This is a genomic window from Streptomyces sp. NPDC055189 (assembly GCF_053606765.1).
Genome location: NZ_JBSGSG010000024.1, coordinates 1 through 101,954 on the forward strand (window position 1 = coordinate 1; position 101,954 = coordinate 101,954).

Below are 101,954 nucleotides of genomic sequence, written 5' to 3' on the forward strand. Positions count from 1 at the left end.
CCCCGATCTTCGAGCTGGTCGACTACGGCGTGGTCGGCGACCTCTTCGACGTCGTCCCCGCCCTCACCGACGAGGTCAACACCCGCAAGGGCTGAACGCGGGATCAGCGAGGGCCGCGGAGGGCAGAGGCAAGGTCGTCGAGGTGCTGTGCGACCGGGCCCAGCGTGAGCAGGCCGCTGCCAGCCCCCGCCAACTCCCCTGTGGCGGGGGCGAGTTCCGCTAGGACGCGCTCCATCATCTTCCTGTCGTCGACGGCGATCGCCGCTCGCCCCGCCAGGCACCACAGGGCTTCGAGCAGGAGGTCGCGGGGCGGGTCCGGGAGGCGGCGCAGCGCCTGCGCCGCCTCGTCGCGGCCGTCTTGGGACAGCAGAACCAGGGGGCGGGTCCAGGGTTCGTAGGGCCCCCAGTCCGTACTGTCGTCCAGTCCCTCGCCGATCCGTACGTCGGCCGAGGCGGGCGGCTCATTCCGTAGGCGCAGGCACAGCAGGGCGAGCGGGAGCAAACCGCGTTCCAGGCCGGGCATGCCCGCGCCGTCCAGTCGCGCGGCTGCCTCCCGGTAGGCGGCCTCGGCTGCCGGTGTCCGTCCTGTGGCGGCGAGCCGCAGCGCCGCGTACCAGTCGGTGAACACGCCCACCAGCGGCAGCTCATGACGCTCCGCCAGGAGATCCGCGGCTTTCGCATGGCCGTCTGCTCCGGAGAAGTCCGCCAGTGCGCTGCGGGCCTGGAGGCGGATGAGGTGGCCCGTGACTTCGTAGGTGGTCAGGCCGTTCCGGGCGGACAGGGAGACCAGCTCGGCACCGATCGCATCCCGGTGGGACGCTAGCCCCGCGCGCGAAAAGGTCTGCATGAAAAGGCCGTTGAGGGTGAACGCCAGAAGCGCGGGGTCGTCGAGGCTGCGGGCGATCTCCTCGGCCTGGCGGGCGGCCTGGGGTCCGCGCGCCGAGCTCGTGCCGCGCGACTCCAGGGCAATCGTGGCAAGCAGGCGGGCCCGGGCCGCCGGGTGCGCGTCCGGGCGGAGCGCGGCCAGGGTGCGTTCAGCCGCCGCCACGACCTGCGCGGCCTGCCGTGGATCATCGACGCGGGTCCAGATCGCCGGGACGTCGTACGCTCCGATCACGCGGGCGGTGAGCTCGGCGTCGCCCAGTTCCTCGGCGGCCTCGATGGCCGCCACGCGGTGCTCGCGGGCCGCTTCGAGGCCGCCGCCTCCGGTCACCGCCAGGTTGCGCAGCAGGCCGACCGTGGAGTCGAGGCGGGCCCGGGCGCCGGACGCCACGGTCCGGTCGTAGGCGGTGGCGGCCAGGGCCCACACCCGTTCCGCGGCGTCGGCGGGCCGGGGCGGCACGGGGTCCAGGTGGCGGGCCTGGCCGAGGATGTCCGCCTCCAGGCGGCGCAGCGCGGGGCCGGGGTCCACGCCGAGCTGCTCGACCAGGAGGGCACGGGCCCGGCGCAGGACCGTGAGCGCGTCGCCCTGGCGGCCGGTGCGGTAGAGCGCGAGGGCGAGGAGCCGCCAGGCGTCCTCGCGCCAGGGGTGCTCGGCCACGTGCGCGTCCAGGTCCGGCACCGCGTCGGCGGCGCGCCCCAGGTCGAGGCGTGCTCCGGCCCGGAGCTCGACGGCGTGCAGGCGCAGTTCGCCGAGGCGGGAGCGCTCGGAGCGGGCCCAGGGCTCCTCCGCGAACTCGGCGTAGGCGGAACCGCGCCACCAGCCAAGGGCCTCCTCCATGCGGTCGAGGGCGTCCTGCGGCGGCAGGCTCGCGGCGTCCGTCACCGCCTGCTCGAAGCGCCAGGCGTCCACCGCTCCGGGCTCGGCGCGCAACGCGTACCCCGGCCCCTCGGTGACGAGCAGCCGGGCCGGGGTGCGGGGCGGACGCTCGGGTTCGATGGCCCGGCGCAGGGCGGCCACGAAGGTGCGTACCGCCCCGACCGCGTCCCGTGGCGGCTCCGCCCACAGGTCCTCGACAAGGCGGGCCACGGGGACGACGTGACGGCGGGCGACGATCAGCCGGGCGAGCACCGCGCGGTGCCGCGGGCCCTTCAGCGCGATGGGGCTCCCGGCACCGTCCCCGGCCACCACAGGACCGAGGACCCCGAACGCGACCTGCACGCTTGACCAGCCTCCTGTGGGCATCTTCGTGGCGACTTCATGGGCATCGCCCCTGGTCACGGTAGCGCGCTCATTGGATGCTCATCGGCGCCCGGCAGGCTCGGAAGCAGTTGTTCCGCCACCGTTGTCCCGCCACCGCGAAGGAAGCGAATCATGAGCCCCGCCATCGAGAACTTCACCTACCGGCGCGTCCCCGTCGCAGAGGGCGTCACCCTGAACGTCGCCGTCGGCGGCTCGGGCCCGCCGGTCGTGCTCCTGCACGGCTTCCCGCAGACCCATCTGATGTGGCGGCATGTCGCCGCCGATCTGGCCGTCGACCACACGGTGATCTGCCCCGATCTGCGCGGTTACGGGGCGAGCGACAAGCCCGCGGAAACGGACGGCACCACGTACTCCAAGCGCACCATGGCCGCGGACGTCGTCGCCCTGGCGCGGGCGCTTGGCCACGAGCGCTTCGCCCTTGCCGGACACGATCGCGGCGCCCTGGTCGCGTTCCGTGCCGGGCTCGACCACCCCGGTACGGTCACGCACCTCGCCTGCCTCGACGTGCTGCCCACGCTGGACATGTGGGACGTGATGCACGGCGTCACCGCCGCCGTCGGCTTCCACCTCTACCTGATGGCCCAGCCTCCCGGCCTGCCGGAACAGATGATCGCCGCATCGCCCGACGCGTTCTTCGGGCACTTCCTCGACATCTGGGCGAACGACCCGCAGGCCGTTCCCGCCGACGTACGCGCCGCCTATCTGGACGCCTGCCGCGCCGCGGTGCCCTCGATCGTGGCCGACTACCGCGCCTCCGCCGGTATCGACGTCGACCAGGACCGGGCCGACAAGGACGCCGGCAACCGGCTGAAGATGCCGGTCGCCGTGCTCCAGCAGGACTGGGGCGCAGCGCTCGGCTTCGACGCGGCGGCCCTGTGGAGCGCTTGGGCGCCGGATCTGCGGCACACTCCCGTCACCTGCGGCCACTTCATGGCCGAGGAAGCCCCCGCCGAGATCGCCGGGGCACTGCGGGACCTCCTCGCCCGCTGAAGCGCGGCCCTCCCCCGACAAGTCGATCAGGCACAAGTCGCCAACGGGCCAAGGGAGAAGACGCGGTGGAGCACAGTCGTCGACCTGTGGGGCGGCGTCGCGGACGCGCGGACCGGGCACCCGTGGGACGAGCACACGGTCGTCCCCGTCTTCTCCTGCGCCAAAGGCGTCGTCAGTGTCTGCGTCCATCTCCTCGCCCAGGAGGGGCGCCTGGACCTCGACGCTCCGGTGGCCGGGTACTGGCCGGAGTTCGCGCGCGGCGGCAAGGAGACCGTCACCGCACGCATGGTCCTCGCGCACCGCGCAGGGCTCCCCGCCCTCGACCGCTCCCCGCGCTTCGAGGAGATCACCGAGTGGACGCCGGTGGTCCGCGCGATCGAGGAGCAGGGGCCGCTCTGGGAGCCGGGCACCGCCCACGAATACCACGGGCACACCTTCGGCTTCGTGCTCGGCGAGCTGATCCGCCGCGTCACCGGGCTCACTCCGGGCGCGTACTTCCGCGAAGCCATCGGCGACGGACTCGGTCTGCGCACCTGGATCGGCCTGCCGGAGAAGGAGGTCGCCCACCTGGCCCGGCTGTCCGAGGCGGAGGGCCGGCCGGGGAACCCGGACCCCGAGTCCCTGATCATGCGGATCGTGACCATGAGGGAGCGTTCGCCTTCCCCGGCCTCGACGAACCGCACGGCTGGAACGACCCCGCGCTGCTGCGCGCCGAGATTCCCGGCGCGGGCGCGGTGTCCTCGGCGCGCTCGCTGGCGACGCTGTACGCGGCGGCCGCGACGGGGGTCGACGGCTCGGCGCGGCTGCTCACGCGGGAGACCGTCACCGGTGCGCTGCGAGAGCTCACCGCTGGCCCGTCGTGGTCCGGGTTCCCCGACCTCGGAGCCCGCTGGGGTTCGGGATTTCTGCTCGACGCCCCGCAGTTCAGGCCGATGCTGGGCGGGCGGAGCTTCGGCAACGACGGATCGGGCGGGCAGTTCGCCTTCGGGGACGACGAGTTCGGCGTGGGCTTCGCCTACACCGCCAACCGGATGATCGGCCACGGCGACGCGCGGTCCGCGCGGCTCGTCGGGGCGGTCAAGGAGTGTCTGTCGCGCGCATGAGCCTGCCGCCCCGTCGGTGTGCGCCGATCGGCACGGCCACCACTCGGAGCAGCGGAACAGGACAGTAACGGCAGATATCCGGTAAGCCGGACAGATGGACATGCGCACGGCACCCGCTGACCGGGTGCGTATGCTCGCCGCAGATTTCTGTTCGCGGATTTCTGTTATCGCCGTGCGCTCCTGCGATCTCCCAGGTGTAAGGCCACAACGTGCCGACGAAGAAAGCGAGTGAGGCATTCCATGATCGGTGAACACGATCCTCTGGTGACGGCGGCGCAGACCGGGGACCAGCAGGCGCAGGACGACCTGGTGGCCGGATACCTGCCGCTGGTCTACAACATCGTCGGGCGGGCGCTCGACGGCCACGCCGACGTCGACGACGTGGTGCAGGAAACCATGCTGCGGGCGCTCGCCGGCCTGTCCTCGCTCCGCGATCCGGCGAGCTTCCGGTCCTGGCTCGTGGCCATCGCCATGAACGAGATCCGCAGGCACTGGCAGCAGCGCTCGTCGGGGCAGAAGAACCCGAGCCCGCTCCACGAGGCGCACGATGTCGTGGATCCGGGCGCGGACTTCGTCGACCTGACCATCATCCGGCTCGGCCTGGTGGGCCAGCGCCGGGAGGTGGCCGAGGCCACCCGCTGGCTGGACACTGACGACCGCGCGCTCCTGTCGCTGTGGTGGCTGGAGGTCTCCGGCGAGCTCACCCGTGCGGAGGTCGCCTCCGCCATGGAGCTGCCGACGCAGCACGCCACCGTCCGGGTGCAGCGGATGAAGACCCAGCTGGAGACGGCCCGGATCGTGGTCCGCGCGCTCGCCGCGGAGCCCCGGTGCCCGTATCTGAGCGACGTGGCGGCCACCTGGGACGGCGTTCCTTCCTCCCTCTGGCGCAAGCGCCTGGCCCGGCACGTCCGGGACTGCGCGATGTGCTCCGGTCACGGCGCGGGCCTGGTGCTCGCCGAGCGCCTTCTCGTGGGTGTGGCCCTGGTGCCGCCGACCGCCGCCCTCGCCGCTCCGGGTGCGATACGCGCGGTGAACGCGGCCGACGCGCACCACCTGGCGGGCTCCGCGCACATATCGCCCGACGCGCACACCACGGCCGGGAACACGTACGAGATATCCGGCGCCCGCAGCGCCCCGGCGAGACATGCCGCGCAGCGTCACCACCGGATACCGCGCAAGGGCCGTACGGTCGCCGCCGGACTGGCCGTGCTGGTCGTCGCGACCGGCGTCATCTACTCGGCCACGCGCCCCTCGGACGACGAACAGACCGAAGCGGAGCCGCTCACCGCCTCCCAGCCGCCCTCCTCGGTCGCCCCCACCACCACATCCCCCACGCCGAGCAAGTCACCCTCCGCCTCCCCCAGCAAGACGAAGAAGAAGTCCTCCCCCAAGCCCTCGCCGTCGAAGACGAAGACGAAGGCGCCGAAGCCGAAGGCGACCCCGAAGCCCACCCGCACCAGCAGCGCACCCCAGGCGCCGGAGGCACCGGCGGGGAACTCGTACAGCGCGGAGGTCACGCGGCTCGTGAACGCCGAGCGCGCCAAGAGCGGCTGCGGGGCGGTGACCCTCAACAGCAAGCTGGGCGACGCGGCGCAGGGCCACTCCGAAGACATGGCGGAGCGCGACTTCTTCGACCACACCAACCCCGACGGCAAGGACCCCGGCGACCGGGTCACGGCGGCCGGCTACCGGTGGACCACCTACGGAGAGAACATCGCCGCGGGCCAGCGCACCCCGGCCGCCGTCATGGACTCCTGGATGAACAGCTCCGGGCACAAGGCCAACATCCTCAACTGCTCCTTCAAGGAGATCGGCATCGGCTACCGGCAGGGCAGCGGCGGCCCCTGGTGGACGCAGAACTTCGGCGCGCGGTGAGCACCGCCCGCACGGGTCGTCGGGGCGGCGTCCGACGGGCGCGGGTGCCTGCGCTCGCATAGCGTGACACCAACAGGAACCCCTCATGAGGAGGCCCTCGCGATGTCCGCGTACCCGGAAGGCACGCCCTGCTGGGCGGACGCGATGTTCCCTGACGTGGAGGCGGCGAAGAGCTTCTACGGCGAACTGCTCGGCTGGACGTTCGACTCCGGCTCGGAGGAGTTCGGCGGCTACACGCAGGCACGCTCGGACGGCAGGGCCGTGGCCGCGGTCGTCCCGCAGATGCAGGGCGTGGAGGGTCCCGCCGCCTGGAACCTCTACTTCGCCTCGCCCGATGCCGCCGCCACCGCCGCGAAGATCCGGGACAACGGCGGAACCCTCGCCGTCGAGCCGATGCAGGTCGGCGAGTTCGGCACCATGGCGACGGCCCGGGAGCCGAGCGGCGCGTACTTCAGCGTCTGGCAGGCGGGCGCCCACGAAGGCTTCGAGAAGGTGGGCGAGACCGGCGCGTACTGCTGGGCGGAGCTCACCACGCGGGACCCGGCGGCGGCGGACGCGTTCCTGCCCTCCGTGTTCCCCTTCGAGGTGCGGACGATGGACGTCGACGACGTCGACTATCGCGTCTTCCAGGTCGGTGGCCGGCCGGTCCTCGGCCGGCTCAAGATGACCGCGGACTTCCCGCCGGACGTGCCGCCGTTCGTCAACGTGCACTTCGCCGTGGACAACTGCGATGCCGCGATCGTCACCGTCACCAAGCTCGGCGGGCGGCTGCTCTCCGGTCCGATGGACAGCCCCTTCGGCCGGTTCGCCACGGTCGCCGACCAGCAGGACGCCGCCTTCAGCATCGTCGATCTGTCGACCACGGAGGGCGAGATGCCCTCGTTCGCCTGAGGTCCCCCGTGCTTACGGCGCCCGGGTGAACGCCCGGCGGTAGGAGCGGGGCGGCACGCCGCGGCGGCGTACGAACTGCTCGCGCAGGACGGCCGCGCTGCCGTACCCGACCCGGCGGGCGATCTCCTCCACCGGTAGTTCCGTGGTCTCCAGGAGCTCCTCCGCGCTGCTCAGTCTCAGGTTGACCAGCCAGGCGTGCGGGGTGGTGCCGGTCGCGGCGGTGAAGCGGCGGGCGAAGGAGCGTCTGCTCATCAGGGCGCGGCGGGCCAACTCCGCTACGGGCAAGGGTTCGTGGAGGTGCTCGCGGGCCCAGGCGAGCACCTCGGCGAGCCGCTCGTCCCGGCAGTCCTCGGGTGCGGGAGCGGCGAGGTACTGGGCCTGTCCGCCGTCGCGGTGGGAGGGCAGGACCAGGTCGCGGGCGATGGTGTTGGCCGTCGCCGCGCCGTACTCGCGCCGCAGCAGATGCAGACTGAGGTCGAAGCCCGCGGCCGCGCCCGCGCCCGTGACGACCTGCCCCTCGTCGATGTACAGGGCCCCGGCCTCGACGGTGACGCCCGGATGACGCCGGGCAAGGAGCTCGGCGAAGCGCCAGTGAGTCGTGGCACGCCGCCCGTCGAGCAGCCCCGCAGCGGCCAGGGCGAACGCGCCGACGCAGTGCCCCGCGACCAGCCCGCCCCGCGCGTGCACGGCGGTCAGCGCGTCGAGCACCGCGGGCGCGGGCGGCGTACGGAAGCCGGCCCAGGGCAGGGCGATCACGAGATCGGCGGCGGCGAGCCGTTCCAGGCCGTGCTCCACGGCGATCGGTACCCCGGTGTCGGTACGGACAAGCCCAGGACGGTCGGTGCACAGGGCGAAGTCGAAGCGGGGCAGGCCACCGCCCCGCTCGTCGAACACCTCGGAGACGATGCCGGCGCCGAGGATGCCGACGCCCGTCGGGGCGTAGGCGGCGATGGTCACGAAAGGCGGCATACGCGAGTGTGGCACGACGCGTGGCACGTTTCCTGCGATCAGTGGCAGAAGGGCCACTCGTTGCGGGGCGGGCCGCCCGGAAGACTCATCGGCATGACGAACACGCAGACAGACGCGCAGACGCACGCACCGGCAGACGCCCAGGCGGATGCCCCGGTCGGCCGCAGCGCCGTATTCACGATCCTGACCACCGGCTACACGGGCTCCACCGGCCCCGGAGTCGCCGCCACCGTCTCCTATGTCCGCGACGCCGACCGGCACGTGATCGTCGATCCGGGCATGGTGGCGAGCCGGGACCGGATCCTGGGCCCGCTCGCGGAGTTGGGCCTCGGCCCGGACGACATCACCGATGTGGTGCTCAGCCACCATCACCCGGACAACACGATGAACGTGGGCCTGTTCGGCCGGGCCAGGGTCCACGACCACAAGGCGATCTACGAGAACGACCAGTGGACCGACCGGGACGCCGAGGGCTACGAACTCGCCCCGTCCCTGCGGCTGATACGCACTCCGGGGCACAGCCGCGAGGACATCACGCTGCTCGCGGGAACGGCCGAGGGCACGATCGCGTTCGTGGGCGACCTGTGGTGGCGGCCGAACGGCCCGGTGGACGACCCGGTGGCCCCGGACCACACGCTGCTGCGGACGTCACGCCTGCGGGTGCTCGCCGCCGCGGATGTGATCGTGCCGGGTCACGGAGGCGCCTTCGGCGCCGACGAGTCGGCGCCGCTCTAGGCGTTCTCACAGCCTCCGCCAGCGCGCCGAGGCGAAGGAGAAGACCCCGAAGAGGACGAGGCCTGCCGCGACGGCGGCAAGCAGCCACGGTCCTGCGGGGGTGTGCGAGAAGCTGCGCAGCGTCGCGTCCACGCCCTTGGCCTCGTCGGGGTCGGCCTGCCAGGCCGCCGTGAGGATGAAGACGCCCGCCGCGGCGAACACGGCGCCGCGTGCGACACCGCCGGTCACGCCCAGGACGGTGACGACCTGCCGAGCGCGGCCCTTGAGGGAGCGCATGTCGAGCTGGCGCAGGAAGCGGCGCATCATCGCCCGTACGGCGAGCACCACGCCGACGCCGATCAGCACACAGCCCGCGGCGCCCACCAGCTGGCGCCCGTAGGGGAGTTCGAGCGTGGTCGCCGTCCAGCCCTGCGACTGCTCGTCGCCGCTCGAGCCCCGGCTCTCCCCGGCGGCGTACGTGGCGGTCGCCCAGCAGACGGAGCCGTAGAAGACCGCCCTGCCGCCGTCGAGGGCACGCGATGCCTTCTTGCGGCGCGGGCCCCGCCTGCCCAGCGCGCGGGCGCCGCGCCACAGCGCCATGCAGCCGAAGCCGACGACCAGTGCCCACAGCATCACCTCGCCGAAGGGCTGTTCGCGGACCCGGGCCAACGCGCCCTGCCGGTCGGCCTGTTCACCGCTGCCGCCGAAGGCGATCTGCAGGGCCAGCGCACCGATCAGGACGTAGACGACGCCACGGGCGACGAAGCCGGCCCGGCCTGCCGCTGTCAGTGATTCGTTCTCCGCCGAGCGGCGCACCGCGGTCTTCTTGGTCCGGCCTCGTGAATGCACCCAAGACAGCGCCATCGTGTCCTCCCCGAAAACATGGGCGCACGGTACGCGCCAGGTCTCCGAGTGCCCCCGTCAGCGGCCGGTCATACCTGGCGGCTTCTCGCTCCGGGTCGTCAGATGACGCCGGAGAGCGTGAAGCCGGCCGCCAGCAGGCCGAAGCTCACCGGCGCGACCACGAGGACGGCCAGCAGCGGAAGCCATCCGATGAGCCCCTCGCGGACTCTGCGCCCCGCCTTGAGACGGCCCTGCGGGCGGCTCACTTCCGTTCGCAGGTCGAGGCGTTCGGCGGCTCGGTCCGACACGACCACGCCCGCACCCTGCGGCCTGCGCAGCAGAGCACCGCGCACCAGGGCGTCGACCGTCTCGTCGCTGCCCGCGAGCTTGTCGAGGACGATCCGCACGCCGTGTGCGTCGGTGAGGATCAGCCGGTCGTCGGTCCGGGTCTGGCCGGGCACCTCCATGCGGCCGACCTTGGTGAGTCGGGCGAGGTCGACGGTGCGCCGCCCGGTCAGGGTGCAGGCGGTCAGCAGTTCTTCGTCGCGTAGGCGGGCCCGCCAGCCCATCGGGGCGTACGCCGCCACCAGGACGCTGATGAACGGCGAGAGCAGGTTGAGGAAGAGGAATCCGTCGTCGATCAACCGGGCCCGGACCAGCACGATCGGCACTGCGAAGAGAAGGAGCGGTGCGAGGAGGGCGACGACGTCGGACACGCGCCGCGCCGTTCGCCCTTGCCCGCGAAACACCTCAACCTGTCCGGCGGAGTCGGCCCTGGTCCCACGCGCGTTGATCGTCACGGCGGAGACGCTATCGCGTGCGCGTACGGAGCTCCGCGGACACCCGGCGACAGCCGCTCAGAGCAGGGCCCCGCCGGACCTGGATCCCGGTGGCTGCGCGGTGATGTGCGGGCATCCCTCGTCTCCCGGCACGAAGTCCACGCCCGTCTCCTCGGCCATCGCGGCGAAGAATTTCCGGCCCTGGGAGGACTGCCGGGAGGTGGACCACTCGTACGCGGGCCAGGGGTCCGCGGCGCGGTGCAGTGCCTCGCGGCCCAGGCCCATGCCCTGCCAGGGCCCCGCGATCGCGATCGTGTTGACGTGGGCGGCGCCGCACAGATGGCACACCTGATACTCGACGTGCCCGATGTCGCGGCCCTTGCCGTCCAGGAGCGTGATGACCTGGCAGCCCGCCGCCACCGCCGCCGGGGCCCACCGGTAGGTGACCGCCTGCGGGCAGGGAGGAGGCGGTCTTCGGAACTTCACGGCGCCGCGCTCGCGCGTGCCGGGTGACGGTGCGTGACTACGTCGGCACGGGACATGGCGAGCACAGTAGCCACAGGAGACGACACCCGTACATCCCCGTTACGAGTGCTTCTCGATGCTCCGAGGGGCGCGTCGAGGGCTGTTTCGGGGGCCATCAGGCGGGCTGCCGCGGTTCCATCAGGCGGGCAAGGAGATCGTCGAGGCTGACCAGGCCGGTGAGGCGGCCCGACTCGTCGCAGAGCACGGCGAGCGAGGCGCGGCGGCGGCGCAGTTCCTCCACGGCGTGGGCCACGGTGTCGTCGGCGGCCAGTTCCGCTACGGGCCGCGCCAGTTCGCGGGCGGTCAGGGAGCGGCTGCGGGCGCGGGCCACCAGGGCGTCGCGGGCGTGCACCGAGCCCAGAACGCTGCCGCCGTCCCTGACGAGCAGCCGGGTGCGGTCGCTCGCCGCGGCCACCTCCAGGATCTCGTCGATGCTCGCGTCGGCCGGGACGGACGTGATCTGCGAGGCGGCGGTCTGGAGGTCGCCGACCGCGGTCAGCGGCGCCGTGAGCGAGGTGGTGATGAGCCCGGAGTCGGTCTCGCTGATCAGGCCGAGCCGCCACGACTCCTGGACCAGGTGCGTGAGTTGCTCGCGGTTGTGCACCGAGGTGAGCTCGTCGCGCGGGGTGACCTTGCACAGGCGTACGAGTGCGTTGCTGACCCTGTTGAGGACGCCGAGCAGCGGGCGCACGACCTTGACCACGGCCCGGAAGGGCGGCGTGAGCAGCATCGCCGAGCGCTCGGGGTGGGCGATGGCCCAGGACTTGGGTGCCATCTCGCCGACGACCATGTGCAGGAACACCACGACGACCATGGCGAGCGCGAAGGCGATGCCGTAGCTGACTCCGGCGGGCAGGCCCAGCTTCGCCAGGAGCGGGTCGAGTTCGTGGGAGATGGCGGGCTTGGAGACCGAGCCGAGGCCCAGGGTGCAGACGGTGATGCCCAGTTGGGCACCGGCGAGCATCAGGGACAGTTCCCGCATGCCCGCGAGCGCGGACTTGGCGCCGCGCTGCCCGGCGGCGACCGCGCGCTCCATGCGGTGGCGTTTGGCGGCGACCAGGGCGAACTCGGCCGCGACGAAGAAGCCGCTGGCGATCAGCAGCAGGACGGTGACGAAGAGGGCGAGGGGGAAACTCATGCGGAGGCCTCCTCGGCGGTCGGCGTGTGCGCACCCGGCAGGCGCTCGATCCGTACGCGCTCGGGTACGTGCCGGTCCAGGCCCAGCACGGCGACGGCGACACGGCTGCCGTCGGACAATTGCACGGTCAGGCGGTCGCCGATGGCCGGGAAGCGGCCGAGCCGGTCCACGATGAGGCCGGCCACGGTGTCGTAGTCGTCCTCCTCGGGCAGGTCGATGCCGGTCGCGTCGGCCACCTCGTCCAGGCGGCGGCCCGCGTCGACGAACCAGCCGCTGCCGTCCGCGACCGCGAGTTCGACGACGGTGTCGGACTCGTCGGCGATGTCACCGACGAGCTCTTCGGCGATGTCCTCGTACGTCACGATGCCCGCCACGCCCCCGTGCTCGTCGAGGACGACGGCGAACTCGTCGTCCCGCTCGCGCATCTGCGCCACCGCGCCCGGCAGCGGCAGGGTGTCGGGCAGCAGCAGGGGCCGGCGGGCCTGTTCGCCCGCCGTGGTGCCGGCGAAGCGGTCGGCGGGCAGCCGCATCAGCTCGCGCACCCCGATGACGCCCGCGACGTCGTCGGGGTGGTCGCCCATGACGGGGTAGTTGGAGTGCCCGTGCCCGGCGATGAGCCGTACCGCCTCGTCGGCGGTGGCGTCCTTGCGCACGAACGTGACGTCCGCCCGCGGCACGAGGACCTCGCCCAGTGTGCGCTCGGAGAACTCCAGGGCGTGGTCGAGAAGTTCGGCGCTCTCGCGCGGCAGCTGGCCGTGTTCGTGGGACTCGCCGATGAGGTGGCTGAGCTCTTCGAGCGTGGCGCCGTGGTGCAGCTCTTCGACGGGCTCGATGCCGATCCTGCGCAGCAGCCGGTCGGCCGCGCCGTCGAAGACACGGACGACGGGTCCGACGACCTTCAGATACGTCAGCGTGGAGGCGGCAAGGGACTTCGCGAGCCGTTCGGGCACGGCGAGCGCGAGGTTCTTGGGGGCGAGCTCGCCCACGACCATCTGGAGCACGGTGGCGACGACGAAGCCGAGGACCACGGAGAGCGCGGAGACGACGCCGTCCGAGAGGCCGGTGCCGTCCAGGGCGGGCTTGAGGAGCCCGGAGACGGACGGCTCTGCGAGGAATCCGACGACCAGACCGGTGACGGTGATGCCCAGCTGGGCGCCCGACAGCATGAAGGAGAGCCGCCCGAGCACCTGCACGGCACGGGCCGCCCGCCGGTCGCCCGCTTCCGCCTCGCGGGCGAGGGCCAGGCGGTCCGCGGCCACGTAGGCGAACTCCTGGGCGACGAAGTATCCGGTGCCCGCGGTCAGGACGAGAACGGCGAGCAGACCGAGTACGGCGGACAGCAACAGTGGCTCCGTTCCGATGGAGGGACTCCGGTGCAGGGGCTCCTGTGAAGGGACTCCGGTGAATGAGCGTGCCCGTCACATTCTCGACGCGGCCGGGGCGTACCGCCACGTCGGACGGGGCGACGCCGCTGCCGCGCAACGACAGTGGGTGTAGAAGTTAATGGCTAACTTCTACACCCACTGTAAAAGAATCGCAAAATACCGGCCCCGGTCGCCACGAGGACGAGGATCCGAGGGCCTTCAGGAGGCCCGGCAGAGAACGGCGCAGCTCCCTGCTCCAGTACGGCGGGGAGTGGGTTCCCGCGTAGAAGTGCGTGGTCACCGGGACTCCGGTCGCCGTCAGGCGGGCGGCCAGCGTGCTGGACTCCTCCCCCATGATCGCTTCGGTCGGCGAGATCACGTCCTCGGGGAAGGGGTCCGCCGGGTCCTCGAGACCCGGCACATGCGGGTCGGGTTCCACGTCCGGCGGGTCGAGGGCACCCGCGGTGCCGTCCCCGCTCGACAGGTGTACGGGGATGCCCCGGAGCCGCCCGGCGAGGTAGTAGGGATCGTGTGCCTGCCAGATGGCGCGCTGCGCGACAGGATCTCCCCAGAGCGCCTTCCAGTCCATGCCCATGTAGTCGAACCCTGCCTTGACCGCGTGGGGGTGCTGGAGCGGGTGGACGTAGCCGCTGTAGCCGGCCACGGCCCGGAACAGCCCCCGGTGGCGGGCGGCATAGGAGAGGGCGCCGAAGCCGCCCTGCGACTCACCCGCGGCCGCACGGCGGGTGCCGGCGCCGTAGTCCCGTTCGAGCAGCGGACGCACTTCGTCCAAGTGGAAGGACTCCACCCTTGGCGGGCCGCCCGCACCCTGGTTCCACCAGTCGCTGTAGAAGCCGAACACCGGCATCTCGGGCATCACCACGAGAACGTCGCGCAGCTGGGGCAGCTCGTCGATCGCGTAGTCCCGGGTCCAGGCCTCGGGGTCTCCGTGGCCGCCGGCGAGCAGATAGAGCACCGGCCAGCGGTCGCCGTGGGACCGCCGCTCCCAGCCGTCGGGGGTGAGGAGGCGCACCTTGGCGTCGCGTCCTAACGCAGCGGACCGCAGGGTCAGTTCCACCAGCCGCGGGGCGAGCCGCTGTTCGCGGATCACCTCGGGCGGGTTGCCGCCGACGCCGTCCACGGCGCCCGCTGCCTGCCGGGGAGCGAGGAGGGCCGACGTGAAGACCGTCGTAAGGGCGAGCAGCAGGCGTGCGAGCAGGGGGCGTGAGCGAAGCAGTCGTGAGGACCGCATGATGTTCCTCCGTGGAGTCCGAGAGCCTGGAGCCGGGGTGCGGGGCCCGGATGTCATACGTCGCGTCGGCGCAGGCGCCACGCAGCCGTGCCGAGCAGCAGCAAGCTGTACGCGGCGACCAGGCCGAGCGAGGGCCAGGCGCCGAGGCTGCCGACCGTCTCCGGGTCGGCGTCGGAGGTCTGCGTGAGCTTCTCCAGTGCGGCCGTCGGTGTCGCCCCAGCGACCCAGCGCTGGAGATCGCCGAGCAGCGGGCCGAACAGGGACGGCAGCAGCAGGACGCCGACCACCGTGACGACGGCTCCCGCCGAGTGCTTCAGGAGCGTGCCGACCGCCAGGCCGAGGAGCCCGACGAGCGCGAAGAGCCCGGCGATGCCGAACAGCGCGGGCAGCGGCTCCCCCGGGGCGTACTTGCCGTCCTCCAGGACCGCGCCGCCGATGAGATACGCCGCCGTGCAGGAGACGAGCCCGGTGGCGTACAGGAGGAAGGCGAGGAGAGCCGCCTTCGCGGCGAGCACCCGGCCGCGGCGCGGTACGGCGGTGAGGGTGGCGGCGATGGTGCCGCTCGCGTACTCGCCGCACACGGTCAGCGCGCCCACCGCGCCCGCGACCATCAGCGAGACGACGCTGAGGGTGAGGCTGCCGCCGAGCACGGTGTCGTCGGGCTGCAGGCTGCCGCTCAGGCCGACGAACACCGCTCCGACGACGGTCAGCAGGCCGGTCGTCAGGAGGGTCCAGCGGGTCGAGCGCAGGCCCGCGAACTTGGTCCACTCGAAGGCGAGGGCCGCGCGGAAGCCGGGGGCGGGCGGGGTTGTTGTCGCTGCGGGGGTCGTGGGCGTCGTAGCCGTTGTAGTCGTCGTGGTCACCGGATCGGCTCCTTTGCCTCTCGTGCCTCTCGTGCCTCTTGTCGTGCCTCTTGCTCGGCTTCGTGCGTGGTCGTCGCCGTGCCCCGGTACTCCACCGACGCCCGCGTCATGTCGGTGTAGACCTCCTCCAGGGAGGAGAGGACCGGGGTGAGTTCATGGACCGCCAGGCCGTGGGTGCGGGCCAGTTCGCCGATCTCGGCGGGTGTCAGGCCGCCGACCCGCCACCCGCCGCGCGCGTCCAGGCGCACGGTCGCTCCCGCCGCCTCGAGCAGGACCCGCATGCGCTGCGACTCGGCGTCGGGTGTGCGCAGGAGGGTGCCGCCCCGGGAGTTGGTCTCGATGAAGTCCCTCATGTCCGTGTCCGCGAGGAGCCGCCCGCGGCCGATCACGATCAGGTGATCGGCGGTCAGTTCCATCTCGCTCATGAGGTGACTGGAGAGGAACACCGTCCTGCCGTCGGCGGCGAGGGACTTGAGCAGGTCGCGGATCCAGCGGATGCCTTCGGTGTCAAGGCCGTTGACCGGCTCGTCGAGGATGAGGACGCCGGGGTCGCCGAGCAGCGCCGCCGCGATGCCCAGGCGCTGGCCCATCCCCAGGGAGAGCCCTTCCGCGCGCTGCCCCGCGACGTCCGTGAGGCCCACCGCTTCCAGGACCTCGTCGACCCGGCTGCCGCCGATTCCGTTGCTGCGGGCCAGGCCGAGGAGGTGCTGTCGCGCGGTGCGCCCGCCATGCACCGACCTGGCGTCCAGGAGGGAGCCGACCTCGCGGAGCGGTGCGGCGAGGCGGTCGTAGCGCCGCCCGTTGACCGTGACCGCGCCGCCACTGGGCTCGTCGAGGCCGAGGATCATGCGCATGGTGGTCGACTTTCCGGCGCCGTTCGGGCCGAGGAAGCCGGTCACGCGGCCGGGGCGGACGGTGAAGGTGAGCCGGTCGACGGCTGCCTTGCCGCCGTACCGTTTGGTGAGTTCCCGTGCTTCGATCATGCGGTCGACGCTACGGAGGGCGGGCACCCCCGGACATCTACCGAGGGGAGTCGGCCGCTACTCCCGGGGGAGTAGCCGACCGTCCCGCCCCGCCATGCCCCGTCCCGCCCCGCCATGCCCCGTCCCGCCCCGTCCCGCGCCGGGTCAGCCCTCGCCCGCGCGCACGAGCCCCGTCTCGTACGCGAGCACCACCAACTGCGCCCTGTCCCTGGCCCCGAGCTTCGTCATCGCCCTGCTGACGTGCGTCTTCGCAGTCAGCGGCGACATGAGCAGACGCGCGCCGATCTCGTCGTTCGCCAGACCACGGCCGACCAGCGCCAGCACCTCGCGCTCCCGGTCCGTCAGCGGATCGAGGAGCCGCAGCGCCTCGGCCTCCGGCGCCTTGAGCCGGGCGAACTCCTCGATCACCCGGCGGGTGACGCCGGGGGCCAGGAGGCTCTGCCCGGCGGCGACGGTGCGGATCGCGGTGCGCAGGTCGTCCGGTTCGATGTCCTTGAGCAGAAAGCCCGCGGCGCCCGCGCGCAGGGCCTCGAAGACGTACTCGTCGGCCTCGAAGGTCGTCAGGACAAGCACGCGTACGGCATCGAGGGCGCGGTCGGCGACGATACGACGGGTGGCTTCGAGGCCGTCGGCCCGCGGCATGCGGATGTCCATCAGGACGACATCGGGCCGGGTGGTGCGGGTCAGCTCCACCGCCGCGAGCCCGTCCGCCGCCTCCCCCACGACGGCCAGGTCATCGGTGAGGTCGAGCAGAGCCCGAAACCCCGCGCGGACGACGGTCTGATCATCGGCAAGGACCACCCGGATCCGCTCACTCATCCGACTCCCCCTCCGGACAGAGGCAACCGCCGCACCACCGAGGCGCTGCCCTCACCGCGCCCGTTCCGGGAACGCCGGCCATCGCCGCGCCCCACGACCGGACGGCAGCCCGGCCTCCGCCCGACAACACACCGGCATGCCCGCTCATCCCGCGCCCCCTGCTCCCCCTGCTCCCCCTTCGACGGGGATCACCGCCCGCACTCGCCAGCCGCCGTCCCGCACCGGCCCCGCTTCGAGGTCGCCGCCCACTGCGGTGGCCCGTTCGCGCATGCCGATCAGGCCGTAGCCCTCGCCCGCCACAGCGTCCGGCGCAGAGCCGTCGTCGGTGATCTCCACCGTGACGGCGGCCTCCGTCGCGGCGACCGACACCGCCGCGTGCCGCGCACCCGCATGCTTGATCACGTTGGTCAGCGCCTCCTGGACGATGCGGTACGCCGCCAACTCCACCAGTTGCGGCAGCTCCCGGCCACCGGTGTCGGCGGGCAGGGTGGTGTGCAGGGACACCCGCAGGCCCGTACCGCGTACCCCCTCCACCAGTTCGGCCAGCTGCGCGAGGCGGGGCGCCGGGTCGACGGACGGTGCACGGTGTCCCGCGCGCAGTACGCCCACCGTGGCCCGCAGCTCGCGCACCGCCTCCTTGCCGGACGTCCGCACCTGCCGCATCGCCGTCCGTGCGACCTCCGGTCTGCTGTCGAGCGCGTCCAGGGCGAGACCCGCCTGCACGGTCATCGCCGACACGGTGTGGGCCACCACGTCGTGCAGTTCGCGCGCGATGCGCACCCGCTCCAGGTCGACCTTGCGCCGCGCCTCCCGCTCCCGGTCGGCCTCGGCACGCTCGGCCCGTGCGGCGTACTCCTCCAGCAACTCCCGGCGTCCGCGCACCACTTCACCGAGCAGCAGCGGCACGAGGGGCCAGAGCATCTCCAGGAGCGGGGCACCCTGAGGCTGCGCCACGTCCTTGCCCGCGATGACCGACACGACCCCCGAGACGACAGCCGCGACCACGGCGGTACGAAGGGTGCGGCGCCGGTCGCCCTGCGCGGCGAGGGCGTACAGCGCGACCATCACCGGCAGATTGAGCAGCTCCCCGATATGCCCGTAGAGCGCCCAGCCCGCGCAGGCCGCCCCGGTGACGACGGTGACGGCGACCGGCCACCGGCTGCGTACCAGGAGGGCCGCGACGGACACGGCGTACAGCAGCCACGTCAGCCAGTCGGCCTGGCGGTGCGCGGAGTCGTTGACCGCCGCGTCCAGGCCGGTGAGGAGCGCGACGACCCCGGCCACGGCCAGGTCCGTGAGCTGCGGCGACAAGGGCCACGCGAGGCGCCGCCGCCGGGAGCGGGAGGTGGGGGTCACGGAACTCACGATAGGAGCCTCGCGCGGAGGGTGCGTACGACAACGGGAGTACCCGCGAGGCGGCGCCCCGACCGGGTTCCCCGGCCGGTCCCTCCATCGTTCTCCCTACCGATCCCCTATCTAACCCTGAGATGTGTCAGGAATCTTTGACAGGTAGTGATACCTCATGTCAGCTTTTCTTGACAGGCACGAAAGAGAGGCCACGATGGCCGAGGTCCCGACCCCGGAACCGACGGGCGACGAGCTGCTGAAGGCACTCAGCGCGCTGGGCAATCCGCACCGCATGCGGATCGTCGCGGCGCTCACCGAGCGCCGCAATTACGTCAGCGCCCTCGCCCGCGAGATCGGCATGGGCCGTCCGCTGCTGCACATGCACCTGAAACTGCTCGAGGCCGCGGGTCTTGTCATCGGGTCGCTTGAGGTCGCCGAGGACGGCAAGTCCATGAAGTACTTCGAAGTGGCGCCGTTCCTCTATGAGTTGACGCCACAGCTGTTCGCAAGGGCGGTCCGCACCCTCTCCGAGGCCCGCCCCAAAGACACCGCGGAAGCCAAGAAATCCGCGGAACCCACGAAAGAGGAAGCGAAGTGAACGCACAACTGGTGACGCTCGCGGACGGCGGCGACTCCGTGGGCACATGGGTCGGGGGCGTCGGCGCGGCCGGCTTCTTCCTGCTGCTGATAGTGATCGTCTGGCAGGTCGCCGCCACCTGGCGGGCCCGCATGCTCGCCGCCCGCGAGGAGCAGTACAAGGCCCTGGCCTCGAAGTACGCACAGCTGCTCGAAGACAACGTCGAGCTGCACCGGCGCTCCGTCGAAGAGCTGAAGCAGACGCGTGAGGAGCTGGCGCAGACGCGCTACTCCGTCAGCTCGATGGAGAAGATGATGCGCGAGATCGAGTAGCCCCAGCTCTCCCCGGCCACGACCGGGTACGGCCGGGTACGGCCGGGAGCGGCAACTCCCGGCCGTACCAATGCGGTACACACCCCGGGCCCGAGCGGCCCGGACTCACACACCCACCCGTACGCCACGGCAGGCCATCACACCTTCAGCGCCGTGGTGCGGGCCCCGTGCGCCCTGTGCCGGTCACCGACCGGCGGCGCGCTCCGCACAAGAAGGAGACTACTCATGCGTCCGCTGCTCCGGCGCGTCGCCGCCGCACCCTCGGGCCGGCGCTCCAAATGGCTGGTCCTCGCCGTCTGGCTGATCCTCACCGTGGCGCTCGGCCCGCTGGCGGGCAAACTCGGCGACGTCGAGGACACCAGCGCCAACGCCTTCCTGCCGCGCGGCGCCGAATCCGCGCAGGTCAACACGGAGCTTGAGAGGTTCCGTGACGACGCCGTCATGCCGGCCGTCGTCATCTACACCGGCGAGGGCGCCAACGAGCGGGTGGCCGCCGCGGACCTGGCAGCGTTCGCGGAATTCACCGCCGACGGCGAGCAGGTCTCGCGACCTGCGCCGTCGGACGACGGGAAGGCCCAGCTGGTCGTCGTCCCGATGTCGAGCGATGACGACGTGACCGACAAGGTCGACGAACTGCGCGAGATCGCCGGCGCCGACGCGCCACCAGGCGTGGACGTCGAGGTCGGCGGTCCCGCGGCCTCCCTGACCGACCAGGTCGCCGTCTTCGACACCCTCGACTCGACGCTGATGATCGCCACCGGCACCGTCGTCGCCGTGCTGCTCCTGATCACCTACCGCAGCCCGATCCTGTGGCTGTTCCCGCTCATCTCGGTCGGCTTCGCCGCCGTCCTCACCCAGGTCGGCACCTACGCCCTGGCCAAGTACGCCGACCTGCCGGTGGATCCGCAGAGCGCGGGCGTCCTGATGGTGCTGGTCTTCGGCGTCGGCACCGACTACGCCCTGCTGCTCATCGCCCGCTACCGCGAGGAACTGCACCGGCAGGAGGACCGGCACAAGGCGATGGGCACCGCCCTGCGCCGCTCGGGCCCGGCGATCCTCGCGTCGGCCGGGACCATCGCGGCCGGCCTCGCCTGCCTCGCCTTCGCCGACATCAACTCCTCGCGTTCCCTGGGTCTGGTGGGCGCCGTGGGGGTGGTCTGCGCGCTCCTGGCGATGATCACCATCCTGCCCGCACTCCTTGTCGTCGCGGGCCGCTGGGTGTTCTGGCCGTTCGTGCCGAGGCACGGCACGCCCGCGCGCAAGGAACGCACGGTCTGGGCGCGCATCGGCACCGCCGTCGCACGGCGTCCCCGCTGGTCGTGGATGATGTCCGTCGCCGTCACCGGTGTCCTGGCGCTCAGCGCCTTCGGCATCAACATGGGCCTGACGCAGTCCGAGATGTTCCAGGACAAGCCCGAGTCGGTCGTCGCCCAGGAGAAGATCTCCGCCCACTACCCGTCGGGGGCGTCCGACCCCGCGAAGATCGTCACGAACACGGGTCAGGCCGCGCAGGTGCGTTCGGCCGCCTCCGAGGTCGACGGCGTCGCCCGGGTCGAGACCGGCGACCGCTCCCCCGGCGGCGAACTCACGCAGCTCTCCGTGGTGTTGAAGGCAACCCCGGACAGCCGGGCCGCCAAGGACACCGTCGACGCGCTGCGCGACGCCGTGCACTCGGTCGACGGCGCGGACGCCCTCGTCGGCGGCACCACGGCACAGACCCTCGACACCCAGCGCGCCGCCGACCGCGACCTGCGGACGGTCATCCCGATCGTCCTCCTGGTCGTGCTCGGCGTTCTCATCAGGCTGCTGCGCTCCCTGGTCGCCCCGCTCCTCCTCCTGGCGACAGTGGTCCTGTCCTTCCTCGCGGCCCTGGGCGCGTCGAACGTGCTCTTCGAGAGCGTGCTCGGCTTCGCGGGCGTCGACCACTCGATCCCCCTGATGGGCTTCGTCTTCCTGGTCGCGCTGGGCATCGACTACAACATCTTCCTGATGCACCGCGTCAAGGAGGAGGCCACCCGTCTCGGCCACGGCCGCGGCGTACTGGAGGGCCTGACGAGCACCGGTGGAGTGATCACCTCGGCGGGCATCGTGCTGGCCGCCACCTTCGCGGTCTTCGCCGGACTCCCCCTGGTGACGATGGCGCAGATGGGCGTGATCGTCGGCATCGGCGTCCTGCTCGACACGTTCCTCGTACGCACGGTCCTGGTGCCCGCCATCGCCCTGGACCTGGGCCACTGGTTCTGGTGGCCGGGCCGCCTCTTCCACGCCCTGCGCCATGAGGCGGCCGGCACGTCCCCCGAACGTGCCGAAGCGACGCCGAGGGCAACGGATCCGGCACGGGAACCTGCCTGAGCAGCCCGGCCGGACTGCCGGGGCCGCACATCACGCGGCCCCGGCGGTCCTCTGCCCCCGGCGGGCCGGACCGCGCCCTCGCCGCAGATCCAGCACCCCGAGCACCGTCCGCTCCACCGCGAGCAGCAAGGCAAGAGCGATGGCTACGACAAGACCCCACCCCACGTCGGGCAGCCACAGCAGCGCCATGGGGAGGGTGCCGTCGAGGGTTGCGGGGAGTTGCCAGAGGAGCGTCGCGAGGGTCAGCGCTGCGGTCGTCGAGGCGATGGTGGTGCTGATGATCCTGCGGCGGGAGCGGGAGCGGGCCGCGGCGCGGCGGCCCGGCCGTCGGCGCAGGGCCGGGGCGGCCAGGCTCAGGAGCAGCAGGGTGGCGAGGGTGGCCGTGGCCCAGGGCAGGGCGACGGCGAATCCGTCGGTCGGAGTGGTGCGGGGGTCGGCGCCGGACAGCAGTTGTGCCGTGCCGATCGCGGCGTCGCCGAACTCCTTGGCGCGCAGCTGGTAGTAGGCGTTCTGCAGGACGATCACGGCGCGGTCGCTGTCGGGCAGCATGACCAGCATCGCCTGGTAGCCGGGCAGCGCCCCGTCGTGCCAGACCATGCGTTCGCCCGTGCCCGCGAGCGTGCCGACCGACCAGCCGAGGCCGTAGCGGTCGGCGCTGCTTTCGACGTGGCCGCGCTGGGTGTCGGCGATGCCTTTCGCCGAAAGGACCCGGCGGCCGTCCAGGCTGCCGCCGCCCAGTTCGGCGAGGGCGAGACGAGCCAAGTCCTTTATGCTGCCGCCCACATGGCCGTACGGGACGCCCGAAGTGTCGTAGGGCGCGTCGAACGGGACCGGCGTGCCGAAGACGGAGCGGTGGCCTGGCGCCACCCGCTCGCGGGTGAAGTCCCGCTCGGTGGCGACGGCGTGCTCCATGCCGAGCGGGTCGAGGATCTTCTCGTGCAGGTAGGTGCCGAACGGCCGTCCTGACACCTTTTCGACCAGCGCGCCGAGTACTGCGTAACCGGCGCTGGAGTATGCGTACGAGCCGCCGGGCCGGTCGGCGGGTTCGATCCGGGCCAGGTCGCGGGCCGCGTCGGCGAGGGCACCGGGGGCGTTGTCGTAGCGGTCCCCGATCTCGCCGGATGCGGAGGTGGGGATGCCGCTGGTGTGGGTGAGCAGGTGCCGGACGGTGATGCGGTCGGACACCTCCGGGTCGGCAAGGCGGAACCACGGCAGGTACGTGCGCACCGGCGCGTCGAGTTCCACGCGGCCCGCCTCCACCTGCTGCATCACGGCCAGGCCGGTGACCGGCTTGGACAGCGAGCCCCACAGGAAGGGGGTGTCGGGCGTGACCGCCCGGCCCCGGCCGTCCTCGCCGAAGCCCCGCTGGTGCACGACGCGGCCGTCCTCGATCACGGCGAGCGCGGCTCCGGGCGTACCCGTCGCGTCGAGTCGCCCGCGGACGTAGGCGTCCACCTCGGACCAGTTCACCGTGCCGGCCGCCGCGGCGGCGGGCGGAGCCAAGCCCGTCACCACTCCGGCGACGAGCACCGCGGTCAGTATCAACTGCCCTAATCGCGTGCGCCATTGACGCCCTCGCGTCTTCACTGCCTCTGCCATGGCCGCAGCCCCCTCCGATCGGCGTCCGACGTTTTTACCATATGAGCATATGGTAAAAACACTCCGCAAGGTCAGTGGCGGACACGCGGCCGATACCCTGACGGCATGCCGAAGGTCGTCGATCACCGGGCAAGGCGCATCCAGGTCGCCGACGCCGTACAGAAGTTGGTCACCGAAGAGGGGCTCGACCGGGTCACCGTCGCGCGGACCGCCGCGACGGCGGGCTTCTCCGTCGGGCACGTACAGCACTACTTCCCGACCAAGGACGAGATGCTGCTCTTCACCCATGAGCGCGTCGTCCAGAAGATCCTCGACCGGGTCTCCGCCCTGGGGGAACGCGCCACGCGACAGCGACTGCCGATCCGCGACGTGGTCGTCGAAGGGCTCGCCGAATGGCTCCCGGCGGACGCGCGCCGCCGCTCGGCGCACCGGGTGGTGCTCGCCTTCCTGGGCCGCACCGTCGACAACCCCCGCCTGGCCCGGTCCCACGCCGAGACGGGCCGCCTCATCCGCTCGATGCTCGCCACGGCCGTCCACAACGGGAAAGAGTGCGGCGAGGTCCCGGCCGACACCGACCCGGACCTCGCCGCCCTCGAACTCCACTGCCTGACCGAGGGCCTGGCCCTGCAACTCGGCTCCGACACCGACACCGATCCCGACGCCGCCGACGCGCAGGCCGCCCTCGGCCTCGTCACCGCACGCGTGCGGGCCGTCTTCCCCGGCCGCTGCCGCCAGTACGGTTGAGCCGCGGCGGGGTCAGTCGGTGAGGGTGACGCAGGGAAGGCCCACGCTGTCGCCGCCTCGGAAGCCTTCCGCGCAGAGCCGGGTGCCTGCTGGGAAGTGGCGCTGTGGGTAGGCCTGGTCCCGGTAGGTCCTGAACGCGTCGACGTCCTCCACCTTGGTGTGGGCGCCCCAGCCGTTGGTGGTCCATACGCGTGCGTTGATGCGGTGCGGCTGGTTGGTGTTGACGACCGACACCTCGACCCGGCCGAGGTACGTGCCGCTGTCGTAGGTCTCGATGCAGACCGAGTGGTTGCACCACTTGCCGTCGGCCGCCGCCGGCGGCCCGCTGACGATGACACAGCCGAGCGCCGCGGCCATGGCGCCGGTCCACGCGGCGATCTTCCTGGTGATGCCGCTCAGGGCGGGCAGGTTGCGGGTGATGTGCATGGTGAGTGACCTCAAGTCTTCGTCGTGGCCCGACCGGACATGCCGGGCCCCCGCCGACCAACGCGAGGGCAAGATCATCGGTTACGCGGCTTCCCCCTCGCCACGCAGCCGGACGCCGAGCGCCAGGCCGCTGCTCACACTTGTTCCGGGTCAGGACGCGGGAGTCGGGACAGCGAAAGCCGGGACAGCGAAAGCCAATCCATCCCGCGCCCGTCGGCGAATCGTCTGTGTCCGACAGGGTTGTGAGGGACCCGGCCAGGACGAACGGAGGTGGCGACGGGCGTAGGTGATCCCGGTGGAGTGTCGAGGCGTGCGCCTCCTCCGCCCGGACGCTGCCGTCGCCGCCTCCGCCCTTCCGCCCTTCCGCCCTTCAGCCCTTCAGCCCTTCAGCCCGCGGGCATCGCCCACCCGCCCCGCCCTTGGCAGCAGGCCGAGCGGGCCGCCGATCGCACGGCGCGAAACGACCGACCGACCAGGCATCGGCGTGGCGGCTGTGACCATCCCAAGATTCACTCGTTTGAACGTGGTCAGGACGCAACGTCGTCAGCCTTTGGAAGGCTCTTGATCGATGAGCACATCGCAACGGCGCTCCGCGAGAGTGTCCGGGCGGGTGGCCCTTGACCAGGCCGAAGCCGTCATTGTCGACCAGTACACCCGGCTCGTACGCCTCGCCTATCTCACGCTCCCCCACACCCTCAGCAGGCACCGGCGGGTCCTCGTCGCGCATGCGCTCGTCCAGCGCGCCCTGCCCGGATTCGGCATAGCGCGAGCAGGGTTCCGTGTGCCGGGACAGCGAAGGGGCACCCCCGCACCCGCGTTGGCCCGCACGCGAGCGAGCATCCTGCGCTCGGCGCTTGCCTATGAGCGCCGTCCGCGCGGCTGGCCGGGCTTCCTGCCGCCTCCCCGCACGCTGCGCCCCATGCTTCCGGTGGTCTGGGGGCTGCGGCTGTTCCCCCGCGCGGGCGGCGGCGAGGAGATCGCGCTCGGGCAGATCCTCGCCGAGGTTCCCGCCCCCGTCCGAGCGGCATTCGTGCTGCTCCAGGTGGAGGATCTGTCCCGCTCAGAGGTCGTCGAGCTGCTCACCGCCGCCGATGCGCCCGAGCCGGAACAGGCGCTGATCGCCGCCTGCGGACTTGAGGTGAGTACGGGCGAGGCGAGGGAAACCCTGCTGCGCTCGCGAGAGTTCGACGCCTGTTCCGTACAGACCCGCCCGACCGATCTGCTGCGCCGCAGACGCCGGTTCCAGCTCGCCTGGCTCACCGCGGGCATCGTCGCCCTCTGTTGTGCGGTATTGCTCACCACCGTCGGGAGCTCGCCGTCGTCGGAGCCCGCCCGCACAGTGGACGTGGAGCCCGCGATCAGGGCCTCCCAGTTGGTCCATACCCCACGTGACGTCTGGGACGACACCTCGCGCGTGGACTTCACCGCGTGGCCGGCCCGGGGCCCGCGGGTCGGGGACGTCGGCCTCGTCACACGCGCGCTCGCCACCTGGACCGAGCCGCCGCGCGGCACCCGGGTCGAGGTGGCCAAAGCCACCAGTGCCGAACCACCGCCCGGCAACACCCAGTTGCTGTACGCGGGCGATGTCGGCGGGGAGGCGGTCGTGCTGTTCCACGACGGTCGGCGCGTCGTGCGCTACAGCGAACCGCCTTCCCCGCTGGACCCCGCGTCCCTGGACATCTCCCGCTCCGACGAGGCCGACGTGACCACGGCAGCCACGCTCGTCGTCAGCCGCAAGGAAGGCAAGGTCCGCTACCTCACCGCCCCCTGGATCGCCGAGGCCCAGACGCGCGACCTGCTGACCCCCAACTCCCCCGGCCGTCCGCTCGACGTGTCGGACGCGGGCGTCACCGGCGCCGTCCGCGAGCTGCCGGACAGCAAGGGATCGTGCGACAGCCTGCCGGTACTGCAACTGCGCTCCTCCAGCAAGATCGTGGAGAAGCACGCCTTCCTCGTGGCCGACCTGGGCGGCCTCACTCCCGTACATCTCAGCTACACACCACTGCCCGGCACCGGAGCCCCGCCCCGGCAGCCCCGCGAGGCCACCAGCGCCGAGGCCCTGCAGAGTTGGGCCCGTACCGCGTGCCGGCTCCCCGAAATGCGGCACAGCGGGGTGCGGGCCGTCAACCAGTGGGACTTCGCCGAGCAGGACCTGCCCGAGCGAGGCGGCGACGCGGTGTGGTCCTGCACCCGGTCCTCCACCTGGCGCGGCCCCGGCGACGTCCTCGTGCAGTTCCGTACGTCCAAAGAGTCGGCCACCGCACCGGCGAAGGTCGTCGGACAGGCGCGCTCGACCGCTTCTTGCAGCCGGTTCGGCCAGCACATTGTGGCCAGTACCCCCTGGACGGCGGGCTCGGGGCGCCACTATCTCCTCGCCGCGGGCAGCCGCGAGGTCACCGGAATCGATGTGAAGGGTGAGGTCGAGGCGGCCGAGAAGGGCCGCTCACTGGCCGTCAAGGCTCCCGAGAACCCCGATGTGACCGTGCGGGCACGAATGAAGGACGGTGAGACCCTGGACGAGGTCGGCTCGCGTCCCTAGGCGGGCCGGTCGGAGCCCGACGAGCGCCGGTGGCGGAGGCAACCGCGTCGTACGACCCATCCGACACCGGCGCGGCTCCGAATCAGTCACGTCCGGCGCGTACGGCCGGTCACCGACATGCCGAGGAGACCCTGTGCCCTTCCGCGACGGCCACCGCACGGCGCTGGTGCCGCTAGGACCGGTCGAGAAGCCACGCGCCGCCGTGCTGATGCTGCACGGCGGCCGTGAGCACGGGACCGACGCGCCCCCGCCGTGGAATCTGCCGGGCGCCCGGCTGCGCCTCTTCGAGAGCGCCATCCGCCGGTCCACGGCGGGTGGCGACGTACTGATCGGGCGGGTGCGCTATCGCCACCGCGGCTGGAACGGAGAGCGGGCGGACGCGGCGCAGGACGCACACCGGGCCCTGCGTGAGCTCGAAGAGCTCGCCGGGGACGTCCCGACCGTTCTGGTGGGGCACTCGATGGGGGCCCGCGCCGCACTGCGGACCGGCGGGGACCCACTGGTGCGAGGGATCGTCGGCCTCGCCCCCTGGTGCCCCGCCGAGGACCCCGTGGAGCAGCTGCGCGGCCGCCGCGTGGTGCTGCTGCACGGCGACAGGGACCGTACGACCGACCCCCGGTCATCACTGGATTTCACGGCCCGCGCCGGTGCCGCGGGCGCGGAGGCGGCCAGTGTCCTGATGGACGGCAGCGACCACGCCATGCTGAGACGGGCCGCCGCATGGCACGAGCTGACCGGCGGGGCGGTGGCCGGGTTCCTGGGCCTCGCCGAGCTCCCTCCCGTGATCGCCGACCAGCTTCCCCCCACCGGTACGCGGTGGTGAGACAGCCCCCCACCGTGGCGAAACAAAGATCGTGGCGCTCATGACCAAGCCATGGCCCGTGCCGCTCCGAATCATCTTCAGAGCACGTCCGGCAGGTCCGGACGAGGAGATGGGACGGCATGAGAGAACAGCGACGGCGTACCGCGGTGGTGGGATCCGGGGTGGCGGGGCTCACCGCCGCCTACATCCTGCGATCCGCACATGACGTGACCCTCTACGAGGCTGACAACCGCCTCGGGGGGCACGCCCACACCCACGACGTCACCGGGTCGGACGGCCGGTCTCGCAGCGTGGACTCCGGTTTCATCGTGCACAACGACCGCACCTATCCGAACCTGCTCCGCCTCTTCAGGGAACTGGCCGTCACCTCGCGCCCGACGGAGATGAGCATGTCCGTGCGGTGCGAGGGCTGCGGCCTGGAATACGCGGGCGCGCGCGGCCCGCGCGGCCTGTTCGCGCAGCCGCGCAACGCGCTGCGCGGCCCGTATCTGCGCATGCTCCTGGAGATACCGCGCTTCCACCGCAGGGCCTCGGAGTTCCTGGCGCAGAGCGCGGACGCGGACGGAACGGGCCCCGAGGAGACGTTCGGCGCGTTCCTCGCCCGCCACCGCTTCTCCGCGTACTTCGTGCGGCACTTCGCCGTGCCCCTCGTCTCGGCGGTGTGGTCCTGCCCGCCCGGTACGGCCCTGCGCTATCCGGCCCGCTATCTGTTCCGCTTCCTGGACCACCACGGGATGCTCACCGTGACCGGATCGCCCGCCTGGCGCACCGTGGCCGGCGGCTCGCGCGAGTACGTGGAGCGCATCGGCAAGCAACTCCAGGCCGTGCACACGTCGACGCCGGTGCGAGCGGTGCACCGCGGCGACGGCCGCGTGACGATCACCACCGAGGACGGCGCGACCGACCACTACGACTCCGTGGTCATCGCCGTCCATCCGGACCAGGCGCTGCGGCTGCTCGCGGACGCGACCGGGCAGGAACGCGAGATCCTGGGAGCCTTCCGCTACTCCGCCAACCCCGCCCAGCTGCACACCGACACCACGGTCCTGCCGCGCGGCCGCGCCGCGCGCGCCTCGTGGAACTATCTGCTCCCCTCGTGCGCGGCCACCACCGACCACGTGCAGGTCAGTTACGACATGACCCGCCTGCAACACCTCGACGCCCCCGAGCGGTACGTGGTGACCCTGGGCGGCGAAAGCATGGTAAAGCCCGAGCGAGTCCTGGCCCGGATGGCGTACGAACACCCCGTCTACACCCCGGAGTCGCTCGCCGCGCAACGCCGACTGCCCTCGCTGAACGGTCCCGTCACCGCCTTCGCGGGCGCCTACCACGGCTGGGGCTTCCACGAGGACGGCTGCCGCTCGGGGGTCGAGGCGGCCCTGGCGATGGGGGTGCGCTGGTGAACGCATCCCCCGGCCCGGCACCCACGCTGTATCCGAGCGTCATCACCCACGTCCGCACGAGCCCGCGGCACTACAAGCTCACCCACCGCACGTACCTGTGGCTGATCGACCTGGACGCCCCTCCCCGGCTGCCCCGCGCGCTGCGCCCCCTCGCCCGGTTCGACGGACGCGACCACTTCGGCGGCCGGACCACCGACATCAAGGCCGGGCTCCAGGCCTTCCTCGACACCCACGGGATCACGCTGGACGGCGGCAGGGTGCTGATGCTCGCGCACGCGCGCGTCCTCGGCTACGTCTTCAACCCGCTGTCCCTGTACTGGTGTCACGGCCCCGGCGGCGAACTGCGCTGTGTCGTGGCCGAGGTGCACAACACCTACGGCGAGCGGCACTGCTATCTGCTCGGCCCCGACGCGGCACAGAACGCGGACGTGCCCAAGGAGTTCTACGTCTCGCCCTTCTTCCCCGTCGAGGGCGAGTACCGGATGCGGCTGCCCGTGCCGGACGAACGCCTCGGCATCACCCTGCACTTCCAGCACGGCGGCACGCGCACATTCACGGCGACCGTGCGCGGCAGCCGCCGCCCGGCCACCACCGGGGTGCTGCTGCGGGCCGCCGTCCGCCACCCCTGGTCCACGGTGGCCGTCTCCGTGGCCATCCGGCGGCACGGCATCGCCCTGTGGCTGCGCGGCCTGCCCGTGAAGGACCGACCCCGACACCGTCCCCAGGAGGGCCTGAAGTGAGTACGTCCGTATCCGGTGCACCCGGCGTTTCCCGTCCGCCGGGTCCGATCGACGCCGAACGGTGGCCCGATGTCGTGGCCGTTCCGCGCTGCTCCGCGGTGCGCCTCGCGCTGACCCGGATCGTCGTGCGCCACGCCCTGGACGGATTGCCTCTGACGGTGGCGATGGGCGGCGGTGAACGCATCGGCCGGGGCGGCCCGTTGCTCGACGTCCACGATCCCGACAGCTTCCTGCGGCGTATCGGCACGAACGGACTCGTCGGCTTCGGCGAGTCGTACATGGCGCACGAGTGGGACGCGCAGGACCTCGTCGCGGTGCTCACGGTGCTCGCCGACCACGCGGCCACGCTGGTCGCGCCCTCGCTCCAGCGGCTGCGTGCCCTGTGGGCGCCCGCGCAGCCGGCCGGGCAGCGCAACACCCCCGACGGCGCGCAGGCCAACATCAGCCACCATTACGACCTGTCGAACGACCTGTTCGCGCTGTTCCTCGACGAGTCCCTGAGCTACTCCTCCGCACTCTTCGACCAACTGCCCGCGGCCTGGCCCGATCTGGAGGCGGGCCAGCAGCGCAAGATCGACAGGATGCTGGACCTGTGCGGCGTGGGCCCCGGCACACGGCTGCTCGAGATCGGTACGGGCTGGGGCGCCCTGGCCATCGGCGCGGCGGCCCGGGGCGCGAGCGTCCACTCGGTCACCCTCTCCGCCGAACAGCGCGACCTGGCCAGGGAGCGGGTGCGTGCCGCCGGCCACGAGGACCGGGTCCGCATCGAGCTGTGCGACTACCGCCAGGTGCGGGGGCAGTACGACGCGATCGCCAGCGTCGAGATGATAGAGGCGGTCGGCGCGGAGTACTGGCCCACCTTCTTCCGCACCCTGGACAGCCTCCTCGCACCCGGCGGATCGGTGGCACTCCAGGCGATCACCATGCCGCACGACCGCATGATCGCCGCCCGGAACACCTACACCTGGGTGCAGAAGTACATCTTCCCCGGCGGGCAACTGCCCTCCGTCCGTGCCATCGAGGAGACCGCGCGCGCCCACACCGGGCTGCGGGTCACCGCGTGCGAGGGATTCGGCGCGCACTACGCACAGACGCTGAAGCTGTGGCGCGAGCGCTTCGCGCAGCAGGACGACGCGGTGGGGCAGCTGGGCTTCGACGCCACCTTCCGGCGCATGTGGGACTTCTATCTCGCCTACTCCGAGGCGGGCTTCGGCTCCGGCTACCTCGACGTGCACCAGATCCAGCTGACCGGACAGCAGAGCGGGCAGCCTACGGAACAAGGAGCAGGGCAGTGACCACGACCGCAGAACGCCTTGGCGGACTTCTCACCGACGTGCTGGGCGGTCCGGTGCCGCTGCGGCTGCGCGCCTGGGACGGCAGCGAGTGCGGACCGCCCGGCGCCCCGGTCGTGATCGTCCGCTCCCGGCGGGCGCTGCGCCGCCTGCTCTGGCAGCCGGGCGAACTCGGCCTGGCCGAGGCGTACATCACCGGTGACATAGACATCGAGGGCGACCTCGCCGACGGACTGCGGACCATGTGGGCCGGAGCCCGCGAGCAGCGGCTCGCCCCGGCCAGGCCCGGCGTGGGGCAGCTGGCGGCCGCCGTGACGGCCGCGGCCCGGCTCGGCGCCGTCGGCCCGCCGCCGAAGGCGCCCGCGGGCCGGGCCCGGTTGCGGGGCGTACGGCACAGCACCGCTAGGGACCGCGCGGCCATCAGCCACCACTACGACGTCTCCCATCACTTCTACGAGCTGCTGCTCGACCCCTCGATGGCGTACTCGTGCGCCTACTGGGAGAGCGAGGAGCCGCGCTACGGCCTCGCGGACGCCCAGCGCGCCAAGCTGGAACTCACCTGCCGGAAGCTGGGCCTGACCCCCGGATCCCGGCTGCTCGACGTCGGCTGCGGCTGGGGAGCGCTCACCCTCCACGCGGCCGAGCAGTACAAGGCCCAGGTCACGGCCGTGACGCTCTCCCGTGAGCAGCGGGACTTCGTGCGGGCACGGGTGCGCGAGCGGGGCCTGGAGGACCAGGTCGACGTACAGCTGCGGCACTACCGCGCCATCGAGGACGGCCAGTACGAGGCCATCAGCGTGATCGAGATGGGCGAGCACGTGGGAGACGCGGAGTATCCGGGGTTCGCGGCCCAACTGCACGGGCTGCTGCGGCCGCAGGGCCGGATCCTCGTCCAGCAGATGTCCCGCGGAGCCAGGGCGCCGGGCGGCGGCGCGTTCATCGAGTCGTACATCGCGCCCGACATGCACATGCGCCCCCTGGGCGAGACGATCGGGCTGTGGGAGGGAGCCGGTTTCGAGGTGCGTTCGGCCGAGTCGCTGCGCGAGCACTACGTACGCACCGTCGACGCGTGGCGCGCCACGCTCGAGGAGCGCTGGGAGGAGTTCGTCTCGCTGGTCGGGGCGGAGGCGGCCAGGACCTGGCGGCTGTATCTCGTGGGCGGATCACTCGCGTTCGAGGAGAGGCGCATGGGCGTGGACCAGATTCTCGCCGTACGCACCAGTGACCGGGGCTGGTCGGGGATGCCCACCGCGACGGCCGGCTCGTTCCGCGGGGACAGCGCGTCGTACGGCGGGGACGGTGCGTCGTGAACGGCTTCGACTGGGGTGCGTTCGGGGTCAATCTCGCCTACGCGGCCCTCACCGCCCTGGCCGTCCTCCTGATCACCTTCGCGTTCGCGCTGTACCGCGGGCTGCACCGCGTCGTGGACATCGCGTGGGGTGTCGCCTTCGCGGCCGTGGCCCTCACGACGTACGTCCTCTCGGCGGGCCACGGTGACGACGGGCGGCGGCTGCTCGTAACGGCCCTGACGATGGTGTGGGGCCTGCGGCTCGCCGGGCACATCGCCTGGCGCGGCCGGGGCCACGGCGAGGACCCGCGCTACGAGCGGATGCTGGCCAAGGCTCCGGGCAGCCGGGCCGCGTACGCCCTGCGCATGGTCTATCTGCTGCAGGGCGGGCTGGTCTGGCTGGTGTCCCTGCCCGTGCAGGCCGCCGCCTACATCGCCGGGCCGATGAGCGCGCTCGCTGTCCTCGGGGGGCTCCTGTGGCTGGTCGGCCTGGCCTTCGAGGCGGTCGGGGACCATCAACTCGCCCGGTTCAAGGCGGACCCGGCCAACAAGGGCCGCCTCATGGACCGCGGCCTCTGGTCCTGGACGCGCCACCCGAACTACTTCGGTGACTTCTGCGTCTGGTGGGGCCTGTTCCTCATCACGTGCGAGGCTCCCGTGGCGGCGGCCGCCACGATCATCAGCCCGCTGGTGATGACCTATCTGCTGACGCGGGGCAGCGGCAAGGCACTCCTCGAACGGCACATGGCGCAGCGTCCCGGCTACGCCGCCTATCAGCAGCGCACCTCAGGATTCTTTCCGCGGCCACCCCGCAAGACGGAAAGGTAATCCTCTGCTCAACAGAAAGAATAGGAACCGGTTAATTGCGTTCCTTACCATTCTCCGACCGAATCTGACCGCCATATGACTGATATAAGGCGACCGATCGCGGTAGCGTGGTGAGGTTTCCGTGAATTCCTCAACTGGAGCATGAACGCGGTTCTGTTGCTGGCATTGGGCGACCTTCGACAAGGGGGACCGTAGTTCCGTCGCCAGCGGGACATGTCTCCCGGCCCCCTGCGGCCGGCCCTCACACCGCCCTGAGCGCGGCGAAGTCCCGGCGTACGGTCGCCGGCTGCTGTGGACGGTGTGCCCATGGAAGGGAGAGGCGGCATGACCGCCATGTCCGAGTGGCAGCGCGAGGAGCGTCTGGCGTCCGCATTCGGGGATCTCGCTGCCCCACTGGTGCGGGACGTGAGCGCGACCGACGTTCTGCACACCCTGACGGAGCACTGCGTCGACCTGCTGGGCGTCTCGGCGTCCGGGGCCCTGCTCGACGTTCCGCACGGCCGTGGTGCGGAGGTCGTGGCCTCCGACGAGTACACCCGGTCACTGGAGCACTTCGGCCTCGAATGGGACGAGGGCCCGTGCGTGGACTGCTGCCGCTCCCCCCTTACCGACATCTCCGAGATCCGCCTCGACGCCGACGACGCCTGTCCACGGTGGCCGCGGTTCACGCCGCGCGCCCTGCTCCTCGGCTTCACCTCGGTCGCCACGGTCCCGCTGCGTCACCAGGACACGGTGGTCGGTGCCCTGAGCCTCTTCCATGACCGGCAAAGACCCCTGGACGAAGCCGAACTGCGACTTGCCCGGGCACTGGCGGACGGCGCCGCCGTCTGCGTGGTCCAGCAGCAGGTCGTGCACGAGCAGATGACGCAGATCGCGCGGCTGCAGACCTCCCTCGACACCCGCATCGTCATCGAGCAGGCCAAGGGATACCTCTCCAACTCCCGTAAATGCAGCGCGGACCAGGCGTACATCCGCATGCGGACGTACGCCCGGAACCGGCAGCTCAAGCTCTCCGACGTGGCCCACCAGGTCCTGAACGGCGAAGCCGGGGTCACACTCCTCGATCCCAAGCGCTGAGCTGCTGCCCTCAGCGGCGCCTGAGCGTACGCCTGAGCAGGATGCCGATCCCCACCAGGGTGATCGCGGCCACCCCGATACCCAGCAGTGCGATGTCCCGCTGCCCGCTCTCCGCCAACTCGTCGGGGGGCGAGGAGGGATAGGTGGGGGCAGGGGATTCCGGGCCGCCGGTGTCCGAGGGTGCGGGGGTGGGAGTGGGTTCCCGTGTCGTGGACGGGGTGGGGCTGGGCTCGTCGGTGGGCTCGTCCGTAGGCGTGGGTTCGTCGGTGGGCTCGTCCGTGGGAGTGGGCGTCGGCTCGTCCGTCGGCGTCAAGTCTGTCGGCGTGGGCGTCGGCTCATCCGTCGGGGTCGGGGTCGGCTCGTCCGTCGGCGTCGGAGTGGGCTCGTCCGTCGGGGTCGGGGTCGGCTCGTCCGTCGGGGTCGGGGTCGGCTCGTCCGTCGGCGTCGGCGTCGGCTCGTCCGTCGGCGTCGGCGTCGGCTCGTCCGTCGGCGTCGGCGTCGGCTCATCCGTCGGCGTCGGCGTCGGCTCATCCGTCGGCGTCGGCGTCGGCGTGGGTGTGCCGGGCGGGATTACTTCGGTGGTGGCGCAGGAGCGGTTGTTCTCGGTGTTGTTCTCCCGCGAACCGGTGTAGACCTGGGCGCAGTTGGTGATGGTCTCGCCGGCCACGTCGGGGTTGGCGCGCATCGTGACGGTGAAGGTGCGCGTCTCGTCCGGGGCGAGGGTGTTGAGCGGGCAGCTGAGCGTGAGGCCGGTGTCCGGGCACTCGTCGGGGCGCTCTTCGATGGTGGAGAGCTGGTTGTTGGTGGGGTCCTGGACGGTGACGTCGACGGCGTTCGAGGGGCCGTGGTTGGTCACCGTCACGGTGAAGGTATAGGTGCCGTCGGCCTCGACCTGCTCGGTCGCCGTCTTCGTGATCTCCACGTCCGTCAGGGTGGTGGACTGCGAGATCAGGGTGGTGGAGGCGTCCTGCGACGAGCCGTCCTGGCGGACTTCGGCCTGGTTCCTGATGTTGGTTCCGTCGGACAGGGACGGGTCGACGGAGACGGGGATCCGGAACTCCCGTGTGCCGCCCGCCGGCACGGTGACGCCCGAGCCTCCGCAGGTGACCGTCTGCCCCTCCGCGGCGCAGGAGCCGGGGAGCGCGCCGACGCTGACCCCGTCCCCCAGCTGGTCGGTCACCGTGACACCCGTGGCGTCCTGGTCGCCGCTGTTCGTCACGGTCAGGGTGTAGACGGCGTCGTCGCCGATGACCAGTGGATCGGGTGTCACCGACTTCCAGATCTGCAGATTGGCCGCCGCCCGGACGCCCGTTCCGGCGCCGATGGGAACGGCCTGCCCGGTGGAGGCGACTGCGGACATCACCACTGCGGCGGAAATGGTCGCTCCGCGGCTCAGTTTCGCAAGCCTCACGTGTGCCTCTCACTCGGGGATCTGGTTCGTGGGTCTCTCTCGTGCTCTCTCTCGTTCCGGGCAGCCCTGAGCGCGAGAGGCTTTACGGGACTACATATAGACGGATAATTCGCCACTTACTTCGCGACACTCCAGGAGCATGATCGAAAGGGCGCTCCCCTCGCCCGGCGGGACCAAAACCAGGCCCCTTCCTGGCAGATCTCTCCGCCGGGTTCACGAACACACAGGTCAGAGCCGGTACGCGGGTTCCGCTGAGTGGCGCAATACTCCGGCAACACCACGGCCGCCGGGGCGTCGGTATGGTCCCTCGCATGCCAGCCGAACGTATCCGCGAGCACACCGTGCCGGTCGCCGCCGCCCGACGGCGCCGGCTGCGCGCGGACCAGGCGCGGCAGCTCGCCGACCTGTTGCGTCATCAGGTGCGCACCGGGGGTTTTCCCGGCGGCGTGCTGCCGCTGGAGGGCGCGATCGGCAACGACTACCACGTCTCGCGGAACACGGTCCGGCAGGCGCTTGACCTCCTCCGTACGGAAGGGCTGCTCGAACGGCAGCCCGGAGTCGGCACCGTCGTGGTGTCCGAGAAGTATCCGCACGGCCTCGACCGGCTGCAGGGCCTCGCAGAGACCCTGCACGAACACGGCGACGTCACCAACGAAGTCCGTACGGTCGGCCCCGTCCCCGCGCCCGCACCCGTGGCGCGGCGGCTCGGGCTCGTGGAGCACACCGACGTGCTCTACATCGAGCGCCTGCGCAGGCTGAACGGCCTGCCGCTCTCTCTCGACCTCACCTACACCCCGATGGACATCGGCGCCGGTCTCATCGGCTGCGACCTGGAGAACACGGACGTGTTCCGGCTCCTGGAGACCCTGACCGGGCAGCCGCTCGGCACCGCCGAGATCACCCTGGAGGCCGTCAACGCCGACGTGCACTCCGCCGCCGTTCTCGAAGCCCCGCGCGGTGCCGCCGTGCTCATGCTCGAACGACTCACCTCGCTGTCCGACGGGCGCCCCGTGGACCTGGAGTTCATCCGCTTCCGCGGTGACCGCATCGCCATGAGCGGACTGCTGCGCCGCGCCCTCTGACCTACTGCCTTTCCCCTGCCACCTCTTTCCGGGAGACAGCCATGCCTCTGGCCCCCCAGCGCGCCGACGTGCCCGTGACCATCGACGAGTCGAAGTGCATCGACGGCTGCACGCTCTGCGTCGACATGTGTCCGCTCGACTCGCTCGCGATCAACCCGGAGAGCGGCAAGGCCTTCATGCACGTCGACGAGTGCTGGTACTGCGGGCCGTGCGCGGCCCGCTGCCCCACGGACGCGGTCACGGTCAACATGCCCTATCTGCTCCGGTGAAGCCGCCGACGAAGGCCGCCGAAGGCCGAGAGGTTCCCACTCCCATGAAACGCACGGCTCCCATCAAGCGCACGGCACTCAACCACGCCCTGGCCGCCCTCCTGATCATCCCGCTCGCGGGCTGCGGCGGGGCGAGCGCGGACGACTCCGGCACCATCACCGTCACCATCGGCTACCAGTCCAAGACCATCAACACCGTCACCGCGGGCACACTGCTGCGGTCGCTCGGCTACTTCGAGAAGGAACTCGCCGCGCGCGGCAAACGCGAGGGTGTCACCTACAAGGTGAGGTGGCAGGACTTCGCCACCGGCGCGCCGATCACCGCGCAGATGACCGCCGGGAAGATCGACATCGGTTCGATGGGCGACTTCCCCCTGCTGATCAACGCGGCCCGCGGCACCCAGCTGAACCGCCCGACGAAACTCGTCTCCGTGACGGGCTACAACCTGCGCGGCGGCCTCAACACCATTGTCACCGCGCCTGATTCGAAGCTCTCGTCGCTCTCCGACCTGCGCGGCAAGAAGGTCTCGACGAGCGTCGGATCGGCCGCGGACGGCACTCTCGTACGGGCGCTGCGGCAGGCGGACATCGACCCAGAGGAAGACATCAGCAAGCTCAACCAGCAGCCCGCGGTCGGTGCTTCGGCGCTCCAGGCGGGCAGCGCGGACGCGCTCTCGCAGTTCGTGGCGTGGCCGGGTCTGCTGGCCTTCCAGGACCGGGCCAGGGCGCTGTACGACGGCGCGGAACTGAACCTGCCGACCTTCCACGGAGTCACCGCACGCGAGGACTTCGCGAAGAAGCGACCCGGAGTACTGGAAGACTTCCTGCGCGCCCAGAACAAGGCGACCGGCTATCTCAACAAGCGCCCGGTCGCCGCGGCCGAGTCGGTGGCGAAGGCCACCGGCCTCCCGGCCGAGGTGGTCTATCTCTACAACGGCGCGCACGGCATCGCCACCTTCGACCCCACGGTCAAGCCCGCGCTGGTGGCCGCGTTGAAGAAGGACGTGCCCGTGCTGAAGTCGGCGAAGCTGGTGGGCGACGTGGACGTGGACGACTTCGTCGACGAGCGGTACGTGAAGAAGGCGTACGGCGACGGATACGCCTCCGCGCTGAGCGCCACCCCCGGGCCGCCCCGCAGCGAACTGTGGCTCAAGGGCGAGAGCAGGACGCGGACCTTCACCACCCCGGCGGAACTGCTGCGCCAGGCAGCGGCGCGGCAGGGCAAGGTGCGCGCGGCGTACGTCCCCGACACCACCACCGGGACATCCTGGTTCGCCGACAAGGCCGTATGGGTGGCGGACGGCAGGAAACTGCTGCCTTTCGTCACTCCCGCCACCGCCGACGCCTACACCGAGGCACATCCGGACGCTCGCAAGATCTCGTACAACCAGGCGCTGGAGAAAGCGTCATGACGGGACGTCACCTCATACGGCTGCTGTCACTTGTCGCCGCGCTCGGCCTGTGGCAGCTCCTGACCGCGTTCGACGTCAGCCTGTGGCTGCGCTTCGAGCAGTTCCCGACGGTCGTCGATGTCGCGCGGGAGTTCGGGGAGCGCGTCGGCAGCGATGCGTACTGGCAGGACCTCACCGACAGTCTCAGCCGGATCGTCACCGGCTTCGCGCTCGCGGCGGTCGCGGGGGTGGCCGTCGGCACGGCGATCGCCCGCTCGCGCCTGGCCGCCGACCTGCTCGGCCCCGTCCTCGAAGTGCTGCGGCCCATCCCGGCGATCGCCCTGGTGCCGGTGGCGATCCTGCTCTTCCCCAGCAACGAACAGGGCATCGTCTTCATCACCTTCACCGCGGCGTTCTTCCCCGTCATGGTCTCCACGCGGCACGCGGTGCGCGCCCTGACCCCGGTGTGGGAGGAGGCGGTCCTCACGATGGGCGGCGGCCGGTGGCGCGTCCTGGGCTCCGTGGTCCTGCCGGGGGCGCTGCCCGGCATCCTCGGCGGGCTCTCCGTCGGCATCGGCGTCTCGTGGATCTGTGTGATCTCGGCGGAGATGATCTCCGGGGAGTACGGCGTGGGCTACCGCACCTGGCAGGACTACACGGTGGTCGACTACCCCGGCGTCTTCGTCGGCATGGTGACCATCGGGGTGCTCGGGTGGCTGACGTCGACGGCGGTGGAGGTACTGGGCCGCCGTGTGACGCGGTGGCTTCCCCGGACGGAGTCCCGCACGGAGGCGCCGGTGACGCGCAGGTCTCCGTCGCGAGGGCCCCGCCGGTCTCCGCCCGTGGCTCCGGACCGCGGGCCCCTCACCTCGACGAAGGAGGCGTGAGCCATGACCACTCCCCCCGATACCGCCCTCTCCCCCGTCCTCGCCCCGCCCCGCGGCACCCGGCTCACCCTGCGCGACGCGTCGATCGGGCGGGAGGGCAGCCCCGTACTCGAAGGGCTCGGCCTTGACATCGCCCCCGGCGAGATCCTCACCGTCGTCGGCCCTTCGGGGTGCGGGAAGTCCACCCTCCTGCGCACGCTCGCCGGACTGCTGCCGCCGCTCGGCGGAGAGGTCACCCAGGACGGCAGCCCCATCGCGGCACCCCACGCCGAACGGGCACTGATCTTCCAGGACGACGCGCTGCTTCCGTGGCGCACCCTGCGGGCCAACGTCGAACTGCCCCTGGCCATCAAGGGGGTGGGGCGGAGCGAGCGCCGCGCCCGGGCCGAGGGCTGGCTTGAGCGGGTCGGCCTCGGCGGGCACGGCACCAGGCTGCCGCACCGCGTATCGGGCGGGCAGCGGCAGCGGGTCCAGCTCGCCCGCGCCCTCGCGGGCGAGCCGCGGGCCGTCCTCATGGACGAGCCGTTCGGCGCCCTCGACGCGCAGACCAGGGCCGGGATGCAGCAGCTCCTCGCCGACGTGCTGCGCGGCACGGGAGCGACCGTCGTCTTCGTCACCCACGACGTGGACGAGGCGCTCTTCCTCGGCGATCGCGTCGCCCTACTGGGACCCGGCGCCGGCCGTGTCCCCGCCGCGCTCGACGTGCTCGACGTGCCGCGCCCCCGCGACCGTACGGCTCACGGCGACCCCGCCACCGTCGAGCTGCGCCGCACCGTCCTGACGTCCCTCGGCACCTGATCCCCCGGCACCTGAGAGGTTCCTTCTCCCATGCAGATCCCCGCAGTCACCGATGCTCAGGAGCTCTCCTGTGACGTCCTCGTCATCGGCGGCGGAACGGCCGGCACGATGGCGGCGCTCACCGCCGCCGAGCAGGGGCGGGACGTCCTCCTCCTGGAGAAGGCGCACGTCCGCCACTCCGGTGCGCTCGCCATGGGCATGGACGGCGTCAACAACGCCGTGATCCCGGGCCGAGCCGAACCGGACGACTACGTAGCCGAGATCACCCGCGCCAACGACGGCATCGTCGACCAGTCCACGGTCCGCCAGACCGCGACCCGCGGCTTCTCGATGGTGCAGCGCCTTGAGTCGTACGGCGTGAAGTTCGAGAAGGACGAGCACGGCGAGTACGCGGTGCGCCAGGTGCACCGCTCCGGCTCGTACGTCCTGCCCATGCCCGAGGGCAAGGACGTCAAGAAGGTCCTCTACCGGCAGTTGCGCCGCCGCGAGATGCGCGAGCGCATCCGCATCGAGAACCGCGTGATGCCGGTGCGGGTGCTCACCGCGGAGGGGCGGGCCGTCGGGGCGGTCGGATTCAACACGCGCACGGGCGAGTTCGTGACCGTACGCGCGGGCGCGGTGATCCTGGCGACCGGCCCGTGCGGCCGGCTCGGCCTGCCGGCGAGCGGCTACCTCTACGGCACCTACGAGAACCCCACCAACGCGGGCGACGGCTACGCGATGGCCTACCACGCCGGGGCCGACCTCACCGGCATCGAATGCTTCCAGATCAACCCGCTGATGAAGGACTACAACGGCCCCGCCTGCGCCTACGTCGCCAACCCCTTCGGGGGCTACCAGGTCAACCGGCACGGCGAGCGCTTCGTCGACTCCGACTACTGGTCGGGGCAGATGATGTCGGAGTTCGCCGCCGAACTCGACTCCGACCGCGGGCCGGTGTATCTCAAGCTCAGCCATCTCCCGGAGGAGTCCATCAGCGCCCTGGAAGGCATCCTGCACTCCACCGAGCGCCCGACGCGGGGCACCTTCCACGCGGGCCGCGGCCACGACTACCGCACCCACGACGTCGAGATGCACATCTCCGAGATCGGCCTGTGCGGCGGCCACTCGGCGTCGGGCGTCCGGGTGGACGACCACGCGCGCACCACCGTGCCCGGTCTGTACGCCGCCGGGGACCTGGCCTCCGTACCGCACAACTACATGATCGGCGCGTTCGTCTTCGGCGATCTGGCGGGCGCGGACGCCTCCCGGTTGAGCGTGTACGAGGGCGAGTTGCCCCTCTCCCAGGTGCGGGAGGCGCACGATCTGATCTACCGCCCGCTGCGCAACCCCGACGGTCCTCCGCAACCACAGGTCGAGTACAAGCTGCGCCGCTTCGTGAACGACTACGTGGCCCCGCCCAAGACGGGTGCCCGGCTCTCCCTTGCCGTGGACCACTTCGAGCGGATGCGCGGCGAGATCGCCGAGATGGGCGCGCAGACCCCGCACGAGCTGATGCGCTGCGCCGAGGTGACCTTCATCCGGGACTGCGCCGAGATGGCGGCCCGCTCGTCCCTCGCCCGCACGGAGTCACGCTGGGGGCTCTACCACGAGCGTACGGATCACCCCGAGCGCGACGACGACGGCTGGCTGCACCACCTGGACCTGCACAAGTCCCCTTCCGGGGGGATGGAGTTCACGGCGCGCCCGGTGGACCCCTATCTGGTCCCGGTCGAGGAGTTCACGCCGGTCGGCGGCGCCTCACGCCACTTGGGCGAGGTGCACCCGGAGAACGTGGCCACCGCCGGGCAGCGGGATCTCGCCCCGGTCGGTTCCGGCATCCGCACCAGCACCACGGCGTCACGCGGTACGACCGCCGCCGCTTCGCACTCCCCGCGCATCCTGGAACTGCTCGCCCTCGCCGATGACGAACCCGAACTCCCGCTGCTGCGGCCCTTCTTGAGCGACCCGGACCCCGCGGTGCGCCGGGCGGCCGTGGCCACGCTCACCGAGACCGTCCCCGCGGGCACGGGCCCGGCTCTCGCCGAGACCCTCGCGGACCCGGATCCGGGCGTGCGCGCCGCCGCTGCCGCATCCCTGCTCGAACTGGTCGAAGTCCTGCCCCCGGCAGAGGAGTTGGCCCGCGGACTGCACGACGCCCTCGGCCAGGAGGACGCACTGATCCGGGCCACCGCCCTCGACGTCCTGCGCGCCCTGCGCCTGGGCGGGGCCACCGTCTATGCCCACGCGCTCACCGACCCGGACATCGAGGTCCGTATCGCGTCGGTCCGCGCCCTGGTCTCGGTCGGCGCCCTCGACGCCGTCGCCCGCGCCGGCGCCGACCCGGCCCGTGAGGTCCGCGTCACGGTGGCACGGGGCCTGGACAGCCCCGAGGCGCTTGCCCCCCTGCTCCGGGACACGGACATCCTGGTCCGCGCCGCCGCACTCACCGCACTGGCCACCGTGGGCTGCCCCGCCCCGTACGACGACACCGCTCTGGACGCCCTGAGCGCCCCGTCCTGGCAGGTCCGCGCGGGCGCTGCCGCGGCGCTGGGCGCGGCGGCTCCCGGACGCGCCGTCCCCGCCCTGGCAAAAGCGCTCGGCGACCCCAACGCCGACGTCCGCAAGGCCGCGGTCCTGGCCCTCCTCAAGCACACGACGAGCGAGGAGGCCCGTACGGCACTGGCCACCGCGGTACGGGACCCGGACGCCGACGTCCGCGCGTACGCGGCGCGAGCGGCAGTCCCCGCCTGAACCAGCGCTCATCGCCCCAATTGCTCGCGGCACAGCGCCACGGTGGCGGGATCGGCCACGCCGTTCGCCATCCGGCACACGACCTTGCCGTCGTACGTCTGCCGCGGCCGCGCGGGGCGGGGTGCCACCGGCTCGGGGCGGCGCTCCGGGCGCCGACTCGCGGGCCGGGGCGGTGGCGGTGTGCGGTGGGCTGTGGGACGTGGCGGGGCCGGTGCCGGACGCTCGTGGGCGACGGCGGCGGGCTTCCCGGTGCCGGGCTCCTGCCGCCGGGGCTTCCGCGGCTTCTCGGGCTTCGGGGTGCCGGTGCTGCTCTTGACCAGGGCGTCGCGCGCCGAGGGCTGCACGGCGGCCGGTGTGCGGGGCACGGAGAGCGACGGGGGCGCGCCGCCCGCCGGTGCGGGGAGCTGGCGGGGCGGCAGCCGGTCCGGTGACACGGAGGTGCACCCGGCAGTACTCAGCAGGGCGAGGGCTACGAGGGTCACGATCCGGCGATGCACGCGGACACTCTCCCCCATGACGGGGCCGAAAGCGGGTCGATCGCGGCCGGGCCACCGGTCCGGGTGGTCAGGGGGTGTGACCGGGCGACACCGCTTGGCCCGACTGGCCCAGTGGCACCCTCCGTGCGCGCGGGTGGGCGTACCGCGCTTGTGCCCGCTGCGTCGGCGGCGGATTCTGTAGGGGATGAACGGGGCTGGTGTGGCGCCATGACGGCATGGAACGCGGAGCAGAGAACCGACTTTCGTAGTCCCCTCGACGTCACCAGGGCGGCCACGGCGGTCGTCGACGCCCGGGACACGGTGATCGGCTGGAGCCCCGCGGCCGAGCGGCTGCTCGGATACCGGCCGCAGGAGATCGTCGGCCGGCCCGTGGCCACGTTCCTGACCCCCGCTCCGGCGCCCTCCGATCTCCCCGTCCCCGCCGAGCTGCGGAGCAATCAGATCCGCGTCGCCCTGCACCGGGACGGCCATGAGCTGATCGTCGCCATCGCGGTGTGCCCCCTGCCGGGTGCGGGGACGGTGCAGCGTGTCCTGGTCGCCACGGAGCTGAAGGACCTGCGGCTGTGGGAATCCCGGCTCGCCCTGCTGCACGGACTGACCACGCAGTCACCCGTCGGCCTGGCCATCTACGACACCGACCTGTGCCTGACCTGGTGCAACGCGGCGTACGAGCGGGAGATCGGGCGGCCGTTCGCCGAGTTCCGCGGTCTGCGGGCCGATCAGCTGTACTCCGAGGGAAAGTTCGTGAGCAAGGGGCATCCGCCCACTCTCGAAGCGGTCATGCGGCACGTCCTGGACACCGGCGAGTCCTTTCTGGACCTGCACTTCCAGGGGCGGCCGCCCAGCGACCCGGAGACGGACCACCTCTGGTCCTGCGCCTACTACCGGCTCCAAGACGCCGACGGACACGTGTTCGGAGTATGCGAGGACGCCTACGACATCACCGATCGCCACCGGGCCCAGCGGCGTCTCGCCCTGCTCGTCGAGGCGGGCCGCGGCATCGGGAACGGCCTTGACGCGCTGGTCACCGCGAACAAGATCACCGAGGTGGCGGTGCCGGAGTTCGCCGCCACCGCGACGGTCGACCTCGCGCGGGGGGTCCTCGAGGGCGAGATTCCGGCCACCAGCGGATCGGCGGCGGGCTCTCTCCTGCGGGCCGCCCACCGCTCGGCCGGGGAAGCCGGTCACGCACCCGCGAACGACTCACCCGTGAGCCCTGCACGCGTGAACCACTCCCCCGTGGAGTATCCCTCCGGTTCGCCGCAGGAGCGCTGCCTCTCCTCGGGCGATGCGGTGCTCGACGACAAGGTCCTGGTCGTGCCGCTGCGGGCCGGGAACAGCACGCTGGGTCTGGTCACCTTCATCCGCGGCGCCGCTTCGGCCACCTTCGACAGCGGCGAAGTGGCACTCGCCGACGAGCTGGTCGCCCGTACCGCCGTGTCCATCGACAACGCCCGCCGCTTCACCCGGGAGCGCACCGCCTCCCTGGCCCTCCAGCGCCAGCTGCTTCCGCAGCACGTGCCGGAGCAGTCGGCGCTCGACGTGGCCCACCGCTACCTCCCCACGGACAACGTGACGGGGGTCGGCGGTGACTGGTTCGACGTCATCCCGCTGTCCGGGACCCGGGTCGGACTCGTGGTCGGGGACGTGGTCGGCCACGGCCTGCAGGCAGCCGCCACCATGGGACGGCTGCGGACGACCGTGCGCGCGTTCGCCCAGATGGACATGGACCCCGTCGAACTGCTCTCACGACTCGACGATCTGGTGGCGCAGTCGGCCGAGGAGCAGCGCGGGGAACTGGGGGCGCCCGACGGCAACTACGCCGACGTGACCACCGGGGCCACCTGTCTCTACGCGGTTTACGACCCGGTCTCGCGGCGCTGCTGCATGGCCAGGGCCGGTCACCTGCCGCCGGCGGTCGTCGGCCCGGACGGCGAGGTGTCCTTCCCGGACCTGCCCGCGGGACCGCCCCTTGGCCTCGGCGGCCTGCCGTTCGAGGCGATGGAGCTCGAACTGCCGGTGGGCAGCCTCCTCGCCCTGTTCACCGACGGCCTGGTCGAGGCGCGCGACCGCGACATCGACCACGGCCTTGAGACCCTGCGGCAGGTGCTCGGCGACCGGGACGCATCGCTCGAAGAGCTGTGCGACCGGGCCGTGGCGCAACTCCTGCCGGGCAGCTCGACGGCCGACGACACCGCGCTGCTGCTCGTCCGCACCCGCGAGCTCGGCAGTTCACGGGTCACCGAGTGGGAGCTGCCCGCGGAGCCGGTCACGGCGGGCCGCGCCCGTGAACTGGCCACCCAGCAGTTGCACGACTGGGGCCTCGAAGAGCTGTCCTTCGCCACCGAACTCGTCGTCAGCGAGCTGGTGACCAACGCGGTCAGGTACGCCGCGGGACCGATCCACGTACGCCTCATCCGTGACCGCACCCTGCTGTGCGAGGTCGCCGACACCGGCCACACCTCACCGCACCTGCGCCACAGCAGCGAGGAGGACGAGGGCGGGCGCGGCCTGTTCATCGTCGCGCAGCTCGTCCAGCGGTGGGGTACGCGCTACACCCGCTCCGGCAAGACCATCTGGACCGAACAGGCCTTTCCCGCCACGGGTTGAGGCGGTCCCCTACTTCCGCGCCTGCAGTGCCTCGCCCATGTTCTCCTCGCGCCAGCGGCGCAGCAGTTCGTGGAAGGCGACGGCACCGTGCGGGTAGGCCGTCGGGCCGTTCGGGCGGCCGCGACCCTCGGCGTTGTAGTAGCCGGGGGTGCACTCGGCGTGGAACCAGGCGTGATCGGGGGCGCCCTGCGCGCAGACCTCGACCCAGGCGTCCTCGGCCCCGGGGCTGGGCTCCACGACGGCGCCCTTGTCCTGCGCGGCGGCGACCAGGGCGGCGGCGTGCACGGCCTGCTCGTCAAGGATGTGGGTGTAGTTGACGCTGCTGGCGTTCTGCAGCGAGCCAAGACGGATCAGGTTCGGGAATCCCCGGCTGGTGAAGCCGTGCAGGGTGCGCGGGCCCCGCTTCGCCCACGCGTCCAGGAGCCGGACGCCGTCGCGGCCGGCCACCGGCAGCTGCCCTGATGTGATGCCGGAGACGCCCACGGAGAACCCGGTGGCGAACACCAGGCAGTCGACCTCGTACTCCACCCCGTCCACGACGACGCCGTGCTCGGTCATGCGCTCGATGCCGTGGGTGTCGGCCGTGTTGACGAGGGTGACGTTGTCGCGGTTGAACGCGGGCAGGTACTTGTCGGAGAACGTGGGGCGCTTGCACGCGTACCGGTACCAGGGCTTGAGGGTCGCGGCGGTGGCGGCGTCGGTGACCTCGGCGGCCACCCGTGCGCGGATCTCGTTCATCGTGGCGTGGTCGGCGGCCTCGTAGGCGACCTCGAAGTCCGGTTCGCCGTGGCGGCGGAAGCTGGGCAGGAGCTTCTCAAGGAGCCCTGCCGACTCCGTCCACCGGTCGGCGACCAGGTCCTGCCCGGCGTCTTCTCCGGAGCAGATCCGCAGGAAGTTCTCGCGGCGCTCGGCAGCCCAGCCCGTCCGGTCCGCGCCGACCTCCTGCGGCGTCATGCGCCGCTGGCCGCGCACGTCCACGGCGGAGGGGGTGCGCTGGAAGACGTACAGGTGACCGGCGTCCTCGGCCAGCATCGGGATGACCTGCACACCGGTGGCCCCGGTGCCGACGACGCCGACTCTCCTGCCCGCCAGGCCGGTCATGCCGCCTTCGGGGCTGCCGCCGGTGTACGCGTAGTCCCAGCGGGAGGTGTGGAAGGTGTGGCCACGGTAGTCCTCGATGCCGGGGATGCCGGGCAGTTTGGGCTCCGAGAGCGTGCCGGTGGCGGTGATGACGTAGGTCGCCCGGAACTCGTCGCCCCGATCGGTGGTGACCGTCCACTGCTGTGCCGTCTCGTCCCAGGTCAGGGAGGTGACGGAGGTGGAGAACAGGGCGTTCTCGTAGAGACCGAACTGCTCGGCGATGCGCACCGCGTGCCGGCGGATCTCCTCACCCGGGGCGTATTTCCACTCGGGCACATAGCCGGTCTCGTCGAGCAGCGGCAGGTAGACGTGCGACTCGATGTCGCAGTGGATGCCCGGGTAGCGGTTCCAGTACCAAGTGCCGCCGAAGTCACCGCCCTTGTCGATGACCCGCACCTTCGCCACGCCCTGCCGGCGCAGCCGCGCGCCCGCCAGAATCCCGCCGAAGCCGCCGCCGACGACCGCGACGTCCACCACGTCGTGCAGCGGCTCGCGCTCCGCCGCCTCACCGGCGTACGGGTCAGCGGCGAAATAGCCGAACTCCGCCTGCGTGGAACGGTACTGGCCCGTGCCCTCGGGGCGGACGCGGCGTTCCCGCTCCAGGCGGTAGCGCTCGCGCAGGGCGGCGGTCTCCTGCGGGGTGGGCGGGTTGGGGCAGTGCGGAAGAGGCATGGGGCGGAGTCCTCTCGTGGGGGGTGCGTCGGACTGGGGGTGCATCGGACTGAGGGGTGCACCGGGCTGCGCGCAGGCGTGATCGCTGCCCTTGCCGGGGCGTCCCGCGCGGTCCCAGGTACCGTATCCCAGCAACCGGACACTGTTGTCCGGTTGGGGGTCGTTCCCCCACGGCCCGCCCGAGCGCCCCGACCCGAAAGGCCCGCGATGTCGAACGTCACCCCCGCCTCCCCGCTGCGCGACTGGCTGGCGGAACCCACCGCCGGGCAGGTCCTGCGCGGCATGCTCGCCGCACAGGGCCAGAGCGAGGAAGCCCTCGCCCCCGCGCTCGGCCTGCCCCTCGAACAGCTCGTGAAGATGTCCGGCGGCAAGTTCCCGCCCGAGCTCGTGGACGTGCTGGTCACCGCCGCCGAGACCGGGCAGATCCCCGAGGGCGTGCCGACCGCGCCCCCGGTCGAGTCCGCCGCAGCCGCCGAGCCCGACCACGGCGTCGAGATCGGCGCCCCCGAGCCGTGGACCGAGCAGGTCACCCCCGGCCGCTTCGACGGCCAAACCGTCGTCGTCACGGGCGCCGCCTCCGGCATCGGCAAGGCCGTCGCGTCGCGCATCGTGCGCGAGGGCGGCCGTGTGGTCGCCGTCGACGTCTCCGCCGACGGGCTCGCGACGCTGGCCTCCGGTTTGGGAGCCGCGGTCGTGCCCGTCACCGCGGACATCACCGGGCCCGCGTCCGCCGACGCGGTCCTGGCCGCCGCGGACGGCCGCGTGCACGCCCTGGCGAACGTCGCGGGCGTGATGGACAACGACGCGGCCGTGCACGAGGTCGACGACGCGACCTGGGAACGCGTCATGCGCATCAACGTCGAAGGCCCCATGCGCCTGATGCGTGCCGTAGTGCCCGGCATGCTCGCCGCGGGCGGCGGCCGGATCGTCAACGTCGTCTCCGAAGCGGCCCTGCGCGGATCGGCGGCCGGCGCCGCGTACACGACCTCCAAGCACGCCCTGGTCGGCCTGACGATGTCGTCGGCCTACCAGTACGCGGGCACGGGCGTGCAGATCAACGCCGTCGCTCCGGGTGCGGTGGCCACCGGCATCCCGGTGCCCGCCGCCGCCCCCTACGGCTCGGCCCGCACCGCGAGGATGCGCGTCGCGATACCCGGCCTGGCCATGGCGGAGGAACTGGCCGCCTCGATCACGTTCCTGCTCAGCAGGGACTCGGTGAACATCAACGGCGCCGTCCTGCCCTCCGACGGCGGCTGGTCGGCGGCCTGACGAAAACCGGCCACCCTCGTCTCCCCGTACCTCCCCGGAAGGAGCACCTCCCCCGCATGACCACGTACCGCGCTCTCCTCCCCCGCCCCCGCGCCGCCCTGACGGGTGTCGCCGCCCTCGGTCTGCTGGCCCTGACCGCATGCGGAACCCAGACCACCGCCGCCCCGGCCGCGCACCCCGAGTCGTCCGGCGAGGGCCGGACCATCCGGGCCACCCGGGTCGCGCACGTGACCGACCCGCACGAGGCCACCGGCAGGACACTCCTGGAGGGCCCGGTCCTCGACGAGAACGGCGACCTGTACGTCGTGGACGTCACCGCGCCCGCAGGCGAACCCAAGGTCATGTCGGTCGACCCGGCCACCGGCAAGCACAAGGGCATCTACACCGACAAGACCGGCGCCTACACCTCCGCGCAGCTCAGCCCGTACGACGGCCGCCTCTACCTGAGCGACTACACCGGTTCGGTCGTCAGCACCGAGCCGGACGGATCGGACCCGCGCACGTTCTTCTCCGGCGAGGTGGACGGCTCCGCCATGAACCCCGACGACATCGCCTTCGACGACGAGGGCAACCTGTACGTCAGCGATCTGCACGGCATGAAGCCGGGCGAGGCCGATGGCCGCATCGTGCGCATCGACCGCGACGGCAAGAAGACGGCCGTCCTGGCCGACGAACTCGCCCACCCCAACGGCGTGATGTTCGACCCCGATACGCGCGGCCTGTGGATCAGCGAGCTGGCCGAGAACACCATCTCCTACCTTCTCCTCGACGCCGACAAGACCGCCGTGACCTCCCAGCACGAGGCCATCCATGTCGACGCCGGCGTGGCCCAGACCGACTCCATCGCCGTGGACGCCGACGGCAACCTCTACCAGGCGCTGCACGGCCGACCGGCCATGGCCGTGTACAGCCCGAACGGGGAACGCCTGGCCACCGTCGAGATTCCCGCCGGGGCCGCCAAGGGCCTGGAGTCGGCGACCAACGTCGCGATCTCGCCGGGCGGCACGAAGGCGTACATGACCGTCAGCGGCCCCGACGGCGGCTACATCTACCGCTTCACCGCGCTCGCCGAGGGCATACGGCAGTCCAACGGCGGCTGACGAAGCCGGTTGCGGCCGGGGATCACGCGTCGTCGGCGGCGGTGGTGGTCTCGACGGACCGCAGGGGCCCCACCTCGACGCCGAGCAGGCCCCAGGCGGCCAGGGCGCGGCGCTCCCGGTCCTGCGGAGTGGGGCCGCCGACGGCTCCCGAGACCATCGCGACGGCGAGCATGACGTCGTCGGCGGACAGCCGGTGGCCGGCGGGCAGACACCGGGACAGGACGGTGCGGACGCGCCCGGCCAGCGCGCGGGCATGCTCGCCGTCACCCCGTATGCGCAACAGATCGACGAACGCCGTCGAACGGGTGATGTGCCACGTCACCACTCCCAGGACGCCGGCGAGGTCCGCGTCGGGCTCGGCGGCGGCCTGTTCGACCTGCTGGACGTTCTCGTCCAGGACGGCGGTGGCCAGCGCGACGCGGTCGGCGAAGTGCCGGTAGAGGCTGCCCTGCCCCACCCCGGCACGGCGGGCGACGGCCGACAGCGGGGCGTCGAGGCCCTGTTCGGCGAAGACCTCGCGGGCGGCGGCGATGAGGGCGGCTCGATTACGGGCCGCGACCCGCCGCCCCTGATTGGCCGGCCGACCCGCGTCGTTCGGCCCCTCGGGCTCGGTGGGGTTGATCACGCTGAAAGGGTAGTACGCCCACGAAACGACCACGCACCCTCGTCCCGTCGCACAAACTCGTCCCGTCCCACAAAGGCGATCTGGACGCCACAGTCCCATGTCGAGCAAGCTCGTCACGCGATGGCGGACTGCCAATGGATCAGGATTCGGGATCAGGATCGGGGTGCGGGACTGTGGCGACGCGCAGGACAGTGATCAAGGCGGTGGGCGCCGGGACGTTGGCGAGCGGGCTCTCCACGCCGGCCGCGGGCGCCTCCGGCGCTGCGCGGGCGACGAAGACCGACGTACTGGTGGTGGTGGAAAAGAGCAATCACTCTGTGAGCTTCTACGACGCCGTGACCGGCGAGCGCCAGGAGACGGTCCGGCTGCCCGACTACCCCCACGAGATGGTCGTCGACTCGCGCGGACGATTCGCCTACGTAGGGCACTACGGAGTGCGCATGGCCTCCACCGTCGGCGAGGGCGGCTCCGCGGTCTTCGTCATCGACCTGGCCGCGCGTTCCCTGGCCAGGACCATCGACACCCGCCCCTTCAACCGCATCCACGGCATGGGCATCGACCGTCACGACCGGCTGTACGCCCTGAGCGAGGAGAAGGCCGTACTGCTCGGCTTCGACGCCCCGTCCACCGACACGGCACCGACCCGTGCGACGCCCACGCAGGGCGTGAAGACCCACCTGTTCACGCTCAGCCGTGACGGCGAACGGGCTTACGTCACCGGCCTGTTGTCCCACACCGTGAGCCTGGTACGCCCTCACGACGCCTCCGTGGCACCCGTCCTGGTCACTCCCGGCCAACTGCCCGAGAGCAGCTGTTTGAGCCGGGACGAGAAGACACTGTTCGTCGGCGCCCGCAAGAGCTCCGCCCTTGTCGCCGTCGACACCCGCACCATGAAGGTACGCCGGACCAGAAAGACGGGCGGCGACCCACTACGGGTCTACACGCTCGACGACGAACGACTGCTGGTGACGGACATCGCCGCCAACACCCTCACCACCTACAGCACCGACCTGCGCCCGCTCCGCACCCTCCGCCTGGCCGGAACCCCCTCTGCGGTAACGCTCCACTCGGCCAAGCCACTGGCGTACGCATCTCTGCTGGACACCAACCAGATCGCCGTCATCGACCTGAACCGCTTCGAAGTCATCGACACCTTCGACACCCACCCGGAACCGGACGCTGCCGTGCTGCTGCCGGCTACCGCCTAGGGCATTTCGCGCGGCAGATCACCTCCGTGCGGGTCAGTAGGAGCTCAGTGGCCGCGGAACGCCTCCTCCAGCCACCACGCTCCCCGCTCGCGCACCACCTTGGCGTCGACGAGCAGCGGTGCGGTCCGCGGGCCCGCCACCCAGTCCCGTACGGGCTTGAGGTCGGCTGGGGTGCGTACGGTCACCGCCTCGAAGCCGTAGCCGCGGGCCACGGCGGCGGTGTCGGTGGGCGGGAACTCGACCGTGCCGAGCGGGAATCCGTGCGGGCCGAAGTGATGCACCTCCGCTCCGTAGGCGTCGTCGTTGTACACGACGATCACCATGGGCAGCCCGAGCCGGCGCACCGTGTCGAGTTCGACGGCGCTCATCAGCATCCCGCCGTCGCCGAGCGCGGCCACCGCGAGCCGGTCCGGGCGGGCCAGGGCCGCGCCGATGGCGGTGGCCAGGCCCAGGCCGATGGACTGGAAGGCCTGCGTGAAGCACAGGCCCTGTTCGTCGGGGACGGACAAGTACATCGTCGGATAGCCCATGAAATTGCCGGAGTCGACGCCGATCACCCGCTGTGCGGGAAGGATGTCGTCGAGGGCGGTGCTGAGCGTGCGCGGGTCGATGCGGTCGCGGGTGCCGGTGTCCTCGTACGGGATGTCGCGCCAGCTCAGTCGCGCGGTGAGAGCGGCGGCGGTGTCGGGGGTGCGGTAGCCGGGGCCGCCGCCCTCCCCCAGTGCGGTGCGCGTCTGCTCCGCCGTCAGGCGCACGTCGCCGGTGATTCCCAGGTGGACGGGGCGGTGCGCGCCGAGTGCCGCGGGGTCGTCGTCGATCTGGACCAGGGTCGTTTCCGGGCCGATGAGAGCGCCGTGCCGCGTCGTCCACATGGTGAGCGAACAGCCCGCGGCCACGATCACGTCGGCGCCCCGGATCAGCTCGGCGGCCAGCGGCGAGGAGAATCCGCCCGCCACGTCGAGCGACCACGGGTTGCCCCGGAAGAGGCCGCGGGCCACCGCCGACGTCGCGAGCAGCGCACCGCAGCGCTCGGCGAGCGCCTCAAGGGCCCGGCGGCTTTCGGGGCCGCGCGCACCGCGTCCGGCGACGAAGACGGGGCGCTCGGCGTGCGCGAGGATCCCGGCGAGGGTCGCGATCTCCTCGCCGTCGGGTTCGACGGCGGCGCGCGGGGGCGGGGGCGTGACGGCGGCCAGGGCCCGGTCCGCGTCGGGAACGTCCAGTGCCTGTACGTCGAGCGGCAGGTTGAGTACGACCGTGCACCGCTCCTGGACGGCACGGTGCACGGCGGCCGACACCTGTGCGACGGCGTCGGCCCCCGACCTCACGCGATCGCTCCGGGCACCGACCGACCCGGCCAACGCGGCTTGGTCGACATGGAAGTTGGAGCGCGGCTCTGTCGCCTCTGCCGCGAGCACGACGAGCGGCGTACGGCTCTTGGCCGCCTCTCCGATCCCGGTGAGGGCATTGGTGAGCCCGCACCCCTGGTGCACGCTGACCACCGTCACGGCGCCCCGCATCCGGGCGTACGCGTCGGCCATGGTGGCGGCGCCGCCCTCGTGGCGCGCCGCCACGAACCGCGCGCCCGCCGCCACCATCGCATTGGTGGCGTGGAAGTTCCCGGAGCCCACCACGCCGAAGACCTGGCCGACCCCGGCCGCCACCAGGGCCCGGCCGACCGCTTCGGCGACCTTCACGACTGTCCGCCCGCCCGTTCGACGAGGGCGAGGACCCGCGCCGGTGCCCCGGAGCCCGAGACGATGGGCAGCGGTCCCGCGATCACGACGGCGCCGGTCGGCGGCAGTTCGGCCAGGTTCTGGAGCTGCGTCAGGCCGTACTTGCCGCTGCCCATGAGGTACGAGTGACAGGGAAACGCGGGCTCGAACCCGTGCGCCCGGCCCGCGTCGGTGCCCACCGTCTCCACGCCGAGCCCGATCACGGGCGACTCCTCGGCCACCCAGCGGGCGCAGGCGGCGGACAGGCCCGGCGAGTGCGGGCCGTTCTCGTCGGCGTTGAGGAACGGCTCCTGCGCGTACGACCTGCTGTCCCACCCGGTGCGCACCAGGAGCCAACCGCCGTCGGGCAGCGCCCCGTACCGGTTCTGCCAGGCCTGGATGTGATCGACCTCGATGAGGAAGTCGGGGTCCTTGGCGGCCTCGTCGGTGACGTCCAACACTACTGCCGGGGCCACCAGTTGACGCGCCGGCACCGATGCGATGTCCGCGAGGTCCTTGCCGGTGACCCAGTGGTTGGGGGCGTCGAAGTGGGTGCCGGTGTGCTCGCCGGTGCGGATGTTGTTCCAGTACCAGGCGGGTCCCCGGTCGTCGTAGCGGCTGATCTCCTCCAGCTCGAACACCTTGGTCTGCCCGAACTCCGGCGGCAGTTCGAGCACCGGGGTGGTGGACGACAACGGCGCGGTGAGGTCGACGACTTCGATCCCGCCACCACGCAACCCGGCCACCAGGGCGGCGAGAACGGAGGGTGACGACGGCCCGGACGCTGCTGCGGATGCTGACGTTGACTCAGGCATGCCTGCATCCTGAAGCCACCGTCAATCCCGCACAAGCGCCCCGGTGAGATCGATCGATCAGCACACGCATGTCGTCGATGCTACGAGTCCGTGTATATCGCCGGTGTATCAAAAACCGCATACGTGCCCACAACATCGCGCTGCCTTGACTGGCGGCATGACTCGAATACCACCGGCAGCACGGACAACGACCCGCCGGATTCACCCGCTTCTCGCCGTCGTCCTGATCGTCGTCTTGGCGTCGATCACCGCGTTGGTCCTCTACCAGTTAGCGAAAGCCTCGTCCTCCTCGGCCGCATCAGCATCGAACGCTCTCCGCGGCGGGCAGCGTGGTGCGCTCGGCGAGGCCGACGGTGTCGTCCCCGACGGCGTGACGGTCTTCGACGACCCCGTGCCCGCTGTGGCCAAACTCGATCCGGACCTGCTCAAAGCCCTCCGCCGGGCCGCGACGGCCGCCGCGGACGACGGGATCGAGTTCTACGTCAACAGCGGCTGGCGCTCCCCGGCCTACCAGAAGCAGCTCTTCCGCGAGGCGGTCTCCGAGTACGGGTCGAAGGACGAGGCCGCCCGGTGGGTGGCCACCCCGTCGACCTCACCCCACGTCTCGGGGGACGCGGTCGACGCCGGGCACTCCGACGCGACGGAGTGGCTGTCCGGGCACGGCGCCGCGTACGGGCTGTGCCAGATCTACAAGAACGAACCCTGGCACTACGAACTGCGCACCGACGCGATCGACGGTCGCTGCCCGCGCATGTACGCCGATGCCACCGAGGACCCGAGGATGCAGCAGTGAGCGGCAGTGAACGAGCACAGACATTGACGCGGACGGCCACGACGATCCGCACCGACTCCCGGCCGGAGCCACGGGAGGGGCTGGGCTCCTCCCGGAAGGGGCTGGCCCCTGGGAAGGGCTTGGGCTCCTGGAAGGGTTTGGCTCCCTGGAAGCGCGGCCCGGTGCTCGCGGTCCTCGCGCTGCTGCTCGGCCTGCTCATGCTGCTGCACCGGAAGATCCCCGACCGGCCCAAGAACCTCGGCAGCCTGGTGGAGACCTTCCTGCCGTGGTTCGGCCTGTTCGTCCCGGTGCTCCTTGCCGCCGCGCTCTGGCGCCGCTCCGCCGCCGCGGTGGCCGCGCTGCTGCTGCCCGCCGTGGTGTGGCTGAACCTCTTCGGCGGGCTGCTCGGCGACAAGTCCCGCCCGGACAGCGACCTCACCGTGGCGACCCACAACGTCGGCGCCGACAACCCCGACCCGGCAGGCACCGCCCGCGACCTGGCCGCATCCGGAGCGGACGTACTGGCCCTGGAAGAGCTGACCGAGCAGGCCAGAGGCACGTACGAGAAAGAGCTGGCGAAGACGTACCCGCACCACGCGGTGCGGGGCACGGTCGGACTGTGGAGCAAGCGGCCGCTGTCGGACACCCGGCCGGTCGACGTCCGGATGAACCCGACCAGGGCGCTGCGCACCACCGTGGCCACGGACCACGGGCCGCTGGCGGTGTACGTGGCCCACCTGGGGTCCGTGCGCGTGAATCCGCGGGCGGGCCTTTCGACGGGGCAGCGCGACGCGGGCGCGAAGACGCTCGCCGAGGCCGTCGCCGCCGATCGGAGCGAACGGGTGGTGCTGCTCGGCGACCTGAACGGCACCATGGACGACCGCGCGTTCGCCGGTGTCACCGCGCAGTTGCGCTCGGCCCAGGACGCCGCCGGGGACGGCTTCGGCTTCAGCTGGCCGGCCCGGTTCCCGGTGGCGCGGATCGACCAGATCCTGGTCAGGGGTGTGGAGCCGGAGAGTTCTTGGGTGCTGCCCGCCACCGGCAGCGATCACCTGCCGGTGGCGGCGGGAATCAGCTGGTCCGGCCCCTACTGAACGTCATCGGCCGGGTCACAGCTCCGTACAGCACGCGCCGCATCCGCCTCATGGTCCGCATGATGTGGTTTCCCCTCTTCCCGTCCGTACCGTAGGTGCGCCTGGCCTCGCCGGGCAGCTTTCCTTCCGTGCCCCGCTTCGGAGTTCTCTAACAGGTCGAAGGGCCCCGATTTCTCAGGGCAGGAGACCGGACTTCTCAGGGCAGGAGATCGGCGCCGAGAACGCCCGGCAACGCCAACGCGCCCAGTACGGCCGTTCCGAGGACCAACCAGGCGACGTAGTCCCCGATGTGCCCCGAATGCAGACGGAGCAGGGTCGCCGTCCAGACGGACGGTTTCCCCGGCGCGGCCCGCCGCAAGGCGAGGGCGGCACACCCTGCCGCGCATGCCGTGGCAAGGGCACCGGTGAGCAGAGCGGCGGGCGTCCAGTGCGGCGCGGGGGCGTGCGGACCGGCGAAGGCCCTGCCCGCTCCGGCCGCCAGGGCGGGGACGAGCCCCACGGCCAGCGTGCCCGCGATGAGCGCCGCCGGCACGGCCACCATCGGCAACGGGACCCGCCGCCCCAGCGGCTCGCGCGTCTCGGGCTCCTCGTCGCCGGACGTCGAATCGGGCGAGGACGAGCGGTCGGGCCGCGGACCCGCGCCCAGGAACACTCGCGCCCCCGCGCGCATCACGGCCGCGCCCGTGACGACCGACACGACGAGGAAGAGCAGCGTGGCGGCGCCGGATGCCTCCTCGGCCACCCCCTTGCCCAGGGCCGTACCGAAGGGCGGCAGGCCGGTCAGGGCGAACGCGGCCATGCCGTAGAGAACGGCCACGACAGGCAACTCCCGTCCCCGGCCGTGCAGTTCACGTTCGTCCACGCTGCCGTAGCGGTCGAGCAGGATGCCGGTGCACGCGAACAGCGCGGCCTTGGTGCCCGCGTGGCCCAGCACGTAGAGGGCGACTCCGGCGGTCGACTCGGGCCGCAGCAGGCCGATTCCCACGAGGAAGAGTCCCGTGTGGGCGATCGTCGAGTAGGCGAGCATGCGCTTGAGGTGGCGCTGCCGCCAGCACATCAGTGCGCCGAGCAGCGCCGTGGCGGTCCCCAGGACCACGAGGCTGCGGGTGAAGTCGGCGGCGGGCAGCCCGCCCGCCCCGGCGAAGACGACGGTGTACACGCGCCAGACGCCGTAGACACCGAGTTCGACCATGACGCCGGACAGCAGCATGCAGACCGGGGTCGGTGCCACGGCGTGCGCGTCCGGCAGCCAGAAATGGAAGGGGACGGCCGCGGCCTTCACGAGCAGCCCGGTCATCACCAGGACAAACGCACCCAGGACGAGTGCGTCCGGAGGGCCTGTGGCCCGCAGCGCGTCGCCGATCTGCCGCATGCCCAGCTCGCCGGTGCGGGCATACAGCATCGCGATCCCCATCAGCGTCGCGTACGCGCCCAGAGAGTTGACGACGCCGAAGGTGAGCGCGCCCTGCACGGCCTTGGGTTCCTCCACCCGGTAGCCGGTCAGGGCGTAGGCGACGACGCTCATCAGCTCGAAGAAGACGAAGGCGTTGAAGAGGTCGCCCGTCAGCGCGAAGCCGCACATGCCCGCTTGGAAGAGGAGCACCAGGGCGGGGAAGGCTCCCGCGCGTCCCTGCGGCACTTCGTCGAAGTAGCGCCAGGAGTAGGCGAGTACGGACACGGTCAGCAGGGAGACGAGTGCGGCGAGCCCGGTGCCGGGTGCGTCACCGACCAGGACGATGCCCACGCTCTTCCCGTCGCCGCCGGGCTCCCAGCCGCCGACCCACTCGACGGCGTCCGGCGACGAGTGGGCGAGGAGCAGGACGGCGAGCGCGGTTGTCGCGACGGCCACCGCGGCGGCGATGCCGTCGGCGGCGATACGCGGCAGCAGCCGGCCGACCGCGACGAGCAGGGCGGCGCCGAGGAGGGGCAGGACCACGACCAGGGGCAGCAGTTGACTCATCCGCGCAGCTCGGAGAGTTCGTCGGGGTCGGCGGTGCCGTGGCGTTTGGACACCTGGATGACGAGGGCCAGGAGCAGGGCGGTGACGGTCGCTCCCACGACGACGTCGGTGAGCGTGAGCGCCTGCACCACGGGGTCGACCAGGGGTCGGGAGTGCGGGGTCAGGTCGGAGTGGACCGGCGCCGTGCCGCCGTCGCGGTAGCCGACGGCAAGGAGCAGGACGTACGTGGCGGACTGGCAGACGGCCAGGCAGCCGACGGCGTGCACCAGGTGGCGGCTCGTGGCAAGCCCGTAGCAGCCGACGAGGAAAATCCATCCCGCGATGAGGTACGGGAATGCGTGCATCACTCCGCGTCCGCCTTTCCCGTGTTCTTCGCGGCGTTCTCCCCGGCGTTTTTCCCGCCGTTCGGAGCCTCGGTGATCTCCACGGCCTGGTCGAGGAAGCAGGACATCAACACGACCACCGCGCAGGCCACTTCGATGCCGACCGCCAGATTCAGCAGGGGCACGGTGCCGCCCGACGAGAGGGTGTTGAACGTTCCGTACGGCAGCAGGTTGGCCAGGAAGGCGGAGCCGCCGATCAGTCCGGCCACGCCGACGAGCAGGTAGGCGGCCTCGCCGATCGCGTCACCCACCGCGTAAAGGGACACCGGGCGGATCCGTTCGAGGGCCCGGTAGTCCACCCCGACGTAGAGAAGGTGCACGGCGGTGGCCACGATGACGCCGCCCTGGAAGCCACCGCCCGGACTCAGCTGACCGTGTGCCACCACGTAGAGACCGACCACCAGGACGATGGGCAGCGCGAAGAGCGCGTAGCGCCGGACCCCGGGGTCGACGGCGGCGGATCGCGGCGGCACCCGGTCCTCGTCACGGGTCTGCCGGAGCAGGACGACGGTGCCGAGGACGGCCGCGAACAGGATGGACTCCTCGCCGAGGGTGTCGAAGGCGCGCAGGTCGAAGTTGATCGACGCGACCACGTTCGAGGTGTGCCGGGCGAGGGCCGCGTCGGTCGCACGGTCTCCGTAGGGATGCAGGGCGCTCCCGAAGCGCGGCAGACGCAGGAACGCGGCGACGAACAGCGCCGCGAGGCCGATCGCCCCGAGGCCCAACACCCACCGCCGCGTCCGGATGTTCACTGCTTCGCCCCGTCATCGGCGGCCGGGTGCGCACGGCGTCTGACCTTGCGGACGGACAGCAGGATCATCAGCGGCGTGATGACGGATCCGACGGCGAGTTGGGACAGCGCCACGTCCGGTGCCTGCAGGACCGTGAAGAGTGCGGCCAGGGCAAGACCGAGCACCGCGAGGACGAGCGCCTGCCGCGCCGGTTCACGCACCGCGACCGCCACCGTCGCCGACGCGGCCACCAGCACGAGGCACAGGGAGATGATCAGATCGTTGCCCAAAACGCTTCACCTCTGAGTCCGCTGTGATGACTTGCTGTGAGTCCGCCTGTGAGTCCGGTCCGCGTCGCTCATCGCGTCGCGTCCGCTTCGTCCACCACGCCTACGGACAGGGCCCGCGAGGCGATCACGTTGCCGACGGCCACCAGGGCCCCGATGAGGACGAGCTTCGCCATCGGCCTGCCGAAGTCCGTCGCCGCACAGACGGCGACGGTCACCGCCAGCGAGGCGGCGACGCTGAGAGCGGTCACCGCCGTGGCTCCGCGCGGACTGCCCGCCGAAAGGTCGTCGGCCAGCAGCCGGACACACACGAGGGTGCCCACGGGGCCGAGCAATGACAGGACGAGGGAGAGATCGACGTACGAGGGCCGCCCGTAGCCCTGGGCGATCAAGAGGAAGGCGAGGGCGACCACGGTGCTGCCCGCGTTCTGCGCAAGCACTCTGCGGCCCAGCGGCCCGGACGCGACACCCCAGATCACCACGGGCAGCCCGAGGCCGAGGAGCGCGGCCCCGCACCAGAGCCAGGCGTTCACTCGGAGCCCGCCGCACGCCGGGCCGCCGTGGCGGCCGACGCCCCCGCAAGGCCGCAGCTGACCCCGACGGCCACCTCCAGTACGTCGACGCCACCGATCAGCACGATCCACAGCGCGACAAGAGCGGCCCACCAGCACAGGAGCTCAGCGGCGGCGGACCGGAGCCCGCCGCGCCACCATGTGTTCCCCATGTCGTACGACGGGCAGCGCGTCAGGCGCGGCACAGACAGAACGGGTGGCCCGCCGGGTCGGCATAGACGCGGAAGCCGCGCTGTCCGTCCTGGTCGTCGAGGTCAAGGGGCACGGCGCCCAGTGACAGCGCGAGCGACTCGGCCGCTCCCATGTCAGTGACCTCGAAGTCGAGGTGCAGTTGCTGGGAGTCATCTCCGCGGGGCCACTGGGGCGGCCGGTGGTTCTCGGCCCGCTGGAAGGCGATGCGGTGGCCGCCCGGCGCGTGCAGGTCGTACCAGTCCTCGCTGTCCTGCTTGAGGTCGCCCCCGAGGAGCGCGGCGTAGAAGCCGGCCAGGGCAGCGGGATCAGGACAGTCCACAGCGACGAGACAATATGCGGCTACGGGCATGGCGTTCTCCTAGTCCACGTCTGCGACACGTTCTCTCGGCGGCTCTGGGTACCCCGGCGCGGGGCTCGCACACGGCGGTGCCGCCGCGGAATCCGAGGCAACGCGTCAAAGCCGCTTCAGGGCCTGCACAGGCGACTGACGGAAACGCACTCTTCCACGAACTCCCTCTTCAGCGGCCCCATGCCGCCGTGCCTGCGTGTCGGGACCGGGCCGAGACGTCCTTGGGCCTGCGGGCACCTACCGGGGCCGGTATGCGCGCAGGAAGGTCCGCACTCCCTCGACGACGAGTGGCCGCACGCGGCTGTCCTCCGTGGCATTCGCGGACCCGAGCCTGTCCAGCGCGACACCGAAGGTCAGCGCGATGAACTGGTCCGCCGCGAGTCGGGGGTCGGGAACGTGGAGCAGTCCGGCCTCGGCGAAGGCGGCGAACCGCTCGGCGATCGCCTCGTCGGGGGCGTCGGCCATGGAGTTGTAGTCCCGGTGCGGCAGGTTGCCGGATTCCGCCCGGACCAGTCGTTGCAGCGTCGCGTACTCCGCCGAGCCGAGCATGTCGGTCGCGATGCGCATCGAGAACGTGACCAGGGCGTCCTCGAGGCCGGCGTCCTCGGTGAGGCCGGTGAGGGTGTCGTCGAGAGTGCGCCGGATCTTCGTGATCATCGAATCGCCGACGGCGTCGACGACTGCCTGCAGCAGCGTCTGTTTGTCGCCGAAGTAGTCGTAGACCGTCCGCTTGGACACCTCGGCCCGGGCGGCGACCGCGTCGACGCTTGTCCGGTCGAAGCCGTCGGCGAGGAACAGTTCCCGGGCCGCCGCAAGGATGGCGGCGCGCTTTTGTGCGGATCCCTCGCGCAGGGTCTTCGTGGTCGGCATGGGCACATCTTAGCCACGCCTCGGCCTACACTGCACGGTGTAGTGTAATACTGGCTCAGCGGGTGGCGACCGCCCGCCCCCTTGCTCGCCCGGCTTGCTCGCCCTGCTTACTGACCCCGGATCACCGGCCCGACTCACTGGCCGCGGCTCACCGGCCCGGCCGCGGCTCACCGGCCCGGCAATGACGGAAGGACGTACGTCCATGACCACAACTCTGGCTCCGCCGGTCCGCATCGGGAGGGCCGCGATCTGGGCCCTCGGCATGCTGGCACTGGCCACCGGCGCCCTGGAGTCGGTGGTGACGCCGACGCTCCCGCTCCTGCAACGCGAGTTGGACATGAGTCCGGCCGAAGGGGCGTTACTCAGCATCGTGCTCCTCATCACCGGCGCGCTCATCACCCCGGTCGCAGGCAAGTTCGGCGACCGCTACGGCGGAAAACGGGTCCTGATCCGGCTGATGGCGGTGGTCTCGACCGGCGGCCTGGTGTCCTCCCTGGCGCCGAACCTGCCGGTGCTGCTGCTCGGTCAGGTACTGCAGGGAGCGATGGTGGGCGCGCTGCCCCTGTCGTTCATCCTGGTGCGCAAACACCTCCCCGCGGGCGAGTCGAAGGTGGCCATCGGCACCGTCAGCGGGTTGTTCGTCGGGGGCGGGATGGCGGGGACGCTGTCGGCCGGGCCCGTGGCGGAGAGCCTTTCCCGGCACTGGATGTTCGCGCTGCCGACGTTCGCGGTCATCGGGGCTACCGTTCTCGTGAACAGGCTGATGCCGCATGATCCGCCCAACCGGCCGGGCGACGCGGGGATCGACTGGCCCGGCCTCGTCCTCCTGAGCGGAACGCTGGTCACGCTCATGCTCGTGCTCGCCCTCGCACCCGAACTCGCTTCACAGCCGGTCGTGTTCGGCGCCCTCATCGTGGTCCTCGCGGCCTTCGTGACCGGATGGACGGCCGTCGAGCGTCGCGCGGCCTCGCCGATGGTCGATCTGCGCATGCTGGCCCGGCCCGCGGTGTGGAAGTCATGTGTGCTGACGTTCACGATCTGCGTCGGCACCTCGGTGCCGGTCTACCTCGTCCCGCAGTTGTTCGATGTGCCCGCCGGTGAGTACGGATTCGGGGCCAGCGCGACCGAGATCGGTTTCTTCCTGCTGCCCGGCGCCGTGGCAGCGTCGCTCGCCGGGCCGATCGGCGGGATCGGGGCGCGGCGTTTCGGATCGCGTGCCGTGGTCACCGCCGGGATCGTCATCATGGTCGCCGGACTGATCGGCCTGGCGGCCGTACACACCGAGGTCTGGCATCTCGTCATCGGCAAGATGCTGATCGCGCTCGCCAACGGCCTGTGCGTCACGGCGATGGTGACGAACACCGCCACGTCCGTCGACGAGAGCGACACCGGCATCGCCACCAGCCTGGTCCTGGTGACCCGCGTACTCGGCTTCGCCGTGGGTTCGCAGGCCAGCGGCGCACTCCTCACCGCCGCGACCCCGGCCGGGTCGGACGTCCCGGCCGAATCGGCGTTCGTCACCGGTTTCGTCATAGCCGCCGCCGTCGCGGCGCTGTCCCTGCTCGTCGCCCGCACCATGAACAAAGGAGTCAAGGAATGACCCGCACCACCCGCACCGGCCTGTTGAGGGACATCGGTACGACACCGAGGCGCACGGCACTGATATCCGGGGCCAGCATCGCGGGTCCCGCCCTCGCGTACTGGCTCAACCGCTATGGATTCGCCGTCACGGTGGTGGAAAAGGCGAGCGCACTTCGTGGCGGCGGCTACCCCATCGACGTACGCGGCACCGCACTTGAGGTCGTACGGAAGATGGGCATCCTGCCGCGTCTTCGGGACGCGCACATCGACCTGCGTCGACTCACGTTCCTCGACGCGGACGGCGGCAAGGTCGCCTCGGTCAACCCGCACACCGTCACCGGCGGCGTCGCGGGACACGACATCGAAGTGCGGCGCGGAGACCTGACCGACGCTCTCTACTCGGCGGTCCGTGACGACGTGGAGTTCCTGTTCGACGACTGCATCGACACCCTCGACCAGTCGTCCGGCCACGGGGTCGATGTCACCTTCCGCGGGGGCGGCAGCCGTACGTTCGACATGGTCTTCGGTGCGGACGGTCTGCACTCCCGTACCCGCGAGTTCCTGTTCGGCCCCGAAGAGCAGTTCCACCGGTACCTCGGCTACTGCTTCGCCGGATTCACCATGCGCAACACTTTCGGCCTCTCCGACGAGCTCATGATGTGGAACATCCCGGGCAGGGCCGCGGCGCTCTACGCCGTGGGAGACAGCGACGACGTGCACGCCTTCCTCAACTTCGCCCGTCCGGAGCCGCCTTACGACGCGTTCCGGACCCCGGAAGCCCAACGGGACCTAATCTCCGCGGTCTTCGCCGGCGGGGGCTGGGAGATCCCGGGCATGCTCGCCGCCATGCGCGACGCGGACGACCTGTTCTTCGACGGGGTCAGCCAGATCCGCATGCCACGCTGGTCGAGCGGCCGGGTCGCGCTGGTGGGCGACGCCGCGTACGCGCCCTCGTTCCTCACGGGGCAGGGTTCAAGCCTCGCGCTCGTCGGCGCGTACATGCTCGCCGGTTCACTGGCCGACCGGGACCACGCGGCTGGCTTCGCCGCTTACGAACACGACACCCGTGACTTCGTGACCGTGAACCAGGAGCAGGTCGGCAAGGGTGATGCCGCGCTCTTCCCGACCACCGCCCGGGCCCTGGAGCAGCGCAACGCCATGCTGCGCAATCTGAGCGCCATGCCTTCCGGGCCATCCGCGGAGGGGCGTCCGGCGCATTCGGCCCTCACGCCGCTGCCTGAGTTCGCGCCGGTTCCGCAGAACTCTTAAGAACTTCTTACGCTCAGCCCCGATGCTCTCCCCGTGGATCACGCGAAGAGCAACAGCAGTCAGACACACAAGGCACGGCACGGTGACGTCGCGGGCGCGACGCGTCGGCGCCGCATCCGAACGTACGGCATCGCCGCGGCTGTCGTGCTGACCGTCACCACGGCGTCGGCCGGGTACCTGGCCATGGCCGAGCCTCCGGCGGACGACAGTGCGACGGCCGGTCCGCCCCAACTGCACGACAGCGCAGTGGACTTCACCGTGCGGGGCGGTGTCGCGCGCGTGGACACCGGGTCGTTGCGCGTCACGGGGCGCACCGACGACGGGGCCTCGCTCCCGGTGTCCGGCGCGGCGGGACAGCGGCTCGGCAAGCCGGGCAAGGTGACCGTGGTCGGCAACACGGCCCACTGGTCTTACCCCGGCAAGAAGCTCACCGTCACGGCGGCGAGCGATCACGGCCGGCTGCGCATGACGGTGCGCTCCGACGCCGACCAGAACCTGTCCTGGCCGAGTACCGCGCCCAGCGCCGGCGCGGCGCTACAGATACCGCGCGGCGAGGGTTTGCGCGTCCCGGTCAAGGACACCTTCTGGAACTCGGGCGAAGCCGGCCTCAAGGACTCCGAGGCCGAGCTCTCGGGCGGCCTCACCCTCCCCGCCTGGGGCTACACACAGGGCAAGCACGGCGTCAGTTACATCGTTCCGGAGGAGGTCGGCACTTCACTGGGCTTCGCCTCGAACGACGGCCGGATCGGCTCCACGGCCCGGCACGAGTTCTCGCGGCGCGAGCAGACCCGCGACTACACGGTGCACTTCTCCCTCACGGACTCCTCCCCCGTCTCCTCAGCCACCGACTACCGCGCGTACCTCGACCAACGCGGCACGCTGCGCTCGTTGAAGCAGAAGATCCAGGAGAACCCCGAGATCACGCGCATGCTCGGGGCCGTGCACGCCTACGTGTGGGGCAACGCCCGTACCGCGAAGGGCGTGAACGAACTGCACAAGCTCGGCGTCTCACGACTCTGGCTCGGTTACGACGCAGACGACCAGCCGATGGACAAGCAAGCCGTGCGGGCGGCGAAGCGAAACGGCTACCTGGTCGGCCCGTACGACTCCTACGCCAACGGCCAGCCCTCCGGGAGCGCAGACAACCCCTCCTCGAAGTGGCCCGGCTCGGTCTACCCGGACTTCTGCATACGGAACTGGAAGGGGGAGATCAAGGAAGGCTTCGGCGGCCGGGGCTGCTACCTCAGCTCCCAAGCTTTCAAGCAGGCCGAGCCCGGCAAGCACTACCTGGACGACCGGGCGAAGCAGATGACGGCCAACGGCGCCGAGAGCTACTTCCTGGATGTCGACGCGGCGGGCGAGCTGTTCAGCGACAGCAGCAAGGGCCACCGCATGAACATGAAACAGGACCGCGCCAACCGCCTGGAGCGCATGCGAAAGCTCGCGTCCGACGACAAGCTCGTACTCGGCTCCGAGTCCTCCGGCGCCTGGGCCGCCCCCGTGCTCACCTTCGACCACGGCGGCCAGACACCGGTCGCCGACGGCTTGTGGAAGCTGGAGAACGACAAGGAGAAGTGGGGCGGCTATGTGCCGCAGGGCGCGCCCGCGACCTTCTTCAAGCAGGTCAAGCTGCCGTCCGCGCTCGCGAAGGCGATGTACGACCCGCGCTACCGCGTCCCCCTGTACGAGGCCGCCCTTCACGACTCCGTCATCAACACAGACCGCTGGGAACTGCCGTACAACAAGCTCCCGGACCAGAAGACGGACCGGGCGTTGATGTCCGCCCTCTACAACACCCCGCTCAACTTCACGCTCGGGGACAACAACCTGACGTCCACGGGCAAGGAGATGGCGGCGCTCCAGCGCTACTTCGCACCTCTGCACAAGGCCGTCGGCACGGAGCGTATGACGGACTACCAGCGGCTCACCGAAGACGGAACGGTGCAGCGCTCGGAGTTCGGCAACGGAAAGCTGACCGTAACCGCCAACTTCGGTAAGAAGAGGCACGGCTCGCTACCGGGCGGGTGCGTGGACGCCAAGCTCAAGGGCGCGGGGAAGGCCGAGCGCCTATGCCCCGCGAAGCTGTCCTGACCGCTTCTGAACCTGACTGCTTCCGAATGGGGTTGCTGACCTCGCCGGGAGATCACTCCGTGCCGGGCGGTGGTTGGATGCTGTCGCCGCGGTTGTTGGTCCCGACGCTGGCGGCCAGCCCGGCGAAGTCACCCAGGACACCGAGCCGGCCCTTGTCGGCGGGCAGCAGGGCGTGGAGGGGGCTGTCCGCGGGGAGTTGCTCGGCCAGCTGGGCCTTGTAGGCGTTGTAGGACCTGGCCGTGTAACTGGGGTCCGTGACCGCCCGCGCCCGGTGGTCGTTGGTCACCGCAATCGACGCCAGATCCATCAAGTAGGTATCGATCAGGTCGGTGACGTCCTTGGCCTTGGCGCCCGCCACACCAACCCGTGCGTGCTGGGCCAGGACGCGGGCCATCTCCAGGACGATGTCGCGGTAGATCCCGTGCCGGATGGTGTGCGGGAAGGCCGCCATGACATGGTCGGCCTGCCCCGCATCCAACGTGTTCATGAAACGCGGCGTCTTCAGCGTCTCCAGGCCCGGCACCGACAGTGGCATCCCGGCGTAGAGATCCTCTTCCTCGGGGATCTTCGTGTTCTTGGAGGCGAGCGGGTGCAGGCCGATCTCGTGGGCCAGCATGCCCATCACGTAACCGATGTCGTACTTCTCGAAGTAGTAACTCGCCAGGTTGATCTCGACGCCCTCGTCACCCCGGTCATGCACGTCAGCCGGCGTCTCCGTCGTCCGCAACCGCAGAGTGATCCGGACCGGCCGGTCACCGACGAACTTCTTAATGGTGTCGTGCTCGTCGAGCAGCTCGACGATCCGGACCGCCTTCTCGACGTACTTGTCCGTCTGCTTCAGGTTGGTGAACTCGTAGTTCCCCAGCTTGAAGGAACGGAGCTCAGGGGCGGCGGTGGTCTCCGTGCTTTCGGTGTTCGCCTGGGGCAGTCGGGGGCGGGCTTCGCCGGTGTTCGCACCGGTCTCGCCTGGGGCGGTGGGCTGTTGGATGCTGTCGCCGGTGTTGTTGGTTCCAACGCTGGTGGCCAGGCCGGCGAAGTCACCCAACACACCCATCACACCCTTGTCGGCGGGCAGCAGCGGGCGGACGGGGCTGTCCGGGGCGAGGTATTCGGCCAGTTGCGTCTTGTAGGCGTTGTAGGACCTGGCCGTGTAACTGGGGTCCTTGATTGCCTTTGCCCGGTGGTCGTTGGTGACCGCGATCGACGCCAGATCCATCAAGTAGGTGTCGATCAGGTCGGTGACGTCCTTGGCCTTGGCACCAGCCACCCCGACCCGCGCATGCTGGGCCAGGATCTGGGCCATCTCCACGACGATGTCGCGATAGATGCCGTGCCGGATCGTGGCCGGGAACGCCGCCATCACGTGATCGGCCTGGCCCGCATCCAACGTATTCATGAAACGCGGCGTCTTCAGCGTTTCCAGGCCCGGCACCCGCAACGGCATCCCCGCATACAAATCCTCCTCCTCGGGAATCTTCGAGTTCTTGGAGGCGAGCGGATGCAGGCCGATCTCATGGGCCAGCATCCCCATCACATAACCGATGTCGTACTTCTCGAAGTAATAACTCGCCAGATTGATCTCAACCCCGGCATCACCCCGGTCATGCACATCAGCCGGCGTCTCCGTCGTCCGCAGGCGCAGCGTGATCCGCACCGGACGACCGCCGACAAAGTCCTTGATGGTGCCGTGCTCGTCCAGCAGCTCGACGATCCGCATCGCCTTCTCGACGTACTTATCCGTCTGGTTCAAGTTGGTGAACTCGTAGTTCCCCAGCTTGAAGGAACGGAGCTCCGGGGCGGCGGGCCCCGCATCCGAGTCCTGTGGAGCATGCGCCGGGATCTCGCTGCCTGCCGTGCCGTCGACGGGCCGGGGCAGGGACACCGGGTCCACCCAGATGGACTCGCGCAGTTCCTCAACGGCGGCACTCCGGGCTGTCGCCCAGCTCTGATCAGCATTCTGCTGAAGCGCCGGGGTCACGTCGCCGATGAGCGCACCGAGCAGAGCCAAATGCCGGTCACGCAGGCCGGCAGGAGCGAGGGCCGACTCCTCGGGAGCTACGTTGAGATCACCGAGGAGGCTGCCGAGAATGTGCGGGCGCTGCGGGGAGTCGATGTCCCGGTATTCGTCACGCAGACCCAGTTGATGGGTGAGTTCGTGCACCAACTGTGCCGGAGTGGCGTCGGCCCACCAGGTGGTCTGGTCCATCCCCTGGTCTCGGCCCGCCAGATCCACCGTCAGGTGCGGAGCATCGGCAGGATCGACGAGCTCGACGGTCACGTGCAACCGGTCGCCATTGAACAACCGGTACTCCGGACCGTTCAGGAACTCCTCAACACCCGCGCTTAGCCGGCCGAACACATGGGCCGCCTGGTCATTCGTCCCGCGCATTGCAACACGGACGGTCAGGTCGGTGACCGGCTCACCCTGATACGAGAACCGCCGCGCATCGAAACCGGAACGCACCACAAACCGGGGACGGCTGTCGCGCCCGCCCCGAGTCGGTGAAGTGGCGGACGGCGCGGTGCCGACGTTGGTCTGGGGCAGTCGGGGTCGGGCTTCGCCGGTGTTGGCACCGGTCCCATCCGGGACGGCGGGCTGCTGGATGCTGTCGCCGCGGTTGTTGGTCCCGACGCTGGTGGCCAGGCCGGTGAAGTCGCTCAGCACGCCCATCACGCCCTTGTCGGCGGGCAGCAGGGCATGAAGGGGACTGTCCGGGGCGAGATACTCGGCCAGCTGCGCCTTGTAGGCGTTGTAGGACCTGGCCGTGTAACTGGGGTCCTTGATTGCCTTTGCCCGGTGGTCGTTGGTCACCGCAATCGACGCCAGATCCATCAAATAGGTATCGATCAGGTCGGTGACATCCTTCGCCTTGGCACCAGCCACCCCGACCCGCGCGTGCTGGGCCAGGACATGTGCCATCTCCACGACGATGTCGCGATAGATGCCGTGCCGGATCGTGGCCGGGAACGCCGCCATCACGTGATCTGCCTGGCCCGCATCCAACGTGTTCATGAAACGCGGAGTCCTCAGCGTTTCCAGCCCCGGCACCCGCAACGGCATCCCCGCATACAAATCCTCCTCCTCGGGGATCTTCGTATTCTGCGAGGCGAGCGGGTGCAGGCCGATCTCATGGGCCAGCATGCCCATCACGTAACCGATGTCGTACTTCTCGAAGTAGTAACTCGCCAGATTGATCTCAACACCGTCATCGCCCCAGTCACGGACGTCAGCGGGCGCTTCGGTCGTGCGCAGGCGCAGAGTGATCCGCACGGGACGGTTACCGACGTAGCTCTTGATGGTGCCGTGCTCGTCCAGCAGCTCGACGATCCGCATCGCCTTCTCGACGTACCTGTCCGTCTGATTCAAGTTGGTGAACTCGTAATTCCCCAACTTGAAGGAGCGGAGGGCCGGTTCCGGCGCGGCGGGTCCCGCATCCGAGCCCTGTGGAGCATGCGCCGGGACCTCGCTGCCTGCCGTGCCGTCGACAGGTCGGGGCAGCGAGACCGGGTCTACCCAGATGGACTCACGCAGTTCCTCGACGGCAGTGTTTCGGGCTGCCGCCCAGCTCTGATCGGCGCTCGACTGGGGCGCCATGGTCACGTCGCCGATGAGCGCCCCGAGCAGAGCCAAATGCCGGTCACGCAAGCCCGCCGGGGCGAGGGACGAATCCTCGGGAGCTACGTTCAAGTCGCCCAAGAGGCTGCCGAGAATGTGCGGGCGCTGCGGGGAGTCGGTGTCCCGGTACTCATCACGCAGACCCAGCTGGTGAGTGAGCTCATGCACCAACTGCACCGGAGTGGCGTCGCTCCACCAGGTGGTCTGGTCCATCCCCCGGTCCCGGCCCGCCAGATCCACCGTCAGGTGCGGAGCATCGGCAGGATCGACGTACTCGACGGTGACGTGCAACCGGTCGCCGTTGAACAACCGGTACTCCGGACCGTTCAGGAACTCCTCGACACCTGAACTGAGTTGGCCGAACACATGGGTGGCCTGGTCGTTCGTCCCGCGCATTGCAACACGGACGGTGAGGTCGGTGACCGGCTCACCCCCGTACGAAAACCGCCGCGCATCGAAGCCCGAACGCACCACAAACCGAGGACGGGTGTCGCGCACGCCCCGCGCCGGCGAGGGGGCGGGCGGCACGGTCAGCGGGGCGGTGGGGTCACTGGTACTGGTGCCGGGCTCAGGCAGTCTGGGGCGTGCCTCGCCGGTGTTGGCACCGGCCTCGTCTGCGGTGTCGGCCTGCTGTTGGATGCTGTCGCCGCTGTTGTTGGTCCCGACGCTGGCAGCCAGCCCTGCGAAGTCACCCAGCACACCGAACCGGCCCTTGTCCGCAGGGAGCAACGGGCGCAGGGGGCTGTCCGCGGGGAGTTGCTCGGCCAGCTGGGCCTTGTAGGCGTTGTAGGACCTGGCCGTGTAACTGGGGTCCGTGACAGCCCGCGCCCGATGGTCATTGGTCACCGCAATGGACGCAAGGTCCATCAGGTAGGTGTCGATCAGGTCGGTGACGTCCTTGGCCTTGGCACCAGCCACGCCAACCCGTGCGTGCTGGGCCAGGACGCGGGCCATCTCCAGGACGATGTCGCGGTAGATCCCGTGCCGGATGGTGTGCGGGAAGGCCGCCATCACGTGATCGGCCTGCCCCGCATCCAACGTGTTCATGAAACGCGGCGTCTTCAGCGCCTCCAGGCCCGGCACCATCAGTGGCATCCCGGCGTAGAGATCCTCCTCCTCGGGGATCTTCGTGTTCTTGGAGGCGAGCGGGTGCAGGCCGATCTCGTGGGCCAGCATGCCCATCACGTAACCGATGTCGTACTTCTCGAAGTAATAGCTCGCCAGGTTGATCTCGACGCCCTCGTCACCCCGGTCATGCACGTCGGCCGGGGCCTCCGTCGTGCGCAGGCGCAGCGTGATCCGCACAGGCCGATCACCGACAAAGTCCTTGATGGTGACGTGCTCGTCCAGCAACTCGACAATCCGGACCGCCTTCTCGACGTACTTGTCCGTCTGCTTCAGGTTGGTGAACTCGTAGTTACCCAGCTTGAAGGGGGCCGGGGCGGCTGCCGTCTCCGTGGCTTCGGGGTTGGACTGAGGAAGTCGAGGGCGGGCTTCGCCGGTGTTGGTACCGGGGTTGGTTCCGCTCTGGTCGGGAGCGGCGGGCTTTTGGATGCTCTCGCCGCTGTTGTTGGCCGCGACGCTGGCGGCCAGGCCGGTGAAGTTGCGCAGGACACCGACCGCGCCCTTGTCGGCGGGCAGCAGGGCATGAAGGGGACTGTCCGGGGCGAGATGCTCGGCCAGCTGCGTCTTGTAGGCGTTGTAGGACCTGGCCGTATAGCTGGGGTCCGTGACCGCCTTCGCCCGATGGTCATTAGTCACCGCGATGGTGGCCAGGTCCATCAGGTATGTGTCGATCAGGTCGGTGACATCACTGCTCTTGGCGCCGGCCACCCCGACCCGCGCGTGCTGGGCCAGGACCTGTGCCATCTCCACGACGATGTCGCGGTAGATGCCGTGCCGGATGGTGGCCGGGAACGCCGCCATCACATGGTCCGCCTGGCCCGCATCCAACGTGTTCATGAAACGTGGCGTCTTCAGTGTTTCCAGGCCCGGCACCCGCAACGGCATCCCGGCGTAGAGGTCCTCCTCCTCGGGGATCTTCGAGTTCTTCGAGGCGAGCGGGTGCAGGCCGATCTCATGGGCCAGCATGCCCATCACATAACCGATGTCGTACTTCTCGAAGTAATAGCTCGCCAGATTGATCTCAACCCCGGCATCACCCCGGTCATGCACGTCAGCCGGCGTCTCCGTCGTCCGCAACCGCAGAGTGATCCGCACCGGACGACCGCCGACAAAGTCCTTGATGGTGCCGTGCTCGTCCAGCAGCTCGACGATCCGCACCGCCTTCTCGACGTACTTATCCGTCTGATTCAAGTTGGTGAACTCGTAGTTCCCCAGCTTGAAGGAACGGAGCTCCGGGGCAGCGGGCCCTGCATCCGAGTCCTGTGGAGCATGCGCCGGGATCTCGCTGCCTGCCGTGCCGTCGACGGGCCGGGGCAGGGACACCGGGTCCACCCAGATGGACTCGCGGGGTTGCTCGACGGCAGCACTCCGGACTGCCGCCCAGCTCTGATCGGCCTGATCAGTGTCCTGCGGGGGCGCCATAGTCACGTCACCGATGAGCGCTCCGAGCAGAGCCAAATGCCGGTCACGCAGGCCGGCAGGGGCGAGGGACGAATCCTCGGGAGCCGCGTTGAGGTCGCCCAAGAGGCTGCCGAGGATATGGGGGCGGTGCGGGGAGTCGGTGTCCCGGTACTCGTCACGCAGACCCAGTTGATGGGTGAGTTCGTGCACCAACTGTGCCGGAGTGGCGTCGGCCCACCAGGTGGTCTGGTCCATCCCCCGGTCCCGGCCCGCCAGATCCACCGTCAGGTGCGGAGCATCGGCAGGATCGACGTACTCGACGGTCACGTGCAACCGGTCGCCATTGAACAACCGGTACTCCGGACCGTTCAGGAGCTCTTCCACTCCCGCGCTGAGCTGGTCAAACACATGGGCGGCCTGGTCATCAGTGCCGCGCAGCGCGACACGGACAGTGAGGTCCGTGACCGGCTCACCCTGATACGAGAACCGCCGCGCGTCGAAGCCCGAACGCACCACGAACCGGGGACGGCTGTCGCGCACGCCCCGCGCCGGCGAGGGGGCGGGCAGCTCGGTCTGCGGCGCGGTGCCGGTGGCTGTGTCGGCCTGGGGCAGTCGGGGGCGGGCTTCGCCGGTGTTGCCTCCGGTCTCATCCGGGACGGCGGGCTGCTGGATGCTGTCGCCGCGGTTGTTGGTCCCGACGCTGGTGGCCAGGCTGGCGAAGTCACCCAGGACACCGAACCGGCCCTTGTCCGCGGGCAGCAGAGGGCGAACGGGGCTGTCGGCGGCCAGGTGCTCGGCCAGCTGAGCCTTGTAGGCGTTATAAGCCCTGGCCGTGTAACCAGGGTCCGTGACCGCCCGCGCCCGGTGGTCATTGGTCACCGCGATCGACGCCAGATCCATCAGGTAGGTGTCGATCAGGTCGGTGACATCCTTCGCCTTGGCACCAACCACTCCCACCCGCGCGTGCTGCGCCAGGACCTGCGCCATCTCCACGACGATGTCGCGATAGATGCCGTGCCGGATCGTGGCCGGGAACGCCGCCATCACATGGTCCGCCTGGCCCGCATCCAACGTGTTCATGAAACGCGGCGTCCTCAGCGTCTCCAGGCCCGGCACCCGCAACGGCATCCCCGCATACAAATCCTCCTCCTCGGGGATCTTCGAGTTCTTCGAGGCAAGCGGATGCAGGCCGATCTCATGGGCCAGCATCCCCATCACATAACCGATGTCGTACTTCTCGAAGTAATAGCTCGCCAGATTGATCTCAACCCCGGCATCACCCCGGTCATGCACATCAGCCGGCGTCTCCGTCGTCCGCAACCGCAGAGTGATCCGCACCGGACGACCGCCCACAAAGTCCTTGATCGTGCCGTGCTCGTCCAGCAACTCGACGATCCGCACCGCCTTCTCGACGTACCTGTCCGTCTGATTCAAGTTGGTGAACTCGTAGTTCCCCAGCTTGAAGGAACGGAGGGTCGGCTCCGGCGCGGCAGGTGCCGTGTCCGGGGAGGTGGTGGGGATGTCCGCGTTCGCGTCGTTGCCGGACAGCGTGCTCAGCTCGTACGCCTCCTCCTCCAGGAGGCCGGGGAGGTCGCTGCCCGTCGGTGACGGGGGCAGCGGGATTGCCGCCGGGTCCGCGTTCGGGGTCGGGGTCGGAGTCGGAGTCGGGGCCGGTTTCGCCGGGGTGTGGAGGGTCAGGGGTACGAAGTCTCCGCCCCGGCGGCGGAGTCGGATGTGCGTGCTGTCGTCTCCGGCAGGGCCTGGATAGGTGTGGGTGGTTCCGTTCTCCTCGATCAGGGTGACGGTGGTACCGGTCGCGTCGGCAGCCCACTTCGCCAGCGCGCGGTCCGCCCCGGGGCCCCACGGAGCCTCGGCGATGTGGCGGCGCAAGTGGCCGTCGAGGGCGTCCTGGCTCGGCGTCGGAGCGCCGGGGCGGGCCCGGAAAGGTGGGGGCGTGAAGAGCGAGTCGTGATCCGCCCGGTCGCCGGGCAGGCCGTTCATGCGCAGCAGTTGGGCGGGCGTCACCCCGGAGCGGATGCGCAGCCGCGCCGCCTCGCGGCTGTCCAGGCCTGGCTGCTCCGCGGCCTGGCGCATCGCCGTGGACAGCGCGCCGAAGAAGCCGTTGCCCCGGCCGGTGGGGGTGCCCTGGGTGTAGGTGGCGCCGTCGGGGGCGGTGAGGATGCCGTCGCGAGCGAGCCGGTAGCCCGGGCTGGTGCTGCTGTCGGCGGACGGCAGCCAGGGCGCGGTCGTGTGGCTGCGGTGTGCGGGCGCCTTCGCGGTCTGCGGCTTCGGCGCGGGAGGCGTGGCCGTAGTCGGCCCGGGCAGCGCCGTGGCAGTCGGCACCGGAGAACCGGGCGGGAGCGCGACGGAGAAGAAGCCGCCGTCGGCGAAGAGGAGCGGGTCGGTGGCCGGGTCGACGGTGGCCGGGTCGGTGCGGTTCGGCAGGAAGAGCTGGTCGCGGCCCTCACCGGTCACCACGGTGAGCGGAGTGCCGAGGACCCGGGCGGCGAGGGCGGGCAGCAGATCGGCGCCGCCGTGGTCGCCCGCGCGGCGCTCGGGAGGTTCGCCGTCCGGCAGCGGGGTGCTGTCCTGGCGCGGCTCTACGGCGAAGGGGCGGGCCAAGGCCGCGACGGCAAGCGCCACTCGCTGCCCGGGGGTCGGCCAGTAGGTCTGCGGGAGCCTGCCGAAGGCGTCGTACTCGGCCTGCTGGGCCGGGGTGAACTCCACGTCGGCGGAGCGGAGTTCCTCTTGCGTGAAGGTGTCCGCGGCGTCCAGGGCGAGGTGGTCGAGCAGGTCCTCGTTGTCGTCGTCGGCCAGCGCCCAGGCGAGGCGGCCGAGCACGGCGTCGATGGCTTCGGCGGTGACCGCCGGGTCGCCGGGGGTGTTCGCGAACCGGTCGGCGAGGCCGTCGCCGAGCAGGTGGGGCAGGCGGCCCTGGTGCTGGGCGGCGGCCAGCAGCGCGTGGAAGAACGAGGCGCCGTCGTGCGGCATGTCGTGCACCTCGTGCACCGTGGCGCCGTCCGGCGAAGTGATGGTGCGCAGGGTGGTGCCGGCCCCCACTGTGCCGACCCCCTCGGTGCCGACCGCGTCAGTGCTGACCCCGTCACTGATGACGTACGGCTCCGACGCCTCGGATTGCCAGGCCGGCTTGGTGTACTTCTGCGGCAGGTCCGTCGTCGGGCCGGACGCCGGGCCCTGGTGGTGGGCGGTGAGGCGGGAGGCGGCGAGGTGCAGCCGGTGATGGTCCGCTGCGGCGGCTTCGGTGTGCTGCTCCCAGCGGTTGACCTCGTCGCGGGCGGCCTGCCAGGCGACGACGGCCGGGGACCAGACGATGTCCTGCGGAAGGTCGGTCGGCGGGCCGGAGTTGTCCTCGCCGAGTGCGGCCTGCTCCTGCGCGCTCAGGTCGAGCCATGTCTCACGGGACCGCGCGCGGGCGTCGTAGTAGCCCTTCTCGGCCGCGGCGAGGTCGGCCGCGGCCTTGGCCTGGTCGTCCCAGGCCGTGCGGACGTCAGGGGTGAACGTGGTGTCGTCCAGGAGGCCGTAGTCGCGGGCGAGGTCCTCGCGCAGCCAGACGAGCGCGGTGGTCTCGGCCTCGGCGGCGCGCGGGCCGCGCTTGGCCTTGCCGAGCGCGTGCAGCGGGCGGCTGTCGGTGAACCGGTGGTCCACCTCGGCCACCGAGAGCCAGCTCACCGGCACCGCGAAGAGCATGCTGCGGTCGGTGACGACCTTGAGGTGGGTGCCCAGGGTCGTGTCGGCGGCACCCTTGAGCGTGGTGCCGTCGTTCGTGCCGCCGATCGGGACCGTGGCGCCCGGGTTGGTCACACCGGCGTTGCTGTTGCCCGCGAGGGGTGCGGTGCCGACGGCGCCCTCGACGTTGTCGGTGATGCCCGCCTCCGACGCGTCGGAGGTCTTCGCCCGCTGCATGGCCTCCATGCGCGGCTTGTTCTCCACGGCGAGCAGCCGGGCGCCGCCGCGGTGCATCTTCGCGTAGAGGCGGGAGTCGGCGGTGTGGGACTGGCCGAAGAGATGGGAGGAGGCCTGGGTGGGCAGCGGGGTGCCGTTCGTGCTCAGTGCCTCGCGGAAGCCCGCGGTCAGACCGACTTGGGTGGTGGCCTCCTGCTGGGCCTCGGCGGGTGCGGTGCCGATGGCGGTCAGGGAGGTCAGGCGGGCGATGCGCACGCGGCCGTCGAGAACCTTGCCGGTGTGCCGCTTGCCGAGGTCGGTGTCGCCGAGGCCGTCGGCGCGCGCGGTGGCGAGGGTCAGGGCGTCCTGCACGTTGGCCGCGCCGCGGATGTCCACGGCGAGGATGCCGGAGCCGATCAGGTCGTCGAAGGGCAGTACGTCGGATTCGGCGCCGCCGGTGGAGGTGTTGCGCCAGGCGGAGATGCTCTCCGGGCGTGCCTGTTCGGCGGTCAGCATCCGCACCGCCCGCTCGGGCTCGGGCACGTCCTGCTCGGTCAGGGCGCCGTCGGCGCCGTCACCGTCCGGGGTGAGCAGGCTCGCCGGGAGGATCTCGTTGAGGCTGCCGACGGGAGTGGCGTCGACGCGGGGGGCGAGCGGATCGCCGGTCGCGTCCGTCATGGTGATGCTCAGGGTGTAGCTGGTGACGATCTCGGCGTGCGCCTGAGTGGTGGCGATGTTCGGCATCGAGGTGGTGCCCGCGGTCTGGGTGCGGGTGCTCGCCCGCTGCTTGGCCGCGGTGCCCTGGAGCGAGGGATTGGCGATGAGGACACCGCTGTCCGCGGCGCGCTCGCCCCCGCTGAGCGTCAGGTCGGCGCCGCGGTCCTGTGAGGTGGCGTCGGCGTCGTCGCGGGCGGTGGTGCGGTAGTCCTCCAGCTCGAACCCGGTGCGCAGCCTGTCCACGGTGGTGGTGACCGGGGTCAGCTCGAACCGGAGCCGGCCGGGGCTGCCGCCGACCGGCAGGTGGAACGGGCTCGACCAGGTGCGGTAGCGCACCGGCAGGGTCATCCCGCCGGTCGTCAACTCCTGCAGATGCGATTGGAGGAAGTCCGGGGAGAGCCGCTGCAGGGCCTGCTCCCGGTCGTGCGAGGGCACCCCGATCTTCTCCAGCTGTTGCGTCAACTGCTGCGCCGCGACGCTCGCGTCGAGCTGACCGGTGGGGTGGGTGGGGAAGCGGCGGTCCCGCAGGTAGGGGGGCACCCGGTAGCCGCCGCCGAGGTTGTGCGGGGTCTTGGTGCCGAGGCCGTCGGGGGCGAGCCCGGCCTCGATGACGTCCTGCATCGGCAGGTGGAACATCACCGCGTCGCGGATGCGCTGCAGCGCGGCGGCGGCCGGGCGCGGGGAGAGGCTGTCGCCGAGGCGCCCGGAGAGCCGCCCGGCCGCGGAGCTGATGCGGGCCCCGGCACGGGTGCCCATGGTGCCCATCGCAGCCGTCCAGCGGTCCCGTACGGCGACGGTCTCGGTGGCGTCGGCGACCACCAGGTACATCCGCCCGGCGAAGGCGAGGGTGGTATTGCGACCGCGGGTGAGGGTCTGGGAGATGCCGCGTCCCTTGCCCCACGCGTACTGCAGGGCCGTCGAGTAGGAGCCGACCACGGCCTGCTGTCCCGGCGCCTGCTTCAGCGGCATTTCGGCACCCTGGAGGCCGAGGGTGGTGTGGGTGACGGTGCTCGCGCTGCCGAGGACACGGTGTTCGTTGCCGACGGTCGCTTCGAGGCTGGCGGGCTTCGGATCGCTCTTGACCCGGAAGTTGTCCAGTTCGCCGCGTACCGCTGCCTTGAGGTAGTGGGTACGGAACGGTCCGGCGCCGTTGAGTCCGGTGACGCGGGACCCGAACGGGCCCAGGTACTGGCCCAGTTGTCCGGCCACGCTCAGGTTCGCCATCGCCCGGCGCAGCGCGGTGCGCACGGGGGCGCCGGGCGCGCTGACGTGCCAGGAGGTGCCCGAGGCGCGGTCGGCGGTGTCCTGCATGAGCTGCTGTCGGTGCGGGCCGCCTTCGGTGCTGAGCACCACGTGCGGGACGCTCAGCAGGCGTCCGGTGAGCTGCTGGTCGGCGGGATCCGTCCTCGGCAACGGGGTGACACCGTCAAGGAGTTGGTCCGCCTCGACGGAAGACAGAGGTTGCGGTACGGGAGCCGCGGTCGCCGGCGCCGTGGTGCCGGGCGGCGGGTCGGCGGGCGCGTGACGGTCGGAGCCGTGGGCGGCGGGGACGGCGAGCTCCACCCGGCCGATGGTCTCGTTGCCCCGGCTGAACAGCGGCTGCTCCTGGACCTTGCTGACGAAGACACCGGCGCCGAGCAGGCCGACCGAGGCGAGCCTGGCCCAGCCGCGCGGGCGGCGGTGGCCCTCGAAGGAGGCGCCCAACTTCACCTGGTAGCTGTAGAGGTCGACGCCGGTCTGGAACATCAGATGGTCGTGGTTGACCGCGACGGTGTTCCTCGTCGCCTTCTGGTCGGTCCTGGCGTGCCGGACGCCGACTGCCACGCTGCCCGCCTGGCGCGGAAGACCGGCATCGGGCACCTTGTCGTGGTCGCGCGGCGAGACGCCGAGCTCGACACCGCCGGAGAGGGTGGTGGATGCCTGCTGCCCCTGGCCCGACGCCTCGGTGCCGATCACCGCGTTGCGCAGCGCGCGCTCGCTCATCGTGGTCTCGAACTGCCGGTCGGTGAGGCGTGCTTTGAGGATGAGCGTGTGGTGGCCGCGGCGTACCTTGCCGTCCTCGGTGAGGGTGACCGGCACTCCGGTGGTGGTCAGGTCGTCCAGGCTCTGCGCCAGGGTGGGCCGGTTCAGCGCCTCGCGCACCTGGCGGTCGTTGTGCAGCGCGGTCCGCATCCTCCCGTCGCCGTACCAGAACTTGGCGAGGCGCGGATGCCGCAGCATCAGCGGCGGGACGAACAGCGACGGATGCGCGCGGTGCAGCGTGTCCAGGACGGAGTCCGCGAAGGCCCGCATGGGGTCTTGGGGGGCGGGCGCGGGTTGCTGGGTCTGAGTCCCCGGCTGGGACTCGTTCTGCGTCTCCGTCTCCGGCTGTGTCTGTGTTACCGGCTGCGACTGGGTCTGCGGCTGCACCGGGGGCTGGCTCTGCCCCAGAGGCTGCGGCTGCACCTGTGTCTGCGGCCGGACCGGGCGGAAGCCCTCGGCGCGGACCTGACCGCTCAGGTGCACCGGGTCCTCCCGCGAGAGGTACCACGGCACCGGCGGCTCGACGTCCGGGTCGGGCCCCGACTGGCCGGGAGTGCGGCTGTCCCAGCCCGCGAGGCGGCGCGCGTCCTGGGTGGAGATCCAGTCCAGGCTGACCACCCGGACCGGGCGGGCCGCGGACGGCAGCTCACCGGGCTTGCGCACCATCAGGGTGCGCTCCACCCGATAGAGCGCGACCGGGGTGTTGCGGAGGCGTCCGGTGGTCTTCCGGGCCGCGTCGATGCCGAGGTAGTGGCCCCGCCCGGTGGTGAGGTCCGCGCGTACCAGCGGACCGCCTTGGAGGCGTACGTCGGTGTCGGGGCCGACCAGGGTGTAGTTCGGCCCGGAGGTGACCTGGAATCCCAGGCGCGTGTCGCGGACATGGCCGCGCTCGTTCTGGTACGTGGTCTGGGTGAGCTCGCGCAGCTCGGCCTTGACCGACTCGGTGACCAGCGTGGCTCGGTGCGGCACCGAACGCTCCACGATCAGGTGCCCGAGGGGATGCTGCCCGCTGCCCCGGCTCAGCTCGGGCCCCGTGACCGGTCCGGAGAACCGGCCGAACAGGGGGAGCAGCCGCCCCGGCCTGACGTACGAGACGAGGGTGCGGTGCGCCGAACTGCCGGGCCGGACGCCGGATATGGCGAGCGCCAAGTCCTCCGGCGGGTCAGTGAGGTGCAGCCCGGTGGTGTCGGCCATCCGCGGCTCGATCCCGTCCGGGAACGTGAGCGTCTTCGGCGCCCGCCGGGGCCCGTTGTACGGCACGGTGAGGTCGTCCGGCAGTCGCCAGCTCAGCCCGTCGCGCATCGCGAACTCCGCGGCGTGGACCTGGTTGCGCTGCCACCTGGGCGCCGTCTGGGGCGGTTTGGGCTGACCGGACTGCCCGGTGGTCACCGGCGGCGCTTCGGTTACGCGGTCGACCCGCACCCGGTAGTGGACGTCGTCCAGGTGCAGATGCGAGCCCTCGTGGGCGCGCCATTCGGTCTGGTTGTACGCCGCGGTTCCCAGCGCATAGTCGGTCCTGCGGGTCCAGCCCAGCGAAACACCCAGCTTGAGCAGCCAGTTGAGTGGCGGGCCCATGCTCAGCCCGCCGGCGATCCGGCGCCCGAAGCCGACGCTGCGCCCGCCGCCCGTACCGGCCTGGCCGCGCCGTGCGGTGTCAAGGCGGACGGTGCCGCCGCCGACGTCGGAGAAGCGTTCCCACCGGTGGTACGGGATGGCCTCGACCGTCATCTCGTGGCCGACCCCGGACTTCTCGCGTCCCACGAAACGCGCGCCGCGCGGGGCGGTGAAGGCTCCGGGCTGCTCGGTCAGCAGGCGCAGCAGCTCGGCCTCGTCGAACTGGCTGCGCAGCTTCGCCGGCAGCTTGCCCAGGATCTCCTCGGCCACCTGCTCGGGCGAGCGCAGGGTGGTCGTGCCCGGGCCGGTGATGAGCCCGGCCGGACCGCGCTGCACGGTCCCGGCCGCCGGGCCGCCCGGCGTACCGTCGCCCGGGTCGGCGTCCGGGTCGGCGTCCGGGCTGATCAGGATCGTGGGCAGTCGGCTGCCGTCCTCGAAGGTGACGGTGGCCGGTACCGGGCCCGGCGGCCTGGCATCCTGGCCGGTCATCAGCCGGGCCGGTCGGTACCGTTCGAGCTGGGTCTCCAGCGGTACCGGGTCGCCCGCGTCGGGGGTCTTGGCGGGGTCGACGACGTCCGTGGTCTGGGTGGTCTTGGGGCCTGGGGTGGTCTTCGGGTCCGAGGTGGTCTTCGGGTCCGAGGTGGTCGGGTCCGAGGTGGTCGGGACGGGAGCAACCGGGTCCGGAGTGGTCTTCGGGTCCGTGGTCGGGGTCGGGGTCGTTTCCAGGGTCGGGGCCGGGGTTGTCTCCGGGTCCGGTACGGGGGTGAGCGGGGCCGCGGCCGGGATCAGCGCGTCGAAGTGGTCGGTGCCGTTGTAGGCCAGGTGCACGACAGGGCCCTGTCCGCCCGGGTTGAGGGTGTTGACGAGGGTGTTCCCCGGCGCCCGCCGGTCGGGCTGGACGAGCCGCAGGTCGAGGTCGAGGGTGTGGGCCAGGGCCTCCGGGAGCAGGTCGGCGAAGGGAGAGGCCCACAGCGCGGGAAGCTCGGCCGCCGAGGCAACCAGCCCCTTGGGGCCGAGCCGCCACGCGTCGGCGGGGGTGGGCGCCACGTCGACGAGGTGCGGGTAGTTGCTCTCCCGGAGGATCCGCTGCCACTCGCCGGTGTCGCCGTTGGTGACGACGTCCTGCGCGATCCGGTTCCAGAGCTGGGTGATACGGCTCTCCTCGGCCGAGTTGTGCACCCCGGCGATGGCGCGCATCCGCAGGTCGTCCACCACGGCGAAGACGGGGTCCGGGATCGACAGGCCCACGGTGTCGCCCAGTTCGGTCTCGGCGATCCGGTCTCTCAGCAGGCGGCGCACGCCGGCGACGTTCCGCCTGGCCCAGGCCGGCGGTGTGCTCTGGCTGCGCGCGCTGTCGAGCAGCGACCGGAAGAGGCAGTTGCCGCCGCCGGGGGTGTCGAGCTGGCGCAGGACAAGGCCGTCAGCGTGCACGATGTCCGCGGTGCCGGGTGCCGCGGTCTTGCTGAAGAGGGTCACATCCTGGGCGAGACTCTCCGGGCGGCTCGGCACCGGCGCCAGATCGGGCCTGCGGCGGGCGAGTTCGGCGGTGTCCTCGGAACTCAGGCCCAGCTCGGACAGCGGCAGCGGGGTGCTGGAAAGCGACCAGGTGATCTGCGCGGAGGGCGCGTAGGCCAGACCGCGTACGTCCTCCGGCGAGACCAGGGTGGTCGGCGGGAGCGCGGGCGGCGGCGGGGGCAGCAGGGCGTCGAGCGTGGTTTCGGGCCCCGCCGTGCTGCGCAACTCGGCCGCGGCGCCGAGGAATTCGGCGTACTGCTCGGTGGTGGGATCGGCCGCCGGGTCGGTCGTCGGGTCGTTGGTGACACCTCCGGCGGGACCGCCGGTGACGCCGCCCCGGTCGACGACCATCCGGCGCAGCAGATCCGGGGTCATCCGGCCGTCGCCGTAGCGCGCCGCGGTGTCGGGGCTGAGCCAGCGCAGACCGTCCACGAAGGCGAGCCCGGCGAGCAACTCGGCGTTCTGCGGCTGCTGTTCGGCGTCGGGCCCGAAGGCGTCGCGCAGCGTGCGGATCTGCTGGAGGGTACGGGCTTGCGCGAAGGCGTCGGCCGGTTCCGGGCCCGCGTGCAGGCCTGCGACGCGGGCGAGCGCGTCCAGATCGGCACCGCTGGGCTCCGGGGTGAAGAGCCGCCAGCGTCCCGGGCCGTCCGGCCCCTCGGCGAGGACCGCGCGGACGTCACCGCCCCCGTCCCGGGCCGTCCCCACCTCGGTGGTGGGCGCGTACACCGGCCGCCCGGTGCGGTTCGCCACGTGCTGTGCCACCGGCAGGCCCGCGATCTCGGGCTGCCGGCCGGTCTCGCAGGAGAAGAGCACCAGCGGCCGGTCCTGATCGCTGTCCCCCGCCCAGGACTTGAGCACCTCGCCGAGCTGTACGCCGCTGACCTTCACCGTGGGGTGCTGCGCGTCCTCCGTACCGAGCGTGACGGTACGGGGGGTGCCGTGCCCGGCGAAGTAGTCGGCACCCTGCTGGGTGCCTGAGCCCGGGAGCGCGGTCGGCGGACCGGTGAACACCGTACGACTGACGGGCGGGTCCACTACCGTCTCCGGAGACGGGTTCGCCGCAGGGTTCAGATCCGGGTTCGTCGCCGGGTTCGAGGGTGCGGACGTGGTGCGCACACCGCGGAAGGTGTCCTGGCTTAGCAGCGCGCGACGCCCCGCGCTCTGCGCCGTACCGTCCTCGGTCACGCTCTGCGAAATGGTCAACATCTGTACGGCGCGCCCTGGTTGGGGCTTCGCGCTCGTGTCCGCCATCCAGCGTCGCAGCTGCGCGACGGGCACGGTGTGGCCGTCCAGGGTGCTGACGACGGGGCCTCCCCCGGGCCGCACGATGATCCGTCCCGTGGGCGGGGGCACTACGGGGGATGGCGTCGGGGAGTTGTCCGGCGCCGTGGTGGACGGCGGCGGAGGAGGCGGGGTGCCGCCGTTGCCGGGCCCGCGTCCGCCGCCCGCGACGCCGCTGCCTGCGTCGCCGCCGCCTTGGCCCGATTCCAGATGCAGGTCGGTGGCCGGTTCGGCCCAGGGGCGGGACAAGGTGGAGAGCTTGGTGGCGACCGGGTCCGCAGGGCTGACGACATTCGGTGCAACGCCGCTGTCGTTCAAGGCAGTTGGCTTTACGTCCGAGACTGTCTTCGGGCGTGCGTCCGGGGAGACGGAGACCTTGCCCCCGTCCGCCGTCGCGTTGCCCTGCGTGGCAGTGGCGGGGTCGGATATCGCGGAGGGTGCCGGGCCGAGAGCATCGGCGAGCGGCAGCAGCACGTCCGCGCCGGGGAACGCGGTGTCCGGGGTGCCATCAGGGTGCACGGCGGTCGGCGGGCCGGTGAGCGGGCGGACCCGGACCGGGGCGCCGGGCCCCTCGCGGGTCAGCTCGACGGCGGCGCGTACCGGGCGTCCCGCCCCGTCCTGCGCAACCGCGGGGCCGAGCACGACAGCCCGGTCGACCCCGGCCCCGTCCAGCAACTCCGCAGCTTCCGGGGCCCCCTCCCCCGGCGGCGGAACCTCCGAGACAACGATCGTCAACGGTGGTGCCGCCTGGCTGGGCGAAGGGCTCCCGGCGGGATCGGCAAGATCGGCGGGACCGGTCTTCACGTCGCCCGTGTCCGCGTAAGAGCCAGTGGTGCTCACCTTCGGCGGTGCGGTCGTGAGGTCGGCGGTCGGGGTGGGGGCGTTCTCGGCGATGCTCGAAGTAGCGCTGCTGTCTACAGAGTTGAGCGCGTCCGGGGAGACGGCGACGTCCGAGGGCGTGCTGCTCTCAGGAGGATTGACCGTCTCCGGCGGCTGAGAGGTCTGCGGGGTCCCGTCGGTCGAGGTCTGCGAGCCATCCGGGTTACGGGTGCCTGGCGGCTGCGTGGCAGAGGGAGCCTGAGTGCCCCCGCCGGCGGGGGTGCCGCTCGGCTGGGCGCCTGTGGGTGGGGCTGCGCCTATGCCTGGGGGTGCCCCTATGCCGGGGGTCGGACCTGCGCCTGTACCCGTGTCTGCACTCGTACTAGCGCCCGTGTCTGCACTCGTACCCGTACCCGTGTCTGCGCCCGGGCTCGCGCCTGTACCGGCACCCGTGCCCGTCTCTGCGCTCGCCCCTACGCCCGTATCCGCGTCTGCGCCTACGCCCGCACCCGTGCCGGGGCTCGTACCAGCACCCGTACCGGTACCGGTACCCGTGCCTGCACCCACATCCGCACCCGCACCCGGGCCCACACCAACATCCGCGCCCGCACCCACACCCGTGTCTGCAGCCGTACCCCCGCCTACACCCGCCCCCGGACCCGTTCCCGTGCCCGCGCCCGCACCCGTCCCCCCGCCAGGCAAGGCGGAGTTGCCGAGCCCGTCGGAGGCGGCAGGGCCGCCGACACCCAGATCCGGCCCTGACACCGGCCCTGACACCGGCTCCGTCACCGGCCCCGACGTCGTACCGTCGCCCTGCCCAACCGCCCCGCCCGGAGAGTTCTGGACGCTGCTGTCCGGGGCGCCCGCGCCCGAGTTCTCTGGAGTCGCCCCCGGCGCGAACCCGTCCGGGACCGCCGTGGTGAGCGGGGGGTCCACCGTGATCGGGGTGCCGAAGCCGTCGAGGGCCCGGCGGACCTGGTCGACGTCTATCTGGCCGCCGGTGCTGTTCCCCGCGGGCACCACCCTGACCTCGGGCAGCTGCGACAGGTTGCCGTGCAGGTTGTCGCGTACGCCGATCTCGGTGCTGCCGGGCGGCTGGGATCCGCGCAGGTCGGCGAGGTCGCTCAGGGCCTGGTCACGGACCTCGGCGGAACCGTGGTGGACCTGCTGCCACAGCTCGTTCTCGGCGGCGGTCACGGGCATCGGGCCCGGTGAGTAGGCCGGCGGGTCCACGGTGGTGTACGGCGGCGGGGTCTCGGCGACGTAGGGCGGCGGCGACTGGCTGCCGGTGTAGTCACCCTGCCCGGTGTTCTGCTGGGTGACCGGTGGAGCCGAGGTGGGCGCGGAGCCGTTGCCACCCGAGGTGTCAGTGTGCGAGGAACCATCCGTGCGGCCGGGGCCGCCGCCGGAGCGCGTGGACCCGTCGGCGTCGATGTCGCCGCTCGACACGGTGGGCGGCGGCTGGTTGCGCATGTTGTCGATGATGTTGCGCAGTTCGGCGCCGGTGTTCAGCGCTCCGCCGGTGAGGGTGGACTCGACCTGGCTGCTGATGCCCGCGCCGACGAAGGTGGACCAGCTGGTGGACCAGTCGCCGTCGAAAGCGCCCTTGATCAGGATCTCCGCCAGCGCCTCGCCGGCACCGGCGGCGACGAAGTCGGCCGCCCCCTTTACCCCGTAGTGGCCCGCGATGGCGCCCGGCTGGTTGCCGAAGTTGTTCAGCAGGTGGTTGTTGCGCCACAAGTTGGGGTTGTTGAAGAAGGAGAGCGGATTGTTCGTGAGGTTGGGTCCGTTCCCGTACGGGGTGGGGTTCGGAGTGTTGTTCGGGGTGGGGGTCGGACTCGGCGTGGGCGTGGGCGTGGGTGTGGGTGTAGGGGTGGGGGTCGGCGTGGGTTCGGGGGTCGGCTTGGGGTTCGGCTTGGGGTCCGGGACGTTGTTCTTGAGATCGGGCGGCGGGGTGTTCGGGCCGCCCGGATTGTTCTTGAAGTCGTTGCCCGGGCCGTTCTTGAAGAAGTTGTTGTCGTAGCTGTTGACGATGTTCTTCGCGAAGCCGTTGAAGATGCTGGTGAGACCACCGGCGGCGGCCCCGAACGCCGCCGCCTTGAGGATGTCGTCCCAGTCGAAGCCGTCGGGCCGGCGGCCGTCCGGGGCGAAGTTCATCATGGCGAGGCGCACCGCGAAGGTGGTGAACGCCTCGGCGAACGCCTCGGTCAGGGAGGGCGCGATGTGCAGCCGCTGGAGCAGGTGGGTGAGCGTGGTGAGGATCATGAACCGGCTGCGCAGCTTGGCCATCATGATCTGGCTGGCGGACGCGCCGCCGGTGAAGAAGGACATCGCCAGGTAGATGGCGATCTCGATGAGCAGCCGGATGACCTCGGCGATGACCTGCCACTTGGACTCCATGATGTCCATGGAGGTCTTGCGCCTGCCTTCGGCGATCTTGTCGAGCTGATCGGCGAATTCGAGCAGGTAGTTCTTGCCGCCGTCGCCGGTGAGCGTGCCCATCGCCTTGGCGTACGACTTCGACAGGTCGTCCGGCATGGACTCGGCGATGTCGTGGACCGACTTGTCGATCAGCGAGGAGATCCTGTTGAGCTTCCGGCCCAGACCGGAGTAGGGCATCCGGCTGTCGAAGGCGAGGTCCTCGTCGGCGTCGATGAGCTTCTCGCCGGTGAGGATGAAGATCATCGCGTTGACCTCGGGCGAGACCTGGATACTCATCGCCGGCCGCCCGGAGGCACACTCGACGGCACCCGCGGGCACCACACGTCGGCCGCTCCCGGCGTGACCCGGGAGCGGCCTGCGGTGCGGTGGTGGTCAGCGGCGCCCATGCCCGCCCGTGTCGCCGTCGAGACCATTGGCTTCGAGGCGGTTCTTGCCCTGCTCGATGTTGTCGAGGTTGTGGTCACGGGTGCTCTGCATCAAGCGGACCTGGCTGATCGTGGAATCGGTGATGCCCGTCAGTGCGTCGCGGATGGACAGCATGGTGTCCTTGGTGGTCTGCCGCTCCTTCTGCTCCTGCGGCTTGGCCTTCTCGGCGAACTCACCACTCGTGCCGGGCCAACTGACGGTGGGGGCCAGCTCGTCGAGGAACTCCTCGGTCATGCTCCTGGCCAGGGTGCCGATCTCCTCCAGCTGTTCCGCCAGGGCTTCGATGCGCTGCGGATCCGCGTAGTACCGCTGTCCCATGGTCAGTTCTCCCCGTCCTCGCCGATCGCGTCCCGCCAGGCAGGGGACGGCTGGCTGCTACGTGCCGTGTCCTCGGCGTCCTCGCGGAGGACCTCCGGACCGAACATCCGCTCCCAGTCCAGCTCGAAGCCCTTCAGCTCGGGCACTTCGCTGCTGGGTTCGGCGAAGGGCGCCATCGCCTTCATCACATGGCGGTTCATCTTCAGGCGCGCGGCGCCCGCCGCTTCCAGGACGCTGGCGGCCAGTTCCTGGGGTGACATGTCGCGGTACTTGTTCTCCAGGAACTCGATCCCGGTCAGTTCGCCCTGCGGGCCCACGGTGGCGCGGACCGCGCGGTCGGAGGAGAGCACGGCGAACGACGCCTGCCGCAGTTCGCGCTCGGTGCGCGCGACCGCTTCCTGGGCCGTGCGGAGTTCGGCCATCGCCTTCTCCAGACGCTTCTCCAACGGTTCCATCAGGCCCGCGTCTCCCTTCGCCTCGGTCTTCCCGTACGTCCTGGTCTCGCGTACGACAACTGCGTATCTGATCTTGCCTGGTGAGGGCCCGTTTCGAAAGCCGGGGTCCGTGGAGCGCTCATCGTCCGATGACCGCCGGGGTGCCGCCCTCCTCTGTGCCCCACACGTCGGCGTCCTCCTCCAGGTAGTCGGCGGAGGTGGTGGACCTGCGGCCCGAATCCGCGACTTCCTCGGAGTTGTCGCCGCCGGTGGTCGTCACACGGGACGCCGGTGCCAGGAAGGTGTCGCTGTCCTCCTGGCGGTTCCACGGGCTGCGCCTGCGGCGGTTGCGCCGCTCGCTCTCCTCCACCGCGTCCACCAGTACGGCACGCACCCGCTCGCCGTTGCCCTTCTCGCCGCCTCCGCCCATGCCACCCATGCCGCCGCCCATCGGCATGCCGGGCGAGCCGGGTGTGCCGGGGGCACCGGGGGTGCCGGCCCCGCCGCCCGAAGCGGCCGGGCCGTTCGCGGATGTGCCGTCGGACAGAGGGGCAGCCCCGCCCGCGCCGAGACCGTCCAGTGAGCCGGAGCCGCCGAGGCCCGCACCGGCACCGACGGAAGCCGCGCCGCCACCGCCGGAGCCCGCGCCACTGCCTCCGCCGTTCAGGTCGGGGAGCGTGATGTCACGGTTGGAGCCGCCGCCACCAGGGCTGTTCAGGCCGTCCGGGATGTCCAGAGTGTTCTTGTTCCCGGCGGAGTTGAGGTCGTGCAGGTCGACCGTCTTGGTGTGGCCCTGCGGGTCGGTGACCGTGGCGATGCCGGTGTCGGGGTCGATGACCTGCTTGCTGCCGTCCGGGTTAGTGGAGGTGAGCATGCCGTTGTCGAGGGTGGTGACGGAGCCGTCCGGGTTGGTCACCTTCGCCCCGTGGGTCAGATCGGTCAGCGTGGTGCTGCCGTCGGGATTCGTGGAGGTGAGCATCCCGCTGTCCGGGTCGAAGCTGGCCTTGCTGCCGTCCGCGAACGTGGTGGCGAAGTCGCCGTGGTCGAGCGAGGTGTGAGCACCGGTCGGGGATTCCAGGCCGGACTGGCCGCCGTTGATGTCGCCGAAGTTGCCCAGGTCGCTGATGGACTGGGTGTCCGGACGGGAGTTGAGGTCCCCCAGGTCTCCCAAGTTGCCCAGATCCCCCACGCCGTTTCCGCCGTTGCCGCCGTTGAGGTTGCCCAGGTTGCCGAGGTTCTGGGTGGTGGTGTGGCCGTTCGGGTCGGTGGTGACCGCCTGGCCGGTCGAGAGGTCGACACTCTGGCGAGTGCCGTCGGGGAACGTGGTGGTCAGCTTGCCGTCGTCGCCGAGGGAGGTCACCGAGCCGTCCGGGTTGGTCACCTTGGTGCCGTCGCCCAGGTTCTGCGTGGTCGTCGAGCCGTCCGGGTTGGTGGTGGTGAGCGTCCCGCTGTCCGGGTCGAAGCTGGTCTTGCTGCCGTCGGGGAAGTCGGTGGCCAGGTCGCCGCCGGTCAGCCGGGTGTCGGCACCGGTCGGCGAGTTGAGCACGCTGTCCGCGCCGCCGAGGCCGTTGATGTCGCCGAGACTGCCCAGGTTGGTGTTGGTGGTGGAACCGTCGGGGTTGGTGGTGAGGCCCTGGCCGGTCGAGGGGTCCACGCTCTGGACGGTGCCGTCGGGGAACGTGGTGGTCAGCTTCCCGTCGTCGCCGAGCGAGGTCACCGAGCCGTCCGGGTTGGTCACCTTGGTGCCGTCGCCCAGGTTCTGCGTGGTCGTCGAGCCATCCGGGTTGGTGGTGGTGAGCGTCCCGCTGTCCGGGTCGAAGCTGGTCTTGCTGCCGTCCGGGAAGCCGGTGGTGACCTTGTCGTCGCTCAGCCGGGTATTGCCGCCGGTCGGGGTCTTGAGGGAGGTGTTCGCACCGCCGTTGATGTTGCCGAGGTTGCCCAGGTTCTGCGGGCCGGGGGGCATGGCGGCGGGCTGCTGGTTCCCGTCACCACCGAGACCGTTCAGGCCACCGGTGCTGCCGCCGGGGTTGTTCAGGTCGCCGAAGTTGCCCAGGTTCTGCGGGATCGGGGGCACGGAGGCGACCTTCTGGTTCCCGTCACCGCCGAGGCCGTTCAGGCCGCCGCTGTTGCCGCCGGGGTTGTTCAGGTCGCCGAGGTTGCCCAGGCTCTCGGTCGGCGGCTTGTTCGGGTTGTCCTGGTTGCCTGGGTTCAGCAGGTCGTCGAGGTTGAGCTTCTGGTTGCCCCCGCCACCGGCAGGATTGTTCAGGCCGCCGAGGCTGTCCCCCAGGGCTTTGCTGTTGGCTTTGGCCGCGGCCTCGGCTTCCGCGCGCGCCTTGGCCGCTTCCGCCTTGGCTTCCGCGCGTGCCTTGGCCGCTTCCGCCTTGTCCTCCGCACGCTGCTTGTTCGCCTCGTCGCGCAGCTTCTCCGCGTACGCCTTGTCCTCCGCACGCTGGTCGTTCGCCTCGTCGCGCAGCTTGTCCGCCGCCGCCTTGTCCTCCGCGCGCGCCTTGGCCGCGTCGTCAGCCGCCTTCTTCGCTGCCGCGGCGGCTTCCGCTGCCGCCTTGTCGGCGGCGGCCTGTGCGTCCTCCGCCTTCTTGTCCGCGTAGTCCTCCGAGGCCGTGCTGGTCGTCTTCGGCTTGGGGATGTTCTCGGTGAAGTCCTTGCTGAGGTCGATGAAGTGGTTGTTCAGGCGGGACTGCACTATGGCGGCTTCCTCGCCCAGGTATTTGTCGACACCCTGGGTCCAGATCTCGACCGCCTTGTCGCCGACCTTCGTCCAGGAGGCGGAGTCGGTGAGGTCGCCGTAGTCGCTCACCTGGCTGAAGTCGCCGTGCGGGCTGTGCATGTAGGTGGTGTAGTAGGGACCGATCGCCTCGATGTCCGTCTTCTTGACGTTGTTCTCGTTCACCCACGTGGCGAGGTCGTCCAGGACGTAGCGCAGTACCTGATGCGGGTCGTAATGCGGGGAGTTGGCCCACTTCAGCCATGCGGCGAGCAGATCCCTCGCGGCGTCCTCCAGGTACGTACGGCCCAGTGCGAGCGCGCGTGAGTACACCGTGCCTTCGGTGCTGGTCTCGCTGCCGTCGCCGACGGCGGAGTTGAAGGTCTCGACGTAGTTGTCGTAGTTCTCGCGGATCTTCTCGATCAGGCTGCGGAAGACGTCCGCCGCCTCGCCTTTCCAGCTCGCGTCGTCCGCGCCGAAGCGGTCCTCCCACTCCTTCAGGAGCGGCGCCTGGTCCCTGAAGAACTTCGCGGCATAGTCGAAGGACTTCCCGGTGTCGTCGAAGGACTGCAGGACCACGGCGTCGCCGCCCGGAACGGGCAGCTCGCTGAACTTGGTGCCCTCCGTACTGCCCTCCAGCAGAGCCATGAGCGCCGCCCGCGGTCCGTTCATATACCGGGCGAGTGGCCGACTGTCCATCTTGTCGTCGTTGTAGTCCGTGAACTCGTTGCCCGACCGGACATCTGCGTCGTTCACGTTGTCGGAGCCCGCAGAGGCGAAGATGACCTCGTCACCGGACTTCACGCGACCCTCGAAGACGATCCGGGCCTGCTTGACCTCCATCGTCTTGCCCTTGTCGAAGAACCAGATGTCGTAGTCGTCGTCCGAGTTCATCGCGAAGCCGGTGGAGTCCTCGACGGCCGTCTTGATGCTCTTCTCCTGGAAGTCCATCCGGAAGAGCTTGCCGCCCTTGTCGGAGCGGAGCTTGTCGAAGAGTTCGGGGCGTTTCGGCATCGGATAGCCAGTGATGTGGGCGACCAGGTCGGCCCACGTGTCGGACTCCAAGTATTTGGCGTCGGCGACGTACTTGAGGTGGTCGTCGTGGTTTTCGTCGATGCCTGTGTCTTCCGCCACCGGGCGCCCTTCCTGGTCTGTTGTCGTCCGTACCGACGCACCCCGTCACGGGCTCAGGAGTCTCAGTCGTCCGAGCTGTCGGAGCCGCCACTGCTGCCGGCGGTGAGTGTGTCGACGTCTTCGAAGCTCTGGAGCAGCGTCTTCGCGTCGATCGCCTCCAGGTTCTTGTCCTTGGTCTTGTTCGCCTCGTCGATGGTGTCGGTGAGTGCCTCTTTCAACTCCTCGAAAAGCTTGATCTGGTCACCGAGCAGTTTGTCGAGGGCCGTGGCCGCGTCGCTGACGCCCTTGACCAGCTTCGGCCCCGAGACCAAGGGGCCCGCGAGCATCGGGCCGATGCGCAGAAGCTGCCTGTCCTGCACGAGGTTGCTATCGGTGGTCTTTCCCTCGATGAGCTCTTCGAGCGTGCGGACGCCGGCCTTCGAGCCGTCCTCGCGGTGCGTCTTCGCCGCCTTGTACACCGCCTGTACCTCGTTGTCGCGGAAGTTCTCCATCTCCTTGAGATTGAAGTGCTTGACGTCGGCTTTCTCACCAGCCATGGGACGTTCTCCTGCTGCTCGGCGCCGGTCGGGGGGACGGGACGGTCCGGCGGGCGCCCTGCACAGGGACACCCGCCGGACCGGTGGGGCGGGGCCTAGCGGGCCCGCACACCACCCCAGTTGTCGGCGCTCTTGCGCTCGTCGCGGGAGTGGTTGTCGTGGATGGAGCGGATCAGTTCGCCGTTGTCGCCAAGGAGCCTGGCCATGTTCTTGGTGGCCTGGTCCCACTGTGCCTGGACCTCACGGTACTTCTCCTGGTCAGCACCCTCCCAGGAGTTGACGAGCGGCTTGAGCTCGTCCTCAAGGTTGTTGAGGGTGTTGATGATGAGCTGGGTCTGCTCCATCAATTCCTCGATGGCTTGCTGGACCTTGGGGTACTGCAGGTCGATGATGCCGTCGGCCATGACGTCTCCTCTCGAAGTCCGGGCAGAGGGCCCGGGAAGCTCACGAAGTCCGGCCGCACGGAAGGGGCCGGTGCCGCGGTGGGGGTCAGCTCAGTGCTTCGAAGACACCCTGGCTGGTCTTGCTGTTCAGAACCTCGGTCAGGTCCTGGTTCTCCTTCGCCAGACGGTTGGCGGAGGTCACGTTCTCCTGGAGGGCGTCGATCATCGTGCTGATCTGGACGACGACCTTCTGCGCCTCGGTGTTCCAGCTGCGGAAGAGCTTCAGCAGGGCCTGGCCCTCGTCGCCGCCGACGCCCGAACGCGCGGCGATCTCGGCGACGTTGTTCTGGACCTTCTCGACCTGGTCCCGGGCCGACTCCAGGGAGGAGACGCCTCCCAAGCCCTTGGCATAATCCGCTTTCCTTGCGGCGCTGTCCGCCATGACGCGCTCCTTTCGTTCAGGCGCGTTCATCGCACCGTTCCTGCTGAGGCTAGAGAGAACCCAGTGTTCCGCGCAACGCGAGTGCGGAAGATCTGAGCATCGGCCGACCAGTTGAATTCAGCCGTGTGGCAACGGAGTTGTCCGGAGATTGCAGCGGGATGAACACAGGCATCGGACCGTACGGGGTGAAGCGATGTGGGCCGTCGACCGAGCTGCTCGGGAAACGGGCGGAAGGCGGGCATGCGAAGTGGCCGAACGGGCAACGGGAAAGCCTCGTTTCCGGCCTTGCCCGCGGAATTGCGCCGGGCGGGTCCGCCCGAAACATCTGAGCTTCTTCTGAGCTTCGCGCGCGTATCCGGGACCGCGCGGACTGCGTCGCCTTCACCGAATTCACACTACCCGAACCGGATTTGACCCCGCTTTTCCCCGCGATCGCCCCTGTTTCCATTCTTCGGCACACTATGTACGCCTTGCCGGAATCCGTACGTTGTGTCAACTGCGGGACCCGGCAACCGCCTTCTCCGCGCCGGCACTCTCGCCGCCACCCGCACCGTCCGTCTCGCCGGCCTTCTCGCCTGCCTTTTCGCGGGCCTTCTCCGACCGGTCGGCGGTACCGCACGCCGGAGCCGTCACCTTCGGCTTGGCGGCGCCGGACGCGGCGGCCGGGTCGAGGTCCGCGCCGGTGGGGACGGCCGCGAGCAGCGGCGCCGGAACCGATCCGATGTCCCCCTCGCCGTATCCGAGGGCTGCCAGTGAATTCTTGTCGGAGACGCGGTACTTCACGCCGTTCTCCGCGACCAGATAGGTGGTCCCGCCGTGTGCGGCGCCGCTCGCGTGCAGGGCCCTGACCAGGGCTCCGTGACCGGGTCGTACGACGGTGGCGTCGGTCGGGACGCAGGCCGGGGCCAGCGGCTGGGCGGTGCCCTCGGACACCGCGACCGGGGCGAGGCGGGTCAGCGGGACCAGGACCGAGCGGATCCGGGCGCCGCCGTCGCCGCCGTCGACCTGCGCGCAGAGCGCGGTGCCGCGCGCCGCGGACTGCGGGGCCGGCGGTGTGTCCGGCAGTTCCGCGGAGGCGGCGGGGCCCGGGTTCTTCGCCCGGTGTTCGCGCAGCACGGCCGCACCGACCGTACGCGCCTCGGGCGACTTGCCCTGGTAGGCGTCCTTCTGGGTGGCCGGGTCGCCGAGCACCAGGGCCGCGCCGAGCCGGGTCAGCGGCACCGTGCCGTCCTTGCGGAGCAGATGGTAGGTGCTGCCGCCGCCGGGCACGCTGACCTTGAAGACCTGCCCGATCCGGCTGGCCTGTCCCTCGATCTCGGGGCCCTGTTCGCCGCGGCCCGGCAGCTTGGGCGGGCTCAGGGCGGGGCCGGGTGCCAGCGCGTCGAGGAAGGCGGCGGAGACCGGCATGGGCTCCTTGGAGCCGTAGCCGAGCGCGTTGCGGGCGTCGGACGCACGGTCCAGGGCCAGCCTGCTGCCCCGCCACACCAGGTACTCGGCGCCGTCGGGGCCGCGTACGAGCACCCCGCGGTCGCTGTCGACGCCCCGGGAGTCCAGCGGCGCCCCGGCCACGATGCTGGTGGCCCCCGGCTTGTTCACCCCGGTGTCCGTCACGGCGCCGGAGGTGTCGGGCAGCGCACCGCCGGCTCCGGTGACGCACATGTGCCAGGCGCCGGAGTCGAGTTCGCCGGGCCCGGGCACGGTGTCGGGCAGGCCGGGGATGCCGACCGGGCCGCCCACCGGGACGTCCCGCAGCGAGGCGGTGCGCACGTCGACGGCCGCCAGGTCGGAGCCGCCGATCAGCCGCGCGGAGGCGTAGTTGCGCACCGGGTGCAGGACGCCGTCGGTGTCGGTCCACAGGTAGCGGGCGCCGGTGTCGCTGTTGACCACCAGGTGCTTTCCGTCGCGCCAGGCGTCGTTGCCGCCGGGGCGCAGCAGACCGTAGACGACGGTGCCCGCGCCGATCAGGACGGTCACGAGCACGCCGAAGATCACGCCGCGCGTGGTGCGCCCGAGGGGGCTCTCCGGGGCGTCGGGGTCGGCCGTGAGCAGGCCCGAACTGAGTCTGCCCATCATGAAACTGTGGGCGTGTACCTGGTCTCGTTTGGACTGCACGGCCTCTCCTACGACTCCTTGTCCGTGTCCGGCGGGCGGGCTCCGTACCCCGCTGGGTGGGTGCCCGTGGGGCTTCCCGGTGGGTGGTTGTGCTCAGCCGAACAGGCCGCGCAGCCAGCCGAAGAGCCCGGCCACCCAGCAGCTGAGGGGCAGCAGTGCCACGGCGAAGAGGGTGTGCGCCAGTTCCCCCGCACGCCCCCAGTAGGGCAGCATCCGGCGGCCGGGCACCGTCCAGGCGGCGACGACGAGTCCGGCCGCCGCGGCGAACAGCACCGCGAAGACGACCAGGCGGCCGTTGCCGTCGCTGTCGATGGCCCAGGCGCGGGCGAGCAGCAGCAGTCCCCAGACGCCGGGGACGGCCAGGGTCAGCCGCTGCCCGATGTGGACCAGGCCGCGGCAGTGCAGGAGCAGCAGCAGGCTCAGTACGAGGGAGGCGAGGACCGCGGGCAGGCCGGGGCGGTGGGTGAGAACGATCAGGGCGGCCGCGGCGATGGTGCCGGTGGCGGCGAACAGCGCGGTGACCCAGCGTCCGGCAAGCTCGGTGCGCTGGGCGACCTCGTCGCCCGCGTAGGGGTCGATGCCCTCCTGCAACTGGCTTGCGGTGGAGGGCAGCGCGGGCAGCCGCAGGCCGGCCAGTTTGAAGGCGAAGGGGGCCACCGCTCCGGCGGCCAGCGTGACGAACGCCGCGACCAGTGCCACCGCGGCCGGGGCGCCGAGGCCGCTGTAGCCCATCAGGGCTCCGGCGATCGCGGTCGCCACCGAGACCAGGGCGGTGGCAAGGAGGGCCGGGGCGCCGACGGCGGTGGCGGCAAGGGCCAGGACCGCGCCGCCCGCGCCCGCCGCGCCCGCGGCGAGCAGCCGCGCCCCCGCGACCCGCACCGCGTCCGGGCCGCTGAGTTCGCCGCCGGGCAGCAGCCAGCCGGCCAGGGCCAGGCAGGGGGCGACCATCAGGCCGAGCGCGGTCGCGGAGAGCCGGTCGCCGACCGCGCGGCTCGCCGATCCCGCGCCCGCGAGCAGCAGCACCCCGGCCACGGCCGCGCAGGCGGCCCGCAGGGAACCGGATTCGCTCACCCCGGGCCAGAGCACAAGCACCAGGGCGGCCACCACCGTGGCCACCGCGGTGCCCACCAAAAGTCCGCGGGCCGCTCCGGCATGCCAGGTGTGCAGCTTGCGGCCCGCGGTGTCGGCTATCCCGTCCACCAGGTCGTCGAGGCGCGCCTCGGGCAGCGCCTCGGTGTGCGGGCGCAGGTAGAGCACATCGCCGTCGGCGAGCCCGGCGCGGGCCAGGGTGGCCTCCTCGTCGAGCGGCGCGTCACCCAGCCGCTGCAGCACCCAGCCGGCGTGGTCGAGGCCCGCCTCCTCGGCCTCCTCGCCGACATAGCGCAGCAGCGTGGGCAGGAGGTCGGCGACCGGCACATCGGCGGGCACGGCCAGATCGACGGACACGCTCGGCGCACGTACGGTCAGGCGGCACAGTTCGGCCACCGCACTGTCGGTCATCAGCTGAACTCTCGTCTTCCGTGGTGGCTTTGCCGGGAGGACTTCCCCGGGAGTGAGGACGCGCGAATAGTACGGAAGACCCGCGCGGCCGGGAACATGGGCGCCGGGCAAGAGAATTGTGTCCGCGCCAACCGCGGACACCTCCCCGCGTGGACAGGGCACGTTCCGTGAATGCAGACTACTGCCTACGTCCGCCGGGTCGTGCTGCGGTCCGGATCCATTGTCCGGAAGAGACCGGAAGAGAGTTGGCCGTCACGGGAGTTGCCTCTCCCCCGCTATCCTCTGCCCCGCTATCCTCTGCCCCGCTATCCTCCCGAACCATTCACCCGGCGTTCACCGCGTCAAGCGGGTCCCGGAGAATCAGCATGGTGCGGTCTTTCCGTCACCGAGCGCCCCGGTATTCGCTGCGGGCCTGAAAGCCAGTAAAAGCGGAGGTTCTGTTCCTTGAGTGTGGTGCTGTTTCGCCGTCCGGCCCGCAGGCGCGGACCGGAGATGCCCGAGGGACAATTGACCCTTCAGGAACCGCCGGTCCTCTCCGAGACAGTTCCGGACACCTCGGCCATATGGACTTATCTGCCGATGGCTCTCATGTCGGTGTCGATGATGCTCATGTTCCTGCGCCCCGGCGGCGGGAACGGCGTCTTCATGTATCTGGCGATGGGCGTCATGGCGCTCTCCGCCGGTGCCATGCTCCTGGGTCAGCTCATGCGCAAGTCCAGCGAGCGCAAGCAGCGCCTGAAGGGCGAACGCCGCGACTACCTCCGCTACCTGGCGCAGACCCGCAAGCGGGTGCGGACCACCATCGCCGAGCAGCAGCGGGCGCTGGCCTGGCGCCACCCGGAGCCCGCCTCGCTGCGCTCCCTGGCCCGCACCTCGCGGTTGTGGGAACGCCGCCCCGCCGACGAGGACTTCGGCGAGATCCGCCTCGCGGTCGGCGAACAGCAGCTCGCCCTCGCCCTCAACCCCGTCTCCACCCGCCCGGTCGAAGACCTCGAACCCCTCTGCGCGCACGCCCTGCGCCGCTTCATCCGCGCCTACTCCACGATCCCGGGCCAGCCCCTGGGCCTCTACCTGCGCTCCTCCGCCCGGGTCCTGCTCCGCGCCGAGGAGACCGACGCGGAGGCCGCCGAACAGACCGAAGGCACCGAAGAAGTACGCGCCCTGGTCCGCGCCATGCTCGGCCAGCTCGCGGTGTTCCACGCCCCCGAGGAGCTGTGGATCGCCTTCTGCGTATCCGACGAGCGGCGCCCCGACTGGGAGTGGGCCAAGTGGCTGCCGCACACCCTGCACCCCTACGAGGAGGACGGCGCGGGGCAGGTCCGCCGGATCACCGCCGACCTCACCGAACTCGACGACCTGCTGGGCGCCGAGTTCGCCGAGCGCCCCGGCTTCGACCCCGACGCCCGCCCCGGCCGTGACGAGCCCTACACGGTCATCGTCCTGGACGGCGTCACCGTCCCCGAGGGCCACCGCTGGGCGGGCCACGGATACCGCAACGCGCTGATCCTTGACGTCTCCGGGGCACTGCGCTGGCGCCCCGGCCGCAACACGCTGCGGCTGACCGCCGGGCCCGACCAGGTGAGCCTGGTGCGCACCGACCGCAGCCGCAAGGAGCGCTCCGTCCCCCTCGGCCGGCCCGACCGGCTCGGCCCGCACGGCGCCGAGTCACTGGCCCGGCTGCTCACCAGCCGCCGCATCAGCCTGGGCAGCGACATCGCGCAGCCACTTGACTCCGACGTCGAACTGACCACCCTGCTCGGCATACCCGACCTGCACCGGCACGACCCGCAGGCGCTGTTCGACCGCAACACCGGCTCGGCCCGGCTGCGGGTGCCGATCGCCGTCGGCGTGGACGGCCGCCCGGTGGAACTCGACATCAAGGAGTCCGCACAGGGCGGCATGGGCCCCCACGGCATGCTCATCGGCGCCACCGGCTCCGGCAAGAGCGAACTCCTGCGCACGCTCGTCCTCGGCCTGGCCCTGACCAACTCCTCCGAGACCCTCAACTTCATCCTGGTCGACTTCAAGGGCGGCGCGACCTTCCTGGGCCTTGAGGAACTCCCCCACACCTCTGCCGTCATCACCAACCTCGCCGACGAGGTCGCCCTGGTGGAGCGCATGCAGGACGCCCTGCACGGCGAACTCATGCGCCGCCAGGAACTGCTGCGCTCGGCGGGCAACTACACCTCCGCCCTGGAGTACGAGCGGGCCCGCGCCGCCGGAGCCGACCTCAACCCGCTGCCCAGCCTGTTCGTGGTGGTCGACGAGTTCAGCGAACTGCTCTCCGCGCACCGCGAGTTCATGGACCTGTTCGTGATGATCGGCCGCCTCGGCCGCTCCCTGGGCGTGCACCTGCTGCTGGCCTCGCAGCGCCTGGACGAGGGCCGCATGCACCAACTGGAGAGCCACCTCTCCTACCGCGTCGGTCTGCGCACCTTCTCGGCGATGGAAAGCCGGGGCGTCCTGGGCGTGCCCGACGCCTACCAGTTGCCGGCCCAGCCCGGCAGCGGCTTCCTGAAGTCCGGCGTGGAGGCCCTGACCCGCTTCCGCGCCGCCTACTCCTCGGGCACCTACGCGCGCCGTACCGGTGCGGTCGTACAGGCCCGCGTCGCCAGCCAGGTGGTGCCCTGGACCAGCGGCTGGGTGGTGCCGCGCACGCTGGAGGCGGCGCCCGACCCGGAGCCGGAGGTCGAGGAGAACGGCCCGGAGGAGACCCTGCTCGATGTCGCCCTGGACCGGCTGCGCGACTCCGGTCCGGCCGCCCACCAGGTGTGGCTGCCGCCGCTCTCCGAGCCCTCGTCGCTCGACGCCCTGCTGTCCGGCGTCGAATCCGTCACGGACCGCGGTCTCAGCGCCGACAACTGGCCGGGCACCGGCAAGCTGCGCGTCCCGGTCGGCCTGGTCGACAAGCCCTTCGAGCAGCGCCGCGACCCGCTGGTGGTGGACCTGTCCGGGGCCGGCGGCCATGTCGCCATCGCGGGCGGTTCGCAGAGCGGCAAGTCCACCCTGGCCCGCACCCTGATCGGCGCCCTGGCCCTGACGCACACCCCCGCCGAGGTCCAGTTCTACTGCCTGGACTTCGGCGGCGGCGGACTCTCGCAGCTCTCCGCGCTGCCGCACGTCGGCGGGGTCGCGGCGCGGCTCAACCCGGAGCGGGTGTACCGGGCCGTCGCCGAGGTGATGACGCTGCTCGCCCGCCGCGAGCAGTTCTTCGTCGACCACACCCTGGACTCCATGCAGTCCTACCGGCGGCGCCGGGCCGCCGGGGAGTTCCCCGACGAGCCCTTCGGCGATGTGTTCATGGTGGTCGACGGCTGGTCCACGGTCCGTCAGGACTACGACGGCCTGATCCCCAAGTTCAACGAACTCGCCGCCCGCGGCCTCAACTACGGAATCCACCTGCTCATCACCACCACCCGCTGGGTGGAGCTCTCCGCCCAGGTCCGTGACCAGGCCGCCACTCGCCTCGAGTTGCGGATGGGTGATCCGATGGACTCCGAGATCGACACCCGCAAGGCCCGCTCGGTGCCGCGCAGCGGCGGCCGCGGCATCACCGCGGACAGCAAGATGCACTTCCTGGCCGGGCTGCCCCGCATCGACGGCAGCGGCTCCCTGGAGGATCTGGGCGACGGCGTCGCCCATCTGGTCGCCGAGGTGTCCCGGCACTGGTCGGGAGCACCCGCCCCGCAGGTACGGATGCTGCCGCACCGACTGCCGCTGGCCGAACTCCCCGCGCCCCAGCCCACCGAGGGCGGCGGCATGCGTCTGCCGCTCGGCATCGACCAGGACGCCCTGGAGCCGGTCTGGCACGACTTCAGCCGCACCCCGCACCTGGTCGTGGTCGGCGACACCGAGAGCGGCAAGACCAACCTGCTGCGTCGCATCACCGCGGGCATCACCGCCCGCTACGCACCCAGCGAAGCGAAGATCATCGCGGTGGACTACCGCCGCACCCTGGTGGACACCATTCCCGAGGAGTACCGCATCGGGCACGTGATCTCCCTGGACAACCTCAAGGAGACCGTCGACGGCGCGGCCCGTGCGATCAAGACCCGTGTCCCCGGCGCCGACGTCGCCCCGGGCCGTATGCGCCAGTGCGACTGGTGGACGGGGCCCCGCCTGTTCATCCTGGTCGACGACTACGACATGGTCTCCGGCAACTCCTTCCAGAGTCCCTTCGAGCCGCTCTTCGAGCATCTGGCCCTGGGCTTCGAGACGGGCCTGCACCTGATCGTCGCCCGCAGCGCCATGGGCGCGGGACGCGGTCTGAGCGACGGCCTCCTGCGCCGCCTGGACGAGGCCAACAACCCCGCGGTCCTGCTGTCCTGCCCGCCCACCGAGGGCCGCCTGTTCGGCAACGCCAAACCCCGCAACCTTCCGCCGGGCCGGGCCCTGCACATCGCCCGCCGCCGCGAGCGCCTGATGCAGACGGCGCTGGTGGAGGAGGCTCCGGGCCAGAGCGGCTGAGGGCAAGCGCAACAGGAAGCGGGGGCCACTCTTGGTG

69 protein-coding genes and 1 pseudogene are annotated in these 101,954 nt (G+C 71.1%); 33 read left to right on the forward strand and 37 right to left on the reverse strand.

Annotation, left to right across the window (positions count from 1 at the left end; genetic code table 11):
- Positions 1-103: 103 nt before the first annotated feature.
- Complete coding sequence (locus ACWFR3_RS19280) at positions 104-2,101, reverse strand: BTAD domain-containing putative transcriptional regulator (protein ID WP_453735864.1); 1,998 nt, start codon at positions 2,099-2,101, stop codon at positions 104-106.
- Between the two features lie 153 nt (positions 2,102-2,254).
- Here ACWFR3_RS19280 and ACWFR3_RS19285 point away from each other — a divergent pair, with 153 nt between their 5' ends.
- From ACWFR3_RS19285 to ACWFR3_RS19300, 4 genes and pseudogenes are all read left to right on the forward strand, one after another.
- A complete protein-coding gene (locus tag ACWFR3_RS19285; protein WP_453735800.1) occupies positions 2,255-3,133 on the forward strand; it encodes an alpha/beta fold hydrolase in 879 nt (292 codons plus the stop codon).
- A gap of 75 nt (positions 3,134-3,208) precedes the next feature.
- Positions 3,209-4,236: pseudogene (locus ACWFR3_RS19290) on the forward strand (serine hydrolase domain-containing protein); the annotation flags it as partial.
- A gap of 243 nt (positions 4,237-4,479) precedes the next feature.
- Positions 4,480-6,111, forward strand: coding sequence for a sigma-70 family RNA polymerase sigma factor (locus tag ACWFR3_RS19295; protein WP_453735865.1), 1,632 nt, complete (start codon positions 4,480-4,482; stop codon positions 6,109-6,111).
- A 102-nt stretch (positions 6,112-6,213) separates the two neighbouring features.
- On the forward strand, positions 6,214-7,002 hold the full coding sequence (locus ACWFR3_RS19300; protein WP_453735801.1) for a VOC family protein: 789 nt from the start codon (positions 6,214-6,216) through the stop codon (positions 7,000-7,002).
- Between the two features lie 12 nt (positions 7,003-7,014).
- Here ACWFR3_RS19300 and ACWFR3_RS19305 read toward each other — a convergent pair whose 3' ends face one another.
- Positions 7,015-7,971 carry a GlxA family transcriptional regulator gene (locus ACWFR3_RS19305; protein ID WP_453735802.1) on the reverse strand — a complete coding sequence of 319 codons (957 nt, stop codon included), beginning with the start codon at positions 7,969-7,971 and terminating at the stop codon, positions 7,015-7,017.
- 93 nt (positions 7,972-8,064) lie between these two features.
- On the opposite strand from ACWFR3_RS19305, the gene ACWFR3_RS19310 reads away from it, so the two are divergent.
- Positions 8,065-8,706: an MBL fold metallo-hydrolase gene (locus ACWFR3_RS19310; protein WP_453735803.1), complete on the forward strand. Its 642-nt coding sequence runs from the start codon at positions 8,065-8,067 to the stop codon at positions 8,704-8,706.
- A 6-nt stretch (positions 8,707-8,712) separates the two neighbouring features.
- On the opposite strand, the gene ACWFR3_RS19315 is transcribed toward ACWFR3_RS19310, so the two are convergent.
- From ACWFR3_RS19315 to ACWFR3_RS19360, 10 genes are all read right to left on the reverse strand, one after another.
- Positions 8,713-9,549 (reverse strand): DUF1206 domain-containing protein, encoded by an 837-nt coding sequence (locus ACWFR3_RS19315; protein ID WP_453735804.1) that lies wholly within the window; start codon positions 9,547-9,549, stop codon positions 8,713-8,715.
- Between the two features lie 98 nt (positions 9,550-9,647).
- Positions 9,648-10,244, reverse strand: a complete 597-nt coding sequence (locus ACWFR3_RS19320; RefSeq protein ID WP_453735805.1) for a hypothetical protein — start codon at positions 10,242-10,244, stop codon at positions 9,648-9,650.
- Positions 10,245-10,385: 141 nt separating this feature from the next.
- Positions 10,386-10,793 carry a GNAT family N-acetyltransferase gene (locus ACWFR3_RS19325; protein WP_453735806.1) on the reverse strand — a complete coding sequence of 136 codons (408 nt, stop codon included), beginning with the start codon at positions 10,791-10,793 and terminating at the stop codon, positions 10,386-10,388.
- 154 nt (positions 10,794-10,947) lie between these two features.
- The gene (locus ACWFR3_RS19330) at positions 10,948-11,970 is read right to left on the reverse strand and encodes a hemolysin family protein (RefSeq protein ID WP_453735807.1); all 1,023 of its coding nucleotides are present in this window, start codon (positions 11,968-11,970) and stop codon (positions 10,948-10,950) included.
- Entirely contained in the window at positions 11,967-13,310 is a 1,344-nt protein-coding gene (locus tag ACWFR3_RS19335) for a hemolysin family protein (RefSeq protein ID WP_453735866.1), read from the reverse strand. The genes ACWFR3_RS19330 and ACWFR3_RS19335 overlap by 4 nt, the downstream gene beginning before the upstream one ends.
- A gap of 160 nt (positions 13,311-13,470) precedes the next feature.
- On the reverse strand, positions 13,471-14,586 hold the full coding sequence (locus ACWFR3_RS19340; protein WP_453735808.1) for an alpha/beta hydrolase: 1,116 nt from the start codon (positions 14,584-14,586) through the stop codon (positions 13,471-13,473).
- A gap of 53 nt (positions 14,587-14,639) precedes the next feature.
- On the reverse strand, positions 14,640-15,449 hold the full coding sequence (locus ACWFR3_RS19345) for an ABC transporter permease subunit (protein WP_453735809.1): 810 nt from the start codon (positions 15,447-15,449) through the stop codon (positions 14,640-14,642).
- On the reverse strand, positions 15,446-16,432 hold the full coding sequence (locus ACWFR3_RS19350; protein ID WP_453735810.1) for an ABC transporter ATP-binding protein: 987 nt from the start codon (positions 16,430-16,432) through the stop codon (positions 15,446-15,448). Before ACWFR3_RS19350 ends, ACWFR3_RS19345 begins: the two co-directional genes overlap by 4 nt.
- Before the next feature lie 144 nt (positions 16,433-16,576).
- Positions 16,577-17,251, reverse strand: coding sequence for a response regulator transcription factor (locus ACWFR3_RS19355; protein ID WP_453735811.1), 675 nt, complete (start codon positions 17,249-17,251; stop codon positions 16,577-16,579).
- A 144-nt stretch (positions 17,252-17,395) separates the two neighbouring features.
- Positions 17,396-18,607, reverse strand: coding sequence for a sensor histidine kinase (locus ACWFR3_RS19360; RefSeq protein WP_453735812.1), 1,212 nt, complete (start codon positions 18,605-18,607; stop codon positions 17,396-17,398).
- Between the two features lie 205 nt (positions 18,608-18,812).
- On the opposite strand from ACWFR3_RS19360, the gene ACWFR3_RS19365 reads away from it, so the two are divergent.
- The 3 genes from ACWFR3_RS19365 (at position 18,813) to ACWFR3_RS19375 (ending at position 21,859) form a co-directional block, all read left to right on the forward strand.
- On the forward strand, positions 18,813-19,196 hold the full coding sequence (locus ACWFR3_RS19365; RefSeq protein ID WP_453735813.1) for an ArsR/SmtB family transcription factor: 384 nt from the start codon (positions 18,813-18,815) through the stop codon (positions 19,194-19,196).
- Positions 19,193-19,507 (forward strand): hypothetical protein, encoded by a 315-nt coding sequence (locus ACWFR3_RS19370; RefSeq protein WP_453735814.1) that lies wholly within the window; start codon positions 19,193-19,195, stop codon positions 19,505-19,507. Before ACWFR3_RS19365 ends, ACWFR3_RS19370 begins: the two co-directional genes overlap by 4 nt.
- A 225-nt stretch (positions 19,508-19,732) precedes the next feature.
- On the forward strand, positions 19,733-21,859 hold the full coding sequence (locus ACWFR3_RS19375) for an MMPL family transporter (RefSeq protein ID WP_453735815.1): 2,127 nt from the start codon (positions 19,733-19,735) through the stop codon (positions 21,857-21,859).
- A 30-nt stretch (positions 21,860-21,889) separates the two neighbouring features.
- Here ACWFR3_RS19375 and ACWFR3_RS19380 read toward each other — a convergent pair whose 3' ends face one another.
- Positions 21,890-23,458 (reverse strand): serine hydrolase domain-containing protein, encoded by a 1,569-nt coding sequence (locus tag ACWFR3_RS19380; protein ID WP_453735816.1) that lies wholly within the window; start codon positions 23,456-23,458, stop codon positions 21,890-21,892.
- Positions 23,459-23,563: 105 nt separating this feature from the next.
- On the opposite strand from ACWFR3_RS19380, the gene ACWFR3_RS19385 reads away from it, so the two are divergent.
- Positions 23,564-24,202: a TetR/AcrR family transcriptional regulator gene (locus ACWFR3_RS19385; protein WP_453735817.1), complete on the forward strand. Its 639-nt coding sequence runs from the start codon at positions 23,564-23,566 to the stop codon at positions 24,200-24,202.
- A 12-nt stretch (positions 24,203-24,214) separates the two neighbouring features.
- Here the strand turns inward: ACWFR3_RS19385 and ACWFR3_RS19390 are convergent, their stop codons facing one another.
- The gene (locus tag ACWFR3_RS19390; protein WP_453735818.1) at positions 24,215-24,628 is read right to left on the reverse strand and encodes a hypothetical protein; all 414 of its coding nucleotides are present in this window, start codon (positions 24,626-24,628) and stop codon (positions 24,215-24,217) included.
- 568 nt (positions 24,629-25,196) lie between these two features.
- On the opposite strand from ACWFR3_RS19390, the gene ACWFR3_RS19395 reads away from it, so the two are divergent.
- The 8 genes from ACWFR3_RS19395 (at position 25,197) to ACWFR3_RS19430 (ending at position 34,618) form a co-directional block, all read left to right on the forward strand.
- Positions 25,197-27,167, forward strand: coding sequence for a hypothetical protein (locus ACWFR3_RS19395; protein ID WP_453735819.1), 1,971 nt, complete (start codon positions 25,197-25,199; stop codon positions 27,165-27,167).
- 133 nt (positions 27,168-27,300) lie between these two features.
- Entirely contained in the window at positions 27,301-27,990 is a 690-nt protein-coding gene (locus tag ACWFR3_RS19400; protein WP_453735820.1) for an alpha/beta hydrolase, read from the forward strand.
- 119 nt (positions 27,991-28,109) lie between these two features.
- On the forward strand, positions 28,110-29,393 hold the full coding sequence (locus tag ACWFR3_RS19405) for an NAD(P)/FAD-dependent oxidoreductase (RefSeq protein WP_453735821.1): 1,284 nt from the start codon (positions 28,110-28,112) through the stop codon (positions 29,391-29,393).
- On the forward strand, positions 29,390-30,133 hold the full coding sequence (locus ACWFR3_RS19410; protein WP_453735822.1) for a DUF1365 domain-containing protein: 744 nt from the start codon (positions 29,390-29,392) through the stop codon (positions 30,131-30,133). The genes ACWFR3_RS19405 and ACWFR3_RS19410 overlap by 4 nt, the downstream gene beginning before the upstream one ends.
- Positions 30,130-31,428, forward strand: coding sequence for a class I SAM-dependent methyltransferase (locus ACWFR3_RS19415; RefSeq protein WP_453735823.1), 1,299 nt, complete (start codon positions 30,130-30,132; stop codon positions 31,426-31,428). The genes ACWFR3_RS19410 and ACWFR3_RS19415 overlap by 4 nt, the downstream gene beginning before the upstream one ends.
- On the forward strand, positions 31,425-32,735 hold the full coding sequence (locus tag ACWFR3_RS19420) for a class I SAM-dependent methyltransferase (protein WP_453735824.1): 1,311 nt from the start codon (positions 31,425-31,427) through the stop codon (positions 32,733-32,735). Before ACWFR3_RS19415 ends, ACWFR3_RS19420 begins: the two co-directional genes overlap by 4 nt.
- On the forward strand, positions 32,732-33,541 hold the full coding sequence (locus tag ACWFR3_RS19425) for a DUF1295 domain-containing protein (RefSeq protein ID WP_453735825.1): 810 nt from the start codon (positions 32,732-32,734) through the stop codon (positions 33,539-33,541). Before ACWFR3_RS19420 ends, ACWFR3_RS19425 begins: the two co-directional genes overlap by 4 nt.
- A 324-nt stretch (positions 33,542-33,865) precedes the next feature.
- A complete protein-coding gene (locus ACWFR3_RS19430) occupies positions 33,866-34,618 on the forward strand; it encodes an ANTAR domain-containing protein (protein ID WP_453735826.1) in 753 nt (250 codons plus the stop codon).
- A gap of 10 nt (positions 34,619-34,628) precedes the next feature.
- On the opposite strand, the gene ACWFR3_RS19435 is transcribed toward ACWFR3_RS19430, so the two are convergent.
- Positions 34,629-36,029: a hypothetical protein gene (locus ACWFR3_RS19435; RefSeq protein ID WP_453735827.1), complete on the reverse strand. Its 1,401-nt coding sequence runs from the start codon at positions 36,027-36,029 to the stop codon at positions 34,629-34,631.
- 311 nt (positions 36,030-36,340) lie between these two features.
- Here ACWFR3_RS19435 and ACWFR3_RS19440 point away from each other — a divergent pair, with 311 nt between their 5' ends.
- The 6 genes from ACWFR3_RS19440 to ACWFR3_RS19465 are packed head-to-tail and all read left to right on the forward strand — an operon-like array spanning position 36,341 to position 43,189.
- Positions 36,341-37,111 (forward strand): GntR family transcriptional regulator, encoded by a 771-nt coding sequence (locus ACWFR3_RS19440; RefSeq protein ID WP_453735828.1) that lies wholly within the window; start codon positions 36,341-36,343, stop codon positions 37,109-37,111.
- Between the two features lie 41 nt (positions 37,112-37,152).
- The gene (locus tag ACWFR3_RS19445) at positions 37,153-37,380 is read left to right on the forward strand and encodes a 4Fe-4S dicluster domain-containing protein (RefSeq protein ID WP_190086068.1); all 228 of its coding nucleotides are present in this window, start codon (positions 37,153-37,155) and stop codon (positions 37,378-37,380) included.
- A gap of 44 nt (positions 37,381-37,424) precedes the next feature.
- On the forward strand, positions 37,425-38,792 hold the full coding sequence (locus ACWFR3_RS19450) for an ABC transporter substrate-binding protein (RefSeq protein WP_453735829.1): 1,368 nt from the start codon (positions 37,425-37,427) through the stop codon (positions 38,790-38,792).
- Entirely contained in the window at positions 38,789-39,658 is an 870-nt protein-coding gene (locus ACWFR3_RS19455; RefSeq protein ID WP_453735830.1) for an ABC transporter permease, read from the forward strand. The genes ACWFR3_RS19450 and ACWFR3_RS19455 overlap by 4 nt, the downstream gene beginning before the upstream one ends.
- A gap of 3 nt (positions 39,659-39,661) precedes the next feature.
- Complete coding sequence (locus ACWFR3_RS19460) at positions 39,662-40,456, forward strand: ABC transporter ATP-binding protein (RefSeq protein WP_453735831.1); 795 nt, start codon at positions 39,662-39,664, stop codon at positions 40,454-40,456.
- A 30-nt stretch (positions 40,457-40,486) separates the two neighbouring features.
- Positions 40,487-43,189 (forward strand): fumarate reductase/succinate dehydrogenase flavoprotein subunit, encoded by a 2,703-nt coding sequence (locus ACWFR3_RS19465; RefSeq protein WP_453735832.1) that lies wholly within the window; start codon positions 40,487-40,489, stop codon positions 43,187-43,189.
- Positions 43,190-43,197: 8 nt separating this feature from the next.
- Here ACWFR3_RS19465 and ACWFR3_RS19470 read toward each other — a convergent pair whose 3' ends face one another.
- Entirely contained in the window at positions 43,198-43,671 is a 474-nt protein-coding gene (locus ACWFR3_RS19470; protein ID WP_453735833.1) for a hypothetical protein, read from the reverse strand.
- Between the two features lie 222 nt (positions 43,672-43,893).
- On the opposite strand from ACWFR3_RS19470, the gene ACWFR3_RS19475 reads away from it, so the two are divergent.
- On the forward strand, positions 43,894-46,296 hold the full coding sequence (locus ACWFR3_RS19475) for a SpoIIE family protein phosphatase (protein ID WP_453735834.1): 2,403 nt from the start codon (positions 43,894-43,896) through the stop codon (positions 46,294-46,296).
- A gap of 9 nt (positions 46,297-46,305) precedes the next feature.
- Here the strand turns inward: ACWFR3_RS19475 and ACWFR3_RS19480 are convergent, their stop codons facing one another.
- The gene (locus ACWFR3_RS19480; protein WP_453735835.1) at positions 46,306-48,108 is read right to left on the reverse strand and encodes a flavin-containing monooxygenase; all 1,803 of its coding nucleotides are present in this window, start codon (positions 48,106-48,108) and stop codon (positions 46,306-46,308) included.
- A gap of 207 nt (positions 48,109-48,315) precedes the next feature.
- Between ACWFR3_RS19480 and ACWFR3_RS19485 the strand changes: the two genes are divergently transcribed.
- Positions 48,316-49,377: an SDR family NAD(P)-dependent oxidoreductase gene (locus ACWFR3_RS19485; RefSeq protein WP_453735836.1), complete on the forward strand. Its 1,062-nt coding sequence runs from the start codon at positions 48,316-48,318 to the stop codon at positions 49,375-49,377.
- A gap of 56 nt (positions 49,378-49,433) precedes the next feature.
- Positions 49,434-50,477, forward strand: a complete 1,044-nt coding sequence (locus tag ACWFR3_RS19490) for an SMP-30/gluconolactonase/LRE family protein (RefSeq protein WP_453735837.1) — start codon at positions 49,434-49,436, stop codon at positions 50,475-50,477.
- 22 nt (positions 50,478-50,499) lie between these two features.
- Here ACWFR3_RS19490 and ACWFR3_RS19495 read toward each other — a convergent pair whose 3' ends face one another.
- The gene (locus tag ACWFR3_RS19495; RefSeq protein WP_453735838.1) at positions 50,500-51,102 is read right to left on the reverse strand and encodes a TetR/AcrR family transcriptional regulator; all 603 of its coding nucleotides are present in this window, start codon (positions 51,100-51,102) and stop codon (positions 50,500-50,502) included.
- 173 nt (positions 51,103-51,275) lie between these two features.
- On the opposite strand from ACWFR3_RS19495, the gene ACWFR3_RS19500 reads away from it, so the two are divergent.
- On the forward strand, positions 51,276-52,310 hold the full coding sequence (locus ACWFR3_RS19500; RefSeq protein WP_453735839.1) for a YncE family protein: 1,035 nt from the start codon (positions 51,276-51,278) through the stop codon (positions 52,308-52,310).
- Between the two features lie 44 nt (positions 52,311-52,354).
- On the opposite strand, the gene ACWFR3_RS19505 is transcribed toward ACWFR3_RS19500, so the two are convergent.
- Both ACWFR3_RS19505 and ACWFR3_RS19510 read right to left on the reverse strand, forming a co-directional pair.
- Complete coding sequence (locus tag ACWFR3_RS19505; RefSeq protein ID WP_453735840.1) at positions 52,355-54,004, reverse strand: thiamine pyrophosphate-binding protein; 1,650 nt, start codon at positions 54,002-54,004, stop codon at positions 52,355-52,357.
- The gene (locus ACWFR3_RS19510; RefSeq protein ID WP_453735841.1) at positions 54,001-54,837 is read right to left on the reverse strand and encodes a cyclase family protein; all 837 of its coding nucleotides are present in this window, start codon (positions 54,835-54,837) and stop codon (positions 54,001-54,003) included. The genes ACWFR3_RS19505 and ACWFR3_RS19510 overlap by 4 nt, the downstream gene beginning before the upstream one ends.
- Positions 54,838-54,994: 157 nt before the next feature.
- Between ACWFR3_RS19510 and ACWFR3_RS19515 the strand changes: the two genes are divergently transcribed.
- Positions 54,995-55,630, forward strand: coding sequence for a M15 family metallopeptidase (locus tag ACWFR3_RS19515; RefSeq protein ID WP_453735842.1), 636 nt, complete (start codon positions 54,995-54,997; stop codon positions 55,628-55,630).
- A gap of 119 nt (positions 55,631-55,749) precedes the next feature.
- Positions 55,750-56,703 carry an endonuclease/exonuclease/phosphatase family protein gene (locus tag ACWFR3_RS19520; RefSeq protein ID WP_453735843.1) on the forward strand — a complete coding sequence of 318 codons (954 nt, stop codon included), beginning with the start codon at positions 55,750-55,752 and terminating at the stop codon, positions 56,701-56,703.
- A 196-nt stretch (positions 56,704-56,899) separates the two neighbouring features.
- Here ACWFR3_RS19520 and ACWFR3_RS19525 read toward each other — a convergent pair whose 3' ends face one another.
- The 8 genes from ACWFR3_RS19525 to ACWFR3_RS19560 all read right to left on the reverse strand — a co-directional run bounded on the left by ACWFR3_RS19525 (position 56,900) and on the right by ACWFR3_RS19560 (position 62,047).
- Positions 56,900-58,663: a complex I subunit 5 family protein gene (locus tag ACWFR3_RS19525; RefSeq protein ID WP_453735844.1), complete on the reverse strand. Its 1,764-nt coding sequence runs from the start codon at positions 58,661-58,663 to the stop codon at positions 56,900-56,902.
- Positions 58,660-59,007, reverse strand: a complete 348-nt coding sequence (locus ACWFR3_RS19530) for a sodium:proton antiporter (protein WP_453735845.1) — start codon at positions 59,005-59,007, stop codon at positions 58,660-58,662. The genes ACWFR3_RS19525 and ACWFR3_RS19530 overlap by 4 nt, the downstream gene beginning before the upstream one ends.
- Entirely contained in the window at positions 59,007-59,798 is a 792-nt protein-coding gene (locus ACWFR3_RS19535; RefSeq protein ID WP_453735846.1) for an MnhB domain-containing protein, read from the reverse strand. Before ACWFR3_RS19535 ends, ACWFR3_RS19530 begins: the two co-directional genes overlap by 1 nt.
- The gene (locus ACWFR3_RS19540; protein ID WP_453735847.1) at positions 59,795-60,067 is read right to left on the reverse strand and encodes a Na(+)/H(+) antiporter subunit B; all 273 of its coding nucleotides are present in this window, start codon (positions 60,065-60,067) and stop codon (positions 59,795-59,797) included. The genes ACWFR3_RS19535 and ACWFR3_RS19540 overlap by 4 nt, the downstream gene beginning before the upstream one ends.
- 68 nt (positions 60,068-60,135) lie before the next feature.
- Positions 60,136-60,597, reverse strand: coding sequence for a monovalent cation/H+ antiporter complex subunit F (locus ACWFR3_RS19545; protein WP_453735848.1), 462 nt, complete (start codon positions 60,595-60,597; stop codon positions 60,136-60,138).
- On the reverse strand, positions 60,594-60,788 hold the full coding sequence (locus tag ACWFR3_RS19550; protein ID WP_453735849.1) for a hypothetical protein: 195 nt from the start codon (positions 60,786-60,788) through the stop codon (positions 60,594-60,596). The genes ACWFR3_RS19545 and ACWFR3_RS19550 overlap by 4 nt, the downstream gene beginning before the upstream one ends.
- A gap of 20 nt (positions 60,789-60,808) precedes the next feature.
- A complete protein-coding gene (locus tag ACWFR3_RS19555) occupies positions 60,809-61,177 on the reverse strand; it encodes a VOC family protein (RefSeq protein WP_453735850.1) in 369 nt (122 codons plus the stop codon).
- Between the two features lie 237 nt (positions 61,178-61,414).
- Positions 61,415-62,047 carry a TetR/AcrR family transcriptional regulator gene (locus tag ACWFR3_RS19560; RefSeq protein WP_453735851.1) on the reverse strand — a complete coding sequence of 211 codons (633 nt, stop codon included), beginning with the start codon at positions 62,045-62,047 and terminating at the stop codon, positions 61,415-61,417.
- A 202-nt stretch (positions 62,048-62,249) separates the two neighbouring features.
- Between ACWFR3_RS19560 and ACWFR3_RS19565 the strand changes: the two genes are divergently transcribed.
- The 3 genes from ACWFR3_RS19565 to ACWFR3_RS19575 are packed head-to-tail and all read left to right on the forward strand — an operon-like array spanning position 62,250 to position 66,988.
- Positions 62,250-63,647 (forward strand): MFS transporter, encoded by a 1,398-nt coding sequence (locus tag ACWFR3_RS19565; RefSeq protein WP_453735852.1) that lies wholly within the window; start codon positions 62,250-62,252, stop codon positions 63,645-63,647.
- Positions 63,644-64,897 (forward strand): FAD-dependent oxidoreductase, encoded by a 1,254-nt coding sequence (locus tag ACWFR3_RS19570; RefSeq protein ID WP_453735853.1) that lies wholly within the window; start codon positions 63,644-63,646, stop codon positions 64,895-64,897. The genes ACWFR3_RS19565 and ACWFR3_RS19570 overlap by 4 nt, the downstream gene beginning before the upstream one ends.
- A gap of 33 nt (positions 64,898-64,930) precedes the next feature.
- Complete coding sequence (locus ACWFR3_RS19575) at positions 64,931-66,988, forward strand: glycoside hydrolase (protein WP_453735854.1); 2,058 nt, start codon at positions 64,931-64,933, stop codon at positions 66,986-66,988.
- 52 nt (positions 66,989-67,040) lie between these two features.
- Here ACWFR3_RS19575 and ACWFR3_RS19580 read toward each other — a convergent pair whose 3' ends face one another.
- The 9 genes from ACWFR3_RS19580 to eccD all read right to left on the reverse strand — a co-directional run bounded on the left by ACWFR3_RS19580 (position 67,041) and on the right by eccD (position 97,450).
- Positions 67,041-87,719: a hypothetical protein gene (locus ACWFR3_RS19580; protein WP_453735855.1), complete on the reverse strand. Its 20,679-nt coding sequence runs from the start codon at positions 87,717-87,719 to the stop codon at positions 67,041-67,043.
- 96 nt (positions 87,720-87,815) lie between these two features.
- Positions 87,816-88,187, reverse strand: coding sequence for a hypothetical protein (locus ACWFR3_RS19585; protein ID WP_453735856.1), 372 nt, complete (start codon positions 88,185-88,187; stop codon positions 87,816-87,818).
- Positions 88,188-88,189: 2 nt separating this feature from the next.
- Positions 88,190-88,645, reverse strand: coding sequence for a YbaB/EbfC family nucleoid-associated protein (locus ACWFR3_RS19590; RefSeq protein ID WP_453735867.1), 456 nt, complete (start codon positions 88,643-88,645; stop codon positions 88,190-88,192).
- Between the two features lie 115 nt (positions 88,646-88,760).
- On the reverse strand, positions 88,761-92,477 hold the full coding sequence (locus tag ACWFR3_RS19595) for an AAWKG family protein (protein ID WP_453735857.1): 3,717 nt from the start codon (positions 92,475-92,477) through the stop codon (positions 88,761-88,763).
- A gap of 62 nt (positions 92,478-92,539) precedes the next feature.
- Positions 92,540-93,013 (reverse strand): type VII secretion system-associated protein, encoded by a 474-nt coding sequence (locus ACWFR3_RS19600; RefSeq protein WP_453735858.1) that lies wholly within the window; start codon positions 93,011-93,013, stop codon positions 92,540-92,542.
- A 95-nt stretch (positions 93,014-93,108) separates the two neighbouring features.
- The gene (locus ACWFR3_RS19605; protein WP_453735859.1) at positions 93,109-93,417 is read right to left on the reverse strand and encodes a WXG100 family type VII secretion target; all 309 of its coding nucleotides are present in this window, start codon (positions 93,415-93,417) and stop codon (positions 93,109-93,111) included.
- A gap of 85 nt (positions 93,418-93,502) precedes the next feature.
- Positions 93,503-93,838 (reverse strand): hypothetical protein, encoded by a 336-nt coding sequence (locus ACWFR3_RS19610; RefSeq protein WP_453735860.1) that lies wholly within the window; start codon positions 93,836-93,838, stop codon positions 93,503-93,505.
- A 492-nt stretch (positions 93,839-94,330) separates the two neighbouring features.
- Positions 94,331-95,950: a type VII secretion protein EccB gene (eccB, locus tag ACWFR3_RS19615; RefSeq protein ID WP_453735861.1), complete on the reverse strand. Its 1,620-nt coding sequence runs from the start codon at positions 95,948-95,950 to the stop codon at positions 94,331-94,333.
- Between the two features lie 93 nt (positions 95,951-96,043).
- Positions 96,044-97,450 (reverse strand): type VII secretion integral membrane protein EccD, encoded by a 1,407-nt coding sequence (gene eccD, locus ACWFR3_RS19620; protein ID WP_453735862.1) that lies wholly within the window; start codon positions 97,448-97,450, stop codon positions 96,044-96,046.
- Positions 97,451-97,942: 492 nt separating this feature from the next.
- Between eccD and eccCa the strand changes: the two genes are divergently transcribed.
- Positions 97,943-101,917 (forward strand): type VII secretion protein EccCa, encoded by a 3,975-nt coding sequence (gene eccCa, locus ACWFR3_RS19625; protein WP_453735863.1) that lies wholly within the window; start codon positions 97,943-97,945, stop codon positions 101,915-101,917.
- Positions 101,918-101,954: the final 37 nt, after the last annotated feature.

Bases quoted from the DNA above. Each gene is read 5' to 3' on its own strand.
- ACWFR3_RS19285 (WP_453735800.1), top strand. From the start codon at position 2,255: ATGAGCCCCGCCATCGAGAACTTCACCTACCGGCGCGTCCCCGTCGCA.
- ACWFR3_RS19300 (WP_453735801.1), top strand. From the start codon at position 6,214: ATGTCCGCGTACCCGGAAGGCACGCCCTGCTGGGCGGACGCGATGTTC.
- ACWFR3_RS19305 (WP_453735802.1), bottom strand. From the start codon at position 7,971: ATGCCGCCTTTCGTGACCATCGCCGCCTACGCCCCGACGGGCGTCGGC.
- ACWFR3_RS19310 (WP_453735803.1), top strand. From the start codon at position 8,065: ATGACGAACACGCAGACAGACGCGCAGACGCACGCACCGGCAGACGCC.
- ACWFR3_RS19315 (WP_453735804.1), bottom strand. From the start codon at position 9,549: ATGGCGCTGTCTTGGGTGCATTCACGAGGCCGGACCAAGAAGACCGCG.
- ACWFR3_RS19330 (WP_453735807.1), bottom strand. From the start codon at position 11,970: ATGAGTTTCCCCCTCGCCCTCTTCGTCACCGTCCTGCTGCTGATCGCC.
- ACWFR3_RS19340 (WP_453735808.1), bottom strand. From the start codon at position 14,586: ATGCGGTCCTCACGACTGCTTCGCTCACGCCCCCTGCTCGCACGCCTG.
- ACWFR3_RS19350 (WP_453735810.1), bottom strand. From the start codon at position 16,432: ATGATCGAAGCACGGGAACTCACCAAACGGTACGGCGGCAAGGCAGCC.
- ACWFR3_RS19355 (WP_453735811.1), bottom strand. From the start codon at position 17,251: ATGAGTGAGCGGATCCGGGTGGTCCTTGCCGATGATCAGACCGTCGTC.
- ACWFR3_RS19365 (WP_453735813.1), top strand. From the start codon at position 18,813: ATGGCCGAGGTCCCGACCCCGGAACCGACGGGCGACGAGCTGCTGAAG.
- ACWFR3_RS19375 (WP_453735815.1), top strand. From the start codon at position 19,733: ATGCGTCCGCTGCTCCGGCGCGTCGCCGCCGCACCCTCGGGCCGGCGC.
- ACWFR3_RS19380 (WP_453735816.1), bottom strand. From the start codon at position 23,458: ATGGCAGAGGCAGTGAAGACGCGAGGGCGTCAATGGCGCACGCGATTA.
- ACWFR3_RS19385 (WP_453735817.1), top strand. From the start codon at position 23,564: ATGCCGAAGGTCGTCGATCACCGGGCAAGGCGCATCCAGGTCGCCGAC.
- ACWFR3_RS19390 (WP_453735818.1), bottom strand. From the start codon at position 24,628: ATGCACATCACCCGCAACCTGCCCGCCCTGAGCGGCATCACCAGGAAG.
- ACWFR3_RS19395 (WP_453735819.1), top strand. From the start codon at position 25,197: ATGAGCACATCGCAACGGCGCTCCGCGAGAGTGTCCGGGCGGGTGGCC.
- ACWFR3_RS19405 (WP_453735821.1), top strand. From the start codon at position 28,110: ATGAGAGAACAGCGACGGCGTACCGCGGTGGTGGGATCCGGGGTGGCG.
- ACWFR3_RS19430 (WP_453735826.1), top strand. From the start codon at position 33,866: ATGACCGCCATGTCCGAGTGGCAGCGCGAGGAGCGTCTGGCGTCCGCA.
- ACWFR3_RS19440 (WP_453735828.1), top strand. From the start codon at position 36,341: ATGCCAGCCGAACGTATCCGCGAGCACACCGTGCCGGTCGCCGCCGCC.
- ACWFR3_RS19445 (WP_190086068.1), top strand. From the start codon at position 37,153: ATGCCTCTGGCCCCCCAGCGCGCCGACGTGCCCGTGACCATCGACGAG.
- ACWFR3_RS19450 (WP_453735829.1), top strand. From the start codon at position 37,425: ATGAAACGCACGGCTCCCATCAAGCGCACGGCACTCAACCACGCCCTG.
- ACWFR3_RS19455 (WP_453735830.1), top strand. From the start codon at position 38,789: ATGACGGGACGTCACCTCATACGGCTGCTGTCACTTGTCGCCGCGCTC.
- ACWFR3_RS19460 (WP_453735831.1), top strand. From the start codon at position 39,662: ATGACCACTCCCCCCGATACCGCCCTCTCCCCCGTCCTCGCCCCGCCC.
- ACWFR3_RS19465 (WP_453735832.1), top strand. From the start codon at position 40,487: ATGCAGATCCCCGCAGTCACCGATGCTCAGGAGCTCTCCTGTGACGTC.
- ACWFR3_RS19475 (WP_453735834.1), top strand. From the start codon at position 43,894: ATGACGGCATGGAACGCGGAGCAGAGAACCGACTTTCGTAGTCCCCTC.
- ACWFR3_RS19480 (WP_453735835.1), bottom strand. From the start codon at position 48,108: ATGCCTCTTCCGCACTGCCCCAACCCGCCCACCCCGCAGGAGACCGCC.
- ACWFR3_RS19485 (WP_453735836.1), top strand. From the start codon at position 48,316: ATGTCGAACGTCACCCCCGCCTCCCCGCTGCGCGACTGGCTGGCGGAA.
- ACWFR3_RS19490 (WP_453735837.1), top strand. From the start codon at position 49,434: ATGACCACGTACCGCGCTCTCCTCCCCCGCCCCCGCGCCGCCCTGACG.
- ACWFR3_RS19510 (WP_453735841.1), bottom strand. From the start codon at position 54,837: ATGCCTGAGTCAACGTCAGCATCCGCAGCAGCGTCCGGGCCGTCGTCA.
- ACWFR3_RS19515 (WP_453735842.1), top strand. From the start codon at position 54,995: ATGACTCGAATACCACCGGCAGCACGGACAACGACCCGCCGGATTCAC.
- ACWFR3_RS19525 (WP_453735844.1), bottom strand. From the start codon at position 58,663: ATGAGTCAACTGCTGCCCCTGGTCGTGGTCCTGCCCCTCCTCGGCGCC.
- ACWFR3_RS19530 (WP_453735845.1), bottom strand. From the start codon at position 59,007: ATGCACGCATTCCCGTACCTCATCGCGGGATGGATTTTCCTCGTCGGC.
- ACWFR3_RS19550 (WP_453735849.1), bottom strand. From the start codon at position 60,788: ATGGGGAACACATGGTGGCGCGGCGGGCTCCGGTCCGCCGCCGCTGAG.
- ACWFR3_RS19555 (WP_453735850.1), bottom strand. From the start codon at position 61,177: ATGCCCGTAGCCGCATATTGTCTCGTCGCTGTGGACTGTCCTGATCCC.
- ACWFR3_RS19560 (WP_453735851.1), bottom strand. From the start codon at position 62,047: ATGCCGACCACGAAGACCCTGCGCGAGGGATCCGCACAAAAGCGCGCC.
- ACWFR3_RS19565 (WP_453735852.1), top strand. From the start codon at position 62,250: ATGACCACAACTCTGGCTCCGCCGGTCCGCATCGGGAGGGCCGCGATC.
- ACWFR3_RS19570 (WP_453735853.1), top strand. From the start codon at position 63,644: ATGACCCGCACCACCCGCACCGGCCTGTTGAGGGACATCGGTACGACA.
- ACWFR3_RS19580 (WP_453735855.1), bottom strand. From the start codon at position 87,719: ATGAGTATCCAGGTCTCGCCCGAGGTCAACGCGATGATCTTCATCCTC.
- ACWFR3_RS19585 (WP_453735856.1), bottom strand. From the start codon at position 88,187: ATGGGACAGCGGTACTACGCGGATCCGCAGCGCATCGAAGCCCTGGCG.
- ACWFR3_RS19600 (WP_453735858.1), bottom strand. From the start codon at position 93,013: ATGGCTGGTGAGAAAGCCGACGTCAAGCACTTCAATCTCAAGGAGATG.
- ACWFR3_RS19605 (WP_453735859.1), bottom strand. From the start codon at position 93,417: ATGGCCGACGGCATCATCGACCTGCAGTACCCCAAGGTCCAGCAAGCC.
- ACWFR3_RS19610 (WP_453735860.1), bottom strand. From the start codon at position 93,838: ATGGCGGACAGCGCCGCAAGGAAAGCGGATTATGCCAAGGGCTTGGGA.
- eccD (WP_453735862.1), bottom strand. From the start codon at position 97,450: ATGACCGACAGTGCGGTGGCCGAACTGTGCCGCCTGACCGTACGTGCG.
- eccCa (WP_453735863.1), top strand. From the start codon at position 97,943: ATGCCCGAGGGACAATTGACCCTTCAGGAACCGCCGGTCCTCTCCGAG.